Origin of the sequence: Dyadobacter luteus (genome assembly GCF_003383615.1) — a bacterium.
GTDB classification, from domain to species: Bacteria; Bacteroidota; Bacteroidia; order Cytophagales; family Spirosomataceae; genus Dyadobacter; species Dyadobacter luteus.
In genome coordinates this window covers 461,371-576,713 of the sequence record NZ_QNUL01000001.1, presented here as the reverse complement: position 1 = coordinate 576,713, position 115,343 = coordinate 461,371, and the positions used below count along the sequence as shown (strand labels likewise).

At 43.6% G+C, this 115,343-nt stretch carries 94 protein-coding genes (2 of these 94 only partly in view); 51 read left to right on the top strand and 43 right to left on the bottom strand.

Features of this window, described 5'->3' with window-relative positions; all coding sequences use genetic code 11:
• Both DSL64_RS02285 and DSL64_RS02280 read left to right on the top strand, forming a co-directional pair.
• Nucleotides 1-2,925 carry the 3' portion of an FAD-dependent oxidoreductase gene (locus DSL64_RS02285; protein WP_115829010.1) on the top strand. It extends 240 nt beyond the left edge of the window, so only the last 2,925 of its 3,165 coding nucleotides appear in the window; its start codon lies off the left edge, out of view; the stop codon is at nucleotides 2,923-2,925.
• A gap of 36 nt (nucleotides 2,926-2,961) precedes the next feature.
• Nucleotides 2,962-4,044 (top strand): hypothetical protein, encoded by a 1,083-nt coding sequence (locus DSL64_RS02280; RefSeq protein ID WP_115829009.1) that lies wholly within the window; start codon nucleotides 2,962-2,964, stop codon nucleotides 4,042-4,044.
• A 228-nt stretch (nucleotides 4,045-4,272) separates the two neighbouring features.
• Here the strand turns inward: DSL64_RS02280 and DSL64_RS02275 are convergent, their stop codons facing one another.
• From DSL64_RS02275 to DSL64_RS29470, 3 genes are all read right to left on the bottom strand, one after another.
• Nucleotides 4,273-5,730 (bottom strand): T9SS type A sorting domain-containing protein, encoded by a 1,458-nt coding sequence (locus tag DSL64_RS02275; protein ID WP_115829008.1) that lies wholly within the window; start codon nucleotides 5,728-5,730, stop codon nucleotides 4,273-4,275.
• A 56-nt stretch (nucleotides 5,731-5,786) separates the two neighbouring features.
• Nucleotides 5,787-6,800, bottom strand: coding sequence for a phage tail-like protein (locus DSL64_RS02270; protein WP_115829007.1), 1,014 nt, complete (start codon nucleotides 6,798-6,800; stop codon nucleotides 5,787-5,789).
• A 775-nt stretch (nucleotides 6,801-7,575) separates the two neighbouring features.
• Entirely contained in the window at nucleotides 7,576-7,821 is a 246-nt protein-coding gene (locus DSL64_RS29470) for a DUF2024 family protein (RefSeq protein WP_115829006.1), read from the bottom strand.
• Nucleotides 7,822-8,893: 1,072 nt separating this feature from the next.
• Here DSL64_RS29470 and DSL64_RS02260 point away from each other — a divergent pair.
• The 8 genes from DSL64_RS02260 to DSL64_RS02225 all read left to right on the top strand — a co-directional run bounded on the left by DSL64_RS02260 (nucleotide 8,894) and on the right by DSL64_RS02225 (nucleotide 17,806).
• On the top strand, nucleotides 8,894-11,242 hold the full coding sequence (locus DSL64_RS02260) for a TonB-dependent receptor (protein WP_115829005.1): 2,349 nt from the start codon (nucleotides 8,894-8,896) through the stop codon (nucleotides 11,240-11,242).
• Between the two features lie 5 nt (nucleotides 11,243-11,247).
• Nucleotides 11,248-12,411: a PepSY-associated TM helix domain-containing protein gene (locus DSL64_RS02255; protein WP_115829004.1), complete on the top strand. Its 1,164-nt coding sequence runs from the start codon at nucleotides 11,248-11,250 to the stop codon at nucleotides 12,409-12,411.
• Between the two features lie 15 nt (nucleotides 12,412-12,426).
• On the top strand, nucleotides 12,427-12,654 hold the full coding sequence (locus DSL64_RS02250; RefSeq protein ID WP_115829003.1) for a TetR/AcrR family transcriptional regulator: 228 nt from the start codon (nucleotides 12,427-12,429) through the stop codon (nucleotides 12,652-12,654).
• Nucleotides 12,655-12,659: 5 nt separating this feature from the next.
• Complete coding sequence (locus tag DSL64_RS02245) at nucleotides 12,660-13,025, top strand: TetR-like C-terminal domain-containing protein (protein ID WP_115829002.1); 366 nt, start codon at nucleotides 12,660-12,662, stop codon at nucleotides 13,023-13,025.
• A 172-nt stretch (nucleotides 13,026-13,197) separates the two neighbouring features.
• Complete coding sequence (locus DSL64_RS02240) at nucleotides 13,198-14,091, top strand: helix-turn-helix domain-containing protein (RefSeq protein ID WP_115829001.1); 894 nt, start codon at nucleotides 13,198-13,200, stop codon at nucleotides 14,089-14,091.
• A gap of 118 nt (nucleotides 14,092-14,209) precedes the next feature.
• Entirely contained in the window at nucleotides 14,210-15,337 is a 1,128-nt protein-coding gene (locus DSL64_RS02235; protein ID WP_115829000.1) for an NADH-dependent flavin oxidoreductase, read from the top strand.
• A gap of 929 nt (nucleotides 15,338-16,266) precedes the next feature.
• A complete protein-coding gene (locus DSL64_RS02230; protein ID WP_115828999.1) occupies nucleotides 16,267-16,530 on the top strand; it encodes a helix-turn-helix transcriptional regulator in 264 nt (87 codons plus the stop codon).
• Between the two features lie 4 nt (nucleotides 16,531-16,534).
• Nucleotides 16,535-17,806: a type II toxin-antitoxin system HipA family toxin gene (locus DSL64_RS02225; protein WP_115828998.1), complete on the top strand. Its 1,272-nt coding sequence runs from the start codon at nucleotides 16,535-16,537 to the stop codon at nucleotides 17,804-17,806.
• 365 nt (nucleotides 17,807-18,171) lie between these two features.
• Here the strand turns inward: DSL64_RS02225 and DSL64_RS02220 are convergent, their stop codons facing one another.
• Nucleotides 18,172-19,059: a UPF0236 family transposase-like protein gene (locus DSL64_RS02220; RefSeq protein WP_115828997.1), complete on the bottom strand. Its 888-nt coding sequence runs from the start codon at nucleotides 19,057-19,059 to the stop codon at nucleotides 18,172-18,174.
• A gap of 434 nt (nucleotides 19,060-19,493) precedes the next feature.
• On the opposite strand from DSL64_RS02220, the gene DSL64_RS02215 reads away from it, so the two are divergent.
• Nucleotides 19,494-20,054, top strand: a complete 561-nt coding sequence (locus DSL64_RS02215) for a PDDEXK nuclease domain-containing protein (RefSeq protein WP_115828996.1) — start codon at nucleotides 19,494-19,496, stop codon at nucleotides 20,052-20,054.
• A gap of 87 nt (nucleotides 20,055-20,141) precedes the next feature.
• On the opposite strand, the gene DSL64_RS02210 is transcribed toward DSL64_RS02215, so the two are convergent.
• Entirely contained in the window at nucleotides 20,142-20,435 is a 294-nt protein-coding gene (locus DSL64_RS02210; RefSeq protein WP_115828995.1) for a putative quinol monooxygenase, read from the bottom strand.
• 19 nt (nucleotides 20,436-20,454) lie between these two features.
• Between DSL64_RS02210 and DSL64_RS28885 the strand changes: the two genes are divergently transcribed.
• Entirely contained in the window at nucleotides 20,455-20,595 is a 141-nt protein-coding gene (locus DSL64_RS28885; protein ID WP_158547846.1) for a hypothetical protein, read from the top strand.
• A 70-nt stretch (nucleotides 20,596-20,665) separates the two neighbouring features.
• Here DSL64_RS28885 and DSL64_RS29655 read toward each other — a convergent pair whose 3' ends face one another.
• Nucleotides 20,666-20,902, bottom strand: a complete 237-nt coding sequence (locus DSL64_RS29655) for a T9SS type A sorting domain-containing protein (RefSeq protein ID WP_115828994.1) — start codon at nucleotides 20,900-20,902, stop codon at nucleotides 20,666-20,668.
• A 174-nt stretch (nucleotides 20,903-21,076) separates the two neighbouring features.
• Between DSL64_RS29655 and uvrA the strand changes: the two genes are divergently transcribed.
• The 4 genes from uvrA (at nucleotide 21,077) to DSL64_RS02185 (ending at nucleotide 26,123) form a co-directional block, all read left to right on the top strand.
• Complete coding sequence (gene uvrA, locus DSL64_RS02200; RefSeq protein WP_115828993.1) at nucleotides 21,077-23,617, top strand: excinuclease ABC subunit UvrA; 2,541 nt, start codon at nucleotides 21,077-21,079, stop codon at nucleotides 23,615-23,617.
• A gap of 199 nt (nucleotides 23,618-23,816) precedes the next feature.
• A complete protein-coding gene (locus DSL64_RS02195; RefSeq protein ID WP_199539314.1) occupies nucleotides 23,817-24,140 on the top strand; it encodes a CPCC family cysteine-rich protein in 324 nt (107 codons plus the stop codon).
• Nucleotides 24,141-24,541: 401 nt separating this feature from the next.
• Entirely contained in the window at nucleotides 24,542-24,811 is a 270-nt protein-coding gene (locus DSL64_RS02190; protein WP_115828992.1) for an ArsR/SmtB family transcription factor, read from the top strand.
• Between the two features lie 403 nt (nucleotides 24,812-25,214).
• A complete protein-coding gene (locus DSL64_RS02185; protein WP_115828991.1) occupies nucleotides 25,215-26,123 on the top strand; it encodes an NmrA family NAD(P)-binding protein in 909 nt (302 codons plus the stop codon).
• A gap of 69 nt (nucleotides 26,124-26,192) precedes the next feature.
• Here DSL64_RS02185 and DSL64_RS02180 read toward each other — a convergent pair whose 3' ends face one another.
• From DSL64_RS02180 to DSL64_RS02155, 6 genes are all read right to left on the bottom strand, one after another.
• The gene (locus DSL64_RS02180; protein ID WP_115828990.1) at nucleotides 26,193-26,936 is read right to left on the bottom strand and encodes an NADPH-dependent F420 reductase; all 744 of its coding nucleotides are present in this window, start codon (nucleotides 26,934-26,936) and stop codon (nucleotides 26,193-26,195) included.
• 128 nt (nucleotides 26,937-27,064) lie between these two features.
• Nucleotides 27,065-27,778 carry a nitroreductase gene (locus DSL64_RS02175; protein WP_115828989.1) on the bottom strand — a complete coding sequence of 238 codons (714 nt, stop codon included), beginning with the start codon at nucleotides 27,776-27,778 and terminating at the stop codon, nucleotides 27,065-27,067.
• A gap of 160 nt (nucleotides 27,779-27,938) precedes the next feature.
• Complete coding sequence (locus DSL64_RS02170) at nucleotides 27,939-29,063, bottom strand: NtaA/DmoA family FMN-dependent monooxygenase (RefSeq protein ID WP_115828988.1); 1,125 nt, start codon at nucleotides 29,061-29,063, stop codon at nucleotides 27,939-27,941.
• Nucleotides 29,063-30,079: an LLM class flavin-dependent oxidoreductase gene (locus DSL64_RS02165; RefSeq protein WP_115828987.1), complete on the bottom strand. Its 1,017-nt coding sequence runs from the start codon at nucleotides 30,077-30,079 to the stop codon at nucleotides 29,063-29,065. Before DSL64_RS02165 ends, DSL64_RS02170 begins: the two co-directional genes overlap by 1 nt.
• Nucleotides 30,080-30,211: 132 nt before the next feature.
• Nucleotides 30,212-30,634: an organic hydroperoxide resistance protein gene (locus DSL64_RS02160; RefSeq protein ID WP_115828986.1), complete on the bottom strand. Its 423-nt coding sequence runs from the start codon at nucleotides 30,632-30,634 to the stop codon at nucleotides 30,212-30,214.
• A gap of 162 nt (nucleotides 30,635-30,796) precedes the next feature.
• Nucleotides 30,797-31,072: an ArsR/SmtB family transcription factor gene (locus tag DSL64_RS02155; RefSeq protein WP_115828985.1), complete on the bottom strand. Its 276-nt coding sequence runs from the start codon at nucleotides 31,070-31,072 to the stop codon at nucleotides 30,797-30,799.
• A 599-nt stretch (nucleotides 31,073-31,671) separates the two neighbouring features.
• Here DSL64_RS02155 and DSL64_RS02150 point away from each other — a divergent pair.
• Nucleotides 31,672-32,568 carry a helix-turn-helix domain-containing protein gene (locus tag DSL64_RS02150; RefSeq protein ID WP_115828984.1) on the top strand — a complete coding sequence of 299 codons (897 nt, stop codon included), beginning with the start codon at nucleotides 31,672-31,674 and terminating at the stop codon, nucleotides 32,566-32,568.
• An 82-nt stretch (nucleotides 32,569-32,650) separates the two neighbouring features.
• Nucleotides 32,651-33,460: an SDR family oxidoreductase gene (locus tag DSL64_RS02145; protein WP_115828983.1), complete on the top strand. Its 810-nt coding sequence runs from the start codon at nucleotides 32,651-32,653 to the stop codon at nucleotides 33,458-33,460.
• Between the two features lie 220 nt (nucleotides 33,461-33,680).
• On the opposite strand, the gene DSL64_RS02140 is transcribed toward DSL64_RS02145, so the two are convergent.
• From DSL64_RS02140 to DSL64_RS02130, 3 genes are read right to left on the bottom strand one after another with little or no spacing between them, the layout of a single operon-like run.
• Nucleotides 33,681-34,145 (bottom strand): MarR family winged helix-turn-helix transcriptional regulator, encoded by a 465-nt coding sequence (locus tag DSL64_RS02140; RefSeq protein ID WP_115828982.1) that lies wholly within the window; start codon nucleotides 34,143-34,145, stop codon nucleotides 33,681-33,683.
• Entirely contained in the window at nucleotides 34,129-34,575 is a 447-nt protein-coding gene (locus tag DSL64_RS02135; protein WP_115828981.1) for an EVE domain-containing protein, read from the bottom strand. The genes DSL64_RS02140 and DSL64_RS02135 overlap by 17 nt, the downstream gene beginning before the upstream one ends.
• A 2-nt stretch (nucleotides 34,576-34,577) precedes the next feature.
• On the bottom strand, nucleotides 34,578-34,943 hold the full coding sequence (locus tag DSL64_RS02130) for a VOC family protein (RefSeq protein ID WP_115828980.1): 366 nt from the start codon (nucleotides 34,941-34,943) through the stop codon (nucleotides 34,578-34,580).
• 612 nt (nucleotides 34,944-35,555) lie between these two features.
• On the opposite strand from DSL64_RS02130, the gene DSL64_RS02125 reads away from it, so the two are divergent.
• Together DSL64_RS02125 and DSL64_RS02120 are read left to right on the top strand one after the other, a co-directional pair.
• On the top strand, nucleotides 35,556-36,356 hold the full coding sequence (locus DSL64_RS02125) for an SDR family oxidoreductase (RefSeq protein ID WP_115828979.1): 801 nt from the start codon (nucleotides 35,556-35,558) through the stop codon (nucleotides 36,354-36,356).
• 60 nt (nucleotides 36,357-36,416) lie between these two features.
• On the top strand, nucleotides 36,417-37,334 hold the full coding sequence (locus tag DSL64_RS02120) for a helix-turn-helix domain-containing protein (RefSeq protein ID WP_115828978.1): 918 nt from the start codon (nucleotides 36,417-36,419) through the stop codon (nucleotides 37,332-37,334).
• Nucleotides 37,335-37,996: 662 nt separating this feature from the next.
• Here the strand turns inward: DSL64_RS02120 and DSL64_RS02115 are convergent.
• The 11 genes from DSL64_RS02115 to DSL64_RS02060 form a co-directional block, all read right to left on the bottom strand.
• Nucleotides 37,997-38,728, bottom strand: a complete 732-nt coding sequence (locus DSL64_RS02115) for a DUF2490 domain-containing protein (protein ID WP_115828977.1) — start codon at nucleotides 38,726-38,728, stop codon at nucleotides 37,997-37,999.
• 18 nt (nucleotides 38,729-38,746) lie between these two features.
• A complete protein-coding gene (locus tag DSL64_RS02110; RefSeq protein WP_115828976.1) occupies nucleotides 38,747-39,943 on the bottom strand; it encodes a chromate transporter in 1,197 nt (398 codons plus the stop codon).
• Nucleotides 39,944-40,021: 78 nt separating this feature from the next.
• Complete coding sequence (locus tag DSL64_RS02105; protein ID WP_115828975.1) at nucleotides 40,022-40,867, bottom strand: chromate resistance protein ChrB domain-containing protein; 846 nt, start codon at nucleotides 40,865-40,867, stop codon at nucleotides 40,022-40,024.
• A 446-nt stretch (nucleotides 40,868-41,313) separates the two neighbouring features.
• Entirely contained in the window at nucleotides 41,314-41,772 is a 459-nt protein-coding gene (locus tag DSL64_RS02100; RefSeq protein WP_115828974.1) for a TonB-dependent receptor, read from the bottom strand.
• A 1,141-nt stretch (nucleotides 41,773-42,913) separates the two neighbouring features.
• Entirely contained in the window at nucleotides 42,914-44,467 is a 1,554-nt protein-coding gene (locus DSL64_RS02090) for a SusD/RagB family nutrient-binding outer membrane lipoprotein (protein WP_115828972.1), read from the bottom strand.
• A gap of 11 nt (nucleotides 44,468-44,478) precedes the next feature.
• Nucleotides 44,479-47,586: a SusC/RagA family TonB-linked outer membrane protein gene (locus DSL64_RS02085; RefSeq protein WP_115828971.1), complete on the bottom strand. Its 3,108-nt coding sequence runs from the start codon at nucleotides 47,584-47,586 to the stop codon at nucleotides 44,479-44,481.
• A gap of 275 nt (nucleotides 47,587-47,861) precedes the next feature.
• The gene (nagA, locus tag DSL64_RS02080; RefSeq protein ID WP_115828970.1) at nucleotides 47,862-49,070 is read right to left on the bottom strand and encodes an N-acetylglucosamine-6-phosphate deacetylase; all 1,209 of its coding nucleotides are present in this window, start codon (nucleotides 49,068-49,070) and stop codon (nucleotides 47,862-47,864) included.
• Between the two features lie 25 nt (nucleotides 49,071-49,095).
• Nucleotides 49,096-50,418 carry a sugar MFS transporter gene (locus DSL64_RS02075; protein WP_115828969.1) on the bottom strand — a complete coding sequence of 441 codons (1,323 nt, stop codon included), beginning with the start codon at nucleotides 50,416-50,418 and terminating at the stop codon, nucleotides 49,096-49,098.
• A gap of 22 nt (nucleotides 50,419-50,440) precedes the next feature.
• Complete coding sequence (locus DSL64_RS02070) at nucleotides 50,441-51,187, bottom strand: glucosamine-6-phosphate deaminase (protein WP_115828968.1); 747 nt, start codon at nucleotides 51,185-51,187, stop codon at nucleotides 50,441-50,443.
• Between the two features lie 35 nt (nucleotides 51,188-51,222).
• On the bottom strand, nucleotides 51,223-52,623 hold the full coding sequence (locus tag DSL64_RS02065; protein WP_374755817.1) for a Gfo/Idh/MocA family protein: 1,401 nt from the start codon (nucleotides 52,621-52,623) through the stop codon (nucleotides 51,223-51,225).
• Nucleotides 52,624-54,684: a dienelactone hydrolase family protein gene (locus tag DSL64_RS02060; RefSeq protein WP_158547845.1), complete on the bottom strand. Its 2,061-nt coding sequence runs from the start codon at nucleotides 54,682-54,684 to the stop codon at nucleotides 52,624-52,626.
• 307 nt (nucleotides 54,685-54,991) lie between these two features.
• On the opposite strand from DSL64_RS02060, the gene DSL64_RS02055 reads away from it, so the two are divergent.
• The gene (locus DSL64_RS02055; protein ID WP_115828965.1) at nucleotides 54,992-56,011 is read left to right on the top strand and encodes a LacI family DNA-binding transcriptional regulator; all 1,020 of its coding nucleotides are present in this window, start codon (nucleotides 54,992-54,994) and stop codon (nucleotides 56,009-56,011) included.
• A gap of 608 nt (nucleotides 56,012-56,619) precedes the next feature.
• Here DSL64_RS02055 and DSL64_RS02050 read toward each other — a convergent pair.
• From DSL64_RS02050 to DSL64_RS02035, 4 genes are read right to left on the bottom strand one after another with little or no spacing between them, the layout of a single operon-like run.
• On the bottom strand, nucleotides 56,620-59,178 hold the full coding sequence (locus DSL64_RS02050) for an outer membrane beta-barrel family protein (protein ID WP_115828964.1): 2,559 nt from the start codon (nucleotides 59,176-59,178) through the stop codon (nucleotides 56,620-56,622).
• Between the two features lie 55 nt (nucleotides 59,179-59,233).
• Nucleotides 59,234-60,043, bottom strand: coding sequence for a DUF4097 family beta strand repeat-containing protein (locus tag DSL64_RS02045; protein ID WP_115828963.1), 810 nt, complete (start codon nucleotides 60,041-60,043; stop codon nucleotides 59,234-59,236).
• 20 nt (nucleotides 60,044-60,063) lie between these two features.
• Nucleotides 60,064-60,891 (bottom strand): HEAT repeat domain-containing protein, encoded by an 828-nt coding sequence (locus tag DSL64_RS02040; protein WP_115828962.1) that lies wholly within the window; start codon nucleotides 60,889-60,891, stop codon nucleotides 60,064-60,066.
• Nucleotides 60,888-61,442 (bottom strand): RNA polymerase sigma factor, encoded by a 555-nt coding sequence (locus tag DSL64_RS02035; protein WP_262512401.1) that lies wholly within the window; start codon nucleotides 61,440-61,442, stop codon nucleotides 60,888-60,890. The genes DSL64_RS02040 and DSL64_RS02035 overlap by 4 nt, the downstream gene beginning before the upstream one ends.
• A 1,026-nt stretch (nucleotides 61,443-62,468) precedes the next feature.
• Between DSL64_RS02035 and DSL64_RS02025 the strand changes: the two genes are divergently transcribed.
• The 9 genes from DSL64_RS02025 to DSL64_RS01980 all read left to right on the top strand — a co-directional run bounded on the left by DSL64_RS02025 (nucleotide 62,469) and on the right by DSL64_RS01980 (nucleotide 73,402).
• On the top strand, nucleotides 62,469-63,032 hold the full coding sequence (locus DSL64_RS02025; RefSeq protein ID WP_115828959.1) for an RNA polymerase sigma factor: 564 nt from the start codon (nucleotides 62,469-62,471) through the stop codon (nucleotides 63,030-63,032).
• A gap of 106 nt (nucleotides 63,033-63,138) precedes the next feature.
• Entirely contained in the window at nucleotides 63,139-64,158 is a 1,020-nt protein-coding gene (locus tag DSL64_RS02020; RefSeq protein WP_115828958.1) for a FecR family protein, read from the top strand.
• Between the two features lie 221 nt (nucleotides 64,159-64,379).
• Complete coding sequence (locus DSL64_RS02015) at nucleotides 64,380-67,766, top strand: TonB-dependent receptor (RefSeq protein ID WP_115828957.1); 3,387 nt, start codon at nucleotides 64,380-64,382, stop codon at nucleotides 67,764-67,766.
• Between the two features lie 24 nt (nucleotides 67,767-67,790).
• Nucleotides 67,791-69,302: a RagB/SusD family nutrient uptake outer membrane protein gene (locus tag DSL64_RS02010; RefSeq protein ID WP_115828956.1), complete on the top strand. Its 1,512-nt coding sequence runs from the start codon at nucleotides 67,791-67,793 to the stop codon at nucleotides 69,300-69,302.
• 12 nt (nucleotides 69,303-69,314) lie between these two features.
• Nucleotides 69,315-70,022, top strand: a complete 708-nt coding sequence (locus DSL64_RS02005; protein ID WP_115828955.1) for a 3-keto-disaccharide hydrolase — start codon at nucleotides 69,315-69,317, stop codon at nucleotides 70,020-70,022.
• Between the two features lie 3 nt (nucleotides 70,023-70,025).
• Nucleotides 70,026-71,369: a Gfo/Idh/MocA family protein gene (locus tag DSL64_RS02000; protein WP_115828954.1), complete on the top strand. Its 1,344-nt coding sequence runs from the start codon at nucleotides 70,026-70,028 to the stop codon at nucleotides 71,367-71,369.
• A gap of 712 nt (nucleotides 71,370-72,081) precedes the next feature.
• The gene (locus tag DSL64_RS01990; protein WP_115828952.1) at nucleotides 72,082-72,915 is read left to right on the top strand and encodes a transglutaminase family protein; all 834 of its coding nucleotides are present in this window, start codon (nucleotides 72,082-72,084) and stop codon (nucleotides 72,913-72,915) included.
• Between the two features lie 98 nt (nucleotides 72,916-73,013).
• Nucleotides 73,014-73,226: a hypothetical protein gene (locus DSL64_RS01985; protein ID WP_115828951.1), complete on the top strand. Its 213-nt coding sequence runs from the start codon at nucleotides 73,014-73,016 to the stop codon at nucleotides 73,224-73,226.
• Entirely contained in the window at nucleotides 73,223-73,402 is a 180-nt protein-coding gene (locus DSL64_RS01980) for a hypothetical protein (protein WP_115828950.1), read from the top strand. Before DSL64_RS01985 ends, DSL64_RS01980 begins: the two co-directional genes overlap by 4 nt.
• 132 nt (nucleotides 73,403-73,534) lie before the next feature.
• On the opposite strand, the gene DSL64_RS01975 is transcribed toward DSL64_RS01980, so the two are convergent.
• Together DSL64_RS01975 and DSL64_RS01970 are read right to left on the bottom strand one after the other, a co-directional pair.
• Nucleotides 73,535-74,449: a lysophospholipid acyltransferase family protein gene (locus DSL64_RS01975; protein WP_115828949.1), complete on the bottom strand. Its 915-nt coding sequence runs from the start codon at nucleotides 74,447-74,449 to the stop codon at nucleotides 73,535-73,537.
• A 104-nt stretch (nucleotides 74,450-74,553) separates the two neighbouring features.
• Nucleotides 74,554-74,745 carry a cold-shock protein gene (locus DSL64_RS01970; RefSeq protein WP_115828948.1) on the bottom strand — a complete coding sequence of 64 codons (192 nt, stop codon included), beginning with the start codon at nucleotides 74,743-74,745 and terminating at the stop codon, nucleotides 74,554-74,556.
• A 569-nt stretch (nucleotides 74,746-75,314) separates the two neighbouring features.
• Here DSL64_RS01970 and DSL64_RS28795 point away from each other — a divergent pair.
• Nucleotides 75,315-75,527 carry a hypothetical protein gene (locus tag DSL64_RS28795; protein WP_147300315.1) on the top strand — a complete coding sequence of 71 codons (213 nt, stop codon included), beginning with the start codon at nucleotides 75,315-75,317 and terminating at the stop codon, nucleotides 75,525-75,527.
• Nucleotides 75,528-75,997: 470 nt separating this feature from the next.
• Here the strand turns inward: DSL64_RS28795 and DSL64_RS01965 are convergent, their stop codons facing one another.
• Complete coding sequence (locus tag DSL64_RS01965; RefSeq protein WP_115828947.1) at nucleotides 75,998-76,900, bottom strand: AraC family transcriptional regulator; 903 nt, start codon at nucleotides 76,898-76,900, stop codon at nucleotides 75,998-76,000.
• Between the two features lie 257 nt (nucleotides 76,901-77,157).
• On the opposite strand from DSL64_RS01965, the gene DSL64_RS01960 reads away from it, so the two are divergent.
• From DSL64_RS01960 to DSL64_RS01930, 7 genes are all read left to right on the top strand, one after another.
• The gene (locus tag DSL64_RS01960; RefSeq protein WP_115828946.1) at nucleotides 77,158-77,958 is read left to right on the top strand and encodes an SDR family NAD(P)-dependent oxidoreductase; all 801 of its coding nucleotides are present in this window, start codon (nucleotides 77,158-77,160) and stop codon (nucleotides 77,956-77,958) included.
• Entirely contained in the window at nucleotides 77,948-79,180 is a 1,233-nt protein-coding gene (locus DSL64_RS01955; RefSeq protein ID WP_115828945.1) for an enolase C-terminal domain-like protein, read from the top strand. Before DSL64_RS01960 ends, DSL64_RS01955 begins: the two co-directional genes overlap by 11 nt.
• Nucleotides 79,181-79,197: 17 nt before the next feature.
• On the top strand, nucleotides 79,198-80,853 hold the full coding sequence (locus tag DSL64_RS01950) for a sodium:solute symporter (protein WP_115828944.1): 1,656 nt from the start codon (nucleotides 79,198-79,200) through the stop codon (nucleotides 80,851-80,853).
• A gap of 266 nt (nucleotides 80,854-81,119) precedes the next feature.
• Nucleotides 81,120-84,221, top strand: coding sequence for a SusC/RagA family TonB-linked outer membrane protein (locus DSL64_RS01945; protein ID WP_115828943.1), 3,102 nt, complete (start codon nucleotides 81,120-81,122; stop codon nucleotides 84,219-84,221).
• Nucleotides 84,221-85,738, top strand: a complete 1,518-nt coding sequence (locus DSL64_RS01940) for a RagB/SusD family nutrient uptake outer membrane protein (protein ID WP_115828942.1) — start codon at nucleotides 84,221-84,223, stop codon at nucleotides 85,736-85,738. The genes DSL64_RS01945 and DSL64_RS01940 overlap by 1 nt, the downstream gene beginning before the upstream one ends.
• An 80-nt stretch (nucleotides 85,739-85,818) precedes the next feature.
• The gene (locus DSL64_RS01935; RefSeq protein ID WP_115828941.1) at nucleotides 85,819-88,173 is read left to right on the top strand and encodes a glycoside hydrolase family 95 protein; all 2,355 of its coding nucleotides are present in this window, start codon (nucleotides 85,819-85,821) and stop codon (nucleotides 88,171-88,173) included.
• A gap of 7 nt (nucleotides 88,174-88,180) precedes the next feature.
• Nucleotides 88,181-91,177 (top strand): T9SS type A sorting domain-containing protein, encoded by a 2,997-nt coding sequence (locus DSL64_RS01930; protein WP_158547844.1) that lies wholly within the window; start codon nucleotides 88,181-88,183, stop codon nucleotides 91,175-91,177.
• A 54-nt stretch (nucleotides 91,178-91,231) separates the two neighbouring features.
• Here DSL64_RS01930 and DSL64_RS01925 read toward each other — a convergent pair whose 3' ends face one another.
• The 5 genes from DSL64_RS01925 to DSL64_RS01905 all read right to left on the bottom strand — a co-directional run bounded on the left by DSL64_RS01925 (nucleotide 91,232) and on the right by DSL64_RS01905 (nucleotide 97,204).
• Nucleotides 91,232-91,615 carry an SDR family oxidoreductase gene (locus DSL64_RS01925; RefSeq protein WP_115828939.1) on the bottom strand — a complete coding sequence of 128 codons (384 nt, stop codon included), beginning with the start codon at nucleotides 91,613-91,615 and terminating at the stop codon, nucleotides 91,232-91,234.
• Between the two features lie 97 nt (nucleotides 91,616-91,712).
• Nucleotides 91,713-92,858, bottom strand: a complete 1,146-nt coding sequence (locus DSL64_RS01920; protein ID WP_115828938.1) for a PepSY-associated TM helix domain-containing protein — start codon at nucleotides 92,856-92,858, stop codon at nucleotides 91,713-91,715.
• 74 nt (nucleotides 92,859-92,932) lie between these two features.
• Nucleotides 92,933-95,515, bottom strand: a complete 2,583-nt coding sequence (locus tag DSL64_RS01915; protein WP_158547843.1) for a TonB-dependent receptor — start codon at nucleotides 95,513-95,515, stop codon at nucleotides 92,933-92,935.
• Between the two features lie 111 nt (nucleotides 95,516-95,626).
• On the bottom strand, nucleotides 95,627-96,595 hold the full coding sequence (locus tag DSL64_RS01910; protein ID WP_115828936.1) for a FecR family protein: 969 nt from the start codon (nucleotides 96,593-96,595) through the stop codon (nucleotides 95,627-95,629).
• Between the two features lie 99 nt (nucleotides 96,596-96,694).
• Complete coding sequence (locus DSL64_RS01905) at nucleotides 96,695-97,204, bottom strand: RNA polymerase sigma-70 factor (RefSeq protein ID WP_115828935.1); 510 nt, start codon at nucleotides 97,202-97,204, stop codon at nucleotides 96,695-96,697.
• 526 nt (nucleotides 97,205-97,730) lie between these two features.
• Here DSL64_RS01905 and DSL64_RS01900 point away from each other — a divergent pair.
• The 4 genes from DSL64_RS01900 to DSL64_RS01885 all read left to right on the top strand — a co-directional run bounded on the left by DSL64_RS01900 (nucleotide 97,731) and on the right by DSL64_RS01885 (nucleotide 103,575).
• Nucleotides 97,731-98,258 (top strand): RNA polymerase sigma-70 factor, encoded by a 528-nt coding sequence (locus DSL64_RS01900; RefSeq protein WP_115828934.1) that lies wholly within the window; start codon nucleotides 97,731-97,733, stop codon nucleotides 98,256-98,258.
• Nucleotides 98,259-98,421: 163 nt separating this feature from the next.
• Nucleotides 98,422-99,381: a FecR domain-containing protein gene (locus DSL64_RS01895; RefSeq protein WP_115828933.1), complete on the top strand. Its 960-nt coding sequence runs from the start codon at nucleotides 98,422-98,424 to the stop codon at nucleotides 99,379-99,381.
• A 152-nt stretch (nucleotides 99,382-99,533) separates the two neighbouring features.
• Nucleotides 99,534-102,287: a TonB-dependent receptor gene (locus tag DSL64_RS01890; protein ID WP_115828932.1), complete on the top strand. Its 2,754-nt coding sequence runs from the start codon at nucleotides 99,534-99,536 to the stop codon at nucleotides 102,285-102,287.
• 112 nt (nucleotides 102,288-102,399) lie between these two features.
• Nucleotides 102,400-103,575 (top strand): PepSY-associated TM helix domain-containing protein, encoded by a 1,176-nt coding sequence (locus DSL64_RS01885; RefSeq protein WP_115828931.1) that lies wholly within the window; start codon nucleotides 102,400-102,402, stop codon nucleotides 103,573-103,575.
• Nucleotides 103,576-103,658: 83 nt separating this feature from the next.
• On the opposite strand, the gene DSL64_RS01880 is transcribed toward DSL64_RS01885, so the two are convergent.
• From DSL64_RS01880 to DSL64_RS01875, 3 genes are all read right to left on the bottom strand, one after another.
• On the bottom strand, nucleotides 103,659-104,435 hold the full coding sequence (locus DSL64_RS01880; protein WP_115828930.1) for a sensor histidine kinase: 777 nt from the start codon (nucleotides 104,433-104,435) through the stop codon (nucleotides 103,659-103,661).
• A 441-nt stretch (nucleotides 104,436-104,876) separates the two neighbouring features.
• Nucleotides 104,877-105,116 carry a hypothetical protein gene (locus tag DSL64_RS28790; RefSeq protein ID WP_147300314.1) on the bottom strand — a complete coding sequence of 80 codons (240 nt, stop codon included), beginning with the start codon at nucleotides 105,114-105,116 and terminating at the stop codon, nucleotides 104,877-104,879.
• Nucleotides 105,094-106,269 (bottom strand): MFS transporter, encoded by a 1,176-nt coding sequence (locus DSL64_RS01875; RefSeq protein ID WP_115828929.1) that lies wholly within the window; start codon nucleotides 106,267-106,269, stop codon nucleotides 105,094-105,096. Before DSL64_RS01875 ends, DSL64_RS28790 begins: the two co-directional genes overlap by 23 nt.
• Before the next feature lie 96 nt (nucleotides 106,270-106,365).
• Between DSL64_RS01875 and DSL64_RS01870 the strand changes: the two genes are divergently transcribed.
• The 8 genes from DSL64_RS01870 (at nucleotide 106,366) to mnhG (ending at nucleotide 112,737) form a co-directional block, all read left to right on the top strand.
• Nucleotides 106,366-106,761, top strand: a complete 396-nt coding sequence (locus tag DSL64_RS01870; protein WP_115828928.1) for a winged helix-turn-helix transcriptional regulator — start codon at nucleotides 106,366-106,368, stop codon at nucleotides 106,759-106,761.
• A 287-nt stretch (nucleotides 106,762-107,048) separates the two neighbouring features.
• Nucleotides 107,049-109,364 (top strand): hydrogen gas-evolving membrane-bound hydrogenase subunit E, encoded by a 2,316-nt coding sequence (gene mbhE / locus DSL64_RS01865; protein WP_115828927.1) that lies wholly within the window; start codon nucleotides 107,049-107,051, stop codon nucleotides 109,362-109,364.
• Between the two features lie 4 nt (nucleotides 109,365-109,368).
• Nucleotides 109,369-109,782 (top strand): Na+/H+ antiporter subunit B, encoded by a 414-nt coding sequence (locus DSL64_RS01860; RefSeq protein WP_115828926.1) that lies wholly within the window; start codon nucleotides 109,369-109,371, stop codon nucleotides 109,780-109,782.
• Between the two features lie 2 nt (nucleotides 109,783-109,784).
• The gene (locus DSL64_RS01855) at nucleotides 109,785-110,141 is read left to right on the top strand and encodes a Na+/H+ antiporter subunit C (protein WP_115828925.1); all 357 of its coding nucleotides are present in this window, start codon (nucleotides 109,785-109,787) and stop codon (nucleotides 110,139-110,141) included.
• The gene (locus DSL64_RS01850; protein ID WP_115828924.1) at nucleotides 110,138-111,643 is read left to right on the top strand and encodes a proton-conducting transporter transmembrane domain-containing protein; all 1,506 of its coding nucleotides are present in this window, start codon (nucleotides 110,138-110,140) and stop codon (nucleotides 111,641-111,643) included. Before DSL64_RS01855 ends, DSL64_RS01850 begins: the two co-directional genes overlap by 4 nt.
• 7 nt (nucleotides 111,644-111,650) lie before the next feature.
• Nucleotides 111,651-112,127, top strand: a complete 477-nt coding sequence (locus tag DSL64_RS01845) for a Na+/H+ antiporter subunit E (protein ID WP_115828923.1) — start codon at nucleotides 111,651-111,653, stop codon at nucleotides 112,125-112,127.
• Complete coding sequence (locus DSL64_RS01840; protein WP_115828922.1) at nucleotides 112,124-112,390, top strand: monovalent cation/H+ antiporter complex subunit F; 267 nt, start codon at nucleotides 112,124-112,126, stop codon at nucleotides 112,388-112,390. The genes DSL64_RS01845 and DSL64_RS01840 overlap by 4 nt, the downstream gene beginning before the upstream one ends.
• Nucleotides 112,387-112,737: a monovalent cation/H(+) antiporter subunit G gene (mnhG, locus tag DSL64_RS01835; RefSeq protein WP_115828921.1), complete on the top strand. Its 351-nt coding sequence runs from the start codon at nucleotides 112,387-112,389 to the stop codon at nucleotides 112,735-112,737. Before DSL64_RS01840 ends, mnhG begins: the two co-directional genes overlap by 4 nt.
• Before the next feature lie 63 nt (nucleotides 112,738-112,800).
• Here the strand turns inward: mnhG and DSL64_RS01830 are convergent, their stop codons facing one another.
• On the bottom strand, nucleotides 112,801-113,304 hold the full coding sequence (locus tag DSL64_RS01830; RefSeq protein WP_115828920.1) for a YfbM family protein: 504 nt from the start codon (nucleotides 113,302-113,304) through the stop codon (nucleotides 112,801-112,803).
• Nucleotides 113,305-113,336: 32 nt separating this feature from the next.
• Nucleotides 113,337-114,113 carry a nucleotidyltransferase domain-containing protein gene (locus DSL64_RS01825; RefSeq protein WP_115828919.1) on the bottom strand — a complete coding sequence of 259 codons (777 nt, stop codon included), beginning with the start codon at nucleotides 114,111-114,113 and terminating at the stop codon, nucleotides 113,337-113,339.
• A 240-nt stretch (nucleotides 114,114-114,353) separates the two neighbouring features.
• On the opposite strand from DSL64_RS01825, the gene DSL64_RS01820 reads away from it, so the two are divergent.
• Nucleotides 114,354-115,343, top strand: the 5' portion of a protein-coding gene (locus DSL64_RS01820) for a hypothetical protein (RefSeq protein WP_115828918.1). It continues 678 nt past the right edge of the window; 990 of the gene's 1,668 nt are visible here — the first part of the coding sequence; its start codon is at nucleotides 114,354-114,356; the stop codon falls past the right edge of the window.

The following is a 115,343-nucleotide window of genomic DNA, read 5'->3' as shown; positions in this document are numbered from 1 at the left end:
TATGAACTGGCTGCCAAAAGCCAGCTTTGGATGGGGGCTGAAGGCTTTGATAAGCTCAGACCTGATCTGAAAGCGCTTTTTCTACCCGAACAGGAAATACCCGAAATTAAAAACACCAAGGCGACCGGCGAAACTAAAAGCCACTTCGGGGATCAAATCGCTCTTTTTAAAGGGAGTGTGAGGAAGGGCATGGTGCGCAATTTGTTGTTAGGTAATGTGGATTTGTTACTTATGACCGATGTCTGCGGACTATTTGAGGACAAAGGTCAGGTAACCGGGGTTTTAATTGCAACCAAACAAGGTGTTTTTGAAGTCAGGTGCAAAGCATTTTTAGATGCATCAGACCAGCTTCTTTTTAGCAGAAACTTATCTGGAAAGTCTCCAAAAGTAAGCAGGGCCGGTTTCGTGCTTGAACTTCAGGGAGTGCAAAATCCTACCGTTCGGCAGATTCAGGTTGATTCAGGGTTTGGAATTTATAATAATACAGTAATGCTACAACCTGGTAAACTTTCTGATGACCACGCTTTTCTGCATTATCATTTTGACGTTAACACCGCAAAGCTCGAGGAGATTGAGCACAAGGCGCGTTTGATCGCTACCGAGCTGGGTTCTAAAATAAAGTCTTTGGGTACCGCCTTTGAAAAAGCCCAGATACACCAGTACGCACTTGAAGCATCTCTGATTCTGGAAGAACCAAAATTGCCTGCAACAAGTTTGAAAGGACATTATTTTCTGCACGGGGAGAGCGAAGAGTTAAGCGCGTCGAAGATTATCGGCCTTGAAAAGAATGCGCAAAATCAGATAAAGGCAGTAAGATATACCACCAACAGTTCAAAAGGCCAACATCTGGTTCTACCAGGAAAGAAAATTGCTGAATCTGAGATACGTTTTCAGGAAGTACAAGAACCTGGCTTCAACATATTGCTGCGCGAGGTAAAGCTCGACTGGGAGAAGGCGGTCAGCAAAAAGAGCGAAACACAGGTGGTTGTTGCAGGTGGTGGTACTGCCGGCGCGCTCTCAGCTGCGGGATCAGTTGAAAAGGGGGCTGACACCATTGTCGTGGACTATTTTAATGATCTAGGCGGAACGAAAACAATGGGTGGGGTGATGGGCTACTACCATGGTGTAAAGGATAATGTCTTTTTTAAAAAGCAGAATGAAGAGGCAGAACGTGTCGCTCAGGAAGCTAATATGACAAAAAAAATAGGCAGACAAATTTACCATCTAAAATCTGTCCTTGACAAGGGGGGGCAGTTTATCACTTCAGCAATTTTGTGTGGTGCAGTCACCAGAAACAACGCAGTAAAAGGTGTGGTAGTTTGCCGGAATGGGCAGTTAGAGCTCGTGCTTGGTGAGGTTACCATTGATGCTACAGGTGATGGTGATGTGGCTGCCTTCGCCGGAGCCTCGTATCAAATAGGAGATGAAAGAATTGGATACACCCAAAACTACAGCCAATGGGATGTGGGAGGTGTAGGGAAGTTACCCTCGCATACAAACCGTGATTACGATATACTCGACAATAGGAAAATAGCTGAACAGCAGCGGGGTTTCCTTATTTCTCATTACGAAGCTCACTTTTATGACTTTCACCCATTCCTGACAGTTAGAGAATCCAGACGGATTGATGCTATTCATAATATTGATCTCATCGACTGTGTAGAGAAGCGTCATTTTAAGGATATGCTCGTATTGGCCAGCAGTGATTTTGATCCTCACAACGTAGCATCCTCTGAATATTCCAAATGTGGTTTCTTGCTTCCTCATTCCAACGATATCACCATTGAGATACCATACCGTTCTATCGTTCCCAAATCGGTGGATGGGCTACTTATATCGGGCCGTGGTTTCGGGCAAAGTCGTAATGCACTTCAATTCACGCGTATGACCGCCGATTTGCTTGTATTGGGTTACTTCACTGGCCAGATTGCTGCCGATCTCGCCTGGAAGAAAATACGGCCACGGGATTATGACATTACCCCTTTACAAAAAGAATGGGCTACCCTGAAGTACTTCCCGGCAGGATATATGAACAGGCAAGAAGGTGATAAAAGAGCCAGTTTACAGGAAGTACAGCGGCGCGTGAAAGAACTCGAGTCGGGGGCTGAGGAATACATGTATGAGTGTAGCAGAATAGACAAATCAATTATTTTGCCGGTCCTCAAAGATTGTTTCGAGCAAACCACAAATACAGAAGGAAAACTATATACCGCCAAAATGCTTGCCTGGTTTGGAGATCCATCCGGTAATAGCTTGATTGGTGCTGAGCTGAATACGATGTTCCAAAAGGAGCAGCAGGATGGGTATCCTAAGGGCTATATCGATGACTATGACGACATCCGAGGAAGGGAAAAGAATAAACTTGAAGGATTGTTTTGGCGAATAAACCAGAATATTGCGCTTTTGGCAATGTCTGGAAGTAATTCAGAGACGGCCTTGGTAGAAAATATACTCGCCAATACGGTGTCAGGGGGGGAATTGGTGCCGCGGAAAGACAGCTATTTCAATGGAAGAATTGATATTAAGTTCATACCTTTTCACAACCGGATTCTAAGTTTATGTATGTACGCTGAACGAAACCCGAGTAACACTTTAATCAGCAGTTTAGAGAAGCTTTTGACAGACAAAAAAATAGGAGGCTTCGTAACCACACAATATGAAGATGTGCGCTGGCAAGTTCACAGGGGATCACTTGAAATCAGTATCGCTGCAGCATTAAGCCGTTGTGGATCAAAGAAAGGACATGAATTACTCTGTGATTATTTGACAGACCTACACTTTAATTATAAGGATTTTGCCAGAAGAGAACTCTCAGAGACAACGAAAAAGTCATTCGGATACGATCCAAAAGCCTGGAGAAAACACATCTCAGCAATGACATTTCCAAGTGTAACAACTCCTTTAAGAAAAAGCATAGAGTTGTAAATTAGCAATACTGCCACCATTTTGAAGCGCAATTTTATGCCAAAACTAATTATTCTGGTAAACCTGCTTATACTCACTGCACTCTTTCCTGTAATGGGGCAACTGGTTGAAATCAGCTACTATCAGAGTAAATCTTTAAAGGCTGTACAACTTAGCTCTGAGCTGGGAAATTTCGCCATTCTTGACGATAAGAAACAGTCCGTTGCCATTCAACAGATTAAGGATGGCAGCGGGTTGATTTACTGGTATCGCCGGGTGGCGACCGAAGTGTGTGTTACCGGCGAATGCCGGCCGATTGATGTAGGTATTTATTGGGATTGCACAGGAGACTTCTTTGGGTTGACAGTGTTCAAAGAGCCACTAACAAAAACGGATCACAGCAATTTTAATGATTTCGACTATACCAAATTGATGGCCATCCTTGCAGATGACTGGTCCATTTTAAGAGAGTATGATCTAAATGATCTCACAGACGAAAAGCAGGAAGCTAGCGTGGATGCAGTGAGCGGGGCTACCAAACGAGAAATTGCAGAAGGTGCTGTAGAAGATGCAGTGTACACTACACATACGCTCTGGCATCTGATTCATGTAGGAGAAAAGGAGCAATTATCCGATCTCACAGCCAGGCAATTAGCGAATGAGCGACTGCTTAAAATCTTGCTGAAAGCTGATAAAGGTAAATATCAGCCTTTCATTCTCGAAATGTTCGGACTGGGAAAGATTAAACAAAGCCCAGAGATAGAACAGTTGGTCCTAGATGCAGTTGGGCCCGATGTGAGCCGCATAATACAATCCGTCGGTATCAAAGCAATAGCGAAGCTCAACATGCAGGCACATGATTTGCAAAATCAATTTGCATTAGCCTACGGATCCAGAAACGAAGCAGATAAAATGGCAATATTGACTGCTATGCAGCCGATACCAGTACTTTCAACTCAGTTTTATGACACATTGGCCAGTGATCTGACCACGTCGAATCCATGGATGGCAGTAAAACTTTTGCCAATTCTAAAAGACTATAAACCGCATTCACAAAAAGTATTGGAGGTGGTCAGATCATTATCGGCAAGTGAAATAAGTTCCCTAAAAAAGGCCGTAGAAAATTTCATCAACAAATAATATATAAATAACCATTTAGTCGTCTCCAATACAATTACAGTAAGAGCAGCACCTTTGGAGCGGGATAATGAGTTGCTTACCGGCCCTGCAGTAGCACGAAACAAGTCTGCCTTTTTTGTCCGGCCTTACCAAGGTAAGAATATCTCTTTGGTAAGGCCGGACGATGTTTTTTTGCAGGATTGCTTTTGACAGTTACAACTTCTGTTGAAAAACCACCTGCTGAAATTTTTAAAGAACAATCAATCTGTGGTATACTGTTTTACCTGCCGACTCCAGGCGGATCAGATATATGCCGTCAGTAAGATCAGATGTATTGATTTGAATCTTACCGGCAGATAAATGCCTTGTTGTAACGGGCAACTTTCTCCCTAACACATTGTAAATTATGACCTGATCGGCAGGATCAGAGGACTCAACAATTATTGGTTCTTTATTCAACACCGGATTGGGATACACAGACGATGTAAAGCCTTGATCAACAATTTTAACCGAGATAATCCGGCTATAACTGAAACTCCCATCAGTATCAACTGATCGCAGCCGGTAGTAAACAGTTTTTGCCGCGGCCGGCTTAAAACTGTCTATGTGAGAATAACTTGCCAATGAGCCGGAATTGCCTGCCGCGTTGACTTTTCCGATCAGATCAAAATGTTTTGCATCGATACTTCTTTCTATTTCAAAATGCGACGCATTCGATTCTTGGGTTGTGATCCAGTTAATTACGATCTGGTTTTCAGAAAGGCGTGCACTGAAATCAGTTAAGGTTACCGGCAAAGCGGCTTGAGAAATTGCCCCCAGTGTGAACGGGCTCCAGGCTGATATGGTTTTGCTTGTCACTGATCCACTCTGCAGGGTTCCCGTAACCTGAGAAGATCCCTCGTTTTGCCAGCCTGAAAGCGTCTTGTGGGCCACTTGAAAAACACCTAGATTCTCAGAGGTTGTGATAGGAGCATTATTTGTTGCGTCCCAGAACACAGTAACGCGGCCCGTTGCAGCACTCACCGGTTGCAGGTCCCAGTATTCCTGCGTATTGTAGCTTTGCAGCGCAATATTGGAAGCCCCTGTTGTTGTGAAGCTGGCCGTTCCGGCATCACCCGAAGAATATTTAACCTGAAACCCAGACTCGTTTTCATCCAAATTAACCTCCACAGGCTGAAATTTACTGCCGTTACCAACCGGGTAGCTGAACAGACCCACACCCATCTTTTGCACATATCCATTTACATGGCTATTGTCAGATGCTCCGTCGACAGTTGTGGATTCTGATAGAATCAGTGGCGATGATGATGAGCTTGTAGTAACGATTCCGTTTGTTAACAATAAATTGCCATCTACTCTTAAAGGACTGTTTAACTGCAGGCCGCCAGGATTGTCGACTACCATGTTGTTTGTAAAAAAAGTTTCGCTACCATCTATTGTCTGAGTTGTGACGCCATTAAACCTGACGGTTCCCAAAGAGCCTGCTTGCATGGTCTGCTCACTAGTGAGCTTACCGGAAACAGACAAGTTTCCGTTGTTTTTAAGCTCACTACCACTTAGCAGACGGGTATCGCCATTCACATGTAAGGTGGTAGAGTTGGTAATTATAATTTTCGCGCCGTTGCTGGTCAGTGCATGCTGGGCACTAGATTGCTCGGTAGCAAGGAGCACAACTCCTAAAACTGCCAGAAGTGATATATTATTCATGCTGTTTTGTATTCCAGAGTTACTTTTAATAGAATTTATATTATGCAACTTTTGGTCTACTCACTGATGGTAGAAGCGGTGATATAGGAAATAGGCCTTACATAAAAGTTATTAGTTGTATTATTTGATTTTCTGGCGACTTGAATTGTGAATGTACCCGCTGTTACAGTTTTAATTATCGTTTCTACGGTATATTTTGCGCCTACGCTTTGCGTGGCCGGATTATCCGAGACCCCATCGGATTCAAATCCTCCAGAGGAGCTAAAGTTTGTTCCTGTTTTGTATCCCGTTCCATAATAGACGCCTCCAATTAAGCTTACTGCATCATTGGTGCTGAATTTCACCCGGCAACTTACATCTGCACTGGCACTTCCTGCTCTCTGCGTTAAAACTTTTGATTGAATCAAATAGGTCTTATTTGCCTCCAAATTTATGCTAACAACGTCTTGGTAGGCGTTTGATTCGACCAGCAGATCCGTAGTACGTCTAGCAAACAAAGTGCTTGCCGATGCGCCTGCAGCCGCAGGAGCTGCCCATTCTCCGTCTCCTCTCAGAAATGTGGTTGGGCTGGCTGTACCTGCCGCGTTGATTTTCTGTATTGTTACAGAACCATTCGCAAGTTTTGTTGTATTGACAGCTCCGCTGGTGATTGTGGTAGAGCCTGAATTGTTAATAGTGATATCACCTGTGACTGATACAGGAGCCTGAGGGCTGAAAGGGCTGGAACCCGATGTCAGATAGAGTTGTCCCGCAGCGCTACCATTGGCAAAACCCTGGCCATTGGCTCCGTTAGCTCCGTTGACTCCATTCAGTGTTTGCCAAGCACTACCATTATAAAAATAAAAACCCTCCGCTGCGTCAATCTGGTATATTAATAGTCCCTTAGCGGGAGCCGAAATCAGGTTTTTTTGCGCAAAGCTCATGCGTGGTATCAGTACCCCTTTTTGCGTGCTGAGGATATCTAAAACAGCGCTTTGGTCAGGAGTATCTGTGTTAATACCCACATTATTTTGAGAATAGGCACTTTGATAAATAAAAAAGGCAAAAACAATCATGAAAAAGTATTTCATAAAAAAAATAAAGGTTTGATAAATTATTTATTAGATATTAATAGTATAGAATAGAATAGAATTATTACTATTAAACTATTTCGCAAAGCCGCTTATGGAGCGATTTTACTCGCGCTTGCCAGATCGGCCCGCTGGATTAGTTACAACCTTAAATTGTAATGGTGTGAAAGCTGGGTAACCTATAATTAATATCTATGCTGTAGTGGTGCATGCAAAGGGTTGTACTTCAGTGGCCTTGATGTTTTGTTATACCGCCTGTGGCGGCACTGTTGGCTTGTCTTATTTTCGAGTGCTTTTTTTGAAAATATTTTCACAAGAATATCAAACCGGTGTAGGGAGGGGAGAAAATCTCAGTTAGCCTATGGCATAAAGAAAAGAAGAATCTCCGGCTCCTATTGTGCCGATTGAGCTTGGCCGGGTATTTACTCAAAAAAGTTACTTGGCAGCACGCAATCCGAACTAAAATACTCAATAGGTTAAAGTACAAAGGTCTACAGTCCGTCTCAGTCTGGTTTACAACCATCAGACAACATAATCTCAGGAGGGGCAGAGTGCGTTTCTTACACTTTGGGTTCGATAACAGAACTCTTAGGCCGAATTCAGCTTAAAAGGCTTAGTTTCTCTATCGAAGTATAGAGGACTAGCCTTATCAGCATCCTTCAGATGGCAGGTGACTTTCTTGTGAGTAAATCCATCACTGTCCTTTTGTGTTCTGAATGATATACGATGACTTACGCAGTAAGCAATGCTTCCTTAGCCAGGTTTGTTATCAGCACTATCTACACCCTCGCATTTTGATGATAAAATATCCCTTATTCTCGACGGATTTTTGAATTTCGTGTGTTGCCTGCTCTATATGACAGAACCTGCATCCAGCTGAAGCGAGTGCTTGTCTCTGTTGTCCCTTCGTCGAGAGATATTCGCGTCCATATTCATATACTGTACTAACATTTAAAAAACTGATTTTGATGTTAGTGCTATAATTGGCATTTGTGAAATGAGAATAAAGGGTAGCTTGCATTAAGAAAGACTACTTTTAATGCCAGATTGTTCAAAGTTTTCTTGCCCAGACTGGGTAGTCTTTTTATTATTTGTTTCTGTTCGTGTTCAGCGAGCAATAATATTTACATGCAGCTGTAAATAATCCGGCTACATTTAGCCCTGCACAACATATGGTCAGTAGAACCGATACGGTAAGAGTGATAGCTGGAGTACCGTTGGTACCATAAGATATGAGCCCCCTTCTGGTAGGCGAGCAAATTCCTGTATTACGCCTGGTCAAATCTTTGGGTGAGAGCTTCGACTTAAACCAGTCACTACCGGAAACTCCAACCATTCTTTTTTTCTATCCGGGGGGCTAGTGCCTCAGTCGACCTTTGCACTGTAATCGGTAAATAACAATGCACCATAATTGGCAACAAAAATGCACCAGATAAAAAGCTTTGGGGCATGACCTCAAAGCTTTCTACACCTAAATTGTCGGCTTACCCACCCCGGCATTTATAAATGTGTATTTATCCAAATTTATGGCTTACTTCATAATCCACCGAATGCACCGTGAAGGTCTGTCCGTCCAGCACATCAGCAATTATCTGATGCTGAACCGGCGCATGGTTATCAAGTATCTTAGCATGAGCGAACAGGAGTACGAGGCTTTTTTGATTCAGCACTAGGATAGTAAAAAGATCCTACTGCCTTGTGAATACCTCTTCAGAGAGCGTCTGGAAAAGTTTCAAGACACTTCTGCTGCGCAAATGCATGATTGGCTCAAAGAGCACTTCGATGATCTACCAGCAGTCCAAATAAATGTTGACTGACAGGACAGGTGTAAAAGTATTGAAGTAGATAGCGCCAGACTAGATTGCCATCATCATTGGCTGTAAAAATGCAAAGTCAGGTATTTTTGTAAACATGATCAGCTGGTCTTTCTGCATGGTCGCCCCCGTCTTACCGTCACGGTCTGATTAGTTTCAATACGCAGTCGCAGTTTGTTCAATACAAAAGGTGCAGTTCATGTATCCAAAGACAAATATTAAATTTATTTTTAATTAGTATAAATAGTCTTATGTTTGCGCGAAAATAACGTTCGCTTAATGAAAACAAGATTACAACTAATACTATTCTTTGCCGCTTCTATTTGTTATTTCAACCTCGTTATTGCCCAACCCGTGTCGGGAGTTGTCAGGGGTACGGTAAAGGATAACAACAAGCAGCCTGTTCCGTTTGCTTCAGTCATTGTAAAAGGTACCAATATAGGTACTACTGCAAACGGTGACGGAATTTACCGGCTTGGTAACTTGCCCAAAGGAAATGTTTCAATCAGAGCTTCATTCATCGGGTATACGATTCAGGATAAAAACATTACACTCGATTCGGACAGGGAACAAAACCTGGATTTCGAACTAAAAGAAAGTTCGTCCCAACTTGACGAAGTCATTGTTTCCGCAGGGCGCAGGGTGGAGTCGCTGGCTGAAACGCCATCATCTGTGACAGTCGTAAATGCCAAAGAGATCAGCGCGCTCTCTACCATAAGTCCTAATATTGCCAACATACTTGCGTTTTCGGTTCCCGGTTTGGGAGCATCTACCAATCAGACCGGCAATTCAGGACAAACATTGCGGGGGCGTAACCTGCTGGTATTGATTGATGGCATACCACAATCAACTCCGCTCAGAGCCGGAGGGCGGGATATCCGTACAATTGATCCGTCGGTGGTCGAGCGGGTGGAGGTCATTAAAGGCGCCACTGCGATTTACGGAAACGGTGCGGATGGAGGACTGATTAACTACATTACGAAGACACCAAAAACAGATCAGAAAATCGGTGGGTACAGCCAGTTAAGTCTTACAGGAAATACCCGGGGAGACAGCACGCTGGGCTTCCGTGCTTCACAGCAATTGTACGGACGTATAGCCAGGTTTGATTATGTGGTTAGCGGGATGTACGAGAAAACCGGTGTTTACCGCGATCCGAAAGGACTGGTGATATCTCCCGATTACGGGCTGGGTGAAACCAAAATATACAATGCATTTGCGAAGGTGGGTTACAATTTTAATGGTTCCCAGCGCATAGAGGCCATGTATAACTATTACAGCTCCAACCAGCATTCGGCTTACATTGCCAAAGCAGGGGTTTATAGACAATCTCCGGCAATTGGTGTGTGGGGAATTCGCAAAGGAATTGACGAGGGTACCCGCTACAATCACAATGCCAATATCCAGTACACCAACAAGAATATTTTTGGCCGGACTTCTTTGTCTGCTAATGTATATCTGCAGGATTTCTGGACGGTTTATTCAAATTCAGAATCATTTTTTGGCAGCGGGCAATCAGCTATTATTTCAACCAAGAAAGGATTCAGACTCAACCTGAATACGCCTTTTGCGATATCCTCCAAGCTATCGGGAGATGTGACCTATGGCGTGGATATATTAAATGATAAAACGGAGCAAAACCTGGTCGACGGCCGCGTGTGGGTACCGCGCATCAGTATGAACAATTTGGCACCTTATGCGCAGCTTACCACGCAGTGGTTTAATTACCTGAATCTGAAAACGGGCTTGCGTGCTGAAAATATCAAAATGAATATTGCTGATTATGCCACTTTGGCTACCGGTCCCGGCGGCGCAGGAAGCATTGACGTAACGGGCGGAAAGCTGGATTATAACGCTTTTGTATTTAATGCAGGACTTCGGTATTCAAAATTCAAACGCTTCAATCCTTTCGTTAGCTATTCACAATCATTTTCTATTTTCGATCTGGGCAGAATATTAAGGGCTGCAAACGAAAACACGGTGGCCGGTCTGCAGACAGAACCGATCATTGTAAACAACTATGAAGTTGGTTTCAGCAGTGCACTAGGGCCGTTGAGCGTGTCGGCCGCTTATTATTACAGTACATCCAAACTGGGTTCCAATCTGCTTCTGGTGGATGGAAAATACGTGGCGGAAAGATTACCGGAGCGGGTTTGGGGCTATGAGATGCAGGTTGATTATCAGGTAACTACCGGCCTTGTGGTGGGAGGCAATTATGCTTTTGTAGAGGGTAAAGGGGATAAGGACGGTGACGGAAATTTTAACGGCCCGACAGATAAATACCTAAATTCTAACCGCATTACGCCGGCAAAAATTGCGACCTACGCCCGCTACAATAAGGGCAAGTTTAATGCTGACCTGAACTGGTTGTATGTAGGAAAAAGAGACAGGTTTAAACCCAATGAAAAAGGCGTATATCCAATCGGTGAGGGGCCAATCGAATCTTACAATACGTTCAATTTGTCTTTGGGATACAAAGTCACGGAAAACCTGAAAGCCGATCTGGGTATTGAAAACCTGCTTAATACGGTTTATTATCCGTCTATTGCACAGTTTTACGGCACAGCCATTGATTACCGGAGAGGAAACGGGCGCAGATTTAATCTAACGGTAGGGTACCGCTTTTAGTAAATATGAAATTAAAAAAAGTGGTCAGCTTTTTACACCTATGGCTCGGAGTTGTCTCCGGGCTTTTTGTGTTTTTGATTGCCGTAAGCGGCTGTCTTTATGCTTTTGTCGACGAGCTCAAACCCATAGTTTACCGTGAGCGCTTGTTTGTTACGCCAGAAAATAAGGAAAAACTCCCCCTGACCCGGTTACTGGGCATTGCCCAGCAAACACTTGGAAACGACAAAATCATCACCAGGATAGAGATAGCCAATTCACCGGACCGTTCCGTTACATTCAGGTCGCAGAAGAATAACCCCGACGGCTTGACCCACTGGGACTATTTTGAATACTACTACCGGGTATACATCAATCCATACTCCGGAAAGGTCATTTATGTTGAAGATTCAAAAAATGAGTTTTTTCAGCTTGTGCTTGCGTTGCATATGCGAATGCTTTTCGGAGAAAAGATAGGCCATTATGTTGTCGGTTATTCTGTGCTCAGCTTTGTGATTGTGCTACTCTCCGGCTTTATTCTGTGGTTCCCCAAGAAATGGAAGCTTAAAAGCATTAAGAATAATTTCACTATTAAATGGAGCGCAAAATGGAAAAGACTCAATTATGACCTGCATCAGATACTTGGACTCTACGCTTTTTTTGTACTGCTATTGACCTCGCTGACAGGGCTTGTCTGGGCATTTGACTGGATGCAGAATTCTGTCCGTTTTGTTGCGAATGCTGGAAGAAATATAGAAAAGTCACCTCTTTTGGTCTCAGATACATTGCAGACACAAACTGTTTCCGGGTTGGATAAGGCATTCACTACCACTGCCGCGCACTATCCGGATGCGTATGCGTACATGGTATTATTACCAGTCAAAGCTGCGTCTACCATAAACACACTGGTTTATAAGAAGGACTGGAATCGCTTCGACCGCCTGCTGATCGTATACGACCGTTATTCAGGAAAATTGCTTTCCAATACTTCCTTTCAAAACCTTAACAATGGTGATAAGGCCTATCAACTCAATTTTGACCTGCATACGGGAGCGTATTTGGGTCTGTTTGGTAAAATTATCTCATTCTTTGCGGCCCTGGCTTGCTCGACATTACCTGTCACCGGGTTTTACATTTGGTGGGGCAAAAACAGAAAGAAGGTCGCCCGTCCAAGGCTACGAAGTGTGCGGTAAGTTCTTTGGCATAATTTGTTAAAATTAATTCTTGATGCCGCGCATGACTTGTATTGGAAGAAAGGCTTGAATTTTACAACGATACGTAAAATTGCGAAAAAGACAGATTACAGCCCAACAACCATTTACCTGTATTACCCAAGCAAGGATCTGATTTTCTACGATATGCAGGAGTTTGCATTTGAAAGCCTGCACAAAGCCCTACAGTCCGTTGATGTGAATAAAGGTCGGTCAGCAGATTAAACAGCCTGGGCAGAACATATATCGATTTTGTTATTGAAAATCCTGAAAAATATGATCTGATGTTCTTGCTGCATTTCCCAATGAATGCCATAGCGCCAAATCAACCGTGGGGTAATTTTCAGCATACCTTTGAAATAATGCAGAGTACAATAGAGGAAGGTCTGGCTCAAAAATTAATCACCTACAGTGATCCGTTAACTGGATCGCTGCAATTCTGGAGTTTTTTGCATGGGCTTACTTCCTTGAATTTAAAGGATAGGCTTGCTCATTTTGATGGTACCGGTCTCAGGAGTTTAAATCATGTTTATCAGGCCTTTGAAGAGCACCTGAAAAATATCAGCATAGGTGTTGACTGTAAGGATGATAGCTGAATACTACAGTTCTAGGGTCCCCCAGCACGTTGTATTTGCTGCAAGCTATTGACTCTTGTATTTTCTCAAAAAGCCACCCTCGTAAAAATGTGCTACAACATACTACTTTTGTATCCCTGCTGTGTTATTTGAAAGTCCGAGATTTGTACTGTAAATAACTGATAGATCAGCAATGAAACATTATGATGACATAGCCAGTTTCAGCACAGATATTGGAGTCGATATCCCTGAACATCCATTGTTTGGTATCACTTTTGGCCACAAAAGCGACGGGAATATCGATGATATTGTTTTTACAGCTGATTTCTATATCATTTCATTTCTGAAATGTATCTCAGGAAACATCAGGTACGGTAAAAAAGATTTCGACCATGGAAGGGGTAGGATGATTTTCTTCAAACCCCATCAGACCGTTACTTTTAAGAATGTAAAATCGGAAGATGGCTGCTTTCTGATTACTATCAAGGAAGATTTTTTGGCAGGTACATCTTTGTTTAAAGAGATTAAAAGTTACAGTTATTTTGATTACGAAACCAATGAAGCTTTGTATCTGTCGCCCGGCGAAGAAGAAACAATCTGGAGTCTGGTTCGTACAATGCATAAGGAAACATACAATAACACAGATGATTACAGCAAACAGATTCTGCTTGCTCATCTGGGAACTTTACTGGCCTATTCACAACGCTTTTACAAAAGGCAGTTTATCAACAGAATCCAGACCACCAGCGCTTATGCCAGCAGATTTCAGCAATTGCTTGATGCATATTACAATGAAAATAAGCTTCATCATTCAGGACTTCCGACGGTATCTTATATGGCAGACAAGTTTAATGTCTCTCCGCGTTATCTGAGTGACCTTTTAAAACAGGAAACCGGCAAAACCGCTCTTGAACTGATCCATATTCATTTGATTAAGGAGGCTAAAAATCTTTTGACCGAGGGTAAAATGAATATATCCGAGATCTCCTTTTCTCTTGGATTTGAAAACGCTAATTATTTTGCCAGACTATTTAAAAAAGAGGTCGGGGTGCCTCCCAATGTTTTCAGAGACAATAACTTAAATTAATTTTTTTCTTTTTTCAGATTTTTTTACCTGCAGTCAACTGGGGTTAGCTATGCTTGCGCCCTGGGATGAAGGTAGTAGACAGATTATCAAAACACGTAATTCTAAATAAAAATTTATAATGAGTACGCAAACCAATCAATTATTCGAAGCTTTTGCTTTTAAAAATGGAATCCAGACCAAAAACAAGATTGCGATGGCCCCCATGACAACCTGGGCAAGCAATGATGATTATACCGTAGCAGACGATGAAATCAGACATTATCAGGCCCGCAGCGGAAGTGTGGGAGTGGTGATTACAGGCTGCACGAGGGTAGCTGCAAATGGTATTGGATTCCATAATGAATATGCTTCTTATGATGATGCTTTTTTGCCAGGCCTGGAAAGACTGGCGGCTGCTGCAAAAAAAGGTGGTGCTCCGGCCATACTTCAGATCTATCATGCAGGAAACAAAGCTGTCCTGGATCTGACCCCTGACAAGCTTCCTGTCAGTGCAAGTGCCGTTGCATTGGTGCCATCCGCATTTTACCAGGGAGGGGTGGTGTCACGTGAACTTACCCATGATGAAATTCTTGAAATGATAAACGCTTTCGGGGAAACGACCAGAAGAGCAATTCAAGCAGGATTCGACGGAATAGAGCTGCACGGGGCCCACGGATTTCTGTTGCAGAATTTCTTTTCCCCATATTATAACCAGCGGACTGACCATTGGGGCGGATCTACTGAAAAACGTATGAACTTTGCTCTGGCTGTGATAAAACAGGTTCAGCAGGTTATCAAAACGTATGCAGACAGGCCATTTCTGGTAGGTTTCAGAATTTCTCCGGAAGAGCAGGAAAGTTACAGGGTAAAAGATACGTTCCCATTTATCGACAGATTGATAGAGTATGGAATTGATTACCTGCACGTTTCATTATTCAGTTTGCTCTACCAAAAACCAATGGATGGACAAGACGCAGATACCACTATTTTAAAATTGATACTCGATCACGTCAATCAGAGAATTCCTGTAGTCGCTGCCGGAGGTATCAAACAAGCCGATGATGCTGTTGAAGCAATAAACATGGGATTATCTTTGGTGGCTGTGGGGCATGCACTGATCATCAATCCGGATTGGGTCGATCTTGTATCCAAGGGAGATAGGGCTGAGGAGGTGCTGAGTATGTCCAAAGCGGATGATCTGGCAGTTCCTAAAAAACTGCAGGCCTTCATTCATGTAGCCAAAGGTTTTTTCCAGGTGACCGACTAGTGAAAGTTATGTCTGAACAATAAGCGTATAACGGAATAATATTACCTGGAAGGTTAACTCAGGGGGGTAGGTTTTCACTTAACGATACGTCAAATTACATCACTGTGTTTAAATTTCAATGAGCAACTTGGTATTCGTATACCATATTATACATTTTGCTGAGCTCAGTTTATAAGGCCTGATTTACCCGGTGTATGCCCCACGTTCATCAGTTGTTAACAAGTAACTTTTAAGTTCGGTTGAAATGAGTATAGTCCCTCTAATCTTTTCCTTAATGGCACCCATCATTATCATTTGCAAATGGGTTCGATACTGTCAGGTTGGTGTTGACGCAATTAAAATATAAGACAACTCCGACACTTTGATCCATAGTGATCTGTCGTTCAGTATTATATACGTTCGTAGTATTTGATTTCTTGTCACAAATTTTGTCAACATTTGTGACAAGAAATATTTATCCGGAAATTGTCAAAGAGATAGATTTGGTTCTTAGCCAGGAATGGTTTAGAAGATTTTTACAGCTTTCTGGAAATATTCGTCTCAGTACGCAAAAATTTTTCCTCATGTTCCAGAAAGTTACAGCATTATAACTTTTCTGTTGGTTACGGCAATTGTTCTGAATGTTTAGGTACTGGTTTACATTTCTACCATTTTGCGTTTTTAAAAATGGCTGCCTGTTCTGAGCTGAAGCCTCTGAAATGACTTAGGCTAAGATGCAAAAGTCCTACCTATCCGTTGACATAAACTAACCGGTTAATGCTTATAGTTAACTAATGATTAATATAATAGGCATTGTAGGCAAATGGACAATAAATGCATATTATAATATGTATTTATTGTTGCAATTTTAAAAACTAAAAAAAGCATATTATAATAATCAAATTTACAAAATATTGATATATTTGCATATCATAATATGCAAATATATCATGCTGGACAGTTTAACGATTCATGATGTAAAAACTCACCTTGCAGAATTGAGCAGGGTTTTGAGAAAATTCGAAGGACTAACTCAGGATCAACTTGCTGATCAGCTGGATATGTCCCGTATTACAATCCAAAATCTGGAACGACCGAAGAATGTAACCCTGGATACGTTTCTGAAAGTCCTGCAGCACTTTGATATGCTTGAAAAGTTTGACGGTTTTGTTGCTGAATGTATTGAGGACAAGGATGTAAAAAACTTATACTGAACCAATGGCCAGAAACGATATTGTTGCTGTACATGCTTTTGGTGAGGAAATAGGGAAGGTGGGTTATGATGAAAACCAGCGCCGTTCGAGCTTTCAGTACAACCCCGATTTTTTAAAAAGCGGCAGGTACAGCAATATTTTTCCAAATATCATCAAGCGTATCGCTCAGCCACAGGTATTCCGCGGCTTTGATCATGACAATTTCCGGGGTCTGCCTCCGATGATTGCGGACTCACTGCCGGACATGTTTGGTAATACCATTTTTAAAGCATGGATGGATGCTCATCAAAAAGACTTTGAAAAAATAACTGTGATCGAGCAGCTCTCTTATGTTTCCAACAGGGGCATGGGGGCACTTGAATATTATCCCAGCAAAGTTATTCCCAAGGACACTACCATTAATCTTGACGAAATTATCCGGGTTTTGGAGCAGGTGTTGTCCAGTAAGGCAGATATAAAGCAGCAAGGACTTAGCAGCTCCTCACTTCTGAATATTTTTAAGATCGGGACTTCTGCGGGTGGCGCACGCCCAAAAGTTTTAATCTCTGAGCATAAGCAGACGCATCAGATCATTCCGGGAGACCTGGAATATTCCTATGATTATAACCATTACCTGGTAAAATTATCTATTGCAGAAGATCTTGCCTATAGCCGTGAGGCTATAGAATTTGCTTATTATCTGACAGCGTCTGAGGCTGGAATTAATATGATGGATACGCACATGATCGACGGAAAACATTTTGCCACACGGCGATTTGACCGGCAGGATGGAAGAAAAAAACATATTCTCACTGCAACGGGTATGACAGGGTGGGCTTACTCCGGCGATCCCCGTAATTCTAGCTATGAGAATTTGTTCAGGCTCGCCCTGCACCTTAAGCTTACCCACAGTGAAATCAGTCAGCTTTACCTAAGAATGATATTTAATGTCATCTATGCAAACTTTGATGACCACTTAAAGAACCATTCCTTTATATATGATGAGCAACAGAACTTATGGCAACTGGCTCCGGCTTACGATCTGACCTATTCACTGAATCCAATGATAAACGTTATCCGAAATAACCGCGTTTTGTCCATTAATGGCAAAAGATCGGATATCCTGTTAAAAGACCTGCTGAGCATAGCTGAAAAGTTTACGATTAAAAATCCGAAAGGTATTATCTCGCAGGTTCAATCCGTAGCTGAATTCTGGAAGGAGCAGCTTCACGCACAACAGCTACCGGAGGTGGTGATCAGCAAAATCATTCGAGAAATGCAAACCTTTGATGTTTAGTTGTTATTCCATTCCCAAAAATGTGATAGGTCAAATAATTTTCCACCTAACATTAAAAATTCACTATTTTAATGTTAGGTCGTGATTCTGGCCTTAATTCTGATATACCAATACAATGCTTACCTTAAAGTGTTTTGCCGGACGCTATTTACAACATGAATCAGGTATTTATCCGCCAAATCTCCCTGGGTGATAGGCATGGATTTACTTAATACGGTCGAGTTGCCCCAGCATGCCAAGCTGGGCGACACCCGTTTTTGTGTTGCGAATCATCACAATATGCTTACTTTTTGCGACTAGGGAGGCATGTTTATTCTCGTTATACCATACGTCGTTATGTAAGTACGCAAGGGCGCATTTCAGTTCTACGCAGCATGGCTTAATGCTTGTGTAACACAACTCCAGCGATTACTTTCTCTGAGCACCCTCAGGTTTAGCATAGACTGAGCTCCTTTGGGAGTCCATCGTTGCCCACTACGCTTCATTCTAGTTTGTATGACAGTCCTATGCGCGGCTTCCATCGGGCCATTCCCTATCATAAGTCCTTGACTGCGAAATGACTTATAATCCATTCTATCAACGTTATTTTTATAGTATTCCAGAAGCTTTGTTCGTTGTTTCTTCACGTTTTTTGACAGCTTTCTAAGCTTCGCTATATTATCCAGAACATTCTGAGCAGAACCTTCCAGCAACTCGCCTTTTTGAGCTTTAACCCATTTTTCGCGTCTGGCTATGTCCGTAAAATGTGAGTTTGCAAAATCTGTTAAATGTTCCACTGCATGATAATAATCAAGGATGTGGGTTGCATTGGGAAATCTATTAGTCAGGTAGTTATGTATCCATTGTGCTTCATCTGTAATAAATACCAATCGGTCTTTACAATCTTTGTAAGTACCTAAGCTGGCTTCAAATTTTGGTATAAAATGGGTGTAAGACCCTAAATGACCACTGTAAGAAGACTCATCAAGTTTATAACGTATCTCACCCTGCTCTTTCGTACCGTTTTTTAACCTACAATCCTCTCTGAAAATGCGGCCAAGCTTGACCTCCTGCCATCCTTGATCCATTTGAATCATACTGCCGTCCATTGAAGCATATATCCTTTCAGTGCTGTTCAACTTTGGATGTTTGATCTCAGCCAATACATCTTCGGCAACTGCATTACCCAAGTAATCAGTTACTCTATACACCTGACTTTCAGATATATTAATACCCAAGAAAGCATTTAATAATTCATTTGATTTTGAGTACACATCCGCGGCTCGGGCTCACCCCGGCGAGTGCCATCAAATTTTGAAGATAAGGACTTATGAAAAAGCCGTTCGTTTTGGCCTTGTAGCGATGTGTTTTGGATAGCTCTAATCTACCGAATCGGGTTTGACAGAAGTTTTTTTTCGCTTATCCGTAGACGCACCCTTTTTTAAGGTAGCCTGCATCACTTGCCCACCCAACTCAGTCCATACTTTTACGGGGACGCCTAGTCGAAACCCGCCTCATAGGCATAAAAGGTCTTTTCTGACTGTAAATCAGTTAGTTTATCATATTGAGCATCTACCAATGCATGTAATTCTTCGCGGGTCATATCTGTAAAATTATTCGTTTTATTGAAAAGATCGCTTACTTGAAATCATACTTTAGGAGTTTTAAATATTTCAACCTTCAGAAGCTCTTTAAGCGAACTTCTGAAATGCGCCCAATAGAAACTCTGTCAAAGGATTTAAAAGATGATTTTACTGATATTAAAGGATTGTCATCTTCAAATTTAAAATACTGCAAAATATTCTATTCTTTTTACACAGAGTCAATTGGTCAACAACCTGTTGACCAATTATCCCATAAGCTGGTTACGCAAATACCATGGGGTCATGACATCCTCATATTCACGAAGTGTAACAATTTGCAGCAGGCAGTTTTTTACTTGCAGAGGACTCTCGAGAATGGCTGGAGTAGGGACGTCTTGGCAATGCAACTTAAATCCAATCTGTACACTCGGACCGGTGCATCGGTGATTAATTTTAAAGCTACCTTACCTGAACCTTTCTCAGATTTAGCGCGCCAAACCTTGAAAGATCCATATGTATTTGATTTTTTAAGTCTCGGCCCAAAGGTTAAGGAGCAGGATATAGAAATTCAATTGACTCATCACATCACTCAATTTTTACTTGAGTTGGGCAAAGGCTTTGCTTTCATAGGGCAGCAGTACCATTTAGTAGTTGGGGAATCCGATTATTATATAGACTTATATTAAGCTCATCCTGGAAAATGCCCGTGACGAGCATCATATTTTCTATGAAGAGCCTAAGCTTAATTATTATGAAGGGTAATACTCAATGTTTTACTTGACTGCCAGTAAGTCGACCATTTCAAGGACCGGATCAACTGCAAGCAGGTCCGGCGCATTTGCCATCAATGCTTTGGCGATCTCGCCTCCTAAATGTGCCGCCCTGCCTTCCTGAGTTTCGAATGTGTCGAAAATTCCGAATGTGGAAGGACCTATTTGCAGGGCAAACCAGTTGATGGTACCTGCTTCCTCCATCACCAAAGGCAAGGCACTTTTGAGAAAGTCCGCGACGTCTTGTTCTTTACCTGGCTTAGCTTCGAGCCTTGCCAGAATTGCCAATTTTACCATAACTGTTTGATTAATTTAAATGAAATTAATACATCCTTATGATGGGATGGTATTTAGTTTAAGCGTTAATCTTTGGGATTATACTCCTGGTATTGGTTCAGAAGTAAAAATATCCGGTGCGGTACGTCTGCCTTTGTTTCAGAAGGGGGAGTTTGTGTGATCTGGTTTTATATCATCTTGAAACTCCCATCTCAATAGATGCCTGGCCTGCTATCAACAGAATTGTGCATTTATTTATTTTGGAACTGCCTGGCTATGGTTTTATTTTCAAAGCCTAACTCGATAAGGTATATACCGGTGGACAAACCTTCCGGTGAGATTCGGTGAGATGGATCGGTTTTGATGGTGTAGTCCAAAATCACCCAATCTGAAACGTGAATCAGGTGGATACTGAATTTAATTTCACAAGAGTTTCTGACCAAGATATCGACATAGTCCTTTGCAGGATTGTATTTCCGATGTCCCATCCTTGCTTTTAGGACCTTTCGTATTATTCAGTGAATCGCCAACCTTAATTACTTTGAGATCTGATAGCACTGGCATCAAATAAATTAGCGAGATTTACTTAACACGAACTCCAGAAAAACGTCGACCAAAGCTCTGGGATTATTTTTTTTCAAGTGCATTTTATCCCAGATCCAATGTCAAAAGAATCACCATCGCTACCTGCATCGGACTTTGTTAAAGTACGAGGGGCCAAAGAGAATAATCTTAAAAATGTGGATCTCGATGTTCCAAGAGGTTCACTGGTCGTATTTACCGGTGTCTCGGGTTCTGGTAAATCATCGCTTGCTTTCGGAACCTTGTATGCCGAGGCGCAGCGCCGTTACCTGGAGTCAGTCTCTCCGTACGCAAGACGGCTTTTCAATCAAATGTCCATTCCTCAGGTCGACAGCATTGATGGTCTTCCTCCGGCTATCGCTTTGCAGCAGCAGCGGGGAGCGACCAGCACACGATCATCTGTGGGCAGCGTCACAACGACCTCAAATCTGATCCGGATGCTTTATTCGAGGGCGGGAGATTATCCTGCCGGCCAGTCGATCGTTTACGCAGAATCGTTTTCACCAAACACCCCGGAAGGCGCCTGTCCGGAATGCCACGGCCTGGGGGTTGTCTATGAAGTGACAGAGCATTCAATGGTGCCCGATGATTCACTCTCGATCAGGGAAAAAGCCATCGCAGCATGGCCCACCGCCTGGCAGGGCCAGAACCTGCGGGAAATATTGATGACGCTTGGTTACAATGTGGACATACCCTGGCGTGACCTAGCAAAAAAAGACAGGGATTGGATCTTGTTTACGGAGGAGCAGCCGGTTGTCCCGGTTTACTCCGGACTTACTATGGCACAGGTTCATCAAGCCCTGGCGCGAAAAATGGAACCTAGCTATATGGGTACTTTTACCGGCGTCAAACGGTATGTGATGCAAACATTTGCCAATTCACAAAGCCAGGCGATGAAAAAGCGCGTGTCGAAATTTATGCTCAGCGCGCAGTGTCCCGTCTGCCATGGAAAGCGCCTGCGTCCCGAACCTCTATCTGTGAAATTTGCCGGAATGGATATTGCGGAATTTTATCGGCTCAATATCAGTAATTTACGTGAAATTATATTTTCATCTCTAAAAACCAAAAGTGATGGCTTAAATCAGAAACATCCCGAAAAGGCATTGGTGCTTCAACGTATTGGTCAGGATCTTTTATCCCGCCTGGATGTTCTGATTGATCTCGGACTTGGGTATCTGACCCTAGAAAGAAGCACCCCAACACTTTCGCCGGGAGAATTACAGCGCCTGCGGCTGGGGACTCAGATACATTCCAATCTTTTTGGCGTGGTATATGTACTCGACGAGCCATCGGCAGGCCTTCATCCTGCCGACACACAATCACTGCTCCGGGCGCTAGACCGCTTAAAAGCAGCTGGAAATTCACTTTTTGTTGTCGAGCACGAGATCGAAATCATACGCCACGCCGACTGGATAGTCGATGTCGGACCGGGCGCGGGTGAGAGGGGAGGTGAAATACTTTACAGTGGTCAGTTACAGGGATTGGAAAAGGTCGACCGGTCCGTTACAAGACGATATCTGTTTAATATAGATCAGAACCAAAAGTCTGAAAGATTGGCAAAAGGGTGGCTGCGACTAAGAGACATAAGCCGGAATAATTTAAAGCATGTTGATGCCGACTTTCCATTAGGCGTATTGACCAGTGTCACCGGCATATCGGGTTCTGGGAAAAGTAGTCTGATCAGCCAGGCGCTGGTAGAGCTTGTCTTGGAGAAATTGGGACAGCAAATAACAATCACAGAAGATCAGGAAGATAATCTTCTTCAAACAGAAAGCCCGAAAACGACTACCGGGTATATCTCAGAAGGGATGAATCATGTCCGCCGGTTAATACCGGTAGATCAAAAACCCATAGGACGTACACCCCGGTCAAATCTGGCCACCTACACAGGCTTGTTTGATCATGTCCGTAAATTGTTTGCCAATACCAAAATGGCAAAGAGTCGAAAATACGACGCAGGTCGTTTTTCTTTCAATGTCGCAAAAGGTCGTTGTCCAAACTGCGAAGGCGAGGGCTTTGTCATGGTTGAGCTTTTGTTTCTTCCCAGCGTATATACGCCATGTCCAACCTGTCATGGAAGTCGTTATAATGAAAAGACGCTGGAAGTTTCATATAATGACAAAAATATTGCCCAGGTACTTTCCCTGACTGTGGATGAGGCATTTGACTTTTTTATGTCCGAACCTCAGATCAACCGCGCGCTGGATGTCGTTCGTCAGGTTGGCCTGGGATACCTGCGTCTTGGGCAACCGGCTACCGAGCTTTCGGGTGGTGAGGCGCAGCGAATAAAGCTGGCCACCGAATTGCAACGGGCTCAGCATGGGAATACGTTATATATTCTTGACGAGCCCACAACAGGACTGCATCCTTCCGATGTGGACAATTTACTAGTCCAGCTCAATAAGTTGGTTGATCAGGGAAACACGGTCATTGTAATCGAACATGATATGCACGTTGTTGCAAACAGCGACTGGGTGATTGACGTTGGCCCAGGTGCAGGAGATGAAGGCGGGCAAATCGTTGTAAGCGGTCCGCCAGCAACTGTTGCCGGGGAACCAGCAAGTCAAACGGGAAAATATCTAGCTAGTCATTTTAATGAGAAAACGCCATTAAAAGATTAAGGATTACCTCTTCCGCCGATTGGATAGGTGCTTCTGTCTGAAAGCATCACTATTATCAATTTCAACATGAGTTTTATTCACACGGATGGCCAGGTTTCGCACAATGTCAGGCTGTTGATACTAAATCCCGGTGGATGGAGAACAGTCCACGTCAGTCTCACGAAAGAGCATTTTCTGAGATCATCTACATAATATTAGAATGGACAAAATCCAGCAGGTTGAAGATCAACAAGAAATTTGCAAAACTTCCCAGAGTATGTATACATGTCCGTGCTGCGGCTACAAAAGCCTGGCAGAAAAGGCCAGTGAAAGTATTTATGAAATTTGCCCGGTTTGTTTTTGGGAGACTGATCCTGTTCAAAACGATAATCCGGAATATGAAGGTGGCACAAACTCAGTTTCTTTGAAAGCAGGTCAGCGCAATTTTTTGGTGTTCGGTGCTTGCGATAAAAAGAAGATCAACCAAACCAGATCGCCATTAAAAGATGAACTGAAAGATCCGACTTGGAAGCCTTTCGATTAAGATTTGCTGGTAAACGGCTTAAACCAGTCTCATTAACCATCGGTTATGTATACCCCAAAACGGTGTTTTTTCTGTACTTCTTTATGTTGTTCTTGTTGTGTTTTAACTAACTAATATTTAGATAGATGCAAGGTAAATATTGGGTTAAAGTGGTTTTCTGTGGAGTTTGGGTAGGAATTGTTGCAGCCAGCATTACTGCTTATCATATGCGGTCTTTATTTAGTAGGTGCCAACCGCTGCTTTCACAGAAGATGACTTATCAGACTTCACTTGCGCCTGGTTCAAGTGGCGTTATCCCCCCAATCGGTAAAAAATAACATGTAATCTGAACCATCCGATAACCAGATTGGTTAAGACATCAATAAATGCGCATGTATTCAATAAAAATTTAATAGAATAGCATGGATAGTAAATCACTTGTTAAACTGGCCAAATCGCTCAGTGACCCTACCAGGCTAGCATTATTACAGGAAATAGCAAAGGGTACCAATAAGGGGTGTGCTGATTTATTTGAATTTGTACCGATTAGTCAACCTTCTATGTCCCAGCATTTGAAGGCATTATCAGAAGCCGGTCTGGTAGAATCCCGCAAGGAAGGACGTTACATGAAAGTTGCTATTGTTGAAGAGAAAGTGCAAGAACTGGAAGACTTTTTGCGCTCTTTACGTTAGCTCAAACCGTGTTTTCCCAAAAGCCACCAGAGTGGCTTTTTTTTGCCTATTTGTATCAATTGTTGCTTATGTGTTTAACTGTTTGTTTTAGGCTAACACCAGTGATCAATAAGTATCACTAACAGCCTGCAATCATCACAAATTTTTTTGCCCTAATACATCAACTTATAATTATCTATTAATTTTTTATTTTTCTCCTATGTCTATACATTTCCTCTGGCGTCGCCATTGCCTTGGCCTTAAAAGCTACCTGCTGGCCATATACTATTAAAGATAGGATCCTTTTAGAGCTTTTGCCTGCTTCTTGGCATTGCTACCGGCTTTACAGACGGGATGCCTTAAAATACACTTATGGCACTACGAGCCGAAATTAAATTTATACTACTTTTTAATTCAAATTCAAATGGAAAATAATCAATATCCGACGGTCCTTGTTTTGGGCGCTAGCGGGACGATCGGTAGTCAGGTTGTAAAAGATCTTGAAGGCAAAGCTGTTAACCTGCGGATCACCTCACGCAAACAGCAGGAAGTAGAGCAGCTTACCCGTGAAGGAAAGGACTGCAAATACCTGGATCTTGATGACCCGAAGACATTCGCGCTTGCCCTTGCCGGTGTTGACCGGGTCTTTTTGCTAACCGGATACACGGTTGCCATGCTCACACAGAGTAAAACATTGGTGGATGCTGCAAAGAAGGCAGGCGTTAGCCATATCGTGCATGTGGGTGTTTTCGCTGAGTGGGACACCACCGATGCGCATTTTGCCTGGCACCAGATGATCGAAAAGTATATTGAAGCCAGCGGTATTGCCTGGACACACCTTCATCCGAATATGTTTATGGAGGCCATTACAGGTGCTTACCTGCCAAAGAACTTCACCTACACTACTTACTGGGAAGATCGAAGGGTAGGTTATATTGCTTCAAGTGATATAGCTGCGGTTGCCGCAAAGGTTCTTGTGGACGGCCCCCAGCGGCACGCTGGTAAAGATTATTGGTTGAGTGTAGAGAGCCATAATGGAAAGGAAATCGCCCAGCTTATCAGTGAGGTAACCGGACTTGAAATCAAATGCGAAGAAAAAGGCCTTGAAGAATTTAAGCAACTGATTGAAGCATGGATAGCTAACGGTGCGGACAGTTGGTATGCAAGTGCAAACATCGAATTTGTCAGCCAAATGCTGGATGGAAGAATGTCTTACATGTCGATGGTTCAAAATGATATTCCCTATATCCTCGGTAGGCCCGCAAAAACAGTCCGGGAGTATTTAATGGAGCATAAAGATGTGCTAATAAGCTCGGCTAATCAAAAAGCGTAAATATACTTTTGCTCACAGGTCAGCCATTGCTGCCTGTGAGCACTAAAGTCATCTGGGTTGGTGAATAGGCTAATTTTTGCCCATCTCATGTAAACGGTTACCAGCTAAAATTTCTTCGTATGAAGGCCAGGAGTCCATTTTCCTCAGATTGTCCATGATGAAGTCGCGGATTGCAGGGGCTTTTCCTTTTTCAGCATCAGCAAGTGCCTGTTTTAATTCGGCTTCACCTAATTCAGTACAATACGCGGGCGTGCCGGGCTGCTGTCTCCATGATTCGGCCAGACTTCCGCCATCAACGGTATCAAAACCTGTAATATCAACCAGTTGAGTAACTATCTTTTTGTGTTCCTGGTTATCACCCGCTATTGAAATTGCCACCCTTCCTTCCGCGCCGGCCGGTTTGCCTTTGTATTTTAAGGTGCCTTCCAGCATATTGTTGAACACCTTAACAAGCGGACGATTTAATATCCCGGAAATATATTCACTCTCAGATATTTGCTCTAATTCGTTAATTTCGCCATCCCTGAACGGATAATAGTTTGAAGTATCCATTACCACCACATCCTGTGGTACTTCTTTTAATAAGTCTTTTGGCAGGTCTTTGTAAGCATTGAAGGGCATTGAGAAGATGATGGCATCCACGTCTTTGACTACATCCTGTATAGTGGCTGCTGCTACTCCCAGACCGGCAGCTATTTTTTCCAGTTCAGGCATTGCCCTGGTATTGGTTACTTTTACCTGGTGGCCTGCCTGAGAAAACTTTTGGGCTAAAAGACTTCCTATGGCACCTGTTCCTACGATTCCTATCTTCATGTTTTCTTATTTTTGTTACTAATAATTTTTATTTCAAACCCTTGGGTCAATTCCATATTGCTACGGTGCCCGAATTTAAATCGATGAGCATTTTTCTATTGCTGCTCTTTTTGACTTTATACTATATATTATTGATGAAAAGTGACACTGCTGGTAATGGGATCCCTTCCTAATTTGAACGAATTACCTGGCGCATCCTCGTCGGCATAACCGAAGGATATTCCAAATAGCATTTTAAGCTCGCCTGGCACATTCAGTATTTCCCTGATGACTCCTGCGAAAAAGCCCAGCGATGTCTGCGGGATACCGGCAAGTCCGTGCGCTGTAAGAGATAAAAGAAATGTCTGGCCATACATGCCTATATCGCCACCCATACGCACATTGTCGCCAAATGAGGGCATAAAGGGAATAGCAAGATGTGGGGCATTGAAGAACTTGTAATTCAGATCTGAAACTTCTCTGCGGCCTTCTTTGTCATCCCGTTCAACGCCAAATCCTTCATACATGGCCTTACCCAGATTGAAGTGACGCTGCTGGTAACGGCCGTGATAATCACCCAGATCAAAGCTGAAATCGGGCGAAAACCTTTCAGCATTGTTCTCTTTTAGGAGCGCTTCTGAGAGTTCTTTGAGTTTGTTTCCCGAAACGATATGCGTTTCCCAGGGCTGGGTATTGCAGTTGGATGGTGCCAATTTTGCATCTTCCAATACGGAAGTAATCATCTGATCAGGCACTGGTGTTTCTAAAAAACCACGACAGGATCTTCTTAAACGAAGTACCTGTGAAAAAGTAAGGTGGGTACTATTTTCAAGATTCGGGATGTCAAATGCTGATTTTTCCATAAAATTATAAGTAATGTAACAGCTCACTAATTGCCGGAAAGTCTTCGGCTCTTCTATTTTTTAGCAGTTTGCACGCTACCTGGTTGGTGTAAAGTGAATAGTTTAGTTTTTTGCAGGCAGCCTTTTGGTTCTGCCTTCCAGCTGATTCTGCATGAGAACCCTAGATTTTTCTGAATGCCGGCCTGGGTAGTTCCAAATTGCCCCTAAGCGTGTCAGACTCGTACTCGGTCCGAAATATTCCGCGCTGCTGCAGAATAGGTACGACCAGTTCAATAAAATCCTGCAATCCATGGGGGTGGTCCTGACGCAGGATCAGCATATCCATAGCGCCTGTCTCATACCACTCCTGCACCTGATCGGCAACTTTGTCGGCTGAACCAAAAAATAATGGGCGGGGCAAACTGTTGTAGGGAATCAATTGTAAAAGTTCCCTGTATTTTTCCCGGGCTTCCTGTTCGGTTTTGCCAACGATTGGGTTTTGTGAGATCGCCACAATAAAATCCTGCGGTCTTCTTCCTTTCTGGATTAATTGACGCCTTAATGCGCTGGCAATTGCCGCTGCTTCTTCAACAGTATTGCCATGGGTAAACACACCGTCGGTGTAGCTTGTGGCGTGATCAATAAACTTTTGCGACATCCCGGCTGTGTAGAGCACCGGCCGCCCCTGAACAGATCGGCTCAGGTTTAGTGGTCCTTCCACCGAAAAATATTTCCCGTGGTAATTCACCTTGTGCATTTTGCGGGGGTTTAAAAAAACGCCGCTTTCTTTATCGCGGATGAAAGCATCATCTTCATAGGTGTCCCAAAGTCCCAGCACGATTTCCATGAATTCTTTATTCATGGGATATTGGTCTGCCTTACCCAGATGCCCGCGGCTGAAATTGACCATGCCGCCCGGGTTTGAAGTAATTGCATTTAAGGATGCACGGCCTTTGCTGATTTTATCCAGCGAAAGTATTTGCCGGGCAACATTGTAAGGATCTGCATAGGAAGTGGAAACGGTAGCCGAAAGCCCTATATTTTTGGTATGCATAGCAAGGGCAGACATAACAGAAACACCTTCGAACATACTCAGGTAGTGGGGAATATTTCCGGGGCCCACATGGCTTACATCTACCAGAAATAAGGTATCAAATTTTGCTGACTCTGCGAGCTTAGCCTGCTGGATATAAAAATCAATATTTTCGCTGGCATCGGCCGGTATATCGGGATGTTGCCAACCCACAAAATTCCAACCGGGACCATCAATATTCGCCGCAAGCTTTAACTGTTTTTTGATTTTCATTACTTACTTTCTGTATTTATTTCCTTCATGATTTCGGCAAATAACCGGGCAGATTTTATCCGGTCGTTGATCTCATACATGGTTGATACTGTTATTAACTCATCCACACCCGTTTCTTCCAGAAATGCCCGTATCTTATTCTTTACGGTTTGTTTGCTTCCCACAAAGGAATATTTAAGCATTTGATTCAGTGTAGGATGTTGGAACATTTCCATTAACTCCCCGCTCATTGCTGTTGGTGGGTGCAGTAAGTCTTTGGCTCCGGTCAATACGCCCCAAAACATTCTGATTAACGAAGTAAATAGTGCCTGGGCCTCTTGGTCCGTATCTGCAACAAAGACATTTACTCCGGCGATGGTATAGGGCTCCTGCAAAAACTCAGAGGATTTAAATTCCTGCTTGTAGATCCTTAGCGCGTTTAGTAAATGGGTTGATGCAAAATGGCTGGCAAAAGCATAGGGGAGACCTTTTTCTGCTGCCAGATATGCACTGTCTGTACTCGATCCCAGGATATACAGCGGTACACCCGTGCCTTCTGCAACGGTTGCCCTTACACTGGCATTCTTATTTTCCGGCAAAAAGTAATTCTGAATTTTGGTCACTTCTCCGGAAAACGAATGGGCGGCTTTCATAAAGTCTGACCGGATGGCCTGAGCAGTTGCCTGGTCCGTACCTGGCGCTCTTCCCAGACCTAAATCAATGCGGCCTGGATATAAATGAGCAAGGGTTCCAAACTGTTCCGCTATAAGAAGAGGCGAGTGATTGGGAAGCATGATGCCACCCGAACCTACCCGGATAGTATCCGTGTTTTCTGCCACGTAACCTATTAATACGGATGTAGCGCTGCTGGCTACACTATCAGAGTTATGATGCTCGGCAAACCAGATGCGTTTGTAGCCTATTGCTTCTGCCTCTTTGGCCAGTGCCAAAGAATTATTCAAGGTCTGTTTTATAGTATCCCCTTGCGAGACAATGGCAAGTTCTAAAATAGAATACGCTATGTTATTTTTATCCATAATCTGTGTCACTTACCTGTAATGTATCCTTGTTGCAGCTTTCCGATATGGTTTCTAATCTGACAATCAATTTGGTTGCAATGATTGGAAAGAATGCCACATTTACTTCCGCTTCTCACTGTGAGGAGTTGATTAGTCATTCGTGGCCGTAAGTTTTACCTCAATGTTATTTCTGGTGGCATTCGAGTAAGGGCATACCTGGTGAGCACGCTCGGTAAGCCGCTGTGCTTCCTGAATTGACACGTCCGGAATGTTTACGGCCAGTTCTACTGCCAATCCAAAGCCGCCATTCTCAATAGGCCCGATCGACACTTTTGCAGTCACCGACGTTTCCCCGGTTTTTACCTTTTCCAAGCGGATCGTATGGCTGAGCGCACTATCAAAACAAGCAGCGTAACCGGCCGCAAATAATTGCTCGGGATTACTGTAATCATCATTTGTCCCACCCATAGCTTTGGGCGCTCTAACCTGGATATCTAAAACCCCGTTATCTGATTTTACTTGCCCGTTTCTGCCTCCTGTTGCCGTAGCTACGGCTGTATATATTGTTTTCATTACTACTTTATTAATGTTTAAATATATTTTTAATGCCTAAATTCCTTCTTTCATTCTAAGAGCTCCTAACCGTATATAACCATATAAATATATAAGCAAACGATTATGCATATGGTTAAAACAAATCCCGCTGTCCGTTAATATCAGCGGGGCGGGAGTCTGTTAATTTGATTTCAAGGATTGTAGAAAGCTTGTCAACTCCTGCAACTTTTCGTCGTTAATAGCCAGGCGCATATTACGTCCTTCTTTATAGGTTTCGATCAAGCCGGATTCCGTAAGAGATTTCAGGTGCTGCGACATGGATGGTTGGCTTATCGGAACGAATTCATACAGATCTGCGCAACCTCTGTTTGTTCCCTTTGCAATTTCTTTCAGCAGCAGCAGACGATGTGGGTCGCTGAGCGACTTTGCCATCTTAGTAAGTGATTTCGAATCCATAGTCTATATCATTTGAATACATGCGCATTCATTAATGTATCTACAACTGGTTGTTCACTTTTATCGTTCCCTTATGTATCAAAATTAAATGTGATTTGGTTGTCGTAAATACTGCATGCCAGATTGTCTTTGCAGTAATTTAGCTCTTAGCTAAATTCTTTCCTCTCCACCAGAGGGTCTTCAAGTTTCAGAGTTGTGATACCCGCGCTTCCTTTCCGTTTGTCGTTTATCAGGATATGAAATGTATTCATCCTATTAGGGAGGTACCAATTTTCCCAATGTACCTTGCAAGCTATTTCCTTGATCACTATTACAAAATGTATCTATGAAACTTTTACATCCATTCAATCGGTCGACAAAAGCCCCACTGGTAACAAGATATTGTCGTCAGGGAGGGCGAAGTGGTTCGTATTTGGCTTTAGTGGTAAAATCCAGTCCGAACGTTAAGCCGTGAACGGTTACTAACTGTTTAAACAACCTCACAATCCGACAGTAGTGATTTCTAATAGGAAAAAAGGAAGCTGCAAGTGTAGATTGTTCCTTCCTTTTTTATTTATCCTTACCATGATTCAATTATTTGAATTTTGTATCTTTGAAAAATGAATAATATAGAAACATTAGAAGATTTTTATACAGAACGTTTCAAGGCTATTCCAAAAATTTTGCAAAATGAAATCGGGCATTTTAATGTGTTTGCTTTTAATGATTTGTTAGGGTGCAGTATAAAACCTATTCCTTACAGTCGCAGAGGTTATTTTAAAATAAGCTTGATACAGGGGGTAAATAAAGTGCATTTTTCGGATAAAACTATTGAAATCAAAAAACAGGCATTGCTTTTTGCAAATCCCCAAGTGCCCTATAATTGGGAGCAAATCGGAAATGAGCAAAATGGAGTTTCGTGTGTGTTTACAGAGCGTTTTTTTCATCATTTCGGCAATCCGAAAGACTATTCTGTTTTTCAACCCGAGAGTTTACCAATAATTGAATTGACAGACACTCAGGCCAGGTGGGTAAAGGAATTATTTGCCGAAATGTTAACGGAGTGGACATCTGAGCACCCGCACAAATACGACAAAATGCGAATTATGGTTTTTGAGCTTCTGTATAATGCAGAAAAACTGCAACCTATTAAACCTATTTCTCAATTTTATAATAACGCTTCTCAAAAAATTACCACACAATTTTTAGAATTATTAGAGCGTCAGTTTCCTGTTGAAGATATTGGTGCGTTTCCTTTACGTTCCGCATCAGATTTTGCAGAAAAATTATCCATTCACGTCAATCATTTAAACAAAGCATTACAGGAAGTTTTGCATAAACCAACGTCTGTCATTATCCAGGAACGAATTTTAGTTGAAGCAAAAATCCTTTTGAAACATACGAAAAAAGACGTTTCTGAAATTGCGTTTGCATTAGGATTTAAAGAAAATACACATTTCAATAATTTCTTTAAAAAATATACCGGTATAACACCAAGGCAGTTTCGTATTGATTGATTTTTGTAATAATGTGATTGTTTTTTGTTAAAACATAAGGTTGTTCTCATCCTAAGTTTGCAACAACAAAATATATAGTACAATGGCAAAAACAATTTTTATTACAGGTGCTTCATCGGGTATAGGAAAATCAACAGCAATTTATTTTGCAAACAAAGGTTGGAAAGTAATTGCAACAATGCGAAACCCACAAACAGTAACAGATTTAGAGGAATACGAAAAGATTACGTTGCTTCCGTTAGACGTTACTAATGTTGAACAAATAAAATCAACATATGAAAAGGCTGTTTCACTGGGAAATATTGACGTTGTGTTGAATAATGCAGGTTACGGAACTGTTGGCGCGCTGGAAGGGACGACAGACAAAGAAATTGAACAGGTTGTAAATACCAATCTTTTGGGCATTATCCGAGTGACAAAGGAGTTTATTCCGCATTTCAGAGAAAACAAAGGGGGTGTGTTTATTACAATTTCATCGATTGGTGGATTAGTCGCTTATCCTTTCTTTTCGTTATATCATGCTACAAAATGGGCTATTGAAGGTTGGACAGAAAGTATGGCGTTTGAATTAAACCGTTTGGGTATTCAAATTAAAACAGTTCAGCCTGGACCCACGAAAACCGATTTCGTAGGACGTTCATTGGTTATTCCTGAGCACCCGGCGTATGACGATTTCTTCGACGGCTTCAAAAAAGTATTTTTCAGCGACGAGGTCATCAATAGTCTTGCTCCTGCGGAAACTGTTTCAGAAGTGATATATGAAGCTGCCACAGACGGGAAAAACCAACTGCGTTACTTGGTTGGCACTGTTGCAAATGGTGATTACAACAAGCGTTTAGAATTGGGTGCAGAAGCATTTCATCAAGACTTGGATAAGGCATTTTTCGGATGAAAATTATTTAGGACAAAAAACAAATGAAAAAAGGCTGTAAAAAGCCTTTTTTCATTATGAGCATGCTGGTCCATTCCTGGAACAAGCGGCAGTTGCGAAAGAACAGTCTTAGGAATGTAGGTTGATAACCCTAATAGCATTAAAAATTTGACGGATTTATGCTTCATTGCCATTGGATCGATAACTTGATATGTACTTCGCTTGTCCCGATAGTGACCGGTTAGACGTCTTTTGTATTTTGTTTGATGAGTGCCAACATAGTGGAATTAAAAGAAGTCAAATCTGCTCCTAATTCGTTGAAAAATTCCAAATCGGCGTTTTCGACACAGATAATGGCTTTTTGAAGTACTACTTCTCCTTTCGTAGTCAGCTTAATCAGCTTTGCCCTGGTGTCTGTCGGGTGATCATGGCGGGTGATGAATTCTTTTTCTTCGAGTGTCCGTAAGACCTTTGACACCATCATCCTGTCCGCATTGCCCTGATTAGCTATATCGACCTGCGTAACTTTATCACTCTCCCTGGATACCCAGGCCAGGGCACAGAGTAACGCAAACTGGGTAGAGGTTAGATCCAAAGGATCCAGCACACGCTTTTGTTTCCTTTGCCATAGCATGGTTAACTGCCCCAAAAGATAACCCGGGCTTTCTTCGGGTTTCTTAAAATGAAATTCAATCTTTTCGGACATGGCTCTTTTCTAGCATTTGTGAAGAAATCAGTTCAAAGTCGTGCTGATCGATTTCGAACAAACCAAAACGAAACGGATACCCCCAGTTTTTCTTGTCCTGAATAAAATTCAGTCCAGGGATTAGCGGCAAAATGGAAGTATCTTCGCCAGGAAAAAATTCAACCTTGCGTCTTGATGGGCAGAAATCCTCTGACGCTTGGAACTGGTAGATTTCATCATCGATAAGCCTGCCTATTCCTGTGAACTGCTGACACGCCTGTGGCTTTCCTAGTGTTTGTTTTCCCGAATAGAAGATAACGACATCATCTTTGCGCATACGTTTAAGTGGCGATGCCTTGCCGTGGCAAGTCTGGGCAATCCCCTGCATCAATGCGCTTTTGACATGATCCTTTGACGCCGATATGATCCAATATTTTGTATCCCGGTTCATATCTATTCGACTGTCTCAAGGAAAGTAAGATTGTATCCGTCTGGATCTTTGGCAACGATGATTTTTCCGAAAGGTGTTTTCTGAATTGGCCCTAGCAGGGCTACATCCTTCGCAAGAAGCTGAGCCTGGAGGTCCTCGATTTTTTCATCGATTGCGAACCAGATTGCAACGCCGACACCCAGCTCTTTTCCATCGAGGTCACCAATTGGGGTACGAATGGCAAAACTTGACTCACCTTTGTTGTAACGAAAAACACAGGCATGTGGGTTAGGCATTCCGGAATCTTCGAAACCTAATTTCTGCGTATAAAACGCTTTGGATGCCTCAATATCCCTCACTTGAAGGGATGCAAATTCCAATTTTCTCATAATGTTTTTGATTTATGTTGTCGCAAATATAATATACACGACAACAAAATACAAATATTTTTATTTTCCCATATCCACATATATACTATCTTTTACATGTGGACATTTATCTTATACTATGCTGAATGCATAGTATAAGATAAATGTCCGTTATCGCTAATTTTGAAAATTTGTTCGATGGTATTTATGTAAATCACAAGCTGGCTATACAGTGACCTTTTTAGCATAGGAAGGAGTGTTTCAGTTCAATAAAAGCAGGACCGTGCACGTTTAATTGTAACTTAACGTGCAGCTCAGAGCGTCCATACGCAAACGTCGTATAATATGTGGACAAGCAACAACTAAACCACTATGGACTTTAATTCATAGTGGTTTAGTTGTTTACGTAAGAGACAACGTCAATATTATATTTTAGGCCATCATTGATAGCGTCAATTTCCAGCCCTGCGCCGCTCAGAATGGCATTGGTGAAGATATGCAAAAAGAGCTGGCACTGGCTGGCGAGAAGTAAGGGATAGCCAGGACCATTTTGGCTACAACAATCTCCACATCCGCTACAAGCACCAGCCGCATGCCGCGTAAATTTGTCTCCCGAAAATAACAAGTAAGACAATGACAAAGACTATTTTTCTTACCGGTGCTTCAACAGGTATCGGAAGGGCTACGGCCAAATTGTTTGCAGCCAAAGGCTGGAAGGTGATCGCGACCATGCGCAAGCCTGAAAATGAAACAGAACTCAATGTGCTCGATAATGTAACCGTGCTGCCCCTTGACGTGACCAACCCGGCGCAAATCCGCCAAACCACCCAACATGCGCTGGCTTTGGGCGATATTGATGTGGTATTTAACAATGCGGGATATGGATTGTTCGGCGCATTGGAAGCGATGACCGACGAGCAAACGGTACAGCAAATGGAAACCAATTTTTTCGGTGTCGTGCGGGTGACGCAGGCTTTCATTCCGTATTTCCGCGAGCGAAAAGCAGGGCTTTTTATCACCACCGGCTCCTCGGCAGGGCTGATGGCTTTCCCGGTTAGCTCGATGTACGATGCCAGTAAATTTGCGCTGGAAGGCTGGGCGGAAAGCTTGTCCTATGAGCTGAATGAGTTTGGAATTGGCATTAAAACCATTGAGCCCGGATTGGTGGCCACGGAAATCGGTGCGAAGTCGGTGTTTGCCTCGCACCCGGCTTATGAAGCATTGATAAACAAATTCACGGCTATGCTGGCACCTGACAAAGCCGCGACGACTTCTCTGCAAATTGCCGAAGTGGTGTACGGCGCGGCTACCGATGGTACCGACACGTTAAGATACGTCTGCGGCGAGGATGCCAAAGAATGGTATGCGCTGCGCCTGGCCAAGGGCGACGAGGCTTTTCGTCAAACGATCAAACAATTGTTAGCCGCTGTTTAAAATCAAACAGTCTGCCGGCGCAGGCGGGAACGATTTGGGCCGGCAGATAATTATATGATTATGAAAAGGGAACATCTCAAACCACGCGTATATCACTCTATTGCAGAGATGCAACGCGCATTCGGCCTGCCGCAACCTTTACATCCGCTGATCAGCCTGCTCGATTTTAATAAGGTGCGGATCACGGCCGAAATGCTGGCCGACACGTTTGCCATGGATTTTTACAACATCACCTACAATGAATCGGCAGGCTGCCGGATGCGGTATGGGCAAACAACCTACGATTTTCAGGTAGGCGGGCTGTTTTTCTCTGCACCGGGCCAGCCGTTGACGGGCATTCAGGTGTCCGAAACGACGCTTGGATTTACATTGCTTATCCATCCTGATTTTCTGAGAAACTATCCCTTGGATACCAAAATAAAACAATATGGCTTTTTTTCTTACTCGGTGACTGAATCGCTGCATTTGTCCGAAAAAGAAAAGTCAGTCATTGAGGGCATTGCGGGGAACATCGGCGACGAGCTCGAAACAGCGATTGACGAGTTGAGCCAGGATGTGCTGATTTCACAGCTGGAGTTGCTGCTGAATTACTGCCAGCGCTTTTACAAACGTCAGTTTATCACCCGCAAGTCGATCAATAATGCATTGTTGGAAAAGCTGGACCAGTTGCTGAACAATTATTTCAACGACGAAACCGCCTTGCTGAAAGGACTGCCGAGTGTCCAGTACCTTTCGGAAGAACTACACGTTTCGCCCCGCTACCTGGGCGACATGCTCCGCGCACTGACCGGCCAGAATACGCAGCAGCACATTCACAATAAGCTCATCGAAAAAGCAAAGGAAGTGTTGACATTCAGTGATCTGACAATAGGGGAAATCGCTTACCAGCTCGGTTTTGAGCATCCGCAGTCTTTTAGTAAGTTATTTAAATCAAAGACAAAACTTTCCCCCCTGGAATTCAGGGCGAGTTTTAATTAAGAAAGGCAGGCTATGAATTTTGGAGGTGATACATAAAGGAACCTATCGCAATAATTGAGGTAAAATTTATGCAGAGCTCCGTTGCTGCTTCGGGGGACGGCAATTAACTGAATGCCTGATACAACCTTTCGCAACACAGAAAAGTCATATTGTGAAGAATACCGGGCCGTTGACCACCTTGATTCGGGAAGTAAGGTCATGTCATTTCGGATTAAATTGACCAGTATAAATGGCTGACTGATCGTTTTGTAACTCGCTAAATAAAAGAATGGGTTGGTGGTCAATCTGCCACGGAATCTATTGGTCAAGTCATCCGAATTCTCCATCAGATGAACCATACGAGCAGAAATCTTCGGGGAGCATAAGCGTGCCACGATGTTTAGATTTAACTATTCTTTCTATCTGTTTCTCAGTTCCTAAGGTAGCCACAGTGATTTATGTTTCGTCACAAATATTGACAAGATTTGTGACAAAACGTTTACATGCAACTTTCCAATATGCGAACCGTAAATCTTCCGGCTTAGGGCATATCTACCGGTCTGTGCCCTTGTTGCCGATCATTGTACTCATGGCAAGTACCAAATGTTGAAATCACTTGGAATTGGGACAATAGTAATTTTTGATATAGCACCGCTACGTTGCTATCGGTAAACGAAGTCATATTACTTGTTAGCGCGCAGATCCAGATTGTGAAACACAAATATCCTTAACACATTATTGCTGTTGAAATGGTTTCCTGAAGGTAGTTGCTGAAACTGGTTCATATATCCGACCTGCATATTCAGGCCTTTTGTAAATTGGTAACCTAAGCCTACAAAGAATCGGTTCTGGTCAAAGAGATTGTAAGTGATCTGCTTGCCTGCATTGATATGGATCTCGTCATTGAATGCAAAGAACAGGGTATTCGGCTCAATAAAATCACGGTTCAGCGGCACCATCAGGTTTAACAAATATCGAAACCGGAAATTGAAATTATAACCATCTTGCAAAGCGTCATTGGCAATTTTATGGTTGAAACGTTCCTCTATGCGGATCCATTGCTGGGTTTGCAGCCGCTTTTGACGGCTTGTCCATAGTACTTGTTGCCACAACCGGTTTTCTGGCCGGACGGTATGAAGTCCCGCAGCAGGAAAACTACGCGCATACGCATAACCGGCAGTCAATCTTACATGGTCGTTGAAATAATAGGTTATCCCGGGCCGGATGATCTGGGTTGACCAACGGTCAAGAAATTCAGTCCTTCTGGCGTGCAGATCCAGCCAGATTCCCCATTTATCGGTAAGCCTGGTTTGATTAAAATAACCCAGCCATACGCTGCTTTGTTTATTGATCTGTTTCTGGCCAAATGATGGTAATGAAAAGAATGTGAACAGCAGTATAAATAGTTTTTTCATGGAGCTTTAAAATGCAGTTTATAGATATGTTTTGATACAAAAGCCAAGGATTGCCGCGACCAGTATAACGTATGGTTCCTGTAATTTTTTAATGTAGATCAATGCGCATATAGTGAGAATTGCAATGATAGCCGATGTTATATCAACGATTGAGCGGGTTGCAATCACCATCACCGATCCGACAAGCGCCCCGACAACAGCAGCTGTAATACCGTCCACAAACGCCTTGATACTGGTGTTTTTTGATATTTTCTTAAAGTAAGGAGCAGGTAGTACGGTAAAAACAAAGCATGGAAGGAAAACACCCAGTGCCGCAATCACTGCCCCGGCAAATCCGGAAACCAGAAAACCAATAAATCCGACAGTAATAACTACCGGACCTGGTGTGATCATAGCCACGGCGACAGAATCCAAAAACTGCTGCTCGTTAAGCCATCCCATTTCACCAACAACTCCGGCTTGCAAAAAGGGGATAATTGCCAGCCCGCTTCCGAATACAAATGCTCCTGCCTCAGTAAAAAACAAACCAAGTTTGGCAAGCTCAGCAGGTTCATATTGCCAGAAACCAGTACTTGCTAAAAGAACAACAGACAGTGATGTGTCTCTTCGTTGTAGCCATTTAGGAGGCGCTTTCACAGCCATATATATAAAGCCCAGGATCATAAACAGCAATACTTCTTCCTTCTGGGTGACAGCAGTAACTACGGCCATGATTAAAAAGAAGAGCCACAGTATCCATCTGCTTTTGACTGCTTCTATTTCAAGCTTACTGACTGATTTGATAGTCAGCTTATAACAGCTCAATGAAATGATACCAATCACAGCCGAGCCAACCCCATAAAAAACCGATTGCATCCATGCCAGACCCCCATACAGTTTATAAGCCATCCCGAGCAGAACGACCATGACAAAAGAGGGAAGTACAAAAGCCAGCCCGGTAAACGTAGCCCCCCAGATTCCATAATGCACATAACCCAGATAAATCCCCAGCTGAGCAGCCAGAGGGCCAGGAGCAAGCTGCGCCAAAGCAAGACCTTCGCGGTACTCATCTTCGGAAATCCACTTTTTGTCTTCTACCAAATCGCGGTGCATATAGCCGATCAGCGCCACTGGTCCACCAAAGCCAAAAGTGCCTAGTTTTAAAAAGTACTTAGTCAAAGCGACCAAGCTATAAGAAATCTGTTGATCTTGAATGTCAATATTTTTACTGTCCATACTGTTTGCGGATTAGATTGCAATACTAGCATAGACAATAGCCAATTGATAGAATGAAAATGACGATTTGTACAGGGATTACTTTTTGAGCAAATTTTTTCTGTAAACGGAAGGATTTTGTCCGGTATGTGCTTTAAAAATCCGGTTGAAATGACTCTGGTCGGAAAATCCTGTAAGATAAGCGACCTCTGATAATGTATGATCCGGGTTTGCCAGCAAGTCAATTGCTTTTTCGATCCTAAGCTTACGGATGTATTCACCAAATGATAGGTTGCTAAAATATTTGGAAAATTCCCGGGATACATAGGAAGGATGGATCTGCAAACCTTCTGCAATTTCTTTCAGGCTTAAACTGAGATTTGTATCAATTTGGTCCTGAATAATCTCTTTGAGCTCATTAGCCCATTTCGGCGTTTTAAGCTTTTCTGATTTTTGTTTGTCCAGATAGGTATTGAAGACAGTCAGCAGCAGTTTTTCAGTTGAGCTTTGGGTATGCTTTTGTTTTTGAAGATGTTTGGCCCAGCTGTAAAGGGAATCATAAATCAGCATGCCTTTTTCAAGCAGTTCCTGGTCATCGGTGATATTGAAAGCAAGTCCGGCTGAAATTGCCCAAAGGCCTGATGACTGGCTTGCCAACGAATGATCATCAGTGTCCGCACCTCTGATAATTACTGCCATATCTTTTAATACAGGATCTTCCAGTTCATACCTTTCAAGGAAGAAATCAAAAGTGCATCGGTCTTCGTAATGCGTAAATTCAGTATCTGGAATATCAAAAGGTGTAGCATCCAACTCACGGGCTTTTACCCTGATCTGGTCAAATGGGACGTAATATATTTGCGCATCCGGATCAATAAACCTTTTGATAAGCCAGGGGCAAGCAATCCGGTCAATTTTGGGACGTTCGCGGGTGATCCAGTTCATTCAGACAAATAATGGCTTAGTTTCCATTTATTTTAACACCTCTATGGCGGAAATATTTATAAAGCGTCATTTTTTGAAATTTTCAAATCAGTTGCAATTTTATTCACTCCTAACTTATTACATTCTGATCAACGTTTATCTGTGCAAAATTGGTGATTTTGGAGATGGTAATTTTTCACATTTATAAATTTAAATTTATACCGCCATTGATTACAATGGCCATCGAGCGGCGCATATATGTCCTTGAATACCGGGTTGGTAACCGTGCCGTTGTAAATCGAGCCAAAACGTGTATGACGGGTGGCGGTAAAGTTTTCACAATTCATGAATAACGAAAACTTCTCCCAAAGCCGCTCGGCCATAAAACCGGTGATCCAATAGGATCTTCCTAGGGTGCCGTCACTGAGTGTCTGCTTGCTGTAGTAGTAAGCTTCCAGTCCGATTTTTCATTTATCTTCTACTTCGTACATCAGCACATTGTTGAGCCGGTGTTTGGCTGTCAATGGATTTACACGTTTGGAGCCGCCTTCATCGAGCTGGGCGCCGGTAAATGTATATCCGACAAAAAGCTTGAAGTCGCCATAGCCAAGTTTCAGGTATGTTTCGGTCCCTTTTGTATCTGCAAATCCATCAGAATTAATCAATCTGAAGATGTCTACAACCCTGGGAGTTTGCAATAGCAGCTGGTTGTTGATCCGTGTGTAGAAAAACAAATGGTTCAGAGTGAAACTCCGCTCACGGAAATGCGTGGCATAGTTGATATCAAAATTGGCACCGTAAGATTTTTCCAGCTTATTATTGTCAGCTCCAATGGGCAACACAGCGCGAAACTGCCTCCGTTCGGTTTCTTCAGTGAAAATCGTAGGTGTTTTATAACCCAGGCCACCGCCAAGCCGTGAGCTCAATTCAGGCGTTATTTAGAATAGGCCCGAAACTCGTGGGAGAAATACAAATCCATAGTCAAATAGATAATCTCCACGCAGGCCTGTTGCTATCTTCAGCCAAGGAGTAGTTTCCCAGGTATTTTGTACAAAGGCGCCGAGGGTATTTTGTGTGTAATCCCTCTTGACAAAAATATCGGAAGGATATTCACGGAACTGGTCAGTGTACAGATTCACACCTGCTACCCAATCCGAGCGGTCGTGGTTGCTGTTATAAGAAACCTTTTATATGTTTCTCAGTGCCCTCCTGAAAATTTCATTTTCTGCAATAATCATTTGTTCGTTCTATTTGCTTGTTCGCGTTCAGCGAACACTAAAAATAACGAACAAATAAATAATTTAAAAATTTATGTGCTGAGAGTGTTTGCAAAAATCTCAGCATCGATCAAATGGCAGGCTCTACGTATTGCCGAATACAAAATATCAATGGGTAATTAATAGATATTGGCAGGGTATAGCCTAGATAAGCCTACCTACAAATCATCAAAGTGAAATTATTACCGAATCAAAAAAACTGTTCGTGGAATAAAAATTCATCATTATACTCAGCTGAAATTGCGTTAATAAACAAATTTGTATTGCACATAAATGAAAAAAGACTTAGCTAAATTCTATAAGACATTGATTTGCAAGTGTTTATACCTGTAATCGAACCGGGCACCTACTGATTATAAGTCAATGGGTGAGACTTTTTTGGTGTAGCATTGTGGGGATTTTTTATTTTACATCCGCTTTCTCCAAGAAAATCTGTAAACCCTTGTTCGACCTTTAAAATAATCTTTTACGGAATAAGGTGGTCAACCACTCCGAAATATCCGGTTATGCTGCTGATAGGCATAAGGGTAATCTTTTTTAGAGTTTTTTCACAGAGGTCGATCATAATAAAGTTCATAATTCTGATCGAGCAGTAACCAGCGAAAACAGATATACTATGACTCCTGGTTAACCAAGATGAGTTAAATTTTCTCAGCGATTGTTTTTCGCATGTAATTGCTTAGGTAATGATATACCAATATTTCAACAAAAAAGCCAGTCGATGCTTTTGAGCAAGGAATGGCTTTTGACTAAACATGTAATATGGGTTACTGATGGCTGGGTTGATTAGTTAATTGACATCCCACCAAACTCTTGTTGCCGCATTGTCAGCTCCACCGAGCATTTGTCTGGCTTGTTGTAAAGCCTCGGCATTGGTTGTAGCTTCTACAGATGAATAGGGTAGACGTTTGATAAATGTCCCAGCAGGAAGGTCCGAATTGTCTGACTGTAGCAAGGGATACATCACAGGATAGCCGGTTCTTCGGAATTCGGACCAGGCTTCTACACCGTCAGGAAAAACTGCAATCCATTTTTGAGTGCCGATCTGCATTCTTTGCACAGTTTGGGATACGGCCCATTTGATTGGAGTGTCCGACACTGCTGCAGATCCTGCCTCATCACCCGGAGCGGCAGGTAAAGCGTCTGAGGTGATATATTTTTGTATTGCCGCGTTATCTGAGATGCCCCACTGCTGCATGCTGGTCTGAATACCCTTTTCGTAAAACTCTTTAGCGGTTCCCTCTCCCATGTTCCAACCGTTTAGTGCACCTTCGGCCCTGAGAAAATACGCCTCGGCTGCTGGCATCACCTCTTGACGGGCAGTCAGATTTGCAACCCATGCACTACCACTTCTTTGCACCCATTTTGTTCCGATGTTAGAGGTTTGAGAGGGCCTGTTGCCAGCCAGATTGATCGCGGTTGCCGAACTGCCGTTTCTGAGTCCCTTGAACTGCCCAGTCGATATGGCAGGTTGAAAGAGTACTGCCAGTCTGGGATCTGAATACCCTTTCAAATAGGAAGCCATTGTGGAGCTCATGCTGAATTCATTTGCAGCTGCATTAAAGGCAAGTCCGTTTGCGTCGTCCCCGTTTAAAGAACGTTCGATACTCGCGGTTTGCGTATTGGCAGTCATTACTCCGCCTGCCACTGCTGCTTCAGCTTCTAGTTTGGCTCTTTGCGGGTCCACTTGTGAGATGCGCATAGCCATTCTTAAACGGAGCGTATTTGCAAAAGCAATCCATTTAGAAACATCTCCGGAAAAAATTAAGTCCTGTGCTCCGAAAACGTTGGTAATACTGGCAGCTTTCAGATTGAGGACTGCATCATTTAGTCTTTTGAAAAGGTCATCGTAGATCTGCTGCTGGCTGTCATAGGCAATACTTTTTTCAGTCGAGCCCGCTCCAAAATAAGGAACCGGTCCGAACTGATCTGTGTAGCGGTGAAACACATAAGCCTTCATAATACTGGCCAGCGCGTACTCAGCGGAGTTGGGATCGGTTGCATCGAAGATGGCCTGAAGTTGCGGCATAACAAAGACGTAGGTGATAATACCTGGCCTGGACAACCAGGTGTCATTGAGTGCGTAGCGGTCCGTTGTAAAACTGGTTGTGGTCAGAGCATAATATTGAGCATATAGATCAGGCATTAATATAGAAATAGTCTGATAGTAGGGCCTGTGATAAAGTGCTGCAGATTGTGCCCTGGAGAACATAAAACCAAGTTCTCGTGATCCTACCACAGTAAGTTTAGAAGGGTTGGTGTTGATGTCTACAAAGTCTTTTGTACAAGATGAAAAGGTGGACAAAAAGATAAAAACGGAGCTGATGACAGAATATTTTTTCATGGTAGTATTTCTTAGAAAGAGAAGTTGATGTTAAGACCAAGACTGCGTGTTGAGGGTACTATACCACTTTCAATACCCTGGTAGTTGCTAGATCCGATAGCAGATTCCGGATCCACGGGAAGCGTACGTTTGCCGACACCTGGAATATCAACCAGTGATTTACCACGGTAGAGGAAAAACAGGTTACGTGCAGTCAGAGACAAACGTGCGGCTTTGACTCTGGAATTGGCGATGGTAAAATCATAACCCAGCGAGAGTTCCCGAAGTCTGAAATTCGTAGCGCTGTAAGCAAAAAATCCACCCCATGCGTTGGTTCCGCCTTGAGAAACCTGGGTCCATAACTGTTCTGCTGATATGGGGACAGCATTAGGATTTCCATCTGGTGAGACACCTGGCAGTATAAGACCGCCTTCTCTGTGGGCTGTAGTATATTCAGCCAAGCCAAAATAGCCCAGCAGTGCATCTGTTCCTGATATAATTGTTCCTCCCACTCTTCCGTCCACAAGAAAGGATAGCCTGAGTTTTTTATAACTAAGTTGATTATTCCAGCCTAGCGTATAATCCGGATTGAAATTTCCTATTTTCTGTAATTGGTCTACAACAGGTAGCCCGTTGGCAGAAATTCTATGCTGGCCCTGTTCGTTTTTGCTCCACATGAATCCGTACAAATCTCCGTACGAACCACCGGGGCGTATCAGTGAACTGGCAAAATTGGTGGCAGTGGTCAGACTGGCCTGTTGAATACCTGGCAAAAGAGCTATCACTTTATTTCTATTAGCTGCAAAATTCAGGTTCGTAGTCCAAGAAATATTTTCTGATTTAACAGGTGTGGCCGTCAGCATCAATTCGATACCCTTGTTTTGTATATCTCCCACATTGATGTACTGGTTATTGAAACCGGATGGTTGTGGAAGCCCTATAAATATGAGCTGATTGACAGTATTGGTTTTGTAGAGTGTTGCATCAATACCCACCCGTCCATTCAGAAAACGCCATTCCGTTCCGATTTCCAGTGCGTTGGTTCGCTCCGGCTTCAAATTATTGATGTAACGCGTTTGGTCACGGGTTACAAAACCAGAGCCAGCGCCTTGTGCGTAGGTGTATGTCTGGTTGAGAAGGTAAGGATCTGCATCATTACCGACCTGTGTGTAAGCCGCACGAATCTTCGAGTAGCTAATCCAATTCGGCAGCTTTAACAATCCGGTCAAAAGTGTTGATATGCCGACAGAAGGGTAGAAGTAGCTGTGCGGGGATGGCAGTGTGGAGGACCAATCATTACGAGCACTCAGATCGACGAAAATAAGATCACGGAAGCTGGCCGTCGCACTGGCATAAACAGATTGAATTTCTTTTCTCGCCACGATATTTGCAAAAGCAGGCGTAGATGCAAAATTCAGATCAAAGACATTGGGAATTCTAAGCCCGTTGGCAAGCGATTGGGTATTGTAACCATTGTTGTTCAAAATTGCCCCCCCCAGATTGTAGGTCAGACCGAAATCTGGGCCAAAGGTATTGTTACCAGAAAGCAATACATCGATATTTCTTTCCCACCTGTTAACGTGGTTTTCCTGATAACGTCCGCCCGCAAGCGTAGGCACAGGCAGTGTACCGGCATGGTAAGATCCTGTGATTTTATCATCGTACCTGTCAAGGCTGTAACGCGCCTGTAAAAACAGCCAATCTGTAAACTGGTATTTAGCCGAGCCCACCATCATGACTCTATTTCGTTCTTCGTTAAGTGAGGTACGGTTAACATCCCAGTAGGGGTTCTGAAAAAAAGAGCTTGTTGTCCAGTAGACAGGTTGAGGCTGGCCTGTGGCAGGATTGATGGATTCATAGTTTTGAAGTTCTTCAGGACTCATATCACGTGGCATGATCAGCGCTTCATTGGTAACACCGTTGTCTCCAAGCCTTGGTTTTCCTGTGATTTTCTGGTTCACATAGGTGATTTTAATATCTGTAGTGAGCCCAGGCAGAATTTCGTTGTTAAGTCTGAGATTAAGCGTATTTCTGTTAAGTTTGTTATTGGGTATGATTCCTGAGATACTATTGTTAGTGTAGGATGCATAGCCCTGCATTTTATCAGTTCCTCCAGAAATATTCACAGAATTATTCAATGTCGTTCCGGTGTTATAAAAGCTTTTGACATTGTCTTTATAAGTTTGGGCGGGTGCTCCCCAGCTGCCTGCGGCGGTCTGGCCCGTTACCCCGCCGTTACCACGACCGTATATATTTTGAAGTTGCATCAAAAGAAGTGGGTTTTCTATGGATATGCCGCCATTGTAGTTCACCTGTGTCTTGCCGCTTTTACCGCGCTTGGTCGTGATCATCAAAGCGCCGTTGGCTGCGCGGCTTCCATACAGAGCTGCTGCTGCGGGGCCCTTTAGTACCGTCACTGATTCTACATCTTCGGGATTGATACTAGCAGCGCCGTCGCTACCAGAATAGCCACTACTGGTACTTTTTTGCTGTGTAGCCGGAGTATTGGCAGATCCGCTGCCACCTTGTTCTGTTGTCATGGTATTGTCAATCGGCACACCATCGATCACGATAAGTGCGTTATTGTTGCCGCTGATCGAGCGGTTACCTCTAAGCACGACCCTGACTGCGCCTCCTGGACCAGTGGCGGCAGGAGTGATGACTGCACCAGCTATTTTACCGTTCAAACTATTGATAACATTAGCCGAAGGGTCCTTGATTGATGTAAGGTCTGAGTTTGATAGCTGCTGTGCAGCGTAGGTAATGGATTTACTCTCACGAGTAATGCCTAATGCAGTAACCACTACCTCTTCCAACTGAGATGCGGCTCCCAGTAGCAGGATCTGGATTTTTGTCTGATTTCCGACTGTTACTTCCTGGGTTTGGTAACCTATGTAAGAAATTACCAGTACGTCAGAAGGCTTAGTACTAATCGTAAAATTACCTTTGACGTCAGAGGATACTCCTGTGCTTGAACCTTTAATCAGGATGTTGGCTCCTGGAATAGCGGTTTGAACGGCGGCATCGATGACAGTTCCGCTTATTTCTTTTACGTCCTGTGCAACGAGCGGGCTACAAGAAAACAGTAAAATGATCAGGATCAGATATAACCTGTATATCTGCAATAGATTTGTCTTCATATTGTATGGTGGATTAAGATTTATTCAGAATTATATTCTACCGATGTAGCAAAAGACTAATATATTGATTGTACTTACAACCGGGTGGCGATAAAAATCAGCGAGAACGTTATCGGAAACGAAGCGTCCAAAATCGCTTTCAGCTTTTGAAAACTAGTATGTTAACCATATTTATTAATGCTGTCAAGCTTTGCCCGATCTGCAAAATAATAGCCTATAGAGCAGAGCGGTGGGGGGTTGAGGTAAAGTGGCTCTGGAACAAAAAATGATACTACCTATAGTCTATATACGTTCCCTGCTGAGGTGGCTTGCTTCTCGTAGACCATTTTACCTTTAATAAATGTTTTCTGAATGCAGATCTTATCATCAAAAATGATCACATCTGCATCTTTACCTTTTTGCAGAGAGCCTTTTCTGTCATCAACTTTCATAATGCGCGCAGGTGTAAGTGTCATCATTTTCAGGGCTTCTGTCAGCGGCACTCCGGCCATACTGATCATATTCCTTATAAGTCTGTCGGCTGTTGCGACACTGCCAGCAAAGGAGGATCGGTCAGCCAGTTTGGCAACGCCATCTTCAACTATTACTTTTAGACCATTTGACTTTGGCCCCAGAACGCTTTCACCTTCCGGCATTGCTGCCGCGCGCATCGCGTCTGTAATCAGAGCAATCCTATCAGGACCTTTTATTTTGTATATCAGTTTGAGCAGAGCCTCGGGAAGGTGTACACCGTCGGCTATGATCTCGACGTCCATATCCAAAAGCAGGGCACTTTCGATCGTGCCTGCGTACCGGAAGGCATTTTTTCTTGTTACACCGGACATGGCCGAGTACAGGTGAGTTGCCAAAGTGTATCCGTTATCAAAGGCTTCAAGCACTTCTTCGTAGACTGCGTCAGTATGGGCTACAGCAGGTAATATACCTCTTTGCATCAACCTCTGGCCGAAAGCGATGGCTCCGTCAAGCTCGGGTGCAGCGCTCCAACGGACAATTGATGAGCTGTGGTCCAGAATCCTGTTGTATTCGCTAGCATCGGGATTTCGAATGTAGCGCGGATCTTGCGCACCGCGTTGACTTTGAGCGAAGTAAGGGCCTTCTAGGTGCATGCCCAGGAAACTGGACCCGTGGAAATTCTGCCGGTTTGCTTGTTCATAAAGATCAAGGGTTTTGATCAGATCATCCAGTTCACTGGTAAGTGTTGTGGGTACCATCGCTGTTGTGCCGAAGCGTGCATGGGTGTTTGCAATATCAAGAAAGGCCTGTACTGATCCATCCATAAAATCACTGTTTCCGCCTCCATGAATGTGCAGATCAATAAATCCCGGAGAAACATAATTGCCTTGAGCATCGATATCAAACGTATCGTGGGTTGGTGGGTTTACATCACACACTTGCAGAATCTTCCCATCCTCGATCAGAAGTGCACCGTCTCGGATTATTCTATGTGGTGTAACCAGATTGGCATTGAATATTTTTGTTTTCATATAAGGATTTAGAAATAGACAGTAATCAAAAAAACTTCCAACTTCTGACTCTGTATGCATGAAACGCATAAAAAACCAGATACAGATAGCAAGGTAGCAGCACCCAATAGGCCCCTCTTAAAGAAAAAGTGTCAGCAAAATAGCCATAAACCAAAGGCAGTATTGCGTTGCCACAAAGTCCCATTATCATCAAGGATGCCCCGAGCTTGGTGAATCTTCCCAATCCGTTGAGCGCCAGGGGCCATACGCCGGCCCAGACAAGTGAGTTGGCAAGTCCCAGGAGCACTACAAACCATATAGATACATCTGTTTGGTGTCCGAGAAATTCGATGTCGCCTTTTGCTGTCAGGATTAGCAGCGTGAAAATGCTACCCAGTAAAGTACAAACTTTTAATGCTGTGAGCTGACTGATATATTTGGGAATCAGGCTTATTCCGACGAGATAACCGCAAATGGTGCAGAATAAGGTATAAGATGGAAATACTTTGGCTTCCAGAAGGTCCAAATTCATTGAGGTGGCATAGCCGATAATTGTATCGATTGCAATGACTTGAGTTCCGACATGAAGAAAGATTGCCAGTGCTCCCAGAATCAAATGCGGAAATTGAAAAATGCTCGTTTTCGAAGAATTCGTTGCAGCCAGCTGCTCGTCCTCATGCTCAGTGTCAATTTCGGGTAGCGGGGACCGAAAAACAAGTATACCCAGGATAAAAAGTAATATCCCCAAGCCGATATACGGGTTGATCACACGCCTTATAAGTTCGTCAAGTGCCGCGCTTTTTTCTGTAGAAGACATAAGTCCGAGCTGTGCGAACAGCGCTGTATCGGTCGGTCTGAGAATGACAGCTGCGAATACAATCGGAGATAGTATGCCTGCTGCCTTGTTACAAATTCCCATGATACTGATGCGCTGGGCAGCTCTGTTATGGGGGCCTAGGATAGTAATATAGGGGTTAGCTGCCGTCTGGAGTACCGCCAGGCCGATACCGATCGTAAAAAGACCGAGCAGAAAGATCTCATAGGTCCGGCTTAAAGCGGCCGGGACAAAAATAAATGCGCCCAGGGCCATTGCCCAGAATCCATACATCATCCCTTTTTTAAATCCTACTTTTTTCAAAAGGTAGGAAGAAGGCACAGACATCACAAAATAAGCGATATAGAAGGCAAACGCTACCAGGTAGGCCTGAAAGCTGGTAAGTTCACAGGCTATTTTGAAGTACGGAATCAAAATAGAATTGACCCAGGATACAAAGCCGAAGATAAAAAACATTATGCCGATAAGAAAAATCGACACAATAGTCTCCCGGCGGGTCAATGAGTTCACTGACACAGCTTTCAGGTTTTTCATTCTTTGAGTTTTTAGAAGGTTTTCAAAAGTTCACAGGCTTTGACAGCAGACTTGCAGAAGCTTTGTCAAGGTAATATTCACAATGTGGGTGCTGTTGAAGGATACTGGCAGGATAAATAGGGTCTACGGCCATTTCCAGACTGTCCTTGACAGCCTGCGCTTTGCGCATATCAGGTACTGAGCAAATAATATGTTTGGACTTCATGATCTGTCTAACTGACATGCTGATTGCCTGCAGCGGAACATCTTCCAATGAGGCAAACCATCCTTCGCCCATTTGCTGTAATCTGCAAGGCTGGTCAAGGTTTACAATGAGATAGGGCTGTTCTGTTTGAAAATCTGCAGGCGGATCATTAAAGGCCAGATGACCGTTTTCACCGATGCCGACAAGGGCGAGATCAATAGGGTGTTTTGTGATAAGCTCTGCGAGTTGGTTGATCTGTGCCTGGGCATCGCCGGTGCCATCTATCAGATAGCTGGTTTTAAGCGGGCCAACCTTGTCTAAAAATCTTTCCTTGAGGTATTTTCTAAAACTTGCTGGGTGCGAATCGGGCATGCCGATGTATTCGTCGAGGTGAAACATCGTTACCTTAGACCAGTCAATGTCCTGCATTATTAACTCGTTAAGCGTGTCAAACTGGCTTGTTCCTGTAGCCAGAATAACGTTCGCTTGCCCGCTTAGATTAATACTGTTGCGGATCAGGTCGGCTGCCGCTTTTCCAGCCAACTTTCCAAGCTCCTCTTTGGTATCACTTATAACAACTTTCATGTTTTGTGTTCGGAATTTTTATGGTTAAAAAATTATCAGATTCTTACTTTGGTATTTCCTCCGCTGCTCATGCTCAGGTCTACGGGCTTGTTTGTTTTCCAGCTACCGCCCGTGAAATCAGGGATGTCTACAGAGGCTGACCTTTGGGCGACAGATTGCTCTGTTAAGGGGCCTATCACACTCCAGGAAGCTGCATCATAAACATCCTGATCGAGTGGCAGACCGTTACGAAGACAATCTACTAGCCGCCAGTCCATCAGGAAATCCATCCCGCCATGACCTCCGACTTGTTTGGCCAACTGACCGATCCGTTTAATAATGGGTGGTTCATATTGCTTTTCAAGATTTTGATATTCAATCTCTGTCAGCCACTCATGTCCCTTGGCAATTCTTCCCGGCAAAGGGTATTTTTGAGCAGTTGCCTTCGTTCCACTTAACATGTGGATACGCGAATAGGGACGTGGTGAGCTTACATCATGCTGTAGCATGATCGTTTTACCTCTGGCTGTTCTGATCACGGATGTATTCATATTCCCCCTGAAGCTATGACCGGAAAATTCCTTGAAATCCTGATCTGATGCCGAGAGCGTTTTGATCTTGTCTGCAATCATAAAATCGTTGCTTGCCATCGAAACAAGAAAGTCCATTTTGTCTCCTCTGTTGATGTCAAGTGCTTGGCATACAGGACCTAAACCATGGGTAGGGTAAAGGTTTCCATTACGCTGGTTTTCTTTAAGTCTCCATAGTTCAAAGCGTTTGTCTTTGTCAAAGAGAGAATCAAAGATGTCGTGAATGTAAGCACCTTCAGCGTGCATGAGTTCGCCAAAGAACCCCTGACGCGCCATGTTAAGTGTTAGGAGCTCAAAAAAATCGTAGCAGCAGTTCTCCAGCATCATGCAATGCTTTTTAGTGCGCTCGGAGGTCTGTACCAGTTTCCAGCAATCTTCGGGCGTCGTGGCGATGGGAATCTCGCAGGCCACATGCTTGCCGTGTTCCATTGCATATAATGCCATGGGCGCGTGCAGATTCCAAGGCGTACAGATATAGACAAGGTCAATATCGTCTCTTTCGCATAACTTTTTCCAGTCCTGCGGGCCGTCAGCGTACAATTGGGGCTTATGATGCGTATTTTCAAACACTTTGGCAGCCTCTTCCAACTGCTGTGAACGAACATCGCAAAGGGCGTTAACCTTTACATTTTCAAGATGAATAATGCGTTTGATGGCTCCTGCTCCCCGGTTGCCCAGCCCGATATAGCCAATACGGACTGTATCGATCTTTGGGGCAGCGTAACCGCTCATGTTAAAGGTTTGCTTATGGCCTTTATTGACAGATGGTAGTTTGGATAAGTCATCACCTATAGCCAAAGGAGCATGGGAAAGTCCCAGTCCTGTCAGGCCCGCCAGTTTCAAAAAATCTCTTTTTTTCATTTTTATTTATTTAAAGGTGACAGGATTTTTTCTTTTATGTAGCCTTGACATCCTCTCGAATTCGGATTTTACCACTTGAAGTTGGTCTGCTTCAATGGGTCTGCCTGACATGCTTACTGGATTTTCAAATACAATTTTTCCCTTTGCAATACCAGCTGCCATTGGTATGTCTCCCCATTTGAGAATACCGGGTATATGAATGCCCATACCAAAATAGTCTACGTTTTCCCGGCTATCGAATAGGTAGCTGACAGGGCAGTGCTGCAGTACCAATTGATACCCTTTCTGGTAGATCACTTCATAAAATAGCGCCGCTAAACCTATTTCTTTTTCTGTTTGTAGAGTGACACTTGCGAGTTTATCCTGGCTTGCGATCAATTCGGTGATCATGTCAATATTGTTAATCCAGTGGCCAATCACTGACTCTGCCAGCCATAATGATGCGCGGGCGAGGGTGTGAAATCTGGTCAGGTTTTTGTCAAATGCGGCTGCACTCTGAGAATAGTATTCACCAATACCCCAAAGATCAGCCAGTATAATTCCCTCGCCAGAGGCTTCCAAAGCCGCAAGCTGGTCTAGATTAGAGGTATTTTTTCCAGATATATTTAGAATAACTGTGTAGTTTCTTTTGCCGGTCTTAGGTTTTTTATAGAGTAATGGTAGTAGTTGGTGAGCCGATGTTTCAAGTGCTATACGTTGCCATCCGTCGGGTGTATTACCATAGCTGTGAACATCTATACTCTTATGCGGAACAGAAATGCCCAATATTTGCTGGAGCTGCTGTTGTCTGGCTTTTAAATCGGATCCGTTCAGACGCTTTTGTGTGTCAATTAGTGATCTGCCCTCTATTTGAGCCAGCCTTTCGATTGTAATTACCGAGCTGTCACGGTGGCCGGTTTTATAGACCATCAACTGCTCATTGCTAAGTAACGAAAAGGGTATTTCCTGTTTAGGTGCGCCCGTTCCTTTAGCTTTCAGGTGCAGATCAAAAAAGCCAAGCATGTTTTGCCGCATCTGAGGCCAATACCCATGTCCGGTATCGAAGAGTTGATAGCTGATTTTATCATACGCATCCAGCATTTGAAACACTGGTTGTGCGTTTTGAAAGCTTTTGAGCATCTGTGGATAGGTGAAGGTGGGATTGGCGTCCTGAAGCGCCGTAGCAATATGAAGTGCGCGAGGAGCGATCATGGCCAGAACACCAGCTTCCTCCGTAAGAGTGAGCCCGCCGGGCAGAAGTTCACATACACAGTTACTTTTCATGATGTAGGATTCGAAAGATCCAACGCTTACTACGGGCATTGATGCCTGGATACGCTCATCGAGCGCAGATAACCACATGGTCTGGTTACCACCTCCACTCGCTCCGGTAGCGCCGATCTTATTTTGGTCAACATACGGCAAGGAGCTAAGAAGATCTATTGCTCTGATATTATCTGATATTTGCTCGCCGATCAGTGTATGTCCAATATTCATCAGGGAAGCACCCAGGTTCGAGCCATGGTACTCATGCGTGCCATGCAAAGTGGTTCTTTCTCCTGCTCCAAAGGCGTCAACTACAAGGCATACATACCCGTTTAGCGCCAGGGTATGTCCTAATGATTGAACTACCGCGTTGCTTTTACCATCTGGCCAATGACCATGCATTGCCAGTACGGCGGGGAAGGGACCTTCGCCGTCCGGTACATACAAGTTTGCTGTAGCAAGCACTGAAGGCCTTGTCTGAAAAGAAATGTTTCGTACTGAGTAGTTTTTAAGTTGATGAAAACCCGTTTGCTGCATGTTCAGAGCCAGATTCTGGTAGGTCACAGCAGCTGATTTTTCAATAATTTTGGACTTTAGCGTGCTTTTATAATGGCGCCAGTCCAGCACATTGTCAGGGAGCTGGTGTTTTCTGAAAGCGAGTGCTGCCTGACTCAGATAGTTTTTTTCGATCAAGTCATCGTAGAAACCTGACAGAACTGATGGAAGACTGTCGTTTTTTTTCGAAGTAGATTGTGCCGTCAATTCTGTACTGTTGCTAATAGAAAAGAGAGCTACGAGCCAAAATAAAATAAGTCTGATCATGGTTTTGAATGACATACTACGCAACATGGTTTCAGTCTTTTGCCGGTTGAGGAAAAAAAAGATGAAATAAAATATTATAATAGACCTTTTTGGCCGATTAATATTTTAATGATGTTCAATATTACGATGTTTTTATAGCGTTGCAGGCAGGTTTCCAAGGAAAAAGTAGCGAGAACGTTAACGGAAGTTGTACGGCCAGATCTGTCAGACAAATTTCGAAAATCGCTTTTACAGGGAAATGAAACCCGTTACAGAATAAAAGATAATTCGTATTTTCGGTTTTTAGCTACTACATTCTTTTGGTTCTATGCGTCGCAGATATATCACTATTAAAGACATTGCAAAAGCACTAGATATATCGGTAGCTACCGTTTCACGTGCCCTAAGGGATGCTTATGATGTTAATCCGCATACACGTCAGAGGGTCTTGGACATGGCGACTGAGCTGAATTACAAGCCTAATTTTAATGCAACGGGTCTAGTCAAAAGAAGCACACATAATATTGGAGTTTTGCTCCCTGCTATTACCAACTACTACTTTTCAACTGTGATTACCGGAATCCAGCAGGTGGCCAATGAGAACGGTTTTAATCTCATTTTATATCTGACCAATGACTCTGAGGAAACTGAAATAAGAATTGTTGAGGAGTTGTCACTGAGTAGTCTTGACGGGCTTTTGGCTTGTGTGTCCGCACACGAAAACAACTATGCACATTTCAGTCAGATCATCGATGATGGTCTGCCGGTTGTTTTTTTCGACAGAGTCGCTGCCCATATAGATGCTTCAAAAGTGATGCAGGATGACTACAATGGTGCTTTTATGGCCGTTGAACACTTGATTCATAGCGGATATAGAAAGATAGCTCATATTACAGGTCCCAAAGAATTATCATTGACACAGAACCGATTAAACGGCTATATACATGCGCTTGAAAAACACGGTATGCGCTATGACCCTGATATGGTAGTGCATTCGGGATTTTCTCAGGCAGACGGTGTTGGTGATATAGAAATTCTTTTCTCCAGTATCGGATCTGAACCTGACGCTATTTTCGCTGTCAATGATAGAAAGGGAATAGGAGCAATTCTTGCCCTAAAACAAAGAAACATTTTAGTGGGTCCTCAGGTCGGTGTGATTGGTTTTACCAACGATCCAATTTGTGAGATTGTATCACCGACCCTTTCAACGGTTGCAGAACCTGCATACCAAGTGGGGAGAGAAGGCTGTTCTTTACTTTTGAAACATATAGCAAAAGCCAATTTTGCCGCCCGTAGTGTCACTCTTTCAGCAGAGTTAATCGCGCGTCAATCAACCCAAAGAAGCTAGATTCTAGCAGCAAATTTCAATGTAAGAAGAATGTCTGGCAGCTAATCTTGTGGAGTTACTCCATATTTTTAGGTGTGACGAACACAGAATAGGCCATGGCAACATTTTGCGCAGCGTCAAGCGTATCGGCAAAGAGGCATTTACTTTGACCCAGGTCATGTAGGGATTGCATACATTTGGACTAAAAGTATTTTTTATTTGTCGTCTCTCACCACGCAGCAGAAATTACAGGTGCTATGTAATCAATTATGGCTTTTTGTAAAGAAAGCGTTATTAATCGACAAGAAGTGGCTGCCGATCCCTCGGTGCAAAGACGTTTCAGAGAGAATTCCGGCTCACATATACAAAGATCTTTATCAGCTCTTTCTGAATAATTAAGTCAAATCCAGAAATCAAAACCGTTAAACCGCCCGACAAAGAATCCCATTGAATACTATGGGTATTCTGCCATCAAGATCTTTGGTCTTTCATACGGACTGGCTATCTGTATGAACATTATCCTTTACTTGCTGCGCAATTTGGATAAGAAGATGTGGCCGCAGACCGTTGCAAAACCAACAGCCTGCGAGCCCGCAGTTTCATAAATACCATTTCTCTAATTATCAAGTCTAATTCACCCTCGAATCTTTGTCCGCCTTTCTGGATTGCCTTGATTTGAATGACTGACCGAAATTGTATGTTAAATTTAATCGTAAATATCTCGTAGTAAGTTTATTTAGTGATTCCATTAAAAGAAAATCACTTTGTAGTGAGACTGGATACTGCTGGGTATTGAAGATATCTTCAAAGTTCAAGGCAATAGTGACTTTATCTGAGAGGATTTTCTGTTGAGCTCCCAAGGTGATATAGCCCGTCGCGCCATTTTTGGTTTGGAAAGAATGTCGGTTGGAAGTATAAAAGCCGAAAACCTGAATGGTCGTCTTTGGCAATACATTAACGAACGCGTTGATGTTGCCCATGAAATTAGTGATTCCTGGCAGCAGAAAATCTGCCGGTACCTTTGAGCTGAAACCTGGCTTTTGTAGTGACAAATAAGTGCTTACATTGAGCTTGCTGCCAAAACGGTTATTGAGCATCAGATAACTTCCGGCTTGTTTGATATTGTAATCGTTATAAGAGTTTATCTCCGGAGTGCCCAACTGCTGATTGTACCTGGTGATTCTGCTGAAAATATCCTTTGATGAGCTGGTATATACAGCCAGAATCACGGAGTGATCATTGCCGATACTTTGTGAAAGCTGAACATCGAATCTGTTGGTGAAATAAGGCCGAAGATTTGGGTTACCACTGCTGACAAAACCGATATTGTCGTTTCTTACAAAAGGGTTAAGAAGGCTGTAACCGGGGCGGTCGATTCGTCTGTTAGCAGACAAGGAAACACTGCTATTCTTGTTTTTTGATTCGTACCGCACAGAGGCGTTAGGAAATAGATTTGTGTATTTGTTCTTTATTTGCGCGCCGTCAGTAAGCGATATGAGCGTATAATCAAAAGACTCCAGCCGTAACCCTGCGTTAAAGGAAAACCTGGTATAGTTACCAGAGAACGTAGAATACACAGATTTAATATTTTCATGGTACTCTATGTCGCTGCTTAACCTATCGTCGATTGAGCTTACTGCGTTCTGTTGGTTTTCAAAACTTTTGAAGCCACTTTGTGTTTGGGCGGTTTTGTAGTGTGCGCCAAATTTGATTTCGTAGTGGCTGTTGAGCCTCCTGTTATAATCTGCATTCACAGTCCATATCCGGTAGGGCCTGTGCACGGTGAAAAATCTATTCTCGTTTTCAGCACTGTTTCTCAAAGACCCGTCAATATTATAAGCCTGCCGATTAAAGGACGTGAAACTATGATTTTTATAACTGGAATAATTCAGGCCGACAGAAAGCTTATTTTGTACACCGAAATCCTTATCGTAGACAGCATCTAAGATCTTAAAATCGTTGTTGAGAATATTAGTGTCGTTTTGTTGCAGCCGCCGCTGCAGCTCGCTGCCCCTGCTGAGGATGTCCGCATTTCTGTGGTTTGGAGTATGGTTATAAAGGTGTGCATACCAGTAGTTGACTGAGACCGCACTGGTGGTATCTATGTTGTAGGTGATGTTGGTTCTTATAGAATGGCTGCGTTGAAATTCGTTCATACGCTGATTCTGCAAAAAAAGATAACTCGTATCGGCCAGCATGTAGTTTTTGATCACGTCGTTTCTGCGGTAAAGATTCTTTCCTGCACCGAAATTATAGCCCAATGAAACGTCGATTTTATTCAGTTTTAAATTCAGGTTCACTGACTGATCCGTCCGCCACAGCGTGGAGACGCCGGCGCTTGCCGATCCGAAAAAGCCCACCTGCTTGCTCTTTTTCAAACGGATGTCCAATATACCACCGCCACCGGATGCATCATATTCGGCTCCTGGATTTGTAAGCACATTGACAGAAAGGATTTCATTACTAGGCAAGGACCGAAGATAGGTAAGAAGGTCCGTGCCTGTGATGTTGACTTTTCTTCCGTTAATCAGCACGCTAGGCGTTTTGCCCAAAAGTTCAATCTTGCCTTGCAGATCATCTACAAGTAATCCGGGTATCTGCTTTAGCATCTCGGCCATGTTTGCGCCGGCTCCGATAATATTATTGCTGGCATTGAACCTGTATCCGCCAGTTATCATTTCCAAAGCAGGCTTTTTTGCATTGACTATTACTTGGTTTAAAACGTTTGATGCGCCTGTAAGTTTAATATTTCCAAGATACAGGACACTACCTTCCGGTCTTTTGATCTTTAAGACAACATTTTCATATCCTACAAAACTGATGTGTAAAAATGTCCGGCTGCGATTATCTTCCAACCCAAATTCTCCGAGCTCGTTGGTTAGCGCCATTTTCAAAGGTGTTGAGCTGCTGTCATTCTGCATTAAACTGATGCTTGCCAAAGTCAGGGGTGCATTGGTTTGTGCATCAACAACTTTTCCTGTAATCCTATATGTCGAATCGTTTCCGTATTTACTTTCCTGTTCATAGACTTGATATCCGCTCTGGCTACTGGCTGTAGGTTCACAGCCTGTGCACGGGACCAATATTGGCCGGTTATCAGTGTTGTAATATGCTTCTTTACAGTGTTTAGTGGCGAGCAGATTGTGTTGTATTCCTGTGATCAAAAGGCAAAGCAGTAGCTGTCTCATAGCAATATGAAATTAAATGGAAGGCCGGGAAGGAGTTGTTGATTTGTTTAAGGCACTAGTTTGTGCGAAGGTAGATCTTGTTGTTTGTATTCAGTATAAGGTCAAGGCCACCGCCATTAAGTCTGCCTTTTATACTCGTAGACCTGCTCCATTCTTTTGAATCAGAAGACGCCGTCTGTTGCTGGCCGGCCTGTTTATTGCCGGCTGTTTCTCTTACAATATTAAGTCCCTCAGCTGCATAAATATTACCAAAACTTGTGGACAGATTAACATTGGCTTTCAGATCAGCCGGAATGCTGACATCAATATATTTATTGACCGCAACCAGCGATATCGGGCCTTTCAGACTGGAAGCAAATTTCGCGTTCAGTTCACCATACAGCGTTTTCGCATTGATAGGACCCGTTACATTCTGTAAAGAGATTGAATTATAAATGGTATTGATTTCTGATTCTCCCTTGAAATCCTTTACATACACAATACCATCAGAGCTCATAGCGCCTGTAGCTGACACTTTAACTGACATCGTGTTGGGCACTTTGACGGTAATGGGTACTTTTTCCTGCTTGCCGACGTAATCCACCTCTACATTGGATCCATTATCTCTTACGCTTAGATTAAGTCCTGTGTTGTCTGAGTAACCAGAGCCGGAAAGGAGCGTCAGCCCTTTGGCCTTTTCATCTTTTTCTTTGGGCTGGGGCGCTGAAAAGATAATTTCACTGCCATCATAGCCTTCCACGCTTACATCAGAAATATTCAGGATGAGCCTGCCCGCTTTTTTTGACAATTTGAATTGCCGATCTTGTGCATATGCTGCCGAAAACAGTGAGACAGAGATTACAATGCTTGTTAATAATTTTTTCATGTTTGGCTGTTTAGATGCATTTAAATGTTAATGTTTGATCGAAATAAAACTGCGCAGGCCTGCTGACGTACCAAATCTATATTATTGGGGTCCTGGCTTAAATCCTGTAGTTGTTTCTTGATTTTGACAGCCTCATTTGAGGATAATGATGACAGTAGCTGCATCTGAACGACCGGATCATCCTGTTTGGCAACAGACTGCAAAATGAAATCTTCTACCAAGGGCTGAGTTTGTTGCTGTTTGAGAAGATCTAAAACAGCCAGCCGCACATTGCTGCTTTCATCATGGCTCATGGTATTGAACAGAATATGAAGGTCTTTGACCGACAATAACGAATTTCTGTCTGCCAATTTCAGCACCGCTGACAACCGCTTAGATGAGCTTTCACTTTTCAATGCTTCGGCCCACTGATTTACTGTGGTGGCGCTTTGGGCCATTTTTCCGTCAGGACCAATATCCGGCTTTAGGTCTTTTCTAGCCAGCATGGTTTCGGTCTGCTGCTTTTTCTGTGAGTCTGCAAGAGCGCCGAGCTCTGGCTTCTGAGATGTTTCTAAGCTTTCTTTGGCTTTAGCTACCGCAGCAGGTGTACTTCTGACTTCTTTTCTTTGGGCTACGGTATTTTTATTTCTGGTAGCGTTTTCGAAAACAGCGAAATAGGATATGCCAATAATCAGCACAGCAGCTGCCCACCAGTAGCCAAACTTGACTATTTTTGATTGGGGTTTTGCTGGGGTATGATACAATTTTAGCCTGCCGTGAATGTTGTTAAGCACATGCGGACCTGGTTTTTGATCCTCGAAAAAGTCCCTGTTAACAGACACAAATTCTTTTAAGCTATCTTTTTTCATCTGATGCAATTTCCCTTAGTAATTGATGAAACTATTTTCTTTTTGGCCCGATGATACTGCGTACGGACTGTCGTTTGGGAAATACCCAGCAGCTCGGCAATTTCTTCATGCGATAATCCGTCCATCACATGCAGGTTAACCACTGTCCTATATCCGTCCGGCAAGGAGCGGATGGCCTTTTTTACTTCGTCTACACGGAACTGAAAGAAATCCTCGTCCTCTGTCTGCTCTTCCGCAACGTTTTCATAGCCGTCTTCAAAAACCAGCATATGTTTATTCTTCCGTAAAAAACCAATAGCCTTATTGACTCCGACACGTTTTGAGAAGCCACCAAAATGCTCAATCTGACAACCTTTCATTATTTCCTGATAGACTGAAATAAACGCTTCCTGCAGCAAATCTTCTGCCTGGGCAAAATCTGTTACCAAACGCAGGATGGAGTTGAAAACCGCCTTATGATAGCGCATGTATAACTCAGAAAAACAGTCTTGGTTACCCTGGTGGCAGAGCTTGATGAGCTGCTTGTCATTTAGATTTTTCGGTTGTACCAACGTCTTTCAATTTCTGTTTTTCAGATTCTTTGGATCTAAGGCGCAAGATGTCAGTAAATGTTGCATGGGATCGAAAAAAAATAGAATCTTTTTTAATGCCGCATAGTCTGGAATTAAATGCCTGCTTTCAGGATTTTTAACCTGTTGGTCCGGTAACGATGTTGATCTTGCTGATGTGTTCTAGCTGTGAAAGCTAAAACAGGATGACCGCTAACAAGATTGGGGAACGTTTAAGCCCGCTTCGATTGATAATGATGGCATTATAGATGCCGTCAAGAAAAACTTGACTTTGCAACTTATACTTCTTTTTGCCTACCTTAAAATCCAGATAGATCTGTGATATGAATGAACTAAGTTTTTGGATATGCGCGTGTTTCTGCTGTTGATCAGAGCAGCGGCTCATAAATTTAGGCAATGGGAAAATAAGGATCCGATAAATATTTAAAGAAAAGGTCAGTGGTCTTTGATTGCAAAGAACTAAACCTGGTGAATTTCTTTCCTTGTTAAGAGGTAAGCAGACTCGGTTATGTTTCCAGATTTTTGGCGAACCATTGTTGGTTAAAATGCCAAGTCATACTGGATAACAAACTAATGGCACTTTCGCCAAATGCTACCAGCATTCCGTAGGAGCGTAACCGGAGGGGGCGAGAGCCTTTAGAAATCATCAAACAACTGCTTGACATAGGTAGGATGTTAGATGTGGTGGAAGATACAGGAATCACTCGTTCTGCGGTATGAACTAATCGGGCGGCTCGTTGCGGCGGACAGCAGATCGGCTGCTTCGAGATGATAGCCGAATGGTTGAGATTAACTCAAAGGCACGGATCAGCAAGCGAAATACTAACGACGTATGTGATACAGCGTTAGTATTTCAGTGGTTTTTTTTAAAATTCTTGGGATGGGTTGCTGTAGGTGAGTACCTGCATTAAATTGGTTTTTTCGCAGTATTTTTATTGAATAATACAGATTATTTAGAAAAATGTTTGATATTTGCTCACCGACTTTTGAATGGTTAGCCACTGACCCATGAAGATTTCCTCACAGGATGATACCGAACTTTTAGACAGGGTCGTAAATGACGACCGCTCGGCGTTCGAGGTAATTTATCGGAAGTACTGGAAGCATTTATACGATTTTGCTTTTCTAAAAACCAATGATGCCGACGTGGCAGAGGATGTCGTGCAGGATTTATTTGTTACAATCTGGGAAAAGCGGAAGTCTTTGCATATTAAAAATCTGCGCGCTTACCTTTTCAGTGCTACAAGAAACAGAGTCATTGACCATTACAAGGAAAAAATCTTTTCAGAAATTGATAACATTGAACCTGTCGCAGAGCCTGAATATGCTTTGTTTCTGGAGGAGTTGGAAACGATAACCCAGAATTCGATTGCACGGTTGCCCGAAAAAACCAAGCGCATTTTTCTACTCAGCCGATTCGAAGGTAAAACTGTCAGAGAAATATCCAGCGATCTGGATCTTCCCGAAAGAACAGTCGAATACCATATCACACAGGCACTGCGCACGCTGAAGGTTCTGCTGAAAGAATTCATCACCATAATTCTGCCTATATTCTTCAGTAGCATTTTTTAAAGGTTGACTTGTTAAAATGCCCACTTTGGTATAAATATTCTATGAATTTATTTTTCGATTTGCGGTTGATAGCTTTTTCTGAGTCTTTATAAAAAGCACAGTCACAATGAACAAGCAACACCTGCACCGATTGTTATCGCGTTACCGAAGTGGGAGATGTACTCAGAAAGAAAAGCATCTGGTTGAGCAGTGGTTTGCACTTATTGATACTGATCAAACCCAGAGCTTAGCTCAGGAAAACAAAGAGATCGAAGAAAGGATTTGGAGCGCGATCCAAAGGGATTACCGCAGCGTACCGGCGCCTAAAGGAAGGGTTATTTCACTTTTTTTTTCATGGCGATCGGCTGCGGCCGTGCTGCTACTCGCTATGGCTTGGGGTAGCTACCAATTTACGCAAGGCAGGCTCAGTGGCAAGCAACTGCAAGCAACCCTGCAGCAGAGAATGACTGTGAAAACAAACAACACAGTGCAGCCCTTACTGCTTATCCTGGCCGACGGTAGCAAGGTAAAGCTTTTGCCCGAAAGCAGTATTAAATACCCTGTCAACTTTATCCAGAGCAAAAGAGAGGTATATCTAAGCGGAAAGGCTTTTTTTGATGTCACCAAAGATCCGCAGCATCCTTTTGTGGTGTATACGGAAAAGATTGCCACCAAGGTGTTAGGTACAAGCTTTTGGGTAGATGCTGCTAAAGAGCAAAACGGTGTCGAAGTATCGGTTGTAACCGGCCGGGTATCGGTCTTTGAGCGCGATCAAAATGGAGTTAGCGAGGGGGAGAAACTGAACAACGGGGTAGTGCTGCTGCCTAATCAGCGCGTGAACTATATGACTGCCAACCAGTCTTTTGTTACAGGCCTTGTCCCCGAGCCCATAATGCATGAAGCTTACCAGGAGGCATTTATCTTTTCTGATACACCTCTGGGCCAGGTCACAGTGCTTTTAGAGAAAGCATATGGAATCCAGATTCTTATCGAAGACGAAAAACTAAGGAATTGCCTTTTTACAGCTGATATCAACAAACAGCCATTCCTTACAAAACTGGAGATGATCAGCTCGTCAGTGAATGCGGACTACAAAATAGTCGGAACCAAGATTCTTCTGAGCGGTAAAGGCTGCCCAGGTAATTAACCCTAAACCCCACGTAACGATTATGATGTAAAACTGCGACGTATTAAAAGAGCCGAATGTGTTCAGACCACATCCGGCCCTGTATGTTTTCCCTTCTGAAACTTGGCCGTTTCTCATCTGAAAAGATGATCGGGAGGGTTTTGTCAAATTCTTAAACCTTAACAAAACATCCAAATTTAATGAAAAAAACAATACAATTTCATCCTCTAGCCAGATGTATCATGAGGATTACACTGCTTTATTCATTATTGATCACCGTTGGCATTTCACTCGGATTTGCCAGTGAGGTTCGTCCGCAGGACCTGCTTGACCATTCGATTTCTATTAAAATGGATAACATCGAAATCAGTAAGATCCTTAGCAGAATCGAAAGACTTGCGAATGTAAAATTTGTCTACAGCTCCAATACAATCAGGGCCGACCGAAAAGTGAGTATAACCGCATCGGAGAGGAAACTCTCAGAGGTACTTAATATGGTCCTAAAACCCCTTAATATTTCTTATAGGGTCATAGGCGGACAGATCATGCTTAACACTGAGGATCAGGGAGCTGGCAGACCCAAACAGCTGCAGCAGTCTGTGTCAGGAACAGTAGTTGATGAAAGCGGTATGGGACTGCCGGGGGTGAGCGTAGTTGAAAAAGGAACGCAGCGGGGTACAGTCACTGATACTGACGGCAAGTTCAGCATTAATGTCGCAAATGAGCAGTCGGTACTTGTATTTTCATTTGTGGGCTATTCCTCCCAGGAGCTTATTGTAGCGAATAAGAGTATTGTTGATGTCTCTCTTAAAACAGACGATAAATCCCTTAATGAAGTAATCGTAGTCGGTTATGGAACCCAAAAGAAGGCGGATCTGACCGGAGCAATCGCAAGTATCTCGGCTGATAGGCTGACCTCTAAAGCGGCCGCAGTGTCTTATGCAGAAGCACTTGTGGGGCAAATGGCAGGTGTGCAGGTCCAGCAGGTCAATGGCGCTCCGGGTGGAGAAGGACTCAATATACGTATACGCGGCACAGGATCTATTTCGGCAAATAGCTCGCCCTTATATGTGATTGATGGATATCCGATTGACAGCAGTGCTTTCTCGCTGGTCAACACCTCGGATATAGAAAACATCCAGGTTTTAAAAGATGCTTCCTCTACCGCTATTTATGGATCAAGAGGTGCCAACGGCGTTGTGATCATTACGACCAAAAAAGGGACTGCGGGAGCGCCCAGAGTGTCGTTCAGCTCTTTTTACGGAGTTCAGCAGGTAGCCAGAAAAATCGATATGATGAACAGCCGGGAATATCTGGAGTTTTTCAAAGATGGCCACAACCAGGCATGGCTAGACAGAACACCAATGCCGGGGAACGCCCCGCATACAATTAGTGATCCAAATGAAGTCAGGTCAAAGTATACCAATGCAAATTTTTATATTATTCCCGAAAGCTTTAACGATCCAGGCAATTTTGCTGACGTGAACTGGCAGGATGAAATATTCCGCACAGCATCAACCCAAAAACATGAGCTTTCTGTAAATGGCGGATCGGAAAAAACCAGATATGCGGTTTCAGGAAGCTATACCAAGCAGGACGGTATCCAGATTCATACCGATTTTAAAAGGTATAACCTCAGAACCAATTTGACAACCAGTGTCAGCCGCAAACTGGAAGTAGGTGTTGCAGTAAGTGCGTATTACGCCGAAAACAATGAGGTTGCAAATGGTAAGGATAGTCCGATTTCCTATGCACTTTATCTGCCGCCTATCTATCCGCTCAGAAACGCGGACGGCACCTACGGATCGCAGGTTCGAAACCCGGAGATATGGGCAGGCGATGTCTCCAACCCTGTCAGTATAGCCGAGAACGTAACGAATTTTACCAAAAAGAATGCTGTCATTGCTTCGATTTACGCTGACTACCAAATTATCGAAGGGCTTAAATACCGTTTGAGTCTGAATGGAAATCTGGAAAACAGACGTCAGAAGTTTTATCAGCCTTCCTTTGTTGACCTGGACGGTTCGCGTGCACCAAGGATCGCGACTGCCAGGGCCGAAAGCTGGCTGGGCGCCAACTGGCTCAACGAGCATACACTTACCTACAGCAAAGTCTTCAACAAACACTCACTGAATCTACTTGCCGGATTTTCTGCACAGAAGTCTTATGCAGAATACAGCCGCGTTAACGCCCAGAACTTCCCCAACGATGCAGTCCGTAATATCAAAGGGGGGCAGGTGGTGGCTGGAACAGGTACCGAAGATGAGAACTCGCTGATCTCCTATCTTAGCCGTCTTACGTATTCATATGATGACAAATACCTGTTTTCTGCCAGCATCAGAAAAGATGGTTCTTCCCGGTTCGGTTCTGAAAACAGGTGGGGTACATTTCCATCGGTTTCAGCAGGATGGAGAATAAGCAGCGAGCCTTTCCTTCAAAATGTCAGTCAGATCTCAGAGCTTAAACTCAGAGCAAGTTGGGGGCTGGTGGGAAACAACAAAATTGGAAACTACGAGTCGATAGCACGTACTGTCAGCGGCTACTATCCGTTAAATGGAATATTGGTCAATGCAGTCAATCCGGTAAACTACCCAAATCCGAATCTGGGATGGGAAAAAACCAGGCAGTTCAATTTTGGCCTCGAGCTAGGTTTGTATAAGGAAAGGGTACGCCTGGAAGCAGATTTCTATAACAGTAAGTCTGTTGATCTGCTGCTCAATGTGCCGGTTCCAACCATCAGTGGTTATGCGACACAGCTGCAGAACATCGGTAAGGTAGAGAACAAAGGGATGGAGTTTTTGGTAAGGACCAGAAATACCACAGGCGGCTTTAAGTGGTCTACAGATTTTAATATTTCATTTAACCGCAATACTGTTCTTGCTCTGGGACCTGACAGCCGGCCGATTTATTCAGGGGCGCAAAACGCCAATAATACCTTCATTACTACTATTGGCCAGCCAATTGCAACCTTTTTTGGTTATAAGTATGATGGTATTTTCAAAAACCAGGCAGAGCTTGATGCGGCCCCGCATCTTGCCAATGACAGACCGGGAGATCCGCGGTACGTTGATGTAAACGGCGATGGACAGATCACTGCCGCTGATAAAACGTACCTGGGCAGTAACCAGCCCAAATTTATTTATGGTTTCGGCAATGATTTCTCCTACAAGGGTTTCGATTTGAACCTGATGCTTACAGGATCACAAGGTGCAAAATTGTTTAGCTTTTTTAACAGGATGATCGGTATTTATCATGGCGACAGAAACGGGCTTGCCAAACTCAAAGACAGATGGCGATCAGAAGAGCAGCCGGGATCAGGAAATGTGCTGCGTGCTAACCGCGATCCGAAAGGTCTTCAGAAAGAGCCCTCAAGCTATTGGGTAGAGGACGGATCATTTCTGCGGATCCGCAATGTGTCATTGGGCTATACGTTCAGCAGTGATTTTATGCAGCGTATTAAAGTCAGAGCGCTCAGGGTGTATGTGACCGGACAGAACCTTTACACTTTTACCAAGTACCCTGGCTTTGACCCTGAGACCAGCAGCGAATCAGGGCTGTCAAGAGGCGGAGACTATTTGGGATATCCGTCTGCCAGAACTGTGATTGCCGGCGTTAACGTCTCATTTTGATTATTGATCCTAAACCTCTTTTTAATGAAAAGATACATCATACTCTCGCTGATAGCGGGCACGCTGGTTTGCTGCTCTGAGAAATTCATAGATCTTCAGCCCATCTCAGATATGAATGCAGGTAACTTTTACAAGACCGAGCAGGATATGAATCAGGCTGTTATGTCGCCGTATGCATCGCTTCGGGATGTTTATAATCAGCTATACATTTTTGCAGGCGAGGTAAGGTCTGATAATACTACCTTTTCCTGGGTACCGGGTAGCTCCAAGGACATGACATCGATTGATAATTTCGGCGATGTACTCTTATCTGACAACCAGAACGTCCTTGATTTATGGAACCGTAGCTATGTGACAATTCTTCGGGCCAATATCGTACTCGATAAAATTGATGCTGTTGCGTTCAGGGATGAGAAGCTGAAATCTCAGTATAAAGCAGAAGCCAGATTTTTAAGGGCGCTGACTTACTTTTGGCTGGTACGGGTGTATGGGGACGTGCCCAAAGTCGACAAGCAGCTGTCGGTACAAGAGGCTTATGCGCTGGGCCGGGTTCCGACAGAGGAAATCTACGACTTTATCGTTCAGGATCTGACATTTGCAGAAGCGAATCTACCAGTAACGTATGCAAATAATGATAAAGGGCGGGTGACACAGGCAGGCGCAAAGGGTCTTTTGGCAAAAGTATACATGACCATGGCAGGTTATCCGCTGAAAAAGGGCGCATCTTATTACGCATTTGCTGAAGCAAAAGCACTTGAGGTGATCAATAGCCCGCAGTACTCGCTGGTCTCAGATTACAAAGCGCTTTTCAGTGTAACAAATAAAAACAGTTCCGAATCACTTTTCGAAGTTCAGTACAAAAAGGGAGGAACAGGCACCGGGAGTCCGTGGAGCAACTCGTTTGCCCCCCGATTCTCAAATAAGGAAGTTGTATTGGTGGGCGATAAATCCGGCTTCAATGCACCTACGCCTTCCATGTCAGCAGCCTACGAAACAGGCGATCCGAGAAAAGCGATCTCGATGAGCGATGGGTACGTTTCTGATCCTGGCGGGGCCAGGGTCAACGAGAAGTATGTAAAGAAATACTACGACGTTTCCTTTTCAGTTTCTCCTGATAACGATAACAACTGGATTGAGCTTAGGCTTGCTGATGTGTATTTGCTCTATAGCGAAGCATTGGTCAGACAGGGAAAACAGTATCAGACCGCGCTCTTATATCTGAACAAGATCCGTCAACGTGCAAGGAACACGCCCGGGGCAGCTCCCGGAACACTGGCTGACTATACATCCTTTGCAACGGACGAGGCGTTTTTGCTGGCTATCGAAAAAGAAAGACGTGTTGAGCTCGCTTTCGAAAATCACAGATGGTTTGACCTTGTGCGCACCGAGCGCGCTCAGACAGTCATGAGCCAGGAGCAGAAAGAACAGAATGGCTTTGACCCCGCTTTATGGAACAACAACATGCTCTTGTTTCCAATCCCCTTGCAGGTGATCCAGTCTAATCCAGAAAAAATCAAGCAAAATCCTGGGTATTAAATAAGTGCATATATGATAAAGAAATTAATAGTAATCAGTATCCTGGGTTGGCTGACAATTGCCTCACCCGGTTTTTCTCAAAAGGCTCAGGTTTTGAGCCGGGAAGAAATCAAACAAGGTTGGAAGCTTTTGTTCGACGGTAAAACAACAGATGGGTGGACAACAGTCAAAGGTGATCCGGTACCTTCAGGCTGGCAGATCGAAGACGGTATTTTAACAGCCTTGAAAGGCGCCAGAGGCGGCGATATTATCAGCTCCAGGCAGTATTCAGACTTTGAGCTGAAGGCAGACTTTAATATTTCTGCGGGAGGTAACAGCGGTATCAAATATTTTTTTACCAGCTATAAGCAAGGCGGATATCTGGGATTCGAGTATCAAATCCTGGATGACCAGATGGCTGAAGACAACAAAAAAGCCAATCACCTGACAGGATCATTCTATGATGTTTTGCCGCCGGACGAGTTAGTGAAGAAAGCGAATGCGCCGGGGCAATGGAATACGATGCGCGTGGTGGCAAAGGGTAATAAAGTTCAGCACTGGCTGAACGGGATTAAGATCCTGGAGTTTGTCAGAGATAGCAAGCTATTCACTGATGCTGTTGCGTCCAGTAAATTCAATAAATCAGTACCGGCTTTTGGAACACCCGATAGTGGGCATATACTTCTGCAGGAGCACGGTGCTGAGGTTTCTTTTAAAAACATCAAAATAAGAGAGTTATAAGATATGCAAAACAGACGTGAATTTTTGAAGATAGCAGCTGCTGGCTCTGTCGGTATGAGTATCGGCAGCCCTGCGTTCGCGTTCAGTGCCAAAAGCTACAACCGTATCGTGGGCGCTAACGAATTGATAAGGATTGCTACCATTGGCGTCAACAGCCGTGGAAGGACAATGGGAGCAACAATAGCCGGACAAAAGAATGCGGAAGTCGGAACTGTCTGCGATGTAGATGAACGCGCAATACCCAAAGCAATCAAGGCCATCATGGATGCCAAACAGGTGCAGGAGCCAAAATCAGAGAAGGATTGCCGCAAAGTCCTCGAAGACAAATCAATCGATGCGATTTACATCGCTACGCCTGATCATTGGCATGCGCCTTTGACGATCATGGGCTGTCAGGCGGGCAAACACGTCTACGTTGAAAAACCTTTGAGCCACAATCCCAGAGAAGGGGAGTTGGCCATTGAGGCAGCACGCAAATACAAGCGTGTTGTTCAAATGGGGGCCCAGCGCCGTTCCGCTCCGATATTGACAGAAGGCATCAATGAGCTGCATAAAGGAATTATCGGCAGGGTGTATCTTGCCAAAACATGGTATACCAATAAAAGAAAGGCTACCGTACTTAAACCAGGCAATATTCCCTCTTGGCTGGATTATGAGTTGTGGCAGGGGCCAGCGCCCAGATTGCCCTACAAAGAGGGACTTGTTCATTACGATTGGCACTGGTTTTGGCATTGGGGGACAGGCGAGGCGCTGAACAACGGTACGCACGAAGTAGACGTGGCACGGTGGGGGCTGGGCGTTGATTTTCCGACCCGCGTGAGCTCTATTGGCGGCAGGTATCAGTTCAAAGATGACTGGGAGACTCCCGATACACAGGTGGTCGCTATGGATTTTCCTGGCCGGGTGTCTTTGGTCTGGGAGTCAAGAAGCTCCAACGGACGCCAGATAGAAGGACAGGAGCGGGGCATTATTTTCTATGGTGAGAAGGGAAGTTTGGATACGGGTGGTGATCAGTATTCAGTTTATGATCTGGATGGAAAACTGATTAAAGAAGTCAAACCACAGCAGCAAGCCGCTGTACAGGGGCGCAATCTAGCTAGTCCGAGTCTGGGCCTGGATAGTCTGCACGTTGCAGATTTTCTGGACGCTATCAAAAGTAACCGCCGTCCTAATTGTGATGTGGAGCTTGGCCATAAGAGTGTGGTATCAATGCAACTGGGCAATATCGCGTATAGAGTTGGCAGAGATCTAAAAATTGATTCGAAAACGGGGCATATCATCGGTGACAAGCAAGCCCAGCAGCTGTGGTCAAGAGAATATCAGAACGGTTGGAAGCCTAGCGTTTAGGTTGTCGATGAGTTAGGCCCCGAACTCTTAGTTCAGGGAGTTTTCTTGATAATAAACAGATCAAACTGAAAAGAGGCTGTTGCATAAAATAGAGTGCCCTTAGAAAGTGTCTAACTTTTTTGAGGGCACTGCAACTAATGGGCTGCCCGTTCTGGTGTTCTCCGAGAATCAAACAATCCTATTGACTCAGCTTTTGGAGGAATTATCCGTTTTTTTACCCTCAATGGGTAGCCTGACCGTTGGTGTATTACATTTTCTGACAAGGGAAATAGGATACCGTTTAGTGATCAGAATAGTACAGAAGACAGCAGCTTTAGCTAAAGACAAAAAGCAGTCAAGCTTTACCCGGCTTATAATTATTTTAAAAACGGTAAATTTTAAGACAATCATATCGATGCGGCTGGCCAGAAAATCATAAGAAACCAGGCGTAAAAAAATGGCTCCGCGCGCTGTTGCTGAGCTCGGTATTATGGATAGAATATGCCTTTAAACGCTTCACAGGCATTAATCATTGGTTGGACAGGAAGTGTCATTTTCAAAGCTTTGAATGTGAGTTATTTATTTGGTCTGTAAAAGCTTTGATATCCGGTTTTAAACCCTACCTTTCATCAAACACATAGATTATGTCAGAGCAAAAGGTTGTGAGGTTAGGTGACAAAACAAAGAGCATCGAATGCATCAAAGCGGTAAGGGGCAGTAAATCAATTTCAGCTTGATATCGCTGGTTCATAAGACTCAGTATCTGTACGACAGACCAGTGCTGCTCTCCCCACATTTATTCCGGCTTTCTGCCTATGCGTTCGCTCACAACGCACCCAGCCGCTATGCTCTTGTAATTAATCCATCTGAACAGATTTTCTGGCAGCAGGATGTCTACGGAAACAAAGTGGCAAGGGTTAATTTCGAAGGGAAGATGACTGAGATGTCTGTAGAAGTACAATTGGATATTGATTTGAAAATGCTCAATCCATTCGATTTTCTTATCGATCAGGAGGCACAGCTATTTCCATTTCTTTATCCTGTCCGTATTCAAAAAGCGCTCACGCCCTACCTGAGAACTAATGAGTATGGCCCTCGGCTTTCTGCATTTGTGGAGAATGCCAGAAAATACCATGGTGATATTCTTGGCCTGCTTTCAGAACTTACAAAATCAGTGTACGAAACAATCAGCTATAATCAGCGTTTCGAGCAGGGCGTACAAAATACTGAAGAGACACTTTCGATTCAATCCGGATCGTGCCGTGATTCAGCATGGCTACTTGTGGAGGTACTCCGGCATCTGGGACTGGCGAGTCGTTTTGTGTCAGGGTATCTTTTGCAACTTGACACAGAAGATGGCCACCAAGCAGACCTGCATGCATGGACTGAGGTTTTCATATCCGGGGCTGGGTGGATAGGTCTTGACACTACATCAGGGCTGTTCACAGGCAGTTTTCATATCGCCCTGGCTGTCGGGCCCACACCAGAAGATGTCGCCGCTGTGCAGGGAACAACCGATCCGTGTATTTCAACGATGAGCTACCAGGCGTCAGTGCATGTAAGCTGATCACTTTTGCCCAAGGCTTCGGTGGAAGAGCCGCATATATTACAAATGAAGAATACTATCAATAATTTTAAATAATCACAATAAATAAAACTGATCCTATGAAAATTTTCAAATACAATACCGGTGGCAGAATTCAGGATTTTTTCTCTCAGACGGTAAATACAGTTTCTGTTCTTACAGATGTTCTTCTTTCCAGATTTGGTAAAATGAGAAATGGCCACTACCAAAACATATTTGCACCAAAGACCGGCAGACTTATCGCTTTAAGAATCAATGCTGTAAACACTGTTAGATTTCCTTTCGGTAAATGAGACAGCCAGAAACAGTAGGGAAATATGCAAACGGCCAGAAAGTGTTTGTAAATGCAGATCGTGCTCAGCAGCTAATCATCAGGCGTTATTATAATAGAATCTATTACTGCAGAACGCTGGATGATCAGAAGGAACATGCCTATTTTGAAAGGGAAATTTCAGCGGTTCCATCCTGAGCTTCGGGTAAGGATTTCTGTCTGACAAGCATTTTGTAAATACCAGCCCTCTAATGCTCATTGTGGTTACCGAGCGGCAACTATGATGGGCATTTGTTTTATTGTAGCCAATAATTGATAGCTTTCATCATATCACCCCGCGGCAGCAGGCCTTTGAAGCTTCCAGCGGTTATGCGACCATAGCCAGTAGCCTGGATCATGAAAAATACTCTTTTCCAGAATTTGATAATATTCCTTTGTAATACTTAAAGGGATGACAGCATCAGTACACTTCATAAGTGTGAAAGTAAAATCATATCTGAAACGGCCATGTTTTTTTGATTCTACGTAAACTACCGTAGCCTTGGTGGAAGAAGCTATGCGTTCACCTCCCGTTTGAACACAGGTCTGTTGTTCAAGAAAAGGAATGTGATATTTACCACTTCCGGGCGCTGGCCTCTGATCGGCTATTACTATCAGTAACTTTGGAGCAGAGCCTTCTTTGAGCAGCGTCAAAGCCTGTTTGTAAAAACCAGTTTTAGGAATTAGTCTCACACCAAGAAAGGAGCGCATGCGCATCATAATCTTATCCATCAGGCCATTTTTGATCGGAGAATAGGCCGTGTATACAGGATAGCTGGTTACTTCCGGCAGGTTAATCAGGTACTCCCAATTTCCATAATGAGATGCAAACAATATCAGGTGTTTGCTGTCACCATGCAGCGATTCAAGCATTTGAGGATTTGTATACCTGGCTAATTGTGAGCGGATTACTGCCGGCGCCAGATAGAATAAAAACGGCTCGACAACCAGATCGCTCATGTGGTAGTAGTAATCACAGGTCAGTCTCCGGATGTCAGCCTCTGATTTAGTAGGAAATGATGATGTCAGGTTCTTTTTGATTACATCACGCCGGTAGGCGATCACATGGCGAAGAAACAGAAATATTAATAGCGAGATAGCTTTGGCGGTTCCTAACAGAATCTGCCCATAGAAGAAGGCAGGCAGATGACTATATTTTGTACCTGGAGACCGGGCTTTACAGGGGCGGGATGAATTGATTTTCATAATTGAATAGTTTAAGAAATTAACAGACTTGTCATAATTTGAACGAGCATAAAAAAACACCTCCTATGACAAGGAGGTGTTCGTCACTTGCGAAATATACTATATCAGATAATTGTTACATTAACTGCATTGATTCCTTTTCTGCCGTTTTCAACTTCGTAAGACACACTGTCATTTTCGCGGATATCGTCAATCAGACCACTTGTGTGTACAAAAACATCCTCTCCACCGTGCTCAGGCGTAATGAAGCCGAATCCTTTTGTGTCGTTGAAAAACTTTACTGTTCCTTTGTTCATAATATAATTTTAAATAATTATTCAAATATAATATAAAATTTCGAAAATGTCAATTGTTTATTTTATTCGTAGAATATTATTTTGATTAGAAGGGGCGCGTGAAGGTAGGGCAAGGTCATTTTATGAGCGCGAAAATCCATCTGTACTTTGTAGCTGTAGACGTTACAAGCGATTTTGCGAAAGGATATCTGAAATTTACATTCCGTAAGTTCCTACATATATCTTTGGAGTGTTTTCTGAATTTTTCATGATTGAAAGACATTTGAAGTAGCTCAGTCCCGGCTCTGTGCCAAAGGGCAATCGCATGTCTAAATTGAATGAAAATTGACGGGGCTTATCCCCCCAGGGGGGCAACACCCAGGCGGCGGTTTATGTAGCACTCACTGATAATTCACTGAGCAACCTTACAGTGATTGGCTACAAGCCATCAAAAAGCAAGTGGGAAAGTCTAGGAGCTTCGAATACCGGGTACTATAAGTAGAACTGGCTCGATAACTACATCAGCTGCAGCCTTTACTACCAACACCGATACGGCTAACACCTTTGGTAGTGCAACATCTACATTACCAGTGACACTGACTGTTTTTTCAGCCAAAAAGACTGACAGCGGAAACTCGGCTCTACTTGAATGGTCAACTACGAAGGAAACAACTAGTGAAAAGTTTGAGATACAGCATAGTGAGGACGGAAAAAACTGGGTTCTGCTCACCATTAGCCCTTCACAATGTGAAAGCAAAGAACTTGTGACTTACAACTACACACACGTTACCATCGATTGGTAGCAATCTTTACCGTTTGAAAATGATAGATCGGGATGGCGCTTATGCATTTAGCAGAATTGTGAGCTTAACTTTTGATAAAGCCTTCCATTTTTCGGTTTACCATAATCCTGCTGTCAGCTCAATAAACGTTTTTCTAAACTAAGCTACTTGAGTGAGATATTTCTGTTTTCAAAATAATGCGGTGTTTCTCTAGTTAAGGTTTGGGGAGACGACTTTAAGGCATCTTTCCTAAGATGGATTCTGAAACTGCGAGTGAGATTACGTACGTACCCCTTTTTTCAGACAGTCATTAGTTGTTGTATTTCTTTTTTTGCTGGAGACCGTAAACAAAACAAATGAATTTATTCTACTTCCGGAACATTTGTGAATAGGATAAAATTAATTCTATCCGCAAGCCAATTTTAATCGGAGTCGAAGACACCCAATTAAAAGTTTGTATCAAGTAAGTCTGGTTGTATTGCAGTATGATATCATCCGACTTTTTTCGCAGTAGATTTGTACTGTTCAGGCGACTGGCCCATGTTCTTCTTAAAAACTCTTGAAAAGTAAAAAGGATCATCATAGCCAAGGCTCATGGCGATCTCTTTAATCTTGGAATCGTTGGTATAGATCAATTGACACGCTTTCTGTATTTTTAAGTGAATAAAATAGTCCATAGGGGCCATCCCGGTGCCTTTTCTGAAAAGCATAGAAAAATGCGAGCACGACAGCTGGTGTTGTTTTGCCATATCTTCTACGGATAGTTTCTTGTCCAGATTTTGTCGCATATTTCTGATTGTATCCGATACCAGATCGGGCTTGCCGATAGCGTCTTCGCCGAAATGTTTTTCGGGATAAATCAGCATGGCCACGAAGTAATAGATACACATGTTGGCATTGGCGAGGTTTTCCAGGCTGTAGCCCATTTCAAGAGTCTGGTAGATCTTGTGCCACATATCAAGCACCTTTTCATGAAAAGCCAGCTGAGTGGGTCCCCTCTCGGGTAAGATCTGTAACGACTGATTGAAACTATGAACGACCGGGCCTGTAAAATGTACCCAATAAATGGTCCATGGGTCTTCATGGTCGGCCCAGTAACGAATGTACTGATCGGTTGCCGGGAGGAGAATATACTGGTTAGCACACACTTCAAATTTCCTATCGGCAATCACATAATGTCCTTTTCCCTGAACGCAATAAATTAGAATATTATCCTCGCATCCCTTGCGGCGCTCGCGGTAGTGAAACAGCGCTTTTGGGAAATAACCTATATGGGTAATATACAGCTGGAAGAGTGCAGGGTTTTTATGTACGATGTCCCGCAAAATACCAGGCGGCAGACTGATTAGTTTTTCTCCGTCAAATCCATCTCTCCTTCTGAAACTGCTGCTCATCTTATGAAGCTTAAATCGTTGTATTTTCCATTATCTATTTAATTACCTTGCGATAATAGGTATTTTTAAATTAAAAAGTAAAATCAATGTTAGTTTAATGATATAAAAATAGAATTTGAGAAAATAGTAAATCGTGGAATTGTCCATCAAAATAAATGAATGCTCTATATGTATCTGCTCAATGCTGTTCTACTTTTGATTGTCGTTGCAGGCTTCCATTTATTTCTTCCACAGATGATTCTACAATCCTATATCACATGTTGCTATTAGCTGACAAAGTCGTTTTTTTAACTGGGGGCACCGAAGGGATCGGTTTTGAGTGCGCCAAAGTGTACCAGCAGGCGGGGGCTAGCCTATGCATCATCAGCAATGATCCGGGCAGTATATCCTATGCAAAATCACGGTTGGGAAGTGGTATCGTGGAGTTCGTTTTGGCCGACGTAGCCAATTCCGATCAGGTAAAAAACGCAATTGAGCAATGCCTGGATGTCTTCGGTAAGATCGATGTCATTCACAACAACGCGGGTATTTCAAGTCCCTCGAAAGCGCTTCACGATACAACCCAGCTTGAATGGGAAATGCTTTTTGCCGTCAATGTGAGCGGGATATATTACACCACGCTACATGGGATCGACGCGCTGAAAAAATCCGGGGGTAATATTCTTAATACCGGTAGCCTGGTAGGAGAAATTGGCCAGGAAATTCACGCAGCATATACGGCTACAAAAGGGGCTGTAAATTCCCTTACGAAATCCATGGCGTTGGATTATGCACCGTTCGGGATCCGGGTGAACGCAGTTGCTCCGGCAGGTGTCATTACCCCACTTTTACGAAGCTGGAGCCAGCAGCAGCCCGATCCTGAATCTGCCGCGGAATACCTTGCCAACATCCATGCGCTGGGTTACTGCCCGGAAGGCGATGTGATCGCTGATGCCTGTCTGTTCCTTATTTCAGATATGGCACGGTTTGTCACAGGTTGCATTTTGCCGGTGAGCGGCGGCGCGGAACTGGGTTACAAAAAAATGTACAGCAAACAGAAACAGGTTTATGATTTATAAAATTGCCGTAAAAGATGCCCGCTACAAGCTGGACGGAAACGCAGGTAGCGACGCAATTCACCGAGATCCGGTTTATTCCTATGCCGTAACGCAGCTGGCCGACGATAGCGGGATTACCGGAACAGGTTTCGCTTTTACATTGGGAGAAGGAAATGATCTCGTTTGTAAAGCAGCGGAATACTATGCGCAAAAGCTTGTGGGTAAGGATATTGAGGAAACAATGGCTGATTTTGGGACACTTTTCAAACAGTTGTCTGACGACCAGCAATTTCGCTGGCTGGGGCCTCATAAAGGTGTGGTACATCTGGCTTTGGCTTCCGTTACCAATGCGTGTTATGATCTGTGGGCGAAGAAAAAGGGCTTGCCGCTCTGGAAATTACTGGCCGACCTTTCCCCGGAAGCAGTTGTAAATACGCTCGACTTTTCCTACCTCGAAGATGCGCTGACGAAAGAACAGGCTATAGTTCTGTTAACTGAACAGCAAGCCGGTAAAGCAACTCGGGGAGGCATTCTGAAAACCGGGTATCCGGGATACGATACATCAGTAGGCTGGTTTAATTATTCCGACGAAAAAGTGCGGGAGAATTGCAAAAAGGCAATAGTAGCAGGGTTTACGGCTATGAAACTGAAAGTCGGTTCGGCTGATCCCGAGCGGGATATCCGGCGTGCGCACATTGTGCGCGAAGTGGCCGGGGCGGATGTAAAAGTAATGCTGGACGCAAATCAGCAATGGAATTTGCCAGATGCTATTTCAATTTGTAAAAAACTGACAGATGTGAATCCCTACTGGATCGAGGAGCCTACGCATCCTGATGATGTATTGGCGCACCGGAAGCTGGCCAGGGAAATTGCGCCGGTTAAGCTTGCATTGGGCGAGCATGTTCCTAATAAAGTAATCTTCAAAAATTATCTTCAGGCAGAAGCTGCAGCATTTGTACAAGTGGACGCGGTGCGGGTAGGCGGGGTCAGCGAGTTTTTGACCGTCAGTTTGTTATGCAAGAAATTCGGTATCCCGGTGGTGCCGCACGTGGGAGATATGGGCCAGTTGCACCAGCATTTGGTTTTGTTTAATCACATTGCAATGGGGCATGAAGCGTTATTTTTGGAGCATATTCCTCATCTTCAAAAACATTTTGTGCATCCGGCAAACGTTAAAAACGGCGTTTATGAAACCCCGCAGGAAGCAGGCAGCAGCTGCGAGCTGATCGGTATTACTATTTAAAACAATTTTCAGCAAACATGATCCATACCCTCGATATCACAATCAGCGCGTTATACATCACGGCGATTTTTATGATCGGTATGTGGGCTGGGTTAAAGCATAAAAACAAATCAAAAAATAGCTCAAATGAAGCTGGAGCTTATTTTCTGGCTGGTAAAACACTTCGTTGGCCCACGATTGGGCTGGCATTGTTTGCGACCAATATATCCTGCGTACATCTTGTAAGTCTGGCACAAAGTGGTTTCGATACGGGCCTGTTGAACGGAAATTTTGAATGGATGGCCGCTTTCATCCTGATTCTGCTTGCGCTTTTCTTTGCACCATTCTATATCCGCTCGGGTGTTTCAACTCTGCCCGATTTCCTTGAAAGAAGATACGACCGCGCCAGCCGGGACTGGCTGGCTGTCATATCGGTGGTATCGGCGGTGATTGTGCATATTTCATTTTCGCTTTTGGCTGGTGGTATTGTCCTTCAGACATTGTTTGGCGTAGATATGTACACCAGCATCATCGCCATTTCGGTGATTACTGCTATTTACACGATCGTGGGCGGACTGACCGCAGTGGTTGTTACAGAGTCCATTCAAACGGTGGTATTGCTGTTCGGTGCGGTAGTAATCAGCGTCGCTGCATATAACAAAATGGGTGGCTGGGAGCCGATGGTGGGCGTTTTGCAGGCGAGTAACCAGCTGGAAAAACTGTCGATGATGCGCCCGCACGGGGATAGTAGCGGGATGCCCTGGTATGCGGTTTTTCTCGGATATCCTATTCTTGGAATCTGGTACTGGTGTGCGGATCAGACGATTGTTCAGCGGGTTTTGGGTGCCAAAGACGAAAATCATGCGCGGCTTGGTCCACTGTTCTGCGGATTTATCAAGATTCTTCCAGTATTCATTTTCGTACTTCCGGGCCTTTTCGCTTATGCTCTTTCCCAAACTGGCGGGTTGGATATTTCGGCACTACAGTCTGTTGAAAACGGCAGACAGGTTGTCAATAGCAAAGGAATTTACACATTAATGATCACGCAGCTTTTGCCGAAAGGATTGGTTGGGGTATTGGTAGCTGCATTGTTATCCGGACTGATGAGCCAGATCTCAGGTGCACTCAACTCCATTTCGACGTTGGTAAGCTACGATATTTATCAGCGCCGCAAGCCCGACATCTCTGACCGCGAGCTGATTCTGGTTGGAAAAATTGCTGCGGGCATTGCGCTGGTCGTTTCACTGGCTACTTTGCCGCTTTTGAACAGTTATGAAAGCATTTTTAATGGTCTCAATGATATTATCGCGCACATTGCGCCTCCGATAACCGCCGTTTTTCTATTGGGAATTTTCTGGAAAAAAGCTTCGGCAGAATCTGCAAAGTGTACGCTCTGGATTGGCTCGGCAGTAGGAGTAATCGTGTTTGCAGTTAACAAGCTTTTCCCTGAAAGTCTTATCGGGCAAATCCCATTTATGATGATGGCCTTTTATTTATTCTGCTTTTGCGTGGCTGTTCAGGTCATAAGCTCTTTTATTTTCCCTGTCCGTCACACGGCTGAAAGCATGCAACTGTACTGGAAATCACCTTTGGAATCGCTTCAGGCGCCCGGCTGGCGGGGTATTGGGAACTACAAAACACTCTCGGCGCTACTTGCTGGTATTATGATCTTTTTATTCTGGTTTTTCAGATAGTCCAAATCGTTGAATTTTGATAATTGTTTTGTGCAAGAACCGGTAGAAGCCGGTTTGCTGCATTTTTGGTGCTCTGTATTTCACAAATTTTATTCTTTTCAATAATCGTATTATCCATTATTTTATCAGGTTAGTCCATTTCAATGTGATTTTAGCCTGTCTAATTTTACCTCATCAAATAGTATAAATTAATGAAAAGATATGGAAATAAAAATAGTGTTACCTGTGGCGAATAGTCTTCAATCTAACCATTCAAACCCGATCATATGAAAGAAGTATATTTTACTCAATTTCGATGGAAGCAACAGCTTCTGCTGCCAGTGCTCTTACTTTCCTGCCTGAACATACTATGTGTGTCGGGAACCAAAGTTTATGCCCGTGCAATAGATATCAGCGGAACCGTCACATCGGCCCCTGATAACATAGGTCTGCCGGGTGTTTCAATCACCGTTAAAGGTACGACCTTCGGCACAGTGACCGATATGAATGGTAAATACATGCTGAATGTGGCCGACGAAAACGCAGTGCTTGTGTTCTCCTATATTGGTTACGAAGCTTCCGAGCAAACTATAGGGGGCCGCAGTGTTATCGATGTTGTTCTGAAAGAAGATCTGAAACAGCTCAGTGAAGTGGTAGTGGTAGGTTATGGAACGCAGAAAAAGGTAAACCTGACCGGCGCAGTAGCTACTGTAAGCGGAGAAGAAATGATCAGAAGACCGGTTACGAACCCAACAGCGATGCTGCAGGGAACAATGCCGGGTGTTCAGGTGCGGCAGGGAACGGGCGAGCCGGGTAATGAAGGGGTATCTGTGCGGATACGGGGTACAGGTACTTTCAGTGGCGCAGGTTCGGATCCACTTGTATTGATCGATGGCGTACAGGGCAATATGGCCGACCTGAATCCCAATAATATTGAAAGTGTATCGGTATTGAAGGACGCCGCTTCCGCATCCATTTATGGAGCAAGGGCGGCCAACGGGGTGATTCTGGTAACGACGAAAAAAGGGAGTGAAGGAAAGCTGAGTGTGCAATACAGCGGGAATTATGCGATTAACAAGCCTACGAAGCTTTTTGACCTGATCACGAATTCGGCGGAATATATGGAGTTGTATAATGAAGCACGTCTCAATTCGGGGCTTACTTCCGGCTTGTATTCACAGCAGCAGATCGACGAATACCGCAATGCAACCGACCGCAACCTGTACCCGAATACCGACTGGCTGAGTCTGATTTTTCAAACAGCCCCCACGCACCAGCACGACCTGACTTTCAGCGGCGGACGTGGCGGAACGCATTTCAATGCTTCCGTCGGATACGTGAACCAGAAAGGTGTGATGAAAGGATTTGATTTTGAAAAATACAATGCGCGGTTGAACATAGCTTCTCAGATAACCAAGAAGATTAAATTCGGCGCAAATCTTGCATTGAAATCGGGTAATACGACATCGCCTGTTTTTGGCTCGGAGGATATGTTCCTGTCGGCTATGTCACAGGCACCTACTTACGGGCCAAAGCTCGCCGACGGCAGCGGCAGGTTTACCTACAAAGCGTATGATCTTGAGTACAATAACAAAAACCCGATCGCGCTTTTGGAAGGAAATATCAACCGCGACAAGCTGGATTATTCGGCCAATACGCAGGGTTGGTTTGAAGTAAATCTGTTGAAAGGATTGACCTGGTATGCGAAAGGGGCAGTTAATGCGGATTTTTACAAGACCAAATCTTTCAAGCCTCCGCTGCAGCTTTACAATTTTCGTACGAATGATTTCATGGCTACCCTGGATCTTGGCGGCGGACTGGAAGTGAAAGATGAGCAGAATGTTTATACCAATTTATTCTCCTATCTGGATTATGAGCGCACTTTTGCCCAAAACCATGCATTCAAACTGCAGGTAGGATATAGTACCGAAAAAAGTACATATCAATACCTGGAAGCGATCCGGAGAAACTTTCCCACCGATGTGCTGCGCGAGATCAATGCAGGAAGCCCATCGATACAGTATGCAAATGGTTCTAAGAATGAGTGGGCAATACGTTCATTCTTTGGAAGACTGAACTACAATTTTAAGGAACGTTACCTGCTGGAAGCCAACATGCGTTACGACGGAACTTCCAGGTTGAATGCGGATTCCCGATGGGGAGTGTTCCCTTCCTTCTCTGCGGGCTGGCGGGTTACGGAAGAGGATTTTATCAAAAATCTGGATTTTAAATGGCTCAATAGCCTGAAGTTTCGTGGATCCTGGGGGCAGCTGGGAAACCAGAATATTGGAAATTATCCTTATCAGGCGATCCTGAGTTTTACAGGCAATTACTCGTTTGACGATTCCAACCTGTCTTCCGGTGTAGCGCAAACGCAGCTTTCCAATGCTAATATCCGCTGGGAAACTACAACCATCGCTGACATAGGCATGGATCTTACCGTCTTCAGTGGCCTGAATCTGACCGCAGACTTGTATCGTAAAACAACAACCGATATTTTGCGAAGCTCGCAGGTGACAGGAGTAGTAGGCCTTGGCGCACCAACGATCAACAATGGAACCATGCAGAATACGGGTGTGGAGCTAGGCGTTACGTACAATCACCAGGTTTCGAGTGGCGTATTTTCAGGATTGAACTACACAATAGGTGCCAATCTGGAACATTATAAAAACAAGCTGGTCAAATTCGGACAGCGTGAAATTGACGGTTACCGGATCCGGGAAGAGGGCAGGGAGTACGAAACTTACTACATGCTCGAAATGACAGGTATTTTCCAGTCACAAGATGAGATTGCGGCTGCGCCAAAGCAGTATAATGACGCGACGGTGCCGGGAGATATCCGTTTCAGGGATGTAAATGGCGACGGAGTGATCAACGATGAAGACCGTGTGGTGATGACAGGAAATTATCCTGGATTAAACTATGCATTCAACCTGTCGGCTAACTGGAAAGGCTTTGATTTTTCTGCTCTTTTTCAAGGTGTTAATAATGTTAAATTTTTTGTAGACAATTGGGGAACAGTCCCTTTTGTACAAGGCTCGCCGCCGACAACGGACTGGCGTAACCGCTGGACGCCGGAAAATCCGTCGACTACCATGCCGCGAATTTACTGGGGCTGGGGCGCACCTGATCGCATTCGCAGGCCATCTTCCTACTTTTTGCAGGATGCTTCTTACCTGAGACTGAAAAACCTTACAGTGGGATACTCCCTTCCTCAGACATTGGTAAAAAAGATCGGCATGGATAACCTGCGCCTGTTCTTTTCTGGTGATAACCTGATTACGGCTACAAAATACCCAGGCCTGGATCCGGAGCGCGGCGGAAGCGGAGCGTTTGTACAATATCCTCAAAACAAGATTTACTCATTCGGACTAAATATTAAACTATAATGAAAAGTCAGAAAATAAAACTGTTCATGCTGCTGGCGCTGGCTTTCAGTTCATGCAACGATAACCTCGATCTGAATCCGCTTGACCAGATTTCTTCGTCTACTTTCTGGAAAACGAAAGGGGATTTTGACAAAGCATTGACGGCCAATTATGCTTCTATGCAGGCCGATCCTTGGGCGGTGGAATTGCCGGTCTGGAATTGTCTTGCGGATGATGGGTTTGCGCAGCACAATTCAGGAAGTGCCCGGGAAATTACATCGGGAAGTATCAGTCCATCCACAGGCGGTTATGTTTCTGGTGTTTATGGAGAAAGTTATAAGGCGATCGCGCGGGTGAATATTTTCCTGGCACAGCTTGAGGCCTACACAAATTCGGATATATCCAATGCGGACCGTACGCTTTATGAGGCAGAAGTTCGTTTTTTGAGAGCATTTTACTATTTCCAGCTCTACCATTTGTATGGGGATGTTCCATTGGTTTTAGTACCGCTTACCCTGGAAACACAAAATCAACCTAAAGTGCCTGCTGCTGAAATACTTGCGCAGATCAATGCAGATCTTGATTTTGCCATTGCCAATCTGAAATCGAATGCATACCCGCAAAACGGTGGTCACGCAGCAGTGTCTTCCGCGCAGGCTTTGAAAGCCCGTGTACTGATTTTTGCTGCTTACGGAGAAGATGGAACACCCGATCCGACGGTGCTGACGCAGGTAAAAGAGCTCACAAGCGCCGTAATACCAAAGTACACTCTGAGTCCTAACTTCGAAGATCTGTTCCGCGACGCGGGGCAGAAAAACAACCCGGAGATCATTTATTCGATTAACTTTCTGGCACCTAACAACACGCGTCCTTGGGATATGTATTATGGCGACTGGCTGGTAGCAAGTCCGTTACAGAATTTCGTTGATGCTTTTGAATGCACTGATGGACTTCCCTACGGCGTATCGCCGCTGACAGACAAAGACGAACCTTTCAAAAACCGGGATTCACGTCTTGCTAAAACAGTTTTTGTGGATCATCCTGATTTTGGTGGAGGCCGGGTGCATATTCCGTCTAACAGCCGCCCGTCGGGTTATGGTGTTATGAAATTCCTTGCACCTGAAAATATTCCATTTGGATTTTCAACATTGAGTCAGCAGAATGCAGTAGTACTGCGTTTGGCAGATGTTTTACTGATGTACGCAGAGGCGCAGAATGAACTTGCAGGGCCGGATGCATCGGTTTACAAAGCGATCAACGATGTGCGGCTACGTTCCAAAATGCCCACATTACCAACCGGGTTAACCAAAGCGCAAATGCGTGAAAGAATCCGGCACGAACGACGCATTGAGCTAGGCTTTGAAGGCTTGCGTTATTACGACTTGAAAAGATGGCGCATCGCAGAAACGGTCTTGAATAACGTAAAAGACAGTTTCGTCCCTTACAAATTTGAAAAGAAGTTTTACAAATGGCCCATACCCCAACCCGAAATCGACAAAAGTGGTGGTGTACTGGTGCAAAATGAAGATTATCGTTAGGGAGAAGCATAGGCTTCGCTTGGTCTGACAAACTGAGCGAAGCAGAATTGATATCCTGGTGAAGTACCAAACCTATATCCATGAGAAATAACCTACTATTAACAACCATCCTGAGTCTTTTATCAATTACTGGCTGCTTTTCGCAACAAACCAACTTGCGTATCTGGTACGATAAACCGGCTGCTCAATGGGAAGAGACGATTCCTGTGGGGAATGGGCGGCTGGGGATGATGAACGACGGCGGGGTGTTGAGCGAAAATATTACGCTCAATGATATCACGTTGTGGTCAGGAGCGCCACAGGATGCGAACAATTATGAGGCTCACAAAAGTCTGCCTGAGATCCGGAAATTGCTTTTGGATGGAAAAAACGATGAGGCTCAGCAGTTGGTTAATCAGAATTTTGTGGCAAAAGGGGAAGGCTCAGGACACGGAGATGGGGCCAATGTTCCTTTTGGATGTTATCAGGTGTTAGGAAATCTGCACATGAATTTTTCGTACAAAGGTATTGACTCTTCAAAGGTTCAGTTTCAGCGTTATAAGCGTGAGTTGTCTCTCAATAATGCTGTTTCCGGTTTGGTATACACAGTCAATGGTGTGACCTACAAGCGAGAGTATTTTACAAGTTTTGGTGATGATGTGGGTATCATCAAAATTTCTGCCGATAAACCTGGTCATCTCAATTTACGCCTTTCACTGGACCGCCCCGAACGTTTTCAGACCGTTGTAAAGAACAATGTGCTCGAAATGTCGGGGCAGCTGAACAATGGGACCGATGGAAAAGGAATGAAGTATCTGACCAAGATTAAGCCGCAGGTGAAAGGCGGGAAAATAGTTACTTCAGGAAAACAAATTGTGATTTCTGATGCAGATGAAATTATCCTTTACTTTTCAGCAGGTACCGATTTTAAAACCAAAAACTTTGAATCGGAGACGCAGAGGCTGATTGATGTCGCATTGAAAAAATCTTACACTGTTCAGAAACAAACGCATATAGCAAACTTCCAGAAATTGTACAACCGTGCAACAATGCATCTTGGCGGGTCCAAAGGCGATCAAATGCCGACCGATCAGCGGCTTGCTGCGTTTCATAAAAATCCCGGATCAGATAATGAGCTGCCAGTTTTATTCTTCCAGTTTGGCCGGTATCTGAGCATCAGCAGCACACGCGTAGGATTACTGCCACCGAACTTGCAGGGACTGTGGGCGAACCAGATCCAAACACCGTGGAATGGGGATTATCATTTGGACGTGAATGTGCAGATGAACCACTGGCCGGTTGAGGTAGCCAATCTATCTGAACTCAATTTGCCGTTGGCCGATCTGGTGAAAGGCATGGTAAAAGATGGAGAAAAAACGGCTAAGGCTTATTATAAGGCCAATGGTTGGGTTGCACACGTAATCACGAATGTATGGGGTTATACCGCTCCGGGAGAGGAAGCTTCCTGGGGTGCAAGCAATGCAGGTTCGGGCTGGATTTGCAATAATTTGTGGGAGCACTATGCATTCACAAATGATAAAAATTATCTCAGGGACATTTACCCTATACTTAAAGGTTCAGCTGAATTTTATAGTAGCGCCTTGATCAGGGATTCAAAAACAGGCTGGCTGGTTACCGCCCCATCTGTTTCTCCTGAAAATTCATTTTACCTGCCTAACGGAAAAACTGCGTCAATTTGTATGGGACCCACTATTGATAACCAGATCACCCGTGAGCTTTTTACCAATGTGATCACCGCATGCGAAGTGCTGGGCACGGATTCGGATTTTAAAAAACTTCTTGAAAACAAACTGAAAGAACTGCCGCCTCCCGGCGTTGTGGGAAGCGACGGCAGACTGATGGAGTGGTTGGAGGAGTATAAGGAAACAGATCCCAAACACCGTCACATTTCGCATCTGTACGGACTTTATCCTGCTGGGTTGATTACTCCTGAAAAAACACCCGAACTGGCAACAGCCTCAGCTGCTACGCTGGAAGTACGCGGCGACGACAGTCCTGGTTGGTCAAAGGCTTACAAGCTACTATTTTGGGCCCGATTAGGTGACGGTAACAGGGCTGACAAGCTACTAAGGGAATTGCTTATGCCGACCTTGCAAACAAACATCAATTATGGAGGAGGGGGAGGAGTATATCCCAATCTGCTCTCGGCTGGCCCACCTTTCCAGATCGACGGCAACTTTGGGGGCACAGCCGGGATCGCCGAAATGCTGATCCAGAGTCATGATGGTTATATTGATGTATTACCCGCAATCCCGGATTCCTGGAAAGCGTCGGGCGAAGTGAAAGGACTGAAAGCACGAGGCAATTTTACGGTGAATTTTGCATGGAAGGATGGTAAAATAACTACCTACAAGATTACATCGAAAGATCCTCGAAAAGTGCTGGTGAAGATTAATGGAGAGAAAAAGGAAATTACATCAACCCGCGAAAAATGAATTGATTATGTTTAGTTATTTTGATAATATCAGGAAGTTGAACCAGTTACGGCTGGTTGCTTGTCTGCTCACATTTGTTTCATTTCAGTCCTTTTCACAAAGTTTTGAAGCTGAGTCTGGTGCCATTGCAGGTGGTGCGGATATTCAGGATTGTGAATCCTGTTCGGGACAAAAAATGATTGGGAACCTAGGCGGTGGTTCGGTTACGATTCCTGTGAATGTGGCCGCAGCGGGGACTTACAAGCTGCTGCTTTCCTACTGCACCAGCGATCAGCGAACGATCAACGTGACGCCCAATGCGGATGATTTGATCGCAGTAACCTGCCCAGCTTCCGGAGGTTGGTCGACAGTTGTGACAATCGGTGTGAATGTGACACTGAACGCGGGAAGCAATGCAATCAAGCTCGATAATACATTTGGTTACGGGCCGAATGTTGATAAAATAACCTTGATACCACTGAATGCGCCCAATATCCAAACCATCGCATTTGGTACCAATAACAAGATCAATTACGATCTGAACAACGGCACCTATGATGTGTATTTCAACAATGTAAAAACGGTCGGAGAGGTTTTTGCAACGGCACATTCCAATTCTGTTGCCAACAGTACATCTGGTTACAGCAGTCGGGTATATTCATCAGCCGCGATTAGCGATGAGTTTGGTGCGGGAACCAGGCACGTAATCACGCTCACGGGCAGCGGTCAGCTGGAAATGCAGCAGGTTTTTTATACATATTCAGGGAAAGACCATTTTTATACGGAATTGATACTCAATGGTTCCGGTTCAAATTCTTACAAAATGACGCCGATCACGTCCAATGCGGTTGATATTCAATCGAATGGGGACAGGCGGGCACTTTTTGTTCCTTTCGACAATGATAAATGGATTCGTTATGAAGCGAAGGAAATTGGCTATGCGAATTTTACTTCATCAGAAGCAGGAGCGATTTACGATAATACCAGCCGTAAAGGCTTAATCATAGGTTCCGTAGAGCATCAAGTATGGAAAACAGGCGTGAACCTCGCAGGCGAAGGGCGCACCGGAACTTCATTTATCTCCGTCGTAGCCGGCTGGACGAGCGAAAATGTGACACGAGACAAGAGAGGTCATGGTTGGGTTGGTATAGGAAAGCAAAGTTGCAAATCACCTCGGATATTGGTGGGCTATTACAATGACTGGCGTAATGGTTTTGAAGAATATGGAAAAGCAAACGCACTGGCAGAGCCAAGGTATATTTTTGATTGGACCGGCGGCACTCCTTTTGGTTGGAACAGCTGGGGCGCTATTCAGGCGGATCTGAACCTTCCGAAAGCAAAAGCGGTAGTGGATTACTTTGCAGATCAGGTTCCAACATTCCGAAATGGAGATAATACCCTTTTCATTGATCTCGATTCTTACTGGGATAACCTCACTCCTGGTGGCTTAACAGGTGATTTTAGTCAACTTACTGAGTTTGCTGATTATTGTAAAACGAAAGGTCTGAAACCAGGTATATACTGGGCACCGTTTGTGGATTGGGGCAAAACGAACCGGCAAATGGAAGGCAGTTCCTACAATTATGAGGAGGTTTGGACCAAAGTGAACGGTGCACCGATTGATCTGGACGGCGCTTATGCACTGGATCCTACACACCCGGCCACAAAAGCAAGAATTGCTTATTTAATAGGGAAATTTAAGGCGTGTGGCTTTGAAATGATCAAGATAGACTTCTTGGCACATGCTTCACTGGAAGCGGATGGATTTTACCAATCCGATATTCACACAGGCATGGAAGCATACAAAGTGGGTATGGAATATCTGACAGATCAACTGGACGGATCCATGCTGGTATATGCTGCAATTTCGCCCAGCCTTGCTACAGGGCGTTACGTGCACATGCGGCGGATAGCCTGCGACGCGTACAAGGATATCAGCGAAACGGCTTATACACTCAATAGCACTAATTATGGCTGGTGGCAAAACCAGATATACCAATACATTGATGCAGATCACATTGTTTTCGGAACCCAAACTGCCGGTGAAAACCGTGCAAGGCTTGCTTCTTCCATTGTAACAGGAACCATTATTACAGGAGATGATTATTCAACTGATGGAATCTGGAAAACCACATCGCAAACGCTTTTACAAAATGCTGGCTTGCTCGAGTTAGCAAAAAACGGAAAAGCTTTCCGGCCCGTAGAAGGCAATACGGGCTGGGATCCTAATGCACTTTTTATCCAAACAGTCGGTGGAGATCATTACCTGGCTGTTTTTAATTATGGAGCAGAAACCAAAGTTTTTTCAATAGACCTTGCCAGGGCCGGACTGAATGGACAAACGAACTATTTATCTGAGGAGCTTTTTAGCAGAGCAGATCCGTCGGCGAAGGCAATGGCTGCAACGGTACAAGGGATTTTGTCTCTCACTATTCCCCCAAAGGATGTTATGATCATCCATTTGAGAGATGCTGCATTGCCCGTTACATTGATTTCATTCGATGCGGAGCAGGTCAATTTAGCTACAGTTTTACGCTGGAAAACGGCTTCTGAATCTAGTAATAAAGAATTTGTTGTAGAAAAAAGTGCAGATGCGGTGGCCTTTCATGCAATTGGTAAAGTAGCAGGTCGCGGGGATTCCGATAAGCCAGTTCAATACACATTCAGCGATCCGTCACCACAGGCCCATCCAATCAGTTATTACAGGCTTAAGCAAGTCGATTTTGATGGTAAGTCTGAAAACTCCCGGATTGTGGCCGTCAGCTTTACAAATAAAGACTCTCTTATATTGTTTCCAAATCCTGCAAATACAAAGTTAAACCTGAAAGTTCCCAAGAATTTTGGCAGTGATCTACATTTGAAGATTGTAGGTATGGATGCTAAAAGTAGGCTGATGGACCAGTTTGCCAAAAATACGGATAATGGTCTGACCATTGACATCAGCAACCTGGACAAAGGTACTTATCTTCTTTCTGTAGAAGACGGTAATGGTAATAGCCACGGAATTAAGTTTGTGAAAGACTGATTCTCTGGCTGACCACCATTGCGATAGGAGGTGACCTGTATGCATAAACGGCAATCAGCGAGGCACACCATTTCCTTCAGTAGTGTGTGCACCAATGCTACTCAGGTGAATCACTTTTTTCACGTTTGCGGCAGTTACCGCCTGCTTGTAGTTAGCTGCGATTGCCGAATAGGATTTGATAACATCTGTAGCCGGGTCAAAAAAATCGGCAGGATCAATCACTTCGATAAGATATACAACGTCTGTGCCTTTAAAGGTCAGTGTCAGAAAATCCGTATCATGTATGGAGCCAATTGCTGCTTTGGCTCCCAGATCCTCAATGCTATTTTTTCTGTCAGCTTGACTGCTGATGACGGTTATCGAGTGTCCTCTATGTAACAATTGATAAGTTAATGGTTTTCCTATGTTACCCAACGAGCCTGTAATGACAATATTCAATTTTATCTTCTTTATGATTGCTGAATTGCACTGCAAAATTCAACAATCATAAAGTGGCCTTTGTAGCCTCATCTGTGGGTGTTGTCAATCCCATAATTCAGTATAGTGTTTTCGGGGCGCTTTTACGCCTGCCCCGCCAGATAAGCAAACCCGACACAGGCAAACTGGCGGCGATCAGACTTGCAAAAAAGGCCAGAATCTTACCAGGCAGTCCTAGTATGCTGCCCGTGTGTATTTCATAGTTGAGACCTCTGAGTTTTTCGCCCGGATTCTTGTCTGTAAAGTAGTGTGTCTTCAACAATTTACCCGTGTACTGATCATACTGCTCTATGACCTGATTATATGTCTGTCCGTTTCTGACCAACACATTGAATACGCCCTGCCTGCTTACCGGAAAATAGATGTGATAACCTTCTGCATGAGGATGTTTTCGCCTTACACTGGAGAATACTACATCTATGGGCAAATCAATTTTACTCTGAGACGTATCTGAAAAAACAGGTGCCTTTGCAGGATAACTTTTACCGGCGTTTGCAATCCACTGTACGCTGGCGTCAAACCAAGAAAAGGCAAATACCATACCGGTTAGCCCGATTATAAGCATGAATGCCATCGAATAGAACCCGGGGATATTGTGAAGGTCATAGTTTTTTCTTCTCCATTTCGTAGTGCTTTTCCACCGGAACCAGTAACGCTGCCGGGCTGCACTCTTGTTTTTGGGTTTCCAGAGAATCAAACCAGTGACCAGCGAGATGACAAAAATCAGCGTGGCAATGCCTGTGATTGGCTGCCCGATCTCATTGCTCAGCAGCAGGCTCCAGTGTAAATAAAGTATAATCCTGAAAAACTCAAACTCAGAATTTTCGGTAGCAATTACCTGACCGGAATATGGATTGATAAAGATTGATTCGTAATACTCCTTCCGATCCCAGTACCAAATACCGGGATCGCCGCTTTCCTTATAAGCCCTGAAGCGCAAAGATCTGTCTTCCGAATTATAAATCTCAACGGCCGATACAGGCTTATCAGCTCCATAGCTATCCTGTGCTGCCTGGAGCGTCTGACTTAGAGGGAGACCTTTTCGTCCGGGAGATTGAATGAAATACTTGTCTGCATACAGCAGAGGCTTAATTTCATCTATGAATACATAGATACAACCTGTGATCCCCAAAATGAAAACAATAATCCCCGATACCAGCCCAAGCCAGAGATGGATCTTGCCTGTTAATTTCTTTACATTCATTTTCAGAACATGTTGACGATATCAAAAGGGAAACAAATCCGACTACAAGACTTATTTCCCTTCTGACAGGAAGACTAGAATCTAAATGTCAGATTTGCAGCAAAATTGGCAGGAGCCTGGGCATTTCCCCAGCTGTCCCAGTATCTTACGTTAGTTAGATTGTTCACCTTGACGTTGATACCCCATTTTTCCTGATTATAAAAGGCTGTGGCACCGAGAATGGTGTAAGCAGGAACGGCGAAACTGTTGTTGGTTGCTCTGTAAATCTTATCAACATAATTAAGGCCGGCTCCAAGACCCAACCCTTTAAGCGTACGCTGAAAAGTGTAGGATGTCCATACATTCGCAACGTTTTCGGGCGCGTTGGCGGCTTTGTTTCCTTCAATTGCCGGGTTAGATGCTTTTTTGATACGGTTATCGTTAAAGGCATAACCGGCCACAATGTTCAGTCCTCTTACCGGCTGGGTGATCAGTTCGAACTCGGCACCTTTGCTTACCTGTTTTCCATCCTGTACAGTAAACATATCCGCATCCACCCTGGTCGCATTGTCAATCAGGATGTGATAGTAACTTACAGACGCCGTGAGCTTTTTATCAAAAAACTCCGCTTTCACACCGCCTTCGGCCTGGTTGGCAAATTGAGGATCTAAAATAAGTCTGGTTCCGTCAGGCTGAAGCACCGGCGCAATGTTCTGAAATCCGCTCATGTAGTTGGCGAAGGCAGACAGTCTGTTTCTCAGGATTTGGTACACAACTCCTAATTTTGGAGCCAGGGATGTTTGTTCAAATCCTTCCTGTGTTCCTTTGATTTCTTTACTGTTAAAATGATCGATTCTGAGTCCCAGCATAACAGAGAAGCGGTCTGTGAAATTGATCACATCTGAAAAATAGGCACTCAATGTATGTTGATCTGCGGTAGGATAGGGTTCAAAGCTGACGGTCCTGTCGATGTTTTGTTTAATTACGGGGCTGAAATTTTCCGTTACATTGATTGTATCAATCATATTTGCTTCGGAGAAAAGAAACTTCCCGTTGTAATATCTGTAGTTGGCACCCATCAGGATGTTATGCTTTACATTCCCTGTTGAGAATTTGCCGTTGACATTATGCTGCAGATTGCTGTAAGCATTGTAAAGTGGCCCGTAAACAGAAGACGCCCTTACCACAACAGCGGGGGAGGCCCAGATGACCGGACGCTGGTAGCTATGGTCCACATTCTCCTCAACATAAGAAAACAGGGTAGTGGATTTAAAGTTGTCAGAGAGTTTATAGATAACTTCAGCAAATAGCCTGGTTGCGGAATTTTTTACGTCCGTGTTGTCGTGATATAAAGATCTGCGAAAATCCAGGCGAAAATCCTTAGGGCTTTTTATCAAAGGAGAGCCGATGATAAAATTCATAGGCTGTGTATTGTTAACCTTCAGAAATTCTGCATCCACATTCAATGTGAGTCTGGTGCTGGCGTGATAAGACAAGCTGCTAGCAATCAGAAACTTGTTGTTGAAGCCGTAGTCCAGAAAACTTCTTTCTTTGTGCAGGGCAATATTGGTTCGCATCAGCACCGTTTTTTGTTTATTCAAAGGTGTATTGACATCTGCCGTAATCCGGTTTAAACCATAACTGCCGGTAGCATATGATATTTCTGTCCTGGATGTTTCAAATGGCTTTTTGGTCACAAGGTTTACCACCCCGCCATAAGACGAAACCGAAGATCCGAATAGCGTAGCCGAAGGGCCTTTGAGTATTTCAATGCGTTCCACATTGCCAATATCCAATGAGGAACGCTCCGAAGCAGATTCCATACCGTTTCTGGCATTGATTCCTATCCCGAAACCTCTCAGAAAAGCATTGAAACCACCGGAAGGGTTGATTACAGGAACAGCACCCGGCGCATTTCGGATTACATCTGTCAGGCCGACAGACAACTGCTCTTTAATCAGCTTGATACCGACTACGCTGTAAACCTGCGGGTTTTCAAGGTTTTTCAGCGGCATTCTGGCTATGTAGTCAGATTCTTTGTTGGCAAATTTATTAGGGCTGCCATTGACTATGACCTCTTGAAGCGTTTTACTGTCTTCTTTCAAAAAAATGACAGGCAATGTCAAGGTCTGATCGTGAGTTACTTCCACATTTTGTTCCATCGCTTCATAACCAAGATATTGAATTATAAGGGTATTAGAACCGGCAGGGATATTCCGGATAAGGAATTCTCCATTTTCATCCGTTTGTGAACCTTTTCCGGTTCCCTTCACCGAAAGGTTCACAAATTCTGCAGGCTTACTGTCAGAAGTTTTTATAATGCCCTTCAAGGCTCCCTTGGTGTCTGTCTGTATCTGAAGAAAAATCTGTTTGTCGCTGACCTGTGCCTTTTTGAGCGTATTTCCCAGCAAGCGCGAAAAAGCTTCGCCCACTGAAATGTCTTTATAATTGATTGTTACCCGCCGGTCCGACTCAATTTTACTATTGTTGTAGGAAACGCTGCAGCCTGCCTGATCGGCTATCGCATGAAGTGCATCTGCCAGACGGACATTTTCCAGGTTTATTGAGATAATTCGGTTAAGCGTTGGCGATTGGGCACGGGACACGAATGGTACAAGAAAAAGCAGATAAAAAAACAGGTTTAGCCATTTTAAGTGGCTTTTTGGCAAAGAGTACATAAATTTGAAACAAATGGTTAAATAATCAGTGAAACGGTTGTTTTCCATAGGTCCGGTGCAAAGTTTGGCGATGGAGCACCGGCCTTTTATGGTTCTAATACGTTTTGTGCATTAATATATGGTTACGTTTTTTTTATTAATTGTATATTTAAACTGCATTACGTAGCTCATCCTTTCAAGTACATATTCCAGCGATTGTCCTTCAAATTCCCCTGTGTAATGCTGGCGGGCAATGTGTTCCGGAATTTTATTCACTTCGATATTGTACCAGCGCTCCAAAGTAAGAGCTGCGTTTTTCATACTTTCATTATCAAAAATGAGTTTGTTATCCTTCCATGCTAAATAACGGTTAGCATAAACGTTATCTTTTTTTAATCCGGTAGATACATCGAATTGACCACGTTGATTTGCAGTTAGTATCAGGTGTCCTCCACCCTGATTCCCGGATAGGGCTGAGAACTGCACCTTTCCTTCCTTCACAACAAGTGTGGTGGTGTGTTCTGCATAAGCCTTTAAGCTGAAAACAGTTCCCAGTACCCGAACGCTGGTTTGTGAAGTGCGGACTACGAAAGGTCTTTTGGCATCTTTTGCTACAGCAAAATAAGCCTCACCGGAAAGTATAACCTGTCTGCTTGTATCTGAAAACCTGGCAGGAAAATGAATTTCACTGTCGGCGTTAAGATAAATTTCTGTTCCGTCAGAAAGTCTTATGGCTCTTTTTTCGCCCTTTGCTGTTTTGATCCTCTGGTACTGGATATTTGCGACATGCTTTGTTAACAGAGGTTTGCTCTCATACTGTCTTTTGAATAAGAAAAACGAGAGAGCGCATGCCACAAGTACAGTAGCAGCCACCATCCAGGGTTTCCAAAACGCATGTATTTGCTTTGTATGTAACTGGTGATCATACACATGCTGTCCGACTTTTTGCCATATTCTGGCTTGATGCAATGGGATATCCTGCTCAGAAGGGAAACTTACTTCTGCTTCGGCATTATCCAGCCATTTCTCGACAGCAAGTCTCTCCTCTGATGAGCAAAGTCCTTCTGCATATTTCTCCAAAAGTTCGGCTGTTATCTTCATGGCAGTACATTACGAATGTGCGATCGTAAGGCAGTCGTGAGAAAGCTCTGTTGGTCCTAGTTGTAATCCGAAATTTTTATCAAAATTTTTAGAGGTCTGCTATTGATATTCTTTCAGCTCAGATTTGAGAAAGCTGAGGGCCTTGGTGAGATGATTTTTGACCGTTTTCTCTGATATTAAAAGATCGGCGGCAATTTCTTTAGTTGTCAATCCTTTTTCCCTGCTCATTTTGTATACCATCCTGCATTGACAAGGTAGTTGGTCGACCAGATTTCCTACTTTATCTGAAAGCGCATGGTACAGTACATCATTCTCGGTGCAGTTTTCGGAGGAGTAGCAGGGCAGAGCTGCGGCAGAGTCTGTATGGATGGGGGCTTTTGCTTTCCTTCTGTAATAATCAATAAGCTTGAATTTGGCCGCCCTTGCCAGGTAATTTTCCAGAGGACCTTCTATTTCCAGGCTTTCTCTTCTTTCCCAAAGAGAGCAAAAAATCTCCTGAACGATCTCTTCGGCAACAACTGCGTCCTGCGTCTGATGGTAGCAAATACCGAAAACGTTCTTCCAATGAAGGTCATATATTCGGCGGAATGATTCTCTATCGTAGAACACAGACTCTTAGCTTAGGATGTTAGAGGTAATACTTATTTAGATTTATTCTAATCGAAGCAAAAGTCGTGTTAAAAAAGCTGAATACAAAATTTGAGCGTGGAAAATTGGTAGCAGGCATGTTATAGCCTGCTTTCTACAATTTCCCGGATCGTAGCATTACTCTCCTGTCCGTCACCACTTTCATTCCTCAATTCGCTCAGCCTTCTTTTAAGTTTTTTTATCATGCGGCGGTATTGTTGAGTCCGCGTTGGGAAAAATGTGGTAAAGATCATAATAATGAACCCAATACGCGGCTTGCGATGATAGTTTCTGACGTAGTCGAATATCTGGGAAGCAAACAACAAGTTAAAGAGATGACCATTTAATATGTAGGCACGCTGTTGAAACAGTGCCGCCTACATGCTCAGGACATACAGAAGGGTAGGGGAAAGCTATCAAAGTAGTTTTCTTATCAACCTCTGTTAATTATTTGTATCTAGTCTAAATTGTAATTTACTTTGCGTATTCAATTTCTGCGAAGTAAATCATGACCTCAGACGACAAGGAGAAGTTTATTTTAAACGACGAAAAATCGTTTGAGCAGCTGTATGTGAGTCATGCAAGAAAACTGTATCGGTTCTGTTGTTATTACATCAAAAATCAGGAGGATGCGAAAGAAATTATACAGGAGATTTTTCAGTCTCTTTGGGAAAGAAGGGATCAGGTTGAGATAAACGTTCCCATAGAACAGTACCTTAAGAAAGCGGTCAAGCTGAGAATTTTTAAATACTTTAGGGACAAAAGTGTTCGTGAAAAACATGTAATGTCATTTTTGAATGATCAGACGACAGGAGAGAATACTACTGAGAATAGCATCATGTACTATCAGCTTTCAGACCAAATTGAAATACTTGTTGACAGCCTTCCGGATAAGACTGGCGAAATATTTCGTTTGAGCCGACATCAGGGGTTGTCTCACAAAGAAATCGCGGGGATGTTACTTATTTCCGAAAAAGCGGTTGAGTACCATATTACCAAGACCATTGCCTTTCTACGTCGCGCGCTTTCTGAATAAACATTTCTCTTGTAGCTCCTTGCTGTCGGTAATTTTTAGCCCATGCCTTATCAGCAATCCTAAATCTTTGGGGGAACTAAAAAAATAATCCAAAAATATTCCCGGCCTTTTTAGGGATGTATGCTTGTTAAGGAACTATATCATTACGACAATATAGAAATCTATGCAGGTAACCCCCGAATTACTGGAAAAATACCAACTTGGTCTTTGCAACAAGCAAGAAGAAAAGCTTGTGGAAGACTGGTTACTGCTTGATGAAAATGATTCAGCTTATCCGTCTGTACCCGGAGAAAATGACGCGATCCGGGAAATATGGGAGGAATTAAGAGAAGAAGTAAGTCCTGAGCCGGTTTCGCTGATATTTAACACTGCGCACATTGTACGGATCCCGACAAGCTTCGCCGCTTGCATTGCTGTAATATTCAGTGTGTGGTATTTATCGGGGAAAAGTGGGTTTTCTCCTCAGGATTCCAAATCTGCTTCTGTCGCATTTAAGTCTTTAAGGACAAGCGGCGGAGAGCGCCGAAAATACGAGCTTCCCGACGGTACAGTTGTTTTTCTTAATGCAGGTAGTGAGCTGCGTTATCCGGAAAACTTTACCGACACCTCACGTACTGCCTGGTTAACAGGTGAAGCCTTTTTTGAGGTAGCTAAGGACTCTTTACGTCCGTTTACGATTCATACCAGCCATAGCGAAACTCGTGTACTCGGCACTGCTTTCAGTCTCAAAGCCTACGTTGAGGACCCAATGACAACACTGATCGTACAAGAAGGTAAGGTGCGTTTTTCAGACACAGAGAATAAGGAGTCACATCTGATCCTGACGGCTAATGAAAAAGGAATTTTGCAAAGTGGACAACTCGAATCAAGTAACGTATATGCAGCGGGTTACACGGGATGGAAGGAAAATAAATTAGTACTCAACAATCAACAGCTCACCGAAATTGTACCCATACTGGAGCGATGGTATGGAATAAAAGTCAATGTTAGCTCCTCAGAATTAGGTATCAGGCGTTGCACGGGCACATTTGCCAACCCGACATTAAAAAGTCTGATGGCAAGCCTGGGCTATTCTATGAACTTTAAATATAAAATCCACGACAATGATGTTTTAATTTATTGATAATGAATAACAAAGGAAGGCCTCCTTAAAAAAACCTCACGGTTGTCTCCGTGAGGCAAGCGGCAAAAGCCGCAGACCCAGGTGTAAGTTTGGCGACAGAGCACCTGGATAAATAGTCCATTGCATGAAACAATAACCATTTTTTCAAAATTATGAATTCTTGCTTACAATCTGGCAGCAGATTTTTACTGAAACCCAAAAACAGAGAAAAAATTTCACAGAAGTGGCTTGCTCAATTACGCCGTTTGTGGATGATAGCAGCTGTGGTTCTTACCAGTTTTGGTGTTGTGACAGGGCAAAACCACATTCTGGACAAAAAAATTACATTAGACGTACAAGCCATGACAATTGCCGATGTCCTTCATGTACTTGAAGAACAAACGGGCTGTACTTTTGTTTACAGCAGCACACTTTTGGATACGCAGCGAAAAGTCAATGCACGCTATCAAAACATTTCCCTATCCGCCGCGCTCAAAGAATTGCTGGGCGATGTGGCTCGTGGAATTTATGTTCAGGGAACTCAAGTCAACATAAGACCTGTAAAAGGTGAAAGCCGGGGAAATCTGAAAGGCTCTGTACAAACTTCGGACGGAGAACCGGCAGATTTTGTAAACGTGCAGGTAAAGGGGACGATGAAGGGGACTATCACGAATGATAGAGGAGAGTTTGCAATAAAAAACCTGCCTGCAGGCAAACAAATTCTGATCATCCACCTCCTTGGTTACGAGCCGATAGAAATTCAGGTAGACATACCTGCAGACCAGACAACAGTGGTACCACCCGTTTTTATTAAAGAGGATAGTCAAACGCTGCACGAAGTGGTGATTAAGGCGCAAATGAGCCGATTTAACTCCAAAGAGAGTGACTTCGTAGCAAAATTACCTTTGAAAAACCTTGAAAATCCGCAGGTTTATTCCTCGCTTTCCAAGGATCTGCTGGCAGAACAGGTAATCACCGACCTTAGTGACGGGCTCAGAAATACGCCCGGCATCATCAAAATGCAGGCAAGCATAGGGCGAAGCGGAGATGGTGCCGTTTACTATAATCTGCGTGGTTTTCCAACCAGAATATCCATGGTTGACGGTATTCCTGCTCAGACGAATGGCGAGTTTGATCTGGCCAACATCGAAAAAATAGAAGTCATCAAAGGGCCGTCAGGTACGCTGTATGGAGGAGCATTGACAACCTTTGGTGGACTGATCAATATTGTCAGCAAGAAACCAATGGATACATTTGGCGGTGAGATTGCCTACACGATGGGAAGTTTCAACTTAAACCGTATATCTGCCGATGTTTACGGAGCGCTGAATAAAAGTAAAACACTTACGGCAAGAATGAATGTGGCTTATCATAACAGGGATAGTTTTCAGGATGCAGGCTTCAGAAAGTCCACCTTTCTTGCTCCTGTAATTGACTATCGTGTTAATGATCGTTTAAGGTTTAGTGTAGGAGCCGAGTTTTATAATTACGAGGGAACGAATCCTTCGATCGTTTTCCTGAGCCGTACCCGCCAGTTTTATGCAAGAACTCCCCAGCAGTTGAATTTTGACTGGAAACGTTCTTACACGAGCAATGATATTACCCTGCAGGCCCCGTCATCGAATGTGCATGGAAAAGCCGATTATAAAATCTCCGGAGAGTGGACCTCACAAACGAGCTTTTCGCGAAATGTTCGCAAAACGGATGGCATGTACCAATATGAGTTTGTAAGGGGCAATGCAAGTGATGATTTACTGGAACGAAATGTTCAGTTACAGAACTCTCAGGCGGTATCTACGAGCATTCAGCAGAATTTCACAGGAGATTTTAGAATCGGAACTTTAAGAAACAGGGTTGTTATTGGTCTGGATTATTTAAATCAAAATGCGAATAACAGCAATTCTCCTATTGTTAAGTTTGACACCATAAGTGGCTCTACCGCAGCTGCTAAATATGTCTTGCTTTCTCGCGCTTCAGCCCAGGCAAAAATTACAGCCAGTAAAGATGCCCCGACCAAAAATTACACTAATGGAAATATTTACAGTGCCTATATTTCTAATGTTCTGAACATTACGGACAGATTATTAACTATGCTGAGTGTGCGGGTAGACCGTTTTGATAGCAGAGGGACGTTTAACCAAGCTACGAATCAAGTTGTACCCAACAGCAAATATTTACAGACTGCTGTTTCTCCAAAATTCGGATTGACTTACCAGGTGGTTAAAGATCATGTTTCTATATTTGGTAATTACATGAATGGGTTTAGCAATGTAGCACCTGTAACACAGCCATTGCCAGATATCTCAGGGACGTTTAAACCACAACAGGCAAATCAGCTGGAAGGCGGAATCAAAATGGAACTGCTAAAAAGCCGGGTTAGTTTCACGGCAAGCTACTATGACATTACCGTCGATAATACCATACGTGTTGAAAGCCTGGTCAGAGATCAAATGGAATATCCGATAACGGTCCAGAATGGTACGCAGAGCAGCAAAGGAATAGAGATCGAGTTGCTTGCAAATCCGCTTCCGGGCTTGAATTTTGTGGGAGGCTACACCCATAATAACAGTAAGTTGATCAAGTCCAGCGAGGCCCTGGAGGGAAGAAGACCTTCTTCTGCCGGTCCGGCTGATCTGGTAAATGTATGGCTAAGTTATTCCCTTACCAATGGAAAGCTGAAAGGTTTAGGGCTGGGTTTTGGTGGAAATTACGTCAGCGAACACGTTACAGTCAACTCGGCAACAACCGGAATATTTACATTTCCTTCATATACACTTTTAAACAGCACTGCCTTTTACGAAACGAGGAGCTATCGCTTAGGACTCAAATTCGAAAATATGAGCAACCAGCAGTACTTCACAGGACAAGGGGTAGTCAGCCCTCAGCTGCCAAGAAATTTTTCGGCAAATGTAACGGTCAAATTCTAGCGTGAGAGAATAAGATTTCTTTCTTGTGTAGTCTGTTTTGATGATCAGGCCCGGGCCTTCTGGGTTCGGGCTGTAGTCTTATATTTAAAGAGCATCTCAGTATCGATCCAAAATGAAATTTAAAAAAATTACCAGAGTCCTGCACCTTTGGCTTGGGCTGGGGAGTGGGTTTGTGATATTTGTGCTGGGTATAACCGGCGCAATTTATGTCTTTACTGATGAGCTTAAAACGGTGTTTTACCGTGACAGACTTTTTGTAGAGGCGTCATCCAAACCCAGAATGCCACTCAGCAAGCTGATACCGAAAGTGGAAAAAGAGCTGGAGGGGAATCCTGTCAGCAGGGTTGAAATGTATGCAGCACCGGATCGCTCCTACGTTTTCAGATCAATGAAACTGGATCCCGAAGGTTTTTCGCATTGGGATTATTACAAGTTTTATAAACGGGTCTATGTAAATCCCTATGATGGAACTATATTGTATGTAGAGAATTCAAAAAATGAGTTTTTTAATCTGGTGCTGGGTCTGCACATGCGGTTACTTTTTGGCGAAAAAATAGGTCATGCTGTGGTAAGCTATTCAGTATTAGCCTTCGTTGTGCTGTTACTTTCCGGAATAGTACTTTGGATGCCCAAAAAGTGGAATACAACGGAGCGAAATAAGAGCTTCAAAATTAAGTGGTCAGCGAAATTCAAACGCATTAACTATGATTTACACAATGTGCTGGGCTTTTATGCATTCCTGGTACTATTGATGATAGCAATTACAGGGTTATGCTGGAGCTTCGATTGGATGAAAAACTCCGTGCGTTACATCGCCAATGGCGCAAAAAATGTAGAAAAGGTAAAGCCGGCTGTCTCCGATTCAACTCAATTTAGCACTGCTTCGGCGGTTGATGTTGCATTTAGTTCTGCCAGGACCCAGTCCGGACAAGCCTTTTCTTTTCTCATCAATTTTCCTTCCAAACCGGAAGGTACAATTAACATTTCCAGCTATCTCAGTAGCTGGAATCTACATGACCGCGTGCAAGCAAGTTATGATCGCTATACCGGGAAATTGCTACGGTCCTCTACATATGAAGAACTTAATACTGGCGATAAGGTTTACCAACTCAATTATGACCTGCACACAGGAACCTATTTAAATCTTCCATCGCGGATCCTGGCATTTGTTGCCAGTCTGATTGCCGCCTGCTTACCGTTAACAGGTTTTTACATCTGGTGGGGCAAGCGACCTACACAAAAAAAGCAAAGATCAGAAAGGCAGATCCGTGTTAAACTGAATGTGTAGGGAGCAGGGTTATGGGAACTGGTCAAATCTTAATACTCAGAGTGGTTTGACTCATAATTTATCAAATTTCGGGAATTAATAGGCTATCGTACCATGACCGAATAAGGCAGTAAAATTCTCACAGTGGTTCCGTTTCCCTCTTCACTGAGGATAGTCAGTTGGCCATTTATCATGGATAGGATGTCCATAATCATCTTGAAACCTAAACCAGTCATGTGCAGATTTTTATGAGTTTGATCGGCAAGGAAAGCTTTTAGTTCTCTAAGTTTAAAATCGGGTTTTCCCTTTCCGGTATCACTAATCTCAATAGACAGTTGATTTTTCAGTTGCTGAACCTGAAAAGAAATACCTCCTCTTTCAGTATTCTTAATGGCGTTATCAACCAGATTATGCAAGACAATTTTTAACAATTTTGCATTAATATTGATGTTTACCCTGGGGTCAATGCTATTAACAAATTGATTATTTCTGGCTACTGCCGCGTGCAGAAATGCCGCTGCCGCATCGCTTACAAGTTTATGAAGGTTTACTGTTTGCGAACGGAACTGGTCAGCCTGCAGCCGCTCTTTCATGAGAGACATTAATTTTTCAGTATGGTCGCTAATCCGCTTCGCTCCCTCATAGAGCAGATACATTTCCCCGGCCTCTATAGCTTCTTTATTTGTTGCTCTGTCAAAGAAATTCCTGATTATGGTGGTCAGGTAGTGCAGTGGTGTACTTATATCATGGGTAATACTGTGGTTTAAATCCTTCTGATAATTTAAATGCGTTTTCAGCTGCTTTTCTGATTGTTCAAGGTTCAGTATTATATGATTGAATTCCTGCGTGCGAAGTGCCACCTGCTTTTCCAGTGCAACCATCCTGCATTTTTTGTAATGCAACCGCAGCCATATCAATGCCCAAATTATCAATCCTGCAAAGCATAATATACCAATTCAGAGCCAGAGTGTTGTACACCAGTTTGTATCAAGTAGGGAAGCTAAACCGAATTTCGAGGATCGCGGCTGCAAGGTTTGCTCACTTATTTCGATCCCTGAGTCTAATAACGAAAGACGAGCTTTCGGGGTCAGGTACTTCAATCCAAAACTGCCCATTACTACTGATTTTACACTAATTTGCTGTAGCCCATCATTACGAGTATCGAGGCGTGGTGTAATGAGGCATATTGCAGCCTGCATAAGTTGCTGAGCAAATAACTAGTAAGCAAAAAGACAGCAACACCCCTTGCAAGTAGGGTGTCACTGACTTCGATTTCAAGAATATCGATTTCAAACCATTAAAGGCGGACTTTGAATCAAAGGTTACTGATCAATGACCAGTAAATCAACCACCAACGTATTAGACCTCCGGTTCGTCATCTGGTCACCTGTTTCAGATATAAAAACTGGCCAGGTTTTTTCTGCGCTTATGGCTGTCACGACATCGTTACGTGGTAATGAGGCATACCTCCGGGTAACAAAAGGCACCTTCGCGTTGCTCGCGTGGATTCTTGTAGTGGAAGATAGAGGAGGCTTCAAATTATTCACAACGTACCGGCTCATATATAGTTGCTCTGTTTACCTGCTCAACCTTCCACCGCAGTCCTATCATTGCTATTGCAAGTGCCCCGAATACCAGCGTTAGCCAGGGTGTGTATTCTACGCCGTATTTCACTATGACAAAGCCACCTATGGTTGTCCCGAAAGTGACTCCCAGATTTCCGAAGGAGGTTGCCAGGCTGTTGGCGAATTCCATGGCGTCAGGTGCTGATGAAATCATATAGGTTGAGGCGTTCAAAAAGCTGGGGGAATACAAAAAGCCCCACAGCGCTATCACAGCGATTGTTACTGCAGTATCTCCTCCTGAAAAATGCAGCAGCAGGGGGATAAGAATAGTGCCTGCTAAAAAGAACAGAGTAGTTATGACTATATTGAAATTCAACATTTTACCTGACAGGTAGTTGGCCAGTACACCTATTGCTCCAAAGATGAAAAGCATGTAGCTGACCATTGTACTATCCATATTTTTTGCTTTCGTGAGGTATTCCGCAAAGTAGCTGTACATGGAAAACCAAGCTGAAATCATAAAAAAGTTCATAGCCGTACTGATAATGAAGGTTGGCCTCTTTAAAATTTGTATCTGACTACCGAAAGACTTTCTGGTTTTTACCGGTAGGTTCGGCAGGCCAAAGTGAATGAAACACAAGGCAAGAAAACTAACAAATGCCTGCACCATAAATGAATATTCCCAGCTCAGCTTACTGGCAAGATAAGTAGCAAAGGGAACTGTGGTAAGCATCGCAATAGCTACTCCACTGAAAACAATGCTCATCAACTCATTCTCATTGGTCTTATTTCCTTTCGATACTGCCACTGAAAGTGCTGTGGCAATATAGACCGGTTGTAAGAATGCGGGTAGTATTCTCACGAAAATAAGTACCCAGAAAGGAGGCGAAAACGATGATACGACACCGGTAATCAGAAAAATACATAATGTCGTGAACATGATTTTTTTTCTATCAAATCTGGAAGATAGCAATGTCATGAATGGCCCGGTAAGCGCAATCACAAGTGCAAAAGCACTCAATAAATAGCCCGCTTTATCTATTGTAATGTTGTAGTAATCTGCGATTTGAGGCAGGATGCCGATTACCCCGAATTCTGTTGTAATAATTCCAAGAAAGCCAATGCAACCAATGTATGCGTACTTTTTCATGCTGTAGTTTAATTTTTGAACAGCCAAAATTATTTCAGAACCCTTAAATTTGTACTGTATACAACTGAATGTGCGGTACGCACAAAAATGTAAGTAATGGGTAAGAGAAAACAGAGCTCCAGCAATATGCAGAATGAAAAATTCATAACTGAATGTGATCTGGCTTATGCAGTATGTAAAATCGGCGGAAGATGGAAGCTGCTTATTCTGGGGAAGCTGGAAGGCGGGAAACTGCGATATAGTGAACTGCGTAGTCAGATTGGCGAGGTGACGGAAAGAATGCTTACGTTACAGCTGAGAGAGTTGGAAAAAGAAGGATTGGTAAAGCGGACTGTATATGCTGAAGTGCCTCCCAGAGTTGATTATGAACTAACTGACATCGCAAGGGAATTAATCCCTGCATGGAGAATTCTGGAAGCGTGGGGTGCTAAGCATCGGTTATTGGCTCAACATGAGTCGGAAATCAAGGAACCTGAGACATCATTGCAATAAGCGGTTTCAGTAAAACAACTACAGCATATCCATTTCTCTCACTTCATTGCTTGCCTGCCAGCCATATCTTTCGTATATTGGTTACTTTCAGAATTTACGCTGTTCTGGCGTAGAAATTGCAACGGTTTTTACTGGATGTTACCAAAGAGGTGCAGTAAGATATAAATCCGTTTCAATCATGAAGAGAGTCTTCTCTCAGGATAATCAAGATGACTACTGTTAGCGTCTGCCAGCCTATTGAGTAATAGGCTGCTGTAATCTTTTTCTGACTATCTAAATGCGCATAAATGTTATTCACAATACTGATAGGGTTAATTACATCATGTTTGCTGATTCCACTGGGAAAATATTTCAGATCCCCTGTGAGTGTTGCGCTGGCTCTACTGCCGGTGATTTTATTCGGCTATTTTGTTTACCATATTCCTCAGGTAAGCTCAGGTGAAACGCTGTACGAAAGCACTAAGTGGGTACCTTCATTGGGAATTAACTTTGATTTTCGGCTGGATGGATTGTCTCTGCTTTTTAGCTTGCTTATTACGGGTATCGGTTCGCTGATTTTTGTCTACGCCAGTTCCTATTTGAAAGGGCATCCCTATCTGGATCGTTTCTACGGTTATCTGTGCCTGTTTATGTCCGCCATGCTGGGGGTGGTCTTGTCGGACAATATACTGTTGCTTTTCATTTTCTGGGAACTTACCAGTATCAGCTCTTTCTTTCTGATCGGCTTTAATAATGACAGTGCCGTTTCACGTAAGAGTGCGCTCACGGCACTGAGCATGACAGGTTTGGGAGGGTTTTTACTTCTGGCGGGGATGGTGCTCATCGGAGAAATGGCCGGTACCTATTCCATTGGTGAACTGATTAATGCATCCGGCGTGATCACAGAGCATCCATTGTATCCTTTAGTTTTAGGATTGGTATTGATGGGGGCATTCACAAAGTCTGCCCAGTTTCCTTTCCATTTCTGGTTGCCGGGGGCAATGAAAGCGCCAACTCCTGTTTCAGCTTATCTGCATTCTGCGACGATGGTGAAGGCTGGCATATTTCTGATGGCCAGATTTACGCCTATTTTGGGGGGGACACCACTATGGTCTTATACCCTTCTGATCGTCGGAGGAGTTACCATGTTGTATGCGGCTGTTCACTCACTTTTCAGAACAGACTTGAAAGGGGTTTTGGCATATTCTACAATTGCAGTTTTAGGTGTACTCACTTTTCTGATCGGACTTGGAACTGAAGAGGCATTCATCGCTGCCGGTACGTTTATTATCGCTCACGCCTTGTACAAGGCTTCTCTGTTTCTTGTTACCGGTGTTATTGATTATCAAACCGGTACCCGGGATATTACACGTTTGGGCGGACTGCGAAAGGTGCTGTTCCCCGTTTTCGTTGCAGGGACTCTGGCGGCCTTGTCCAGTGCGGGACTTCCTTTTTCGTTCGGATTTATTGGTAAGGATCTGATCTACGAGGCTACACTGACCGCTGGCGATCCTCTGAGAATATTGTTGACAGTCGTGGCGGTGATTGCTAATATTTGTCTGGTTGCGGCAGGCTTTATGGCCGGTATCAAACCTTTTGCCGGAGCATTGCCCACTCAATTTGCAGATGTTAAAATGCCGTCTGCGTTGGTATGGATACCGCCTTTGATTTTGGGTTTATCGGGTTTTGCACTTGGCTGCTTTCCTGATTTGGCGGGGCAGTATATCGTAGCTCCAACTGTAAGTGCGTTAACGGTAGAACCCGTCGAGTTCACGTTGAAAATATGGCATGGCTTCAATACAGTGTTGTTATTAAGCGGAATCACAATCATTGCAGGAACTGTTGTTTATCTGTTCAACAAACCCGCAGTAAGTAAAATAGCTTTTGTCGAAAGGTTTAACAGCTATACGCCTCACTACTTTTTTCAGAAGTCGTGGATTACCTTCAGGCGATTCTCGGTATGGTATACAGGCTTTATGCACAACGGTTTCCTGCGTTCCTACCTGATCAAAATTATCATCTTCGCAGAGATTTTGCTCATCTATGAATTGGTAAAAGGAGGGCCGATCTATATTGATTACGGTAAACTAATCCCTGTAAGCGTTCATGAGGGGATCAATGTATTGATTTTACTGGGAGCGATTTATTTAACTGTCACCACCACGTCCAGGCTCACAGCAGTGGTGGGAACCAGTATTATCGGCTATGCGATCTGTTTAATGTTTGTCTTCTACAGCGCGCCCGACCTTGCCATTACCCAGTTTACGATTGACACGCTCACAGTAGTTTTGTTTGTTTTTGTTTTATTCAATCTGCCTTCATTTTTGGTTGTCGCGCATGGGAATCGATCCATCGTGATCAGAGATGCTCTGGTGGCCGGCTTATTCGGGATTTTGTTATCCTTGACAGCCATTAAAGTGCTGCAGGTGCCTACCGTCAAGGACATCAGTGAGTTTTATGGAAAGTTTGCCTACTCACTAGCCAAGGGGAAAAACGTGGTGAATATTGTTTTGGTAGACTTCAGAGGCTTCGATACCATGTTTGAAATAGTGGTGCTGAGTATTTCTGCCATTGGTGTGTATAGCCTGATCAAGTTGAGATTAAAAACATCAGAAAAAGATTAACCTTATGAAAAGTCCCATATTACAGTCAGCGTCCAGGTATTTGCTACCCATCCTTTTGCTGTTTTCTGTCTTCCTATTGCTACGAGGGCACTATTATCCCGGCGGTGGTTTTGTAGGCGGATTGGTCGCTGCGATCGCATTTGTTTTGCATAGCTTCGCTTTTGGTACAGCCGAAAGTATGAAAATGCTGAAGTACAAACCGTCAGCCATTATTCCTGTGGGTTTGATTGTTGCAGCCATAGCTATGTTTCTGCCAGTACTTTTCGGACTTCCGGTTATGACAGGATTATGGATAGAGGAGCCCATACCAGTTGTAGGAATGATCGGATCCGCTTTGCTTTTTGACATCGGGGTTTATCTGGTAGTCATTGGTGTGGTACTAACGATTTTATTCACGATATCCCTGGAAACACACTAACTATGGAGCTTTTATTAGTATTTCTTATAGGTGCGCTGTATGCTTCCGGTGTGTACCTGATATTGAGAAGAAGCATGGTACGCCTGCTTCTGGGAATTATCCTGCTAGGTAACGGTACCAACATTCTGATCTTCTTGCTCGGGACGATTACCAAAGGAAAACCGCCCGTTATGGCAGCAAACCTGGAAGTATTTGAAGATATATATGCCGATCCGATTCCGCAGGCTTTGATATTAACGGCCATTGTAATCAGCTTCGGACTTACCTCATTTGCCATTGTTTTACTCAAACGTGTCTATGCCCTGCTGGGTACGGATGATCTTGATACATTGAATACCCCACAGGAAGAAGATATATGATTGATAATCACATAGTAGCTACAGTATTAGTTCATTTGTTCACAGCACTGGCTCAGTTGCTGTTACCGAAAAAGACTGTCCCGCAAATGATATTGAGCATTGCAGGATGTTTGTTGAGTTTTCTGCTTGCTCTGGCCCTGTTTATGAAGGTATACAGCGGCGGCATTCTTACCATGAATGCTGCCAACTGGGATGCACCTTTCGGTATTGTATTTGTGGCTGACCTGTTCAGCAGTACGATGGTTTTGCTGACATCCGTTGCAGCTTTGGCAGTATCCATTTTTTCTGCAGTAGGCGTGGGGAGAGCCAGAATGCTGTTTGGCTATTTTCCCATATTTCATTTCCTGATTATGGGGTTGAACGGGGCGTTTCTGACCGGCGATATATTCAATCTGTATGTCTGGTTCGAAGTGGTGATCATCTCATCTTTCGTGCTGTTGACTCTCGGAGGAAGGATACCGCAACTTGAAGGTGCCGTGAAGTATATGGCGATGAATATACTGGCATCCATGTTTTTTCTGACCGGAATCGGCATACTTTATGGTATTACAGGTTCATTGAATATGGCAGATCTTTCCTTGAAGATAGCCCAGGTTGAGGATCGCAGTGTAGTGAACCTGACTGCAATATTCTTTCTGGTTGGGTTTGGAATCAAGTCGGCAGTATTTCCGCTCTACTTCTGGTTACCATCTTCTTATCACACTCCACCTTCCGCTGTGGCAGCGGTTTTCGGAGGTCTGCTTACGAAATTGGGCCTATATGCTCTTTTCAGATGTTTCACGCTCTTGTTCGTCCCTGATGACTTTGCACAAACCGTTTTTATAATCATCGCCTGTGCTACCATTTTGACAGGCGCGTTTGGCGCGTTGATCAGGACAAATATCCGGCGTGTTTTGTCATACCTGATTGTCTGTCACATTGGCTTCGTAGTGGGCGGACTAGGGCTGTGTAGCAAAACAGCTTTGCTTGGAGCTGTATTTTACCTGATCCACGATATCATTGTCAAAACGAATCTGTTCCTGATCGCCGGATTGATCAGGCAACTCAGAGGAACCATGAATATGGGTAAACTTGGTGGCATATACGCAGAGTATCCGAAGATCTCACTGCTGATAGCCATTGTGTTGTTCTCGCTGGTGGGTATTCCTCCGCTTTCGGGTTTCTGGCCTAAAATTTATCTGATAGAAGCTGCGCTGATGTCAAAAAGTTATGCGTTCACCGCAAGTGTTATTTTAGGTAGTTTTATCACTTTGTTTGTTGTTGCCAAATTGTGGTCGGAGGTTTTCTGGAAGGATGCGGTTGTGGACGAAGTGATAGTTGATAATTTCAAACCGCTTAAAACCGGGAGAAAATTCCTGATGATACTGCCTATCGGAATACTGGCCTCCACCTCTTTGTTTATAGGTTTGAATGCGGAGTTTATTATTCAGGTCGCAGACCGTATTGCAAATGAAATGATTGATACTACTCCTTACACCAGTGCTGTATTGGGTAATAAATAACAGAACTATGATAAAACACTTATTGATGAATCTGCTGTTGTCCTTTATCTGGGTGGCGCTCACGGGCTCATTGTATTTTATGAATTTTTTCTTCGGGTTTCTGCTGGGCTTTTCGGTGCTTTGGATACTGAATCGTTCAGAGGAAGACCACCGCTATTTCACCAGAGTCCCGCAAACAATTATGTTCATTTTCTTTTTTGTGTACGAAATGATCGTGGCGAATCTCCAGGTGGCGTATGACGTAATTACCCCGAAATATTTCTTTAAGCCCGGCATTGTGCGCTATCCCTTGCAGGCCGATACCGATGTTGAGATCAGTATTTTGTCAACCATTATCTCCCTCACGCCGGGAACTTTGATTTTAGATATCAGCGAAGACAAAAAGTGGCTTTACATTCACGTAATGTATCTGGGAGATAAAGAACGTTTTATTCAGCGTATAAAAAATGGATTTGAAAAGAGACTATTAGCCATACTGAGATGACACTAAACCTGTATTTTGACTACGTAATATTTCCTTTATTGTCGGTTTCCGCGATATTGATTTTTATCCGGCTGTTTAAGGGGCCGGATCTGGTGGATCGTGTGATTTCAATAGATCTGATCATCACTACCGGGATCGCCGTGATTACCGCCATCAGCATCCGTTCGGCGCAACCGGTATTTTTAGATGTTGCCGTGATACTGGCACTGATTGCGTTTTTGGGCACCATTGCATTTTCATTTTACCTCGACAAACAAAAATGACAGTAACAGATATTTTTATCGCAATCTTCAGCACGCTGGGTTCGCTCGCTATTTTGTTTGCCGCCATTGGTATGGTCCGAATGCCGGATTTTTATCTGCGGCTGTCGGTGACTGTAAAAGCCGGCACCTTAGGAGTAGGGTTTCTGTTGTTTTGTGCGGCCGTGATATTTCCCGATATTTCAGTAACAACCAAAGCGATCGCTATTGCTTTCTTTTTGATCCTTACCGCGCCTGTAGCAGCCCATATGATCGCCCGGACTGCCTATCACATAGGTGTTCCGATGTGGAAGGACACGGTGATAGATGAGTTTGAAACGGAGGATGAGAGAGGGGATGGGGAGGAGTGAGATTTTAGTGAATTCTTGTTTTCAGACTCCCCCCAATTTTTTAGGGCTATTTAAGACAGGCGGTTAAGAAATAAAAGTTATTACTACATCTTCACTTTCTGCTGCAGAATTGAAGAATGCTTTAAGTAATTCAAAGTATTCAGTAAGATAGTCAAGAGCGTCGCTCTCATGCCATATCTCCGGATATATGCCTGCTTCGTTCATCGCCGCTCCGTCAAAGCGTTCTCTGAAGCCTTCAACAGAGAGTTGATCTAACGCAGAGTTTACCTGTTGAACCTCAGCCACGGTCAGGTATTGAGCCGGTCCGTAACCCAGATCCTGTTCTTCATCAATAACCTGATTGCTCATAAGCAGCCACGAAAAAGGAGCAGCAGCCTGATCTATATCCTGTATGCCATACCCTGTTAAGACAAATGTGATTGCTTCCCAGGTTTTATCTATATCCAGGACATCGCTTGGCTCGGTGTCATCTTCAGGAAATACTCTTTCTTCCAGAATAGAAGAATCTTCTAAAATTTCATTCAACTCCTCCTCGGATACGCGAAGGAGATAACCAATCATTCCCATAGTGTAATATTTAATTGTAATAGATCAAAGGGTCAGTCTAATGACCATGCTTCTTCTAACGTATTGATGAAAAGTGCATTGAGAAGCGTTGTGTCGGGTTGTATTGTTTGGCTAACTGTTTTGACGTACTCTTTATAAAAGAGAATCTTTGCTTCCAGAAAGTCATGCAAAACCTGAATTTTTGGTTCCTCACTCAGTTCATCTCCCCTTGATTTCCTGTCAAGTAAGTTAAGGATTTCTTCTTTAACGAGATGATCGTCTACCTGGCTTTCTAATAACTCATGGAATTCGGTGGGGGCCATGGTATTCGTGTTTTTGATCCAATCACAGGCCAGGATTGGGCGTAGCACATAAAAATACTTTTTGACGCGAACATTTTCCTTTTGTAAATACGACTGAAAGTTACCTTCTGCCATATGAAGGTAATGATAGATGCAGGATTTCGGATTAAAATAGTATGCTGTCAGATGTCGTAGCTGAGCCGCGGTGGAATACTTCTGTAAATAGACAATCGGGCTTCTGAGCCATTCAAGCATAGGCGGGTTCGACTTTCTGAATAGACGTAGGGCCTTTCTCAATTCCCAACCTGCCAGATCAATATCGTTCGGTAAAATTTCTTCCTGATTATCTCTTTGAGCATCAATTTGTAAGTACCATTCTAATTTATGAATGTAAATGTAGCGTACATCCCAATCACTATCGGCTGATGCAAAACCCCAGGCGCGACTTCCGCTTTCTACTGCATAAAGTATTTTAATGTCATGCTGCTTTTCCAGTCGTACAAGTTCATTGAGTATTTCTTCTGTCATACAATTAAGTAGGGTTCAAATTTTGTGACAATGGTTGCCAAAGCAGCATATCTGAGACCTCAAATATAAAGGTATGAATGCGATATGTAGCATCAATCGAAAGGAAGTTGAACATTTAAATAAGGTAGCTCAGATTATGTGCGTTCAAGGTATTAATCTTGTTTCCAGTTTTTTGACAGTAGTAAACCCACTGCCCCAAAGCCTTTTATCAGCACCAGTAATTCCTAAATCTAAAAACGTATGATTAAGCTTTTTCAAACAAAATATTTCATACTCCTATGGTTGTTTGTGAGCTGCTGCTTCGCTGTTCAGGGGCAGAACAAAAAGCCGGTTGAAGAAATTACGATCACGTCTGACGCAGGAGATACGCGGGTAACTGTTAATGAAAATGGACAGTTACAGGTCAACGTATCATCCAGACATGAGGCTATATTCAAAAAGGCCGGGGTAGTACGCTACAGTGATTTTGGGGCAAAGGGAGATGGGAAAACCGATGACATTGATGCAATTGCCGCAACGCATGCTTACGCAAATAGGCGTGGCCTGAGGGTGAAAGCTGATGACAAATCAACTTACTATATTTCAGGCAAAGAGCGGTCTGCGATCATCAGGACAGACACAGATTTTGGCAAGGCTGCTTTTATCATCGATGATATTGATGTGCAAAACCGGAATGCTTCTGTTTTTACAGTGAGCTCGGCACTTGAATCATTTAAATTGGATAAGATTACCTCTCTGAAAAGAAACCAGCAAAAAATAGATGTCGCCTTACCCGGACCTTGCCTGGTCACCGTTACAAATGCCAATGTAAAGCACTACATCAGATATGGTCTTAATCAGAATAACGGCTCTTCTCAGACGGACATCTTTGTGGTTGATAAAAATGGCAAGGTGGATATGAATGCTCCGATTATCTGGGATTTTGACCAGATCACTGATATTACTGCATTACCTATTGATGAAAAACCACTCAAAATAACCGGTGGACGTTTCACGACCATTGCAAACAAGGCGGATTCGAAATATACCTACTATAACCGCAATGTTGCGGTGCGCCGATCCCACGTAACCATCGAAGGCATGGAGCATCGTATCACTGGTGAAGATGATCATGGAGCTCCGTATGGAGGATTTATCAATATCGGCGATTGTTCCTATGTGACAGTGAAAAATGCAGTGCTGACCGGACATAAAACGTACAGCACAATAGGTACTGCCGGCAAGCCGGTG

Bases quoted from the DNA above. Each gene is read 5' to 3' on its own strand.
- DSL64_RS02280 (WP_115829009.1), top strand. From the start codon at position 2,962: ATGCCAAAACTAATTATTCTGGTAAACCTGCTTATACTCACTGCACTC.
- DSL64_RS02275 (WP_115829008.1), bottom strand. From the start codon at position 5,730: ATGAATAATATATCACTTCTGGCAGTTTTAGGAGTTGTGCTCCTTGCT.
- DSL64_RS02270 (WP_115829007.1), bottom strand. From the start codon at position 6,800: ATGAAATACTTTTTCATGATTGTTTTTGCCTTTTTTATTTATCAAAGT.
- DSL64_RS29470 (WP_115829006.1), bottom strand. From the start codon at position 7,821: ATGCAAGCTACCCTTTATTCTCATTTCACAAATGCCAATTATAGCACT.
- DSL64_RS02260 (WP_115829005.1), top strand. From the start codon at position 8,894: ATGAAAACAAGATTACAACTAATACTATTCTTTGCCGCTTCTATTTGT.
- DSL64_RS02255 (WP_115829004.1), top strand. From the start codon at position 11,248: ATGAAATTAAAAAAAGTGGTCAGCTTTTTACACCTATGGCTCGGAGTT.
- DSL64_RS02240 (WP_115829001.1), top strand. From the start codon at position 13,198: ATGAAACATTATGATGACATAGCCAGTTTCAGCACAGATATTGGAGTC.
- DSL64_RS02235 (WP_115829000.1), top strand. From the start codon at position 14,210: ATGAGTACGCAAACCAATCAATTATTCGAAGCTTTTGCTTTTAAAAAT.
- DSL64_RS02230 (WP_115828999.1), top strand. From the start codon at position 16,267: ATGCTGGACAGTTTAACGATTCATGATGTAAAAACTCACCTTGCAGAA.
- DSL64_RS02225 (WP_115828998.1), top strand. From the start codon at position 16,535: ATGGCCAGAAACGATATTGTTGCTGTACATGCTTTTGGTGAGGAAATA.
- DSL64_RS02215 (WP_115828996.1), top strand. From the start codon at position 19,494: ATGCGCCCAATAGAAACTCTGTCAAAGGATTTAAAAGATGATTTTACT.
- DSL64_RS02210 (WP_115828995.1), bottom strand. From the start codon at position 20,435: ATGGTAAAATTGGCAATTCTGGCAAGGCTCGAAGCTAAGCCAGGTAAA.
- DSL64_RS28885 (WP_158547846.1), top strand. From the start codon at position 20,455: ATGAAATTAATACATCCTTATGATGGGATGGTATTTAGTTTAAGCGTT.
- DSL64_RS29655 (WP_115828994.1), bottom strand. From the start codon at position 20,902: ATGGGACATCGGAAATACAATCCTGCAAAGGACTATGTCGATATCTTG.
- uvrA (WP_115828993.1), top strand. From the start codon at position 21,077: ATGTCAAAAGAATCACCATCGCTACCTGCATCGGACTTTGTTAAAGTA.
- DSL64_RS02195 (WP_199539314.1), top strand. From the start codon at position 23,817: ATGGACAAAATCCAGCAGGTTGAAGATCAACAAGAAATTTGCAAAACT.
- DSL64_RS02190 (WP_115828992.1), top strand. From the start codon at position 24,542: ATGGATAGTAAATCACTTGTTAAACTGGCCAAATCGCTCAGTGACCCT.
- DSL64_RS02185 (WP_115828991.1), top strand. From the start codon at position 25,215: ATGGAAAATAATCAATATCCGACGGTCCTTGTTTTGGGCGCTAGCGGG.
- DSL64_RS02180 (WP_115828990.1), bottom strand. From the start codon at position 26,936: ATGAAGATAGGAATCGTAGGAACAGGTGCCATAGGAAGTCTTTTAGCC.
- DSL64_RS02175 (WP_115828989.1), bottom strand. From the start codon at position 27,778: ATGGAAAAATCAGCATTTGACATCCCGAATCTTGAAAATAGTACCCAC.
- DSL64_RS02170 (WP_115828988.1), bottom strand. From the start codon at position 29,063: ATGAAAATCAAAAAACAGTTAAAGCTTGCGGCGAATATTGATGGTCCC.
- DSL64_RS02165 (WP_115828987.1), bottom strand. From the start codon at position 30,079: ATGGATAAAAATAACATAGCGTATTCTATTTTAGAACTTGCCATTGTC.
- DSL64_RS02160 (WP_115828986.1), bottom strand. From the start codon at position 30,634: ATGAAAACAATATATACAGCCGTAGCTACGGCAACAGGAGGCAGAAAC.
- DSL64_RS02155 (WP_115828985.1), bottom strand. From the start codon at position 31,072: ATGGATTCGAAATCACTTACTAAGATGGCAAAGTCGCTCAGCGACCCA.
- DSL64_RS02150 (WP_115828984.1), top strand. From the start codon at position 31,672: ATGAATAATATAGAAACATTAGAAGATTTTTATACAGAACGTTTCAAG.
- DSL64_RS02145 (WP_115828983.1), top strand. From the start codon at position 32,651: ATGGCAAAAACAATTTTTATTACAGGTGCTTCATCGGGTATAGGAAAA.
- DSL64_RS02140 (WP_115828982.1), bottom strand. From the start codon at position 34,145: ATGTCCGAAAAGATTGAATTTCATTTTAAGAAACCCGAAGAAAGCCCG.
- DSL64_RS02135 (WP_115828981.1), bottom strand. From the start codon at position 34,575: ATGAACCGGGATACAAAATATTGGATCATATCGGCGTCAAAGGATCAT.
- DSL64_RS02130 (WP_115828980.1), bottom strand. From the start codon at position 34,943: ATGAGAAAATTGGAATTTGCATCCCTTCAAGTGAGGGATATTGAGGCA.
- DSL64_RS02125 (WP_115828979.1), top strand. From the start codon at position 35,556: ATGACAAAGACTATTTTTCTTACCGGTGCTTCAACAGGTATCGGAAGG.
- DSL64_RS02120 (WP_115828978.1), top strand. From the start codon at position 36,417: ATGAAAAGGGAACATCTCAAACCACGCGTATATCACTCTATTGCAGAG.
- DSL64_RS02115 (WP_115828977.1), bottom strand. From the start codon at position 38,728: ATGAAAAAACTATTTATACTGCTGTTCACATTCTTTTCATTACCATCA.
- DSL64_RS02110 (WP_115828976.1), bottom strand. From the start codon at position 39,943: ATGGACAGTAAAAATATTGACATTCAAGATCAACAGATTTCTTATAGC.
- DSL64_RS02105 (WP_115828975.1), bottom strand. From the start codon at position 40,867: ATGAACTGGATCACCCGCGAACGTCCCAAAATTGACCGGATTGCTTGC.
- DSL64_RS02090 (WP_115828972.1), bottom strand. From the start codon at position 44,467: ATGAAAAAATATTCTGTCATCAGCTCCGTTTTTATCTTTTTGTCCACC.
- DSL64_RS02085 (WP_115828971.1), bottom strand. From the start codon at position 47,586: ATGAAGACAAATCTATTGCAGATATACAGGTTATATCTGATCCTGATC.
- nagA (WP_115828970.1), bottom strand. From the start codon at position 49,070: ATGAAAACAAAAATATTCAATGCCAATCTGGTTACACCACATAGAATA.
- DSL64_RS02075 (WP_115828969.1), bottom strand. From the start codon at position 50,418: ATGAAAAACCTGAAAGCTGTGTCAGTGAACTCATTGACCCGCCGGGAG.
- DSL64_RS02070 (WP_115828968.1), bottom strand. From the start codon at position 51,187: ATGAAAGTTGTTATAAGTGATACCAAAGAGGAGCTTGGAAAGTTGGCT.
- DSL64_RS02060 (WP_158547845.1), bottom strand. From the start codon at position 54,684: ATGATCAGACTTATTTTATTTTGGCTCGTAGCTCTCTTTTCTATTAGC.
- DSL64_RS02055 (WP_115828965.1), top strand. From the start codon at position 54,992: ATGCGTCGCAGATATATCACTATTAAAGACATTGCAAAAGCACTAGAT.
- DSL64_RS02050 (WP_115828964.1), bottom strand. From the start codon at position 59,178: ATGAGACAGCTACTGCTTTGCCTTTTGATCACAGGAATACAACACAAT.
- DSL64_RS02045 (WP_115828963.1), bottom strand. From the start codon at position 60,043: ATGAAAAAATTATTAACAAGCATTGTAATCTCTGTCTCACTGTTTTCG.
- DSL64_RS02040 (WP_115828962.1), bottom strand. From the start codon at position 60,891: ATGAAAAAAGATAGCTTAAAAGAATTTGTGTCTGTTAACAGGGACTTT.
- DSL64_RS02025 (WP_115828959.1), top strand. From the start codon at position 62,469: ATGAAGATTTCCTCACAGGATGATACCGAACTTTTAGACAGGGTCGTA.
- DSL64_RS02020 (WP_115828958.1), top strand. From the start codon at position 63,139: ATGAACAAGCAACACCTGCACCGATTGTTATCGCGTTACCGAAGTGGG.
- DSL64_RS02015 (WP_115828957.1), top strand. From the start codon at position 64,380: ATGAGGATTACACTGCTTTATTCATTATTGATCACCGTTGGCATTTCA.
- DSL64_RS02010 (WP_115828956.1), top strand. From the start codon at position 67,791: ATGAAAAGATACATCATACTCTCGCTGATAGCGGGCACGCTGGTTTGC.
- DSL64_RS02005 (WP_115828955.1), top strand. From the start codon at position 69,315: ATGATAAAGAAATTAATAGTAATCAGTATCCTGGGTTGGCTGACAATT.
- DSL64_RS02000 (WP_115828954.1), top strand. From the start codon at position 70,026: ATGCAAAACAGACGTGAATTTTTGAAGATAGCAGCTGCTGGCTCTGTC.
- DSL64_RS01985 (WP_115828951.1), top strand. From the start codon at position 73,014: ATGAAAATTTTCAAATACAATACCGGTGGCAGAATTCAGGATTTTTTC.
- DSL64_RS01980 (WP_115828950.1), top strand. From the start codon at position 73,223: ATGAGACAGCCAGAAACAGTAGGGAAATATGCAAACGGCCAGAAAGTG.
- DSL64_RS01975 (WP_115828949.1), bottom strand. From the start codon at position 74,449: ATGAAAATCAATTCATCCCGCCCCTGTAAAGCCCGGTCTCCAGGTACA.
- DSL64_RS01970 (WP_115828948.1), bottom strand. From the start codon at position 74,745: ATGAACAAAGGAACAGTAAAGTTTTTCAACGACACAAAAGGATTCGGC.
- DSL64_RS01965 (WP_115828947.1), bottom strand. From the start codon at position 76,900: ATGAGCAGCAGTTTCAGAAGGAGAGATGGATTTGACGGAGAAAAACTA.
- DSL64_RS01960 (WP_115828946.1), top strand. From the start codon at position 77,158: ATGTTGCTATTAGCTGACAAAGTCGTTTTTTTAACTGGGGGCACCGAA.
- DSL64_RS01955 (WP_115828945.1), top strand. From the start codon at position 77,948: ATGATTTATAAAATTGCCGTAAAAGATGCCCGCTACAAGCTGGACGGA.
- DSL64_RS01950 (WP_115828944.1), top strand. From the start codon at position 79,198: ATGATCCATACCCTCGATATCACAATCAGCGCGTTATACATCACGGCG.
- DSL64_RS01945 (WP_115828943.1), top strand. From the start codon at position 81,120: ATGAAAGAAGTATATTTTACTCAATTTCGATGGAAGCAACAGCTTCTG.
- DSL64_RS01940 (WP_115828942.1), top strand. From the start codon at position 84,221: ATGAAAAGTCAGAAAATAAAACTGTTCATGCTGCTGGCGCTGGCTTTC.
- DSL64_RS01935 (WP_115828941.1), top strand. From the start codon at position 85,819: ATGAGAAATAACCTACTATTAACAACCATCCTGAGTCTTTTATCAATT.
- DSL64_RS01930 (WP_158547844.1), top strand. From the start codon at position 88,181: ATGTTTAGTTATTTTGATAATATCAGGAAGTTGAACCAGTTACGGCTG.
- DSL64_RS01920 (WP_115828938.1), bottom strand. From the start codon at position 92,858: ATGAATGTAAAGAAATTAACAGGCAAGATCCATCTCTGGCTTGGGCTG.
- DSL64_RS01915 (WP_158547843.1), bottom strand. From the start codon at position 95,515: ATGTACTCTTTGCCAAAAAGCCACTTAAAATGGCTAAACCTGTTTTTT.
- DSL64_RS01910 (WP_115828936.1), bottom strand. From the start codon at position 96,595: ATGAAGATAACAGCCGAACTTTTGGAGAAATATGCAGAAGGACTTTGC.
- DSL64_RS01900 (WP_115828934.1), top strand. From the start codon at position 97,731: ATGACCTCAGACGACAAGGAGAAGTTTATTTTAAACGACGAAAAATCG.
- DSL64_RS01895 (WP_115828933.1), top strand. From the start codon at position 98,422: ATGCAGGTAACCCCCGAATTACTGGAAAAATACCAACTTGGTCTTTGC.
- DSL64_RS01890 (WP_115828932.1), top strand. From the start codon at position 99,534: ATGAATTCTTGCTTACAATCTGGCAGCAGATTTTTACTGAAACCCAAA.
- DSL64_RS01885 (WP_115828931.1), top strand. From the start codon at position 102,400: ATGAAATTTAAAAAAATTACCAGAGTCCTGCACCTTTGGCTTGGGCTG.
- DSL64_RS01880 (WP_115828930.1), bottom strand. From the start codon at position 104,435: ATGGTTGCACTGGAAAAGCAGGTGGCACTTCGCACGCAGGAATTCAAT.
- DSL64_RS28790 (WP_147300314.1), bottom strand. From the start codon at position 105,116: ATGAGCCGGTACGTTGTGAATAATTTGAAGCCTCCTCTATCTTCCACT.
- DSL64_RS01875 (WP_115828929.1), bottom strand. From the start codon at position 106,269: ATGAAAAAGTACGCATACATTGGTTGCATTGGCTTTCTTGGAATTATT.
- DSL64_RS01870 (WP_115828928.1), top strand. From the start codon at position 106,366: ATGGGTAAGAGAAAACAGAGCTCCAGCAATATGCAGAATGAAAAATTC.
- mbhE (WP_115828927.1), top strand. From the start codon at position 107,049: ATGTTATTCACAATACTGATAGGGTTAATTACATCATGTTTGCTGATT.
- DSL64_RS01860 (WP_115828926.1), top strand. From the start codon at position 109,369: ATGAAAAGTCCCATATTACAGTCAGCGTCCAGGTATTTGCTACCCATC.
- DSL64_RS01855 (WP_115828925.1), top strand. From the start codon at position 109,785: ATGGAGCTTTTATTAGTATTTCTTATAGGTGCGCTGTATGCTTCCGGT.
- DSL64_RS01850 (WP_115828924.1), top strand. From the start codon at position 110,138: ATGATTGATAATCACATAGTAGCTACAGTATTAGTTCATTTGTTCACA.
- DSL64_RS01845 (WP_115828923.1), top strand. From the start codon at position 111,651: ATGATAAAACACTTATTGATGAATCTGCTGTTGTCCTTTATCTGGGTG.
- DSL64_RS01840 (WP_115828922.1), top strand. From the start codon at position 112,124: ATGACACTAAACCTGTATTTTGACTACGTAATATTTCCTTTATTGTCG.
- mnhG (WP_115828921.1), top strand. From the start codon at position 112,387: ATGACAGTAACAGATATTTTTATCGCAATCTTCAGCACGCTGGGTTCG.
- DSL64_RS01830 (WP_115828920.1), bottom strand. From the start codon at position 113,304: ATGGGAATGATTGGTTATCTCCTTCGCGTATCCGAGGAGGAGTTGAAT.
- DSL64_RS01825 (WP_115828919.1), bottom strand. From the start codon at position 114,113: ATGACAGAAGAAATACTCAATGAACTTGTACGACTGGAAAAGCAGCAT.